General features: G+C 45.1%; 110 protein-coding genes, 1 pseudogene and 1 other annotated feature (2 of these 112 only partly in view). Of the genes and pseudogenes, 21 read left to right on the plus strand and 90 right to left on the minus strand.

Annotated features, from left to right (window positions below):
* The 33 genes from IGI89_RS04310 to flgB form a co-directional block, all read right to left on the minus strand.
* Nucleotides 1-9: the beginning of a chemotaxis protein CheW gene (locus tag IGI89_RS04310; protein WP_005226635.1), read on the minus strand. The gene continues 381 nt to the left of window position 1, outside the view; 9 of the gene's 390 nt are visible here — the first part of the coding sequence; it begins with the start codon at nucleotides 7-9; its stop codon lies off the left edge, out of view.
* A gap of 19 nt (nucleotides 10-28) precedes the next feature.
* Entirely contained in the window at nucleotides 29-391 is a 363-nt protein-coding gene (locus tag IGI89_RS04315) for a response regulator (protein WP_003129084.1), read from the minus strand.
* Between the two features lie 14 nt (nucleotides 392-405).
* Nucleotides 406-993: a chemotaxis protein CheC gene (locus IGI89_RS04320; RefSeq protein WP_005226634.1), complete on the minus strand. Its 588-nt coding sequence runs from the start codon at nucleotides 991-993 to the stop codon at nucleotides 406-408.
* Nucleotides 990-3,041, minus strand: coding sequence for a chemotaxis protein CheW (locus tag IGI89_RS04325; RefSeq protein WP_438735360.1), 2,052 nt, complete (start codon nucleotides 3,039-3,041; stop codon nucleotides 990-992). Before IGI89_RS04325 ends, IGI89_RS04320 begins: the two co-directional genes overlap by 4 nt.
* A gap of 21 nt (nucleotides 3,042-3,062) precedes the next feature.
* Nucleotides 3,063-3,836: a CheR family methyltransferase gene (locus IGI89_RS04330; protein ID WP_034878173.1), complete on the minus strand. Its 774-nt coding sequence runs from the start codon at nucleotides 3,834-3,836 to the stop codon at nucleotides 3,063-3,065.
* Between the two features lie 5 nt (nucleotides 3,837-3,841).
* Entirely contained in the window at nucleotides 3,842-4,852 is a 1,011-nt protein-coding gene (gene cheB, locus IGI89_RS04335) for a chemotaxis-specific protein-glutamate methyltransferase CheB (RefSeq protein WP_438735361.1), read from the minus strand.
* 15 nt (nucleotides 4,853-4,867) lie between these two features.
* Nucleotides 4,868-5,377 carry a chemotaxis protein CheD gene (locus IGI89_RS04340; protein ID WP_005226629.1) on the minus strand — a complete coding sequence of 170 codons (510 nt, stop codon included), beginning with the start codon at nucleotides 5,375-5,377 and terminating at the stop codon, nucleotides 4,868-4,870.
* Complete coding sequence (locus IGI89_RS04345) at nucleotides 5,349-5,852, minus strand: chemotaxis protein CheW (protein WP_061053559.1); 504 nt, start codon at nucleotides 5,850-5,852, stop codon at nucleotides 5,349-5,351. The genes IGI89_RS04340 and IGI89_RS04345 overlap by 29 nt, the downstream gene beginning before the upstream one ends.
* An 18-nt stretch (nucleotides 5,853-5,870) precedes the next feature.
* Entirely contained in the window at nucleotides 5,871-7,166 is a 1,296-nt protein-coding gene (locus IGI89_RS04350; protein ID WP_005226627.1) for a methyl-accepting chemotaxis protein, read from the minus strand.
* Nucleotides 7,167-7,320: 154 nt separating this feature from the next.
* Entirely contained in the window at nucleotides 7,321-8,031 is a 711-nt protein-coding gene (locus IGI89_RS04355) for a cell division ATP-binding protein FtsE (RefSeq protein WP_005232774.1), read from the minus strand.
* A gap of 12 nt (nucleotides 8,032-8,043) precedes the next feature.
* On the minus strand, nucleotides 8,044-8,826 hold the full coding sequence (locus tag IGI89_RS04360) for a flagellar hook-basal body protein (protein ID WP_438735362.1): 783 nt from the start codon (nucleotides 8,824-8,826) through the stop codon (nucleotides 8,044-8,046).
* 10 nt (nucleotides 8,827-8,836) lie between these two features.
* Complete coding sequence (locus IGI89_RS04365) at nucleotides 8,837-9,538, minus strand: flagellar hook-basal body protein (RefSeq protein ID WP_438735363.1); 702 nt, start codon at nucleotides 9,536-9,538, stop codon at nucleotides 8,837-8,839.
* Nucleotides 9,535-10,242, minus strand: a complete 708-nt coding sequence (locus IGI89_RS04370) for a sigma-70 family RNA polymerase sigma factor (protein ID WP_015508736.1) — start codon at nucleotides 10,240-10,242, stop codon at nucleotides 9,535-9,537. Before IGI89_RS04370 ends, IGI89_RS04365 begins: the two co-directional genes overlap by 4 nt.
* 30 nt (nucleotides 10,243-10,272) lie before the next feature.
* Nucleotides 10,273-12,348, minus strand: a complete 2,076-nt coding sequence (gene flhA, locus IGI89_RS04375; RefSeq protein ID WP_005232779.1) for a flagellar biosynthesis protein FlhA — start codon at nucleotides 12,346-12,348, stop codon at nucleotides 10,273-10,275.
* Nucleotides 12,349-12,367: 19 nt separating this feature from the next.
* Complete coding sequence (locus tag IGI89_RS04380; protein WP_438735364.1) at nucleotides 12,368-13,435, minus strand: EscU/YscU/HrcU family type III secretion system export apparatus switch protein; 1,068 nt, start codon at nucleotides 13,433-13,435, stop codon at nucleotides 12,368-12,370.
* Between the two features lie 30 nt (nucleotides 13,436-13,465).
* Nucleotides 13,466-14,215, minus strand: coding sequence for a flagellar biosynthetic protein FliR (gene fliR, locus IGI89_RS04385; protein WP_005232781.1), 750 nt, complete (start codon nucleotides 14,213-14,215; stop codon nucleotides 13,466-13,468).
* 12 nt (nucleotides 14,216-14,227) lie between these two features.
* Entirely contained in the window at nucleotides 14,228-14,491 is a 264-nt protein-coding gene (fliQ, locus tag IGI89_RS04390; protein ID WP_005232782.1) for a flagellar biosynthesis protein FliQ, read from the minus strand.
* 25 nt (nucleotides 14,492-14,516) lie between these two features.
* The gene (gene fliP / locus IGI89_RS04395; RefSeq protein WP_005232783.1) at nucleotides 14,517-15,281 is read right to left on the minus strand and encodes a flagellar type III secretion system pore protein FliP; all 765 of its coding nucleotides are present in this window, start codon (nucleotides 15,279-15,281) and stop codon (nucleotides 14,517-14,519) included.
* Complete coding sequence (locus tag IGI89_RS04400) at nucleotides 15,278-15,643, minus strand: flagellar biosynthetic protein FliO (RefSeq protein ID WP_008376622.1); 366 nt, start codon at nucleotides 15,641-15,643, stop codon at nucleotides 15,278-15,280. The genes fliP and IGI89_RS04400 overlap by 4 nt, the downstream gene beginning before the upstream one ends.
* A gap of 14 nt (nucleotides 15,644-15,657) precedes the next feature.
* Nucleotides 15,658-16,161 (minus strand): flagellar basal body-associated FliL family protein, encoded by a 504-nt coding sequence (locus tag IGI89_RS04405; protein WP_005232785.1) that lies wholly within the window; start codon nucleotides 16,159-16,161, stop codon nucleotides 15,658-15,660.
* An 11-nt stretch (nucleotides 16,162-16,172) separates the two neighbouring features.
* Nucleotides 16,173-16,370, minus strand: coding sequence for a flagellar FlbD family protein (locus tag IGI89_RS04410; protein ID WP_005226609.1), 198 nt, complete (start codon nucleotides 16,368-16,370; stop codon nucleotides 16,173-16,175).
* A gap of 35 nt (nucleotides 16,371-16,405) precedes the next feature.
* On the minus strand, nucleotides 16,406-17,302 hold the full coding sequence (locus IGI89_RS04415; RefSeq protein ID WP_005232786.1) for a flagellar hook-basal body complex protein: 897 nt from the start codon (nucleotides 17,300-17,302) through the stop codon (nucleotides 16,406-16,408).
* Nucleotides 17,303-17,380: 78 nt separating this feature from the next.
* Nucleotides 17,381-17,743: a hypothetical protein gene (locus IGI89_RS04420; RefSeq protein WP_005232787.1), complete on the minus strand. Its 363-nt coding sequence runs from the start codon at nucleotides 17,741-17,743 to the stop codon at nucleotides 17,381-17,383.
* Nucleotides 17,740-18,171, minus strand: a complete 432-nt coding sequence (locus IGI89_RS04425) for a flagellar hook capping FlgD N-terminal domain-containing protein (protein WP_003129052.1) — start codon at nucleotides 18,169-18,171, stop codon at nucleotides 17,740-17,742. The genes IGI89_RS04420 and IGI89_RS04425 overlap by 4 nt, the downstream gene beginning before the upstream one ends.
* Nucleotides 18,172-18,183: 12 nt before the next feature.
* Nucleotides 18,184-19,521 (minus strand): flagellar hook-length control protein FliK, encoded by a 1,338-nt coding sequence (locus IGI89_RS04430; RefSeq protein ID WP_438735365.1) that lies wholly within the window; start codon nucleotides 19,519-19,521, stop codon nucleotides 18,184-18,186.
* Between the two features lie 64 nt (nucleotides 19,522-19,585).
* Nucleotides 19,586-20,005: a flagellar export protein FliJ gene (gene fliJ, locus IGI89_RS04435; RefSeq protein WP_005232789.1), complete on the minus strand. Its 420-nt coding sequence runs from the start codon at nucleotides 20,003-20,005 to the stop codon at nucleotides 19,586-19,588.
* Between the two features lie 22 nt (nucleotides 20,006-20,027).
* A complete protein-coding gene (fliI, locus tag IGI89_RS04440) occupies nucleotides 20,028-21,380 on the minus strand; it encodes a flagellar protein export ATPase FliI (protein ID WP_438735366.1) in 1,353 nt (450 codons plus the stop codon).
* Nucleotides 21,377-22,135, minus strand: a complete 759-nt coding sequence (locus IGI89_RS04445) for a hypothetical protein (protein WP_005232791.1) — start codon at nucleotides 22,133-22,135, stop codon at nucleotides 21,377-21,379. The genes fliI and IGI89_RS04445 overlap by 4 nt, the downstream gene beginning before the upstream one ends.
* Complete coding sequence (gene fliG / locus IGI89_RS04450) at nucleotides 22,119-23,123, minus strand: flagellar motor switch protein FliG (protein WP_005226586.1); 1,005 nt, start codon at nucleotides 23,121-23,123, stop codon at nucleotides 22,119-22,121. The genes IGI89_RS04445 and fliG overlap by 17 nt, the downstream gene beginning before the upstream one ends.
* Nucleotides 23,124-23,133: 10 nt before the next feature.
* Entirely contained in the window at nucleotides 23,134-24,756 is a 1,623-nt protein-coding gene (gene fliF, locus IGI89_RS04455) for a flagellar basal-body MS-ring/collar protein FliF (RefSeq protein WP_438735844.1), read from the minus strand.
* Between the two features lie 27 nt (nucleotides 24,757-24,783).
* Nucleotides 24,784-25,107 (minus strand): flagellar hook-basal body complex protein FliE, encoded by a 324-nt coding sequence (gene fliE, locus IGI89_RS04460; protein WP_005232801.1) that lies wholly within the window; start codon nucleotides 25,105-25,107, stop codon nucleotides 24,784-24,786.
* Nucleotides 25,108-25,114: 7 nt separating this feature from the next.
* A complete protein-coding gene (gene flgC / locus IGI89_RS04465; RefSeq protein WP_005232807.1) occupies nucleotides 25,115-25,531 on the minus strand; it encodes a flagellar basal body rod protein FlgC in 417 nt (138 codons plus the stop codon).
* A 21-nt stretch (nucleotides 25,532-25,552) separates the two neighbouring features.
* A complete protein-coding gene (flgB, locus tag IGI89_RS04470; RefSeq protein ID WP_438735367.1) occupies nucleotides 25,553-25,915 on the minus strand; it encodes a flagellar basal body rod protein FlgB in 363 nt (120 codons plus the stop codon).
* 617 nt (nucleotides 25,916-26,532) lie between these two features.
* On the opposite strand from flgB, the gene motA reads away from it, so the two are divergent.
* Nucleotides 26,533-27,297: a flagellar motor stator protein MotA gene (motA, locus tag IGI89_RS04475; protein WP_005232810.1), complete on the plus strand. Its 765-nt coding sequence runs from the start codon at nucleotides 26,533-26,535 to the stop codon at nucleotides 27,295-27,297.
* Nucleotides 27,298-27,310: 13 nt separating this feature from the next.
* On the plus strand, nucleotides 27,311-28,075 hold the full coding sequence (locus tag IGI89_RS04480; RefSeq protein ID WP_008376629.1) for an OmpA/MotB family protein: 765 nt from the start codon (nucleotides 27,311-27,313) through the stop codon (nucleotides 28,073-28,075).
* 147 nt (nucleotides 28,076-28,222) lie between these two features.
* Here the strand turns inward: IGI89_RS04480 and IGI89_RS04485 are convergent, their stop codons facing one another.
* Nucleotides 28,223-30,268 carry a methyl-accepting chemotaxis protein gene (locus IGI89_RS04485; RefSeq protein WP_438735368.1) on the minus strand — a complete coding sequence of 682 codons (2,046 nt, stop codon included), beginning with the start codon at nucleotides 30,266-30,268 and terminating at the stop codon, nucleotides 28,223-28,225.
* A gap of 283 nt (nucleotides 30,269-30,551) precedes the next feature.
* Nucleotides 30,552-31,361: an aldo/keto reductase family protein gene (locus IGI89_RS04490; protein WP_438735369.1), complete on the minus strand. Its 810-nt coding sequence runs from the start codon at nucleotides 31,359-31,361 to the stop codon at nucleotides 30,552-30,554.
* Between the two features lie 172 nt (nucleotides 31,362-31,533).
* Between IGI89_RS04490 and IGI89_RS04495 the strand changes: the two genes are divergently transcribed.
* On the plus strand, nucleotides 31,534-31,926 hold the full coding sequence (locus IGI89_RS04495; protein ID WP_086293551.1) for a YbaN family protein: 393 nt from the start codon (nucleotides 31,534-31,536) through the stop codon (nucleotides 31,924-31,926).
* Nucleotides 31,927-32,008: 82 nt separating this feature from the next.
* Here the strand turns inward: IGI89_RS04495 and ppdK are convergent, their stop codons facing one another.
* Entirely contained in the window at nucleotides 32,009-34,642 is a 2,634-nt protein-coding gene (ppdK, locus tag IGI89_RS04500) for a pyruvate, phosphate dikinase (RefSeq protein ID WP_429960317.1), read from the minus strand.
* Between the two features lie 190 nt (nucleotides 34,643-34,832).
* Between ppdK and IGI89_RS04505 the strand changes: the two genes are divergently transcribed.
* From IGI89_RS04505 to IGI89_RS04515, 3 genes are read left to right on the plus strand one after another with little or no spacing between them, the layout of a single operon-like run.
* Nucleotides 34,833-35,468 carry a helix-turn-helix transcriptional regulator gene (locus tag IGI89_RS04505; protein WP_005232817.1) on the plus strand — a complete coding sequence of 212 codons (636 nt, stop codon included), beginning with the start codon at nucleotides 34,833-34,835 and terminating at the stop codon, nucleotides 35,466-35,468.
* A gap of 12 nt (nucleotides 35,469-35,480) precedes the next feature.
* Nucleotides 35,481-36,299, plus strand: coding sequence for a pyruvate, water dikinase regulatory protein (locus IGI89_RS04510; protein ID WP_005232818.1), 819 nt, complete (start codon nucleotides 35,481-35,483; stop codon nucleotides 36,297-36,299).
* A complete protein-coding gene (locus IGI89_RS04515) occupies nucleotides 36,289-38,160 on the plus strand; it encodes a fructose-1,6-bisphosphatase (RefSeq protein ID WP_101698735.1) in 1,872 nt (623 codons plus the stop codon). Before IGI89_RS04510 ends, IGI89_RS04515 begins: the two co-directional genes overlap by 11 nt.
* Nucleotides 38,161-38,193: 33 nt before the next feature.
* On the opposite strand, the gene IGI89_RS04520 is transcribed toward IGI89_RS04515, so the two are convergent.
* The 7 genes from IGI89_RS04520 to IGI89_RS04550 all read right to left on the minus strand — a co-directional run bounded on the left by IGI89_RS04520 (nucleotide 38,194) and on the right by IGI89_RS04550 (nucleotide 47,178).
* Nucleotides 38,194-38,607, minus strand: coding sequence for a phosphate-starvation-inducible PsiE family protein (locus IGI89_RS04520; RefSeq protein WP_010748527.1), 414 nt, complete (start codon nucleotides 38,605-38,607; stop codon nucleotides 38,194-38,196).
* A gap of 297 nt (nucleotides 38,608-38,904) precedes the next feature.
* Nucleotides 38,905-39,471, minus strand: a complete 567-nt coding sequence (locus IGI89_RS04525) for a hypothetical protein (RefSeq protein ID WP_086316739.1) — start codon at nucleotides 39,469-39,471, stop codon at nucleotides 38,905-38,907.
* 266 nt (nucleotides 39,472-39,737) lie between these two features.
* Nucleotides 39,738-40,241, minus strand: coding sequence for a general stress protein (locus IGI89_RS04530; protein ID WP_008376644.1), 504 nt, complete (start codon nucleotides 40,239-40,241; stop codon nucleotides 39,738-39,740).
* A 242-nt stretch (nucleotides 40,242-40,483) separates the two neighbouring features.
* The gene (locus IGI89_RS04535; protein WP_086332851.1) at nucleotides 40,484-42,586 is read right to left on the minus strand and encodes an SH3 domain-containing protein; all 2,103 of its coding nucleotides are present in this window, start codon (nucleotides 42,584-42,586) and stop codon (nucleotides 40,484-40,486) included.
* A gap of 221 nt (nucleotides 42,587-42,807) precedes the next feature.
* Nucleotides 42,808-44,037, minus strand: coding sequence for an L-lactate MFS transporter (locus tag IGI89_RS04540; RefSeq protein WP_438735370.1), 1,230 nt, complete (start codon nucleotides 44,035-44,037; stop codon nucleotides 42,808-42,810).
* A gap of 90 nt (nucleotides 44,038-44,127) precedes the next feature.
* Complete coding sequence (locus IGI89_RS04545; protein WP_438735371.1) at nucleotides 44,128-46,554, minus strand: flavocytochrome c; 2,427 nt, start codon at nucleotides 46,552-46,554, stop codon at nucleotides 44,128-44,130.
* A gap of 18 nt (nucleotides 46,555-46,572) precedes the next feature.
* Nucleotides 46,573-47,178, minus strand: a complete 606-nt coding sequence (locus IGI89_RS04550; RefSeq protein ID WP_008376652.1) for an NADPH-dependent FMN reductase — start codon at nucleotides 47,176-47,178, stop codon at nucleotides 46,573-46,575.
* A gap of 263 nt (nucleotides 47,179-47,441) precedes the next feature.
* Here IGI89_RS04550 and IGI89_RS04555 point away from each other — a divergent pair, with 263 nt between their 5' ends.
* A complete protein-coding gene (locus tag IGI89_RS04555; protein WP_016611628.1) occupies nucleotides 47,442-48,356 on the plus strand; it encodes a LysR family transcriptional regulator in 915 nt (304 codons plus the stop codon).
* 65 nt (nucleotides 48,357-48,421) lie between these two features.
* Here IGI89_RS04555 and IGI89_RS04560 read toward each other — a convergent pair whose 3' ends face one another.
* The 3 genes from IGI89_RS04560 to IGI89_RS04570 all read right to left on the minus strand — a co-directional run bounded on the left by IGI89_RS04560 (nucleotide 48,422) and on the right by IGI89_RS04570 (nucleotide 51,642).
* Nucleotides 48,422-49,363: an FAD:protein FMN transferase gene (locus IGI89_RS04560; protein WP_438735372.1), complete on the minus strand. Its 942-nt coding sequence runs from the start codon at nucleotides 49,361-49,363 to the stop codon at nucleotides 48,422-48,424.
* A 136-nt stretch (nucleotides 49,364-49,499) separates the two neighbouring features.
* Entirely contained in the window at nucleotides 49,500-50,708 is a 1,209-nt protein-coding gene (locus tag IGI89_RS04565; protein WP_438735373.1) for an NAD(P)/FAD-dependent oxidoreductase, read from the minus strand.
* Nucleotides 50,709-50,739: 31 nt separating this feature from the next.
* Entirely contained in the window at nucleotides 50,740-51,642 is a 903-nt protein-coding gene (locus tag IGI89_RS04570; protein ID WP_438735374.1) for a prenyltransferase, read from the minus strand.
* 93 nt (nucleotides 51,643-51,735) lie between these two features.
* On the opposite strand from IGI89_RS04570, the gene IGI89_RS04575 reads away from it, so the two are divergent.
* Nucleotides 51,736-52,716 carry a polyprenyl synthetase family protein gene (locus IGI89_RS04575; protein WP_005226544.1) on the plus strand — a complete coding sequence of 327 codons (981 nt, stop codon included), beginning with the start codon at nucleotides 51,736-51,738 and terminating at the stop codon, nucleotides 52,714-52,716.
* A 54-nt stretch (nucleotides 52,717-52,770) separates the two neighbouring features.
* Here the strand turns inward: IGI89_RS04575 and cydC are convergent, their stop codons facing one another.
* From cydC to IGI89_RS04600, 5 genes are all read right to left on the minus strand, one after another.
* The gene (gene cydC, locus IGI89_RS04580; protein ID WP_438735375.1) at nucleotides 52,771-54,531 is read right to left on the minus strand and encodes a thiol reductant ABC exporter subunit CydC; all 1,761 of its coding nucleotides are present in this window, start codon (nucleotides 54,529-54,531) and stop codon (nucleotides 52,771-52,773) included.
* A complete protein-coding gene (gene cydD / locus IGI89_RS04585) occupies nucleotides 54,524-56,245 on the minus strand; it encodes a thiol reductant ABC exporter subunit CydD (protein ID WP_438735376.1) in 1,722 nt (573 codons plus the stop codon). The genes cydC and cydD overlap by 8 nt, the downstream gene beginning before the upstream one ends.
* On the minus strand, nucleotides 56,242-57,261 hold the full coding sequence (cydB, locus tag IGI89_RS04590; RefSeq protein ID WP_438735377.1) for a cytochrome d ubiquinol oxidase subunit II: 1,020 nt from the start codon (nucleotides 57,259-57,261) through the stop codon (nucleotides 56,242-56,244). Before cydB ends, cydD begins: the two co-directional genes overlap by 4 nt.
* The gene (locus tag IGI89_RS04595; RefSeq protein WP_005232838.1) at nucleotides 57,258-58,688 is read right to left on the minus strand and encodes a cytochrome ubiquinol oxidase subunit I; all 1,431 of its coding nucleotides are present in this window, start codon (nucleotides 58,686-58,688) and stop codon (nucleotides 57,258-57,260) included. The genes cydB and IGI89_RS04595 overlap by 4 nt, the downstream gene beginning before the upstream one ends.
* A gap of 182 nt (nucleotides 58,689-58,870) precedes the next feature.
* Nucleotides 58,871-59,836, minus strand: coding sequence for an Rgg/GadR/MutR family transcriptional regulator (locus IGI89_RS04600; protein WP_061053539.1), 966 nt, complete (start codon nucleotides 59,834-59,836; stop codon nucleotides 58,871-58,873).
* Nucleotides 59,837-59,931: 95 nt separating this feature from the next.
* On the opposite strand from IGI89_RS04600, the gene IGI89_RS04605 reads away from it, so the two are divergent.
* Both IGI89_RS04605 and IGI89_RS04610 read left to right on the plus strand, forming a co-directional pair.
* A complete protein-coding gene (locus tag IGI89_RS04605) occupies nucleotides 59,932-60,873 on the plus strand; it encodes an ABC transporter ATP-binding protein (protein ID WP_087664747.1) in 942 nt (313 codons plus the stop codon).
* On the plus strand, nucleotides 60,870-61,622 hold the full coding sequence (locus IGI89_RS04610; protein ID WP_008376673.1) for an ABC transporter permease: 753 nt from the start codon (nucleotides 60,870-60,872) through the stop codon (nucleotides 61,620-61,622). Before IGI89_RS04605 ends, IGI89_RS04610 begins: the two co-directional genes overlap by 4 nt.
* A gap of 79 nt (nucleotides 61,623-61,701) precedes the next feature.
* On the opposite strand, the gene IGI89_RS04615 is transcribed toward IGI89_RS04610, so the two are convergent.
* The 5 genes and pseudogenes from IGI89_RS04615 to IGI89_RS04635 all read right to left on the minus strand — a co-directional run bounded on the left by IGI89_RS04615 (nucleotide 61,702) and on the right by IGI89_RS04635 (nucleotide 66,128).
* On the minus strand, nucleotides 61,702-63,141 hold the full coding sequence (locus tag IGI89_RS04615; RefSeq protein WP_438735378.1) for a glycoside hydrolase family 1 protein: 1,440 nt from the start codon (nucleotides 63,139-63,141) through the stop codon (nucleotides 61,702-61,704).
* Nucleotides 63,142-63,185: 44 nt separating this feature from the next.
* Nucleotides 63,186-64,451 (minus strand): PTS sugar transporter subunit IIC, encoded by a 1,266-nt coding sequence (locus tag IGI89_RS04620; RefSeq protein WP_008376678.1) that lies wholly within the window; start codon nucleotides 64,449-64,451, stop codon nucleotides 63,186-63,188.
* Nucleotides 64,452-64,561: 110 nt separating this feature from the next.
* Nucleotides 64,562-65,368, minus strand: a complete 807-nt coding sequence (locus IGI89_RS04625; RefSeq protein WP_008376679.1) for a MurR/RpiR family transcriptional regulator — start codon at nucleotides 65,366-65,368, stop codon at nucleotides 64,562-64,564.
* A gap of 149 nt (nucleotides 65,369-65,517) precedes the next feature.
* A pseudogene (locus IGI89_RS04630) lies at nucleotides 65,518-65,809 on the minus strand (type II toxin-antitoxin system RelE/ParE family toxin).
* Nucleotides 65,799-66,128 (minus strand): AbrB/MazE/SpoVT family DNA-binding domain-containing protein, encoded by a 330-nt coding sequence (locus IGI89_RS04635; RefSeq protein WP_086298932.1) that lies wholly within the window; start codon nucleotides 66,126-66,128, stop codon nucleotides 65,799-65,801. The pseudogene IGI89_RS04630 and the gene IGI89_RS04635 overlap by 11 nt, the downstream one beginning before the upstream one ends.
* 255 nt (nucleotides 66,129-66,383) lie before the next feature.
* On the opposite strand from IGI89_RS04635, the gene IGI89_RS04640 reads away from it, so the two are divergent.
* Entirely contained in the window at nucleotides 66,384-66,740 is a 357-nt protein-coding gene (locus tag IGI89_RS04640; protein WP_005232842.1) for an MmcQ/YjbR family DNA-binding protein, read from the plus strand.
* Between the two features lie 107 nt (nucleotides 66,741-66,847).
* Here the strand turns inward: IGI89_RS04640 and IGI89_RS04645 are convergent, their stop codons facing one another.
* The 15 genes from IGI89_RS04645 to IGI89_RS04715 all read right to left on the minus strand — a co-directional run bounded on the left by IGI89_RS04645 (nucleotide 66,848) and on the right by IGI89_RS04715 (nucleotide 84,621).
* Nucleotides 66,848-68,290: a glycoside hydrolase family 1 protein gene (locus IGI89_RS04645; protein ID WP_005226517.1), complete on the minus strand. Its 1,443-nt coding sequence runs from the start codon at nucleotides 68,288-68,290 to the stop codon at nucleotides 66,848-66,850.
* 222 nt (nucleotides 68,291-68,512) lie between these two features.
* Entirely contained in the window at nucleotides 68,513-69,832 is a 1,320-nt protein-coding gene (locus IGI89_RS04650) for a PTS sugar transporter subunit IIC (protein WP_016611642.1), read from the minus strand.
* Between the two features lie 7 nt (nucleotides 69,833-69,839).
* Nucleotides 69,840-71,120, minus strand: coding sequence for an apiosidase-like domain-containing protein (locus IGI89_RS04655; protein ID WP_438735379.1), 1,281 nt, complete (start codon nucleotides 71,118-71,120; stop codon nucleotides 69,840-69,842).
* A gap of 45 nt (nucleotides 71,121-71,165) precedes the next feature.
* The gene (locus IGI89_RS04660; protein ID WP_413134865.1) at nucleotides 71,166-72,023 is read right to left on the minus strand and encodes an alpha/beta hydrolase; all 858 of its coding nucleotides are present in this window, start codon (nucleotides 72,021-72,023) and stop codon (nucleotides 71,166-71,168) included.
* A 12-nt stretch (nucleotides 72,024-72,035) separates the two neighbouring features.
* Entirely contained in the window at nucleotides 72,036-73,484 is a 1,449-nt protein-coding gene (locus IGI89_RS04665; protein WP_218193016.1) for an FGGY family carbohydrate kinase, read from the minus strand.
* A gap of 1 nt (nucleotide 73,485) precedes the next feature.
* Nucleotides 73,486-74,427 (minus strand): transketolase family protein, encoded by a 942-nt coding sequence (locus IGI89_RS04670; RefSeq protein WP_005232862.1) that lies wholly within the window; start codon nucleotides 74,425-74,427, stop codon nucleotides 73,486-73,488.
* Complete coding sequence (locus tag IGI89_RS04675) at nucleotides 74,414-75,250, minus strand: transketolase (protein ID WP_005232864.1); 837 nt, start codon at nucleotides 75,248-75,250, stop codon at nucleotides 74,414-74,416. The genes IGI89_RS04670 and IGI89_RS04675 overlap by 14 nt, the downstream gene beginning before the upstream one ends.
* Nucleotides 75,241-76,659, minus strand: a complete 1,419-nt coding sequence (locus IGI89_RS04680) for an L-fucose/L-arabinose isomerase family protein (protein ID WP_086298926.1) — start codon at nucleotides 76,657-76,659, stop codon at nucleotides 75,241-75,243. The genes IGI89_RS04675 and IGI89_RS04680 overlap by 10 nt, the downstream gene beginning before the upstream one ends.
* A gap of 31 nt (nucleotides 76,660-76,690) precedes the next feature.
* On the minus strand, nucleotides 76,691-76,978 hold the full coding sequence (locus tag IGI89_RS04685; protein WP_016611646.1) for a PTS Lactose/Cellobiose specific IIB subunit: 288 nt from the start codon (nucleotides 76,976-76,978) through the stop codon (nucleotides 76,691-76,693).
* Between the two features lie 155 nt (nucleotides 76,979-77,133).
* Complete coding sequence (locus IGI89_RS04690) at nucleotides 77,134-78,141, minus strand: LacI family DNA-binding transcriptional regulator (protein ID WP_016611647.1); 1,008 nt, start codon at nucleotides 78,139-78,141, stop codon at nucleotides 77,134-77,136.
* Nucleotides 78,142-78,258: 117 nt separating this feature from the next.
* Nucleotides 78,259-80,280, minus strand: a complete 2,022-nt coding sequence (gene pulA, locus IGI89_RS04695) for a type I pullulanase (protein WP_438735380.1) — start codon at nucleotides 80,278-80,280, stop codon at nucleotides 78,259-78,261.
* Nucleotides 80,281-80,320: 40 nt separating this feature from the next.
* Nucleotides 80,321-80,959: a DUF624 domain-containing protein gene (locus tag IGI89_RS04700; RefSeq protein WP_016619506.1), complete on the minus strand. Its 639-nt coding sequence runs from the start codon at nucleotides 80,957-80,959 to the stop codon at nucleotides 80,321-80,323.
* A gap of 6 nt (nucleotides 80,960-80,965) precedes the next feature.
* Complete coding sequence (locus IGI89_RS04705; RefSeq protein ID WP_005232877.1) at nucleotides 80,966-81,853, minus strand: carbohydrate ABC transporter permease; 888 nt, start codon at nucleotides 81,851-81,853, stop codon at nucleotides 80,966-80,968.
* Nucleotides 81,854-81,869: 16 nt separating this feature from the next.
* Nucleotides 81,870-82,802 (minus strand): ABC transporter permease, encoded by a 933-nt coding sequence (locus tag IGI89_RS04710; RefSeq protein WP_008376715.1) that lies wholly within the window; start codon nucleotides 82,800-82,802, stop codon nucleotides 81,870-81,872.
* 148 nt (nucleotides 82,803-82,950) lie between these two features.
* The gene (locus IGI89_RS04715) at nucleotides 82,951-84,621 is read right to left on the minus strand and encodes an extracellular solute-binding protein (RefSeq protein ID WP_430601281.1); all 1,671 of its coding nucleotides are present in this window, start codon (nucleotides 84,619-84,621) and stop codon (nucleotides 82,951-82,953) included.
* Between the two features lie 205 nt (nucleotides 84,622-84,826).
* On the opposite strand from IGI89_RS04715, the gene IGI89_RS04720 reads away from it, so the two are divergent.
* A complete protein-coding gene (locus IGI89_RS04720; protein ID WP_438735381.1) occupies nucleotides 84,827-86,332 on the plus strand; it encodes a response regulator transcription factor in 1,506 nt (501 codons plus the stop codon).
* On the plus strand, nucleotides 86,326-88,041 hold the full coding sequence (locus tag IGI89_RS04725; RefSeq protein WP_438735382.1) for a sensor histidine kinase: 1,716 nt from the start codon (nucleotides 86,326-86,328) through the stop codon (nucleotides 88,039-88,041). The genes IGI89_RS04720 and IGI89_RS04725 overlap by 7 nt, the downstream gene beginning before the upstream one ends.
* 63 nt (nucleotides 88,042-88,104) lie before the next feature.
* Here the strand turns inward: IGI89_RS04725 and IGI89_RS04730 are convergent, their stop codons facing one another.
* Nucleotides 88,105-88,806 carry a TetR/AcrR family transcriptional regulator gene (locus IGI89_RS04730; protein WP_086316723.1) on the minus strand — a complete coding sequence of 234 codons (702 nt, stop codon included), beginning with the start codon at nucleotides 88,804-88,806 and terminating at the stop codon, nucleotides 88,105-88,107.
* A 225-nt stretch (nucleotides 88,807-89,031) separates the two neighbouring features.
* Here IGI89_RS04730 and IGI89_RS04735 point away from each other — a divergent pair, with 225 nt between their 5' ends.
* The 3 genes from IGI89_RS04735 to IGI89_RS04745 are packed head-to-tail and all read left to right on the plus strand — an operon-like array spanning nucleotide 89,032 to nucleotide 90,096.
* Nucleotides 89,032-89,358 carry a PadR family transcriptional regulator gene (locus IGI89_RS04735; protein WP_301387379.1) on the plus strand — a complete coding sequence of 109 codons (327 nt, stop codon included), beginning with the start codon at nucleotides 89,032-89,034 and terminating at the stop codon, nucleotides 89,356-89,358.
* A complete protein-coding gene (locus IGI89_RS04740) occupies nucleotides 89,345-89,935 on the plus strand; it encodes a DUF1700 domain-containing protein (RefSeq protein ID WP_005232884.1) in 591 nt (196 codons plus the stop codon). The genes IGI89_RS04735 and IGI89_RS04740 overlap by 14 nt, the downstream gene beginning before the upstream one ends.
* Entirely contained in the window at nucleotides 89,932-90,096 is a 165-nt protein-coding gene (locus IGI89_RS04745; RefSeq protein ID WP_005232885.1) for a hypothetical protein, read from the plus strand. Before IGI89_RS04740 ends, IGI89_RS04745 begins: the two co-directional genes overlap by 4 nt.
* Nucleotides 90,097-90,388: 292 nt before the next feature.
* On the opposite strand, the gene IGI89_RS04750 is transcribed toward IGI89_RS04745, so the two are convergent.
* On the minus strand, nucleotides 90,389-90,874 hold the full coding sequence (locus IGI89_RS04750) for a hypothetical protein (protein WP_005226468.1): 486 nt from the start codon (nucleotides 90,872-90,874) through the stop codon (nucleotides 90,389-90,391).
* Nucleotides 90,875-91,133: 259 nt separating this feature from the next.
* On the opposite strand from IGI89_RS04750, the gene IGI89_RS04755 reads away from it, so the two are divergent.
* Complete coding sequence (locus IGI89_RS04755; protein ID WP_315039211.1) at nucleotides 91,134-92,507, plus strand: MFS transporter; 1,374 nt, start codon at nucleotides 91,134-91,136, stop codon at nucleotides 92,505-92,507.
* Nucleotides 92,508-92,630: 123 nt separating this feature from the next.
* Here the strand turns inward: IGI89_RS04755 and treP are convergent, their stop codons facing one another.
* Nucleotides 92,631-94,631 (minus strand): PTS system trehalose-specific EIIBC component, encoded by a 2,001-nt coding sequence (gene treP / locus IGI89_RS04760; protein ID WP_438735383.1) that lies wholly within the window; start codon nucleotides 94,629-94,631, stop codon nucleotides 92,631-92,633.
* 336 nt (nucleotides 94,632-94,967) lie between these two features.
* Between treP and IGI89_RS04765 the strand changes: the two genes are divergently transcribed.
* The 3 genes from IGI89_RS04765 to treR are packed head-to-tail and all read left to right on the plus strand — an operon-like array spanning nucleotide 94,968 to nucleotide 99,031.
* Nucleotides 94,968-97,595, plus strand: a complete 2,628-nt coding sequence (locus IGI89_RS04765; RefSeq protein ID WP_438735384.1) for a glycoside hydrolase family 65 protein — start codon at nucleotides 94,968-94,970, stop codon at nucleotides 97,593-97,595.
* 14 nt (nucleotides 97,596-97,609) lie between these two features.
* Nucleotides 97,610-98,260, plus strand: coding sequence for a beta-phosphoglucomutase (gene pgmB / locus IGI89_RS04770; protein WP_005232889.1), 651 nt, complete (start codon nucleotides 97,610-97,612; stop codon nucleotides 98,258-98,260).
* A gap of 54 nt (nucleotides 98,261-98,314) precedes the next feature.
* Complete coding sequence (gene treR, locus IGI89_RS04775) at nucleotides 98,315-99,031, plus strand: trehalose operon repressor (RefSeq protein WP_005226457.1); 717 nt, start codon at nucleotides 98,315-98,317, stop codon at nucleotides 99,029-99,031.
* A 302-nt stretch (nucleotides 99,032-99,333) separates the two neighbouring features.
* On the opposite strand, the gene rny is transcribed toward treR, so the two are convergent.
* From rny to yfmF, 7 genes are all read right to left on the minus strand, one after another.
* Complete coding sequence (gene rny / locus IGI89_RS04780; protein ID WP_005232891.1) at nucleotides 99,334-100,908, minus strand: ribonuclease Y; 1,575 nt, start codon at nucleotides 100,906-100,908, stop codon at nucleotides 99,334-99,336.
* 243 nt (nucleotides 100,909-101,151) lie between these two features.
* Nucleotides 101,152-102,195: a recombinase RecA gene (gene recA / locus IGI89_RS04785; RefSeq protein WP_008376737.1), complete on the minus strand. Its 1,044-nt coding sequence runs from the start codon at nucleotides 102,193-102,195 to the stop codon at nucleotides 101,152-101,154.
* 102 nt (nucleotides 102,196-102,297) lie between these two features.
* The gene (locus IGI89_RS04790) at nucleotides 102,298-103,536 is read right to left on the minus strand and encodes a competence/damage-inducible protein A (protein ID WP_438735385.1); all 1,239 of its coding nucleotides are present in this window, start codon (nucleotides 103,534-103,536) and stop codon (nucleotides 102,298-102,300) included.
* 127 nt (nucleotides 103,537-103,663) lie between these two features.
* Nucleotides 103,664-104,245, minus strand: a complete 582-nt coding sequence (gene pgsA, locus IGI89_RS04795) for a CDP-diacylglycerol--glycerol-3-phosphate 3-phosphatidyltransferase (RefSeq protein WP_005232894.1) — start codon at nucleotides 104,243-104,245, stop codon at nucleotides 103,664-103,666.
* A gap of 131 nt (nucleotides 104,246-104,376) precedes the next feature.
* Nucleotides 104,377-105,279: a helix-turn-helix domain-containing protein gene (locus IGI89_RS04800; RefSeq protein ID WP_005232895.1), complete on the minus strand. Its 903-nt coding sequence runs from the start codon at nucleotides 105,277-105,279 to the stop codon at nucleotides 104,377-104,379.
* 464 nt (nucleotides 105,280-105,743) lie between these two features.
* Nucleotides 105,744-107,042, minus strand: a complete 1,299-nt coding sequence (gene yfmH / locus IGI89_RS04805) for an EF-P 5-aminopentanol modification-associated protein YfmH (protein WP_005232896.1) — start codon at nucleotides 107,040-107,042, stop codon at nucleotides 105,744-105,746.
* Nucleotides 107,035-108,303, minus strand: coding sequence for an EF-P 5-aminopentanol modification-associated protein YfmF (gene yfmF / locus IGI89_RS04810; protein WP_005232897.1), 1,269 nt, complete (start codon nucleotides 108,301-108,303; stop codon nucleotides 107,035-107,037). Before yfmF ends, yfmH begins: the two co-directional genes overlap by 8 nt.
* A 161-nt stretch (nucleotides 108,304-108,464) precedes the next feature.
* Between yfmF and mscL the strand changes: the two genes are divergently transcribed.
* Nucleotides 108,465-108,911, plus strand: coding sequence for a large conductance mechanosensitive channel protein MscL (gene mscL / locus IGI89_RS04815; protein ID WP_438735386.1), 447 nt, complete (start codon nucleotides 108,465-108,467; stop codon nucleotides 108,909-108,911).
* A gap of 96 nt (nucleotides 108,912-109,007) precedes the next feature.
* Here mscL and IGI89_RS04820 read toward each other — a convergent pair whose 3' ends face one another.
* From IGI89_RS04820 to gltX, 9 genes are all read right to left on the minus strand, one after another.
* Nucleotides 109,008-109,460 (minus strand): GNAT family N-acetyltransferase, encoded by a 453-nt coding sequence (locus IGI89_RS04820; protein ID WP_005232899.1) that lies wholly within the window; start codon nucleotides 109,458-109,460, stop codon nucleotides 109,008-109,010.
* Nucleotides 109,461-109,521: 61 nt separating this feature from the next.
* Nucleotides 109,522-109,767 carry a Veg family protein gene (locus tag IGI89_RS04825; RefSeq protein WP_005226417.1) on the minus strand — a complete coding sequence of 82 codons (246 nt, stop codon included), beginning with the start codon at nucleotides 109,765-109,767 and terminating at the stop codon, nucleotides 109,522-109,524.
* A gap of 87 nt (nucleotides 109,768-109,854) precedes the next feature.
* Nucleotides 109,855-110,418 (minus strand): sigma-70 family RNA polymerase sigma factor, encoded by a 564-nt coding sequence (locus IGI89_RS04830; protein WP_005232901.1) that lies wholly within the window; start codon nucleotides 110,416-110,418, stop codon nucleotides 109,855-109,857.
* A gap of 95 nt (nucleotides 110,419-110,513) precedes the next feature.
* The gene (locus IGI89_RS04835) at nucleotides 110,514-111,032 is read right to left on the minus strand and encodes an NYN domain-containing protein (protein WP_005232902.1); all 519 of its coding nucleotides are present in this window, start codon (nucleotides 111,030-111,032) and stop codon (nucleotides 110,514-110,516) included.
* Complete coding sequence (gene rlmB, locus IGI89_RS04840; protein WP_005232903.1) at nucleotides 111,029-111,868, minus strand: 23S rRNA (guanosine(2251)-2'-O)-methyltransferase RlmB; 840 nt, start codon at nucleotides 111,866-111,868, stop codon at nucleotides 111,029-111,031. Before rlmB ends, IGI89_RS04835 begins: the two co-directional genes overlap by 4 nt.
* Nucleotides 111,834-112,256, minus strand: a complete 423-nt coding sequence (locus IGI89_RS04845) for a Mini-ribonuclease 3 (protein ID WP_005232904.1) — start codon at nucleotides 112,254-112,256, stop codon at nucleotides 111,834-111,836. Before IGI89_RS04845 ends, rlmB begins: the two co-directional genes overlap by 35 nt.
* Entirely contained in the window at nucleotides 112,253-113,665 is a 1,413-nt protein-coding gene (gene cysS, locus IGI89_RS04850) for a cysteine--tRNA ligase (protein ID WP_016619443.1), read from the minus strand. Before cysS ends, IGI89_RS04845 begins: the two co-directional genes overlap by 4 nt.
* Nucleotides 113,658-114,194 (minus strand): serine O-acetyltransferase EpsC, encoded by a 537-nt coding sequence (epsC, locus tag IGI89_RS04855; protein WP_034872105.1) that lies wholly within the window; start codon nucleotides 114,192-114,194, stop codon nucleotides 113,658-113,660. Before epsC ends, cysS begins: the two co-directional genes overlap by 8 nt.
* Nucleotides 114,195-114,259: 65 nt before the next feature.
* Nucleotides 114,260-114,458: a binding site (T-box leader), on the minus strand.
* Nucleotides 114,455-115,343, minus strand: the 3' portion of a protein-coding gene (gene gltX / locus IGI89_RS04860; protein ID WP_005232907.1) for a glutamate--tRNA ligase. It continues 569 nt past the right edge of the window; 889 of the gene's 1,458 nt are visible here — the last part of the coding sequence; its start codon lies beyond the right edge, outside the window; it ends in the stop codon at nucleotides 114,455-114,457. Its footprint overlaps the feature before it by 4 nt.

Below are 115,343 nucleotides of genomic sequence, written 5' to 3' on the forward strand. Positions count from 1 at the left end.
CATCTGCATGTCGCTATCCTCCTAGGCATTAGGCAAAGGCTTTGTCGATGGCAGTGATTACGCGGTCCGTGTCAAAGGGCTTCACGATAAAGTCCACCGCACCGGCGCGAATCGCATCCATCACCATTCCTTGTTGTCCCATGGCACTGCACATTACGACTTTGGCCTGCGCATCAAACGTGCGGATCATTTTTAATGCCTCTAAGCCATCCACTTCTGGCATCGTGATATCCATAGTCACTAAGTCTGGTGTCGTTGCTTGGTATTTTTCAAAAGCCTCTTGGCCATTTTGGGCTTCCCCCACGACTTCATAGCCGTTTTTTTCTAAAATATCCTTTAATTTCATGCGCATAAATACCGCATCATCCACAATCAATACTTTTTTTGACATTGTATTTGCCCCTTTCAAATTCCTAATGAATCAAATATGTTTTCTAGTACACCGATTTCTGGAATCAAAAATAACGATGCCTCTAATGTTTCTTTGGCGTAGACGAACTCATTACGGATCACCATCACCTGCTCATCATACTGGGCCATCGCCAAATAGATGGAGCTGATCGCTGCGCCAAAGAAATCATAGCTGGCGCTTGGTAAAGACGCACTCAGCTGAGTTTCCAATAGTTGGCCGATCGCGATCAAAAAAGAATTGGTAAGAATGTTAGTCAACTCGTTGATGACCGATTGTTTCAATTCTTCAGACGGATCGCTTTCTTGGATCATCAACTGACGCAATTTTGCGGCGGATTCATCCGTTAAGACAAACAAGAAGATCCCTCGAAACGCCCCTTCGATCTGGCTCATCACCACATGAACTTCTTTGTCTTCCGCCATGATCTGCTGATACAGGTCCTCATACGCTAGAATCTCGACTTCCGGTACCCGCATATCGATCGGTTGTTGGACGAGCTTTGATAAACTCGTCGCAGCGTGACCACCGCCGATATTGATCAGTTCTTTTAGGCCATCGATTTGCAGCGCTGTATAACTCATAGGCGTTCATCCTTTTTTTCCTGACAGATGGCATGAATGTCTAGGATCAATGCGATCGAGCCGTTGCCCATAATCGTTGCCCCTTGATAGCGATTCAGCTTTTGCAGCAATGGATCGATTTTCTTGATGACGATTTCTTGCTGGCCGATCAGCTCATCTGCCAAAATGCCGTGAAATTGCTGGTCATTGTTGACGATGATGGCGAATTTTTTCTCAGATGGATCGCCTTCGATCGCTAAGAGTTGATCGGTCCGAACCAAGGGAATCAACTCCTCTTGAAAACGATAGACCTCATCCGAGACCGTCTGGATGATCTCTTCTTCTTTGACCATCACCACGCGTTCGACGAGATTTAATGGGATCGCAAAGGTTTCTGCTCCGACGCGAACCATCAACGCTTGAATGATCGACAGAGTCAATGGCAATTTGATCACAAACTGCGTGCCTTTATTTGGCTGACTCTTCATTTCGATCGTGCCCCCTAGTTGGGTGATCTTCGATTGCACGGCATCCATCCCGACACCGCGCCCTGAAATGTTGGTCACTTCTTGCGCCGTTGAAAAACCAGGATGAAAAATCAGCTGCTGCAACGCTTCATCGGAAAGACCTTCCGTTGCTAAGCCTTTCTTTTCAGCACTTGCTTTGATTACTTGCGGATCAAGGCCTTTGCCATCATCCTCTAAAGTAATGATCACGCGATTGCCTTCTTGGTAGGCCGCCAAGCGAATCGTGCCCTTGCGCGGTTTGCCCAGTTTTTCCCGAACATCGGGTGCTTCGATGCCGTGATCGACAGAATTACGCAATAGATGGACCAGAGGTTCACTCAACTCAGAAACCACTGTTTTATCCAATTCCGTTTCTTCCCCAAAAATGACAAGTTCCATCTCCTTTTGCAGTTCATTGGATAAGTCCCGAACCATTCGCGGAAAGCGACTAAAGACGACATTGACTTGCTGCATGCGGATCCGCAAGACCAAATCTTGCAGCTCAGAGGTCAATCGTGAAACTTGCTCTAAGGGGTCTTTGACTGCTTCGATGTTTTCCCGCTCACTGACATCTTCTAATTGATTGCGATAGACCACCAATTCGGACACGAGATCCAAGAATGAATCTAAGCGATTCAAGTCGACTCGGATCGATTGGTTTTGGGCGGACGCATGATGCGCTGGCGCCGACGATTTTTCTTTCGTTTCTGTTGTCGCTTGCTGAAGGGCAGGAGTCTCTGACTCTTGGGTCGGCGCTGGTTGAAGTAACTCTTCTGCCTCCTCCAACACAGCGGCTGATGGATCAAAAGGTGCCACCACGAAGGCTTCGATCTCACTATTGCTGGCGATGTTTTGCTCGACATCAGCCAGTGTTTGCTGCGTCAAATACAGCAGTGAAAAATCTGATTCAAAGGTGCCTTCTTCGAGTGTTTGGGCATCTGGTTCTGTATAGAGAACATCCCCTGCTTGGCCCAGCTTTTCCATGATCAAGAAGGCACGAGCGCCTTTTAACATGGATTGGGCATCTAAGCGAACAGCAATTTGGACCGCTTGATAGCCATCTCCAGCCGCTTGCTCGATCACATACAGATCAGAAGGGTCGATCTGTTGAAGCTGTGGGGTTAATGCGCCCACTGCGGTGGGTTTTTGACTTGCTTCTGTCTCGGTTGGTAGGCCGCCAGAATGTTCTGTTTGGTCAAGTTCGGCCAATAAATCGGCAATTTGAGCTGGCTGCAGGTCACGTTCTTCCCGCAGATCCTCCACAAGTTCTGACAGACGATCTAGACATTTGAAAATCAATGAGATCGATTGCTGGGTCACTTGCAAGGTCCCTGTTTTAAATAACTCAAAAATATTTTCCATTTTATGGGTCAGCTGCGTCATGACGTCATAGCCCATCGTTGCCGCCATCCCTTTAAGGGTATGGGCAGAACGGAAAATATCATTCAGCAAGGCGCTATCTTTTGGATCGTTTTCCAATTGCAAGACATGATCATTCAACTGCGCTAAATGATCGTCTGTTTCTTCAAAGAAAAGGGTACGATAGACACTATTGTCATCCAAATGGGTCCCTCCTTTACAAAATTATACTTTTTGATAGATAAACGAATCGATTTTCTTGAGACCGAATTGTTCCGCAAAATTGATCGTTTCTGTCGCTCCCGTAAACAAAATGCCCCCTGGCACCAATGCATCGCTGAATTTTTGATAGACGGCATCCCGAGCATCACTTTTGAAATAAATCGTCACATTGCGGCAAACGATCACATCAAAAGGCCCATTGTACGGGTCTTTCAAAAGATCGTGTTGCTTAAAATGAACTCGCCGTTTGATTTCTGGTTTGATCTGAAACTGGTTCTTTTCTTTTGCATCAAAAAAACGGGTACGTTCTGCCGCTGAGACATTCCGCAATTCGTGGTCTCGATAGAGTCCTTGCTTGGCTTTTGCCAAAATTTGCGTATCGATATCAGTGGCCAAGACATTGGCTGCGGCAATTTGGTTTTTTTCTAGCAGCATGGCGATCGTATAGGGTTCTGCCCCAATCGAACATGCGGCACTCCAAATTTTTGGCAGCGTGGTTTTCGGGAGAACAATGGTTTTCAAGACGCGTTCAAAGGCGTCAAACAGTTCTTTGTTGCGATAAAATTCCGTTACGTTAATGGTGATATGGGCTAAAAAAGCCGCCCGCACCCCTTCATCTCCTTCGATCAACTGCTGGTATTCCCTCAACGTTTTTGCCCCGCTGTTTTCCATGATCGTAAGGATGCGGCGCTGCATTTGATTTTCTTTGTATGCGGCTAATGGAATCCCTAATCGGCGATCCACCCACGCATTAAATAAGGCAAATTCTTCTTCCATCTTCTTCACCTGACCATCTGTGCAATTTTTGCTTCAATGCCCTGCAACGGCAGGACTTCATCCACGACTCCTTGTTCAATGGCATACCGCGGCATCCCAAAGACTGTACACGTTTCTTTGTCTTGAACGATCGTATAGCCCCCAGCCGCTTGAATCTGTCGTAAGCCAGCGGTGCCGTCTTTTCCCATCCCCGTCAAAACGATTGCCGCTAGTTGCGGGCCATAGTAGTCAGCTGCTGAGGAAAAAAGATAATCGACGGTTGGCCGCGTCCCATGTCGTTTTTCTCGCTGGTCCATTTGCAAGTGCCCTTGTTTGACCGTCATGTGGTAATCCCCTGGGCAAAGATACACTTGATTTTCGATCCGCATGCCATCGACTGCTTCTTGTACTCGGACGGTTGTCTCTGTGTCTAAGCGCTTTGCAAAGGAAGCCGTAAATCCCGCAGGCATATGCTGAACAATCAAAATGGGACAACGCAAACGCGCAGGCAAACGGCGGATTATCCCCAGCAAGGCACGCGGTCCGCCTGTTGAAGCACCAATGACTAGCGCATCAAGTGATACCGGCAAGCTGTTTTGCGTCAGCTTAGTGGGCTGGGCAATCGTTGGCATCAGGGTTTGAACCGTGCCGGCTTCATGATCCATCGCCAAAATTTTTTGATGAAATTCAGCGATCCATTCTTTTTCGATCATCGATAGACTGACCGGTTTTTCGACAAAATCTCGGGCGCCTAGCGCCAATGCCTCAATCGTGGTTTCTTGATTGGTTAATGAACTAAGCATGATGACGGGAATGGCTGATTGCTGCTTCATCCTCCGCAAGGTCTCTAATCCATTCATCACAGGCATCTCCACATCCATTACTACCAAATCGATCGCTTCTTTGGTCAGATAGTCCAATGCTTGTTTGCCATTGCGGGCAGCGACGGTCACTTCGATATCAGGCAGCTGATTCAATAAATCTGTCACTACTTTCCGCATGAATGCCGAATCATCGACGATCATTACTTTTTTCATATCCCTGTACTCCTTTTACAAATAAACGATTTCTTGTTTGACTTGCCGAACCATGGTCTTGAAATCCTGAAGATCTACGATCATCGTTCGACCAGCGCTGCCGCCAACATGTTTGGCTACGATCGGAATGTTTAGCCGAGCCAAGACTTCCTCGACGGCTTCAATATTGCGCTGACCAATGTTGCTGGCAGCGTTAAGCGTCTGGAACTGAAACATATTGGCGCCCCCAACGATTTTCGCTTGAAAGCGAGGCCGACGGATCTTTTGTTCCAGCTCAGCCACCATCGCTGGCAATGCCAAATCCGCAAACTTCTCGGGCTTGATTTCCCGCTTGTGCAAAAAAGGCTGACTATCTGGCAGCATAATATGACTCAAGCCGCCGATATGACTGGCTTCATCGTAAATGATCGTGCCGATGCAAGAACCTAAACCCACCGTGATCAAACGCGTTGGCGCTTGGGCGATCTTATACTCCGAGATCCCCACATGCAGTTCCTCATTCACGGTCATCATTGTCATCGTCATTGGCGGCTGCCAATTCCTCTGTCTGATAGGCGTCTAACTCAGCCGTCATCTCAGCGGCTTGTTCATAGCTAAAGAGAAACGGCAGCTCCAATGCCAGCACAAGTTCATCGTCTTTTTTCAGAAAGGCTTCGATATAGTTTTGCTTGAGTCCTGATGTATTTAGTTCCGCATTGCTAGGACTTTCAATTAGCGGTAAAATGCCGACGATCTCTTCCACGTATAGGCCGATCGCCTGCTCTTGCCAGTGACACAACAAGACCACATTTTGCCCAGTTTCCGGTGTAAATTCATCAAACAGCTTTTTGCGGATGTCAATGATCGGCACCATCGCCTCTTCAAAAGGCTGGATCCCCAGCACGAAATCTGCCACTTCTGGCAGCTGTGTAAAAGGAGCAGCCTCAATGACCCGTACCACATAGTCGATACGCAAGGCAAAGAGTTGTTGATGACTTTTAAATACAACGTATTGTTCCATTGGCGTCACTGCTCCTTTTTAGAATTTGAAACTATCCACTTGGAATTTAAGGATAGTGGCGATCGTTTCGATCTCTTGCACATTCCGCTCAAAGTCTTCGATGACTAAGTAGAAGTCCTCTAAGTTTGCCGTTACTTCTTGGGTGCCGGCAGAGGTTTCCGAAACAGCAGCCGAAATGTTGCTGACGGAAACTTGAACCATGTCTTTTTTCTCAACGATCCCGGTAATATGGGCTTCCACGGCTTGAATACTTGAAACCAATTTTTCGACAATATCAGAGATCTCATTGGCTGACTCGATCGCTTTGTTGATATTGTTGGTTTGTTTTTCGCCGCTTTCAAAGGAATCCGTCACTGCAGAGACCACTTTTTCCGATTTTTTGCGGATTGTTTCAATGATCGAACGAATGCTTTTCGTTGATTGACTGCTTTGTTCCGCCAAGCTGCGGACTTCCTCCGCAACGATGGCAAAACCTCGGCCCGCTTCTCCAGCTCGAGCTGCTTCGATGGATGCATTCAATGCCAGTAAGTTGGTCTGATCAGAAATGTCATTGATCAGCTGAACGATCTTACCGATGCTTTGGACATCTTCGTTCATGTCGTTCATGCTTTCCACTAATTCCGCTTGGTTTTGCCGTTCGATCTCCCAGCTTTCAAATACATGGAACATCATTTCTGAATTGTGGACATTGCTGCTTTGGGATTGACCGACATAGCCGTTCATCAATTCGATCTCTTTGTGGATCTCTTCGATACTTAAGGCTAGCTCGTCCATATCAAAGGAGGTTTGTTCCGCTTCGGAGGCTTGTGAACTAGTGGCATCTGCGATGGCATTCATCGTCTGACGCACATTTTCAATTGAATTTTTGGCATTTTTTGAGGTTGTCGTTAGGCCGCCTACCATTTTTTCCATTCGGCTGCTTTCTTCGTGCATGCCAACGATCACCGCTTTGAAGGTGTTTAAAACCCCTTGAAAACGATTTTGAACTTGCCCAAAAAGGGAAGTTTGGTCGCTGCTGCCGATCTCATCGATATGCGACAGATCACCAGAACCAACTGCTTCTAGTTCTGTCAACAACGTATCCATGCCCGAGTGGGTCTCTTTTTTTACCAAATAGGTCATTCCTACTAACACTGCGATTTCTAGCAGCAATACGATCACTGAAAAAATAAAGAAACTTTTTGCTGCTTGTCCGTCTCCGTGGGTGCGGATCACGAAGAAATAGCATCCTAATAATACGATCAGGGTAAAACCTAGCGGAATCAACGCCGCCAAGCGGATTTTTTTGATGATAGCTTGTACCTTCTTCTTCATAACAGTATCCTTTCCTATGCAAAATGATCAGTCGTGCTGTTTATCAAGATTCGCTCTTCACTTGATAATCGTTGGGTCACTCCTTCTTTATCCGATTATGAAAACAATCTTCTAGTTCTTTAATCGGATCTTTTGCTAGAAAAGTTAAGCATCTTCACCAGACATATGTATCTTTTGGATCAGCAAAGCGCGTATAGCCGCCTTGGTATTCATCACGAACCAAGCGACCGTTTTGCAGCTCGACCACCCGATTACGGACCGTATTGACCATCGTACTGTCGTGGGTCGCCAAGAGGATCGTGGCACCGACTTGATTGATCCGTAAGAGTAGTTTCATGACTTCAACGGCTGATTTCGCATCCAGATTGGCGGTGGGCTCATCGGCGATCAAGACTGCTGGCTCTGTGACGATCGCCCGCGCGATCGCTACTTTTTTGCGCTGTCCCACGGAAAGCTCTTCAGGATAGTGATCCTTTTGAGGAAACATACCCACCAGTTGCAGTGCTTTGGCGGTTTTTTCCTGACGCAGCTTACGGGGAGTGCCTAGTACTTGCAGCGCATAGTCAACGTTTTTGGCAACCGTCAGATAAGGAAGCAAAAGGTCTTCTTGTCCGACGATACCGACTTGTCGTCGAATCATATAGAGATGACGGTCTTTGAGTTGTTCCAACAAGACATTGCCGACTTGGATAGAACCAGCCGAAAGCTCTTCTTCTTTCAAGAGCAATTTGAATAATGTCGATTTGCCGGCACCACTGGGACCCACCACATAGATAAATTCTCCTTGAGGGATCGCAACAGAAATATCGGCCAATGCCAACGTACCATTGCTGAATTTTTTACTGACCTTGGTTAAGCGAATCATGTTCTTTCTCCTCTAATCTGTAAAACGATTGATCACGGACCACATCTCATCAGCTGTCTGCATGGCTTTCGTATTCAATCCATACGCACGCTGGGTCGTTAACAAGTCTGTCATGGAAGTCGCTAGATCCACCGTCGACTGTTCTAACTGTCCTTGCAACACGCTGCCAAAGGCTGCCGGATTGGTTTGCGAAGTAAGCAACGCTTGATCACCGGCACTGTACAGTTGGTTGCCCACTGGCGTGATGTTTTCTGTATTCGTCGGCTGATAAAGGGTCAGCTGTCCCAACACGCGAGTCTGACCATTTTCTTCCGTCGTCAACTGACCGCTGGCATCTATTGCGATTTGCTGCGCATCTGGCCACTGCGCGGTCGGTACGTTTGTGGTCATTGCCACAGGGTACCCTTCACTATTGACTAATTGCTTGTTCTCACTTAAATGAAAATTGCCTGCTCGACTTAGCAGCAATTGACCGGTTTGGTCCCGAACCCCGAAAAAGCCATTGCCTTGGATCGCGAGATCTAATGGCTGAGCAGTGCCCGCCAGATTGCCTTGGGCAAAACTGGTGGTCGTGGTTGCCTTCGCCCCCATTGACGCACCATATTGGGCGGCGTTGCCATTAAACAGCGTTTCTTCTGCACCGATGGCATTTTCCATCAATGCTTGAAAGTGCGTCGTTTGTGCTTGGTAGCCATTGGTATTGACGTTGGCAATATTGTTGGCTGTCGTGTCTAAGTTTGTCTGCAAATGATTCATCCCAGAACGGCTGATTCCTAATAATCCACTGATATTCATTGACTCATCCTCAAATCTTTCCTAATTCGTTGACCGCTTTTTGCAATGTCTGATTCGTTGAACTCAAGACTTTCTGATTGGCTTCAAATTCCCGAGAAGTCTGGATCATCGCCACCATTTCATCGGCAACCGCTACATTGGCTTGTTCTAAGGCACCTTGTTGGATCACTGGTGCATTCACCGTGGTTCCTGCTGCGTTGCTAGTCACGTAGTTTTGACCATCTGTAGTCAATGCTTCTGGGGGGAATGTTTGGATCTGAAAGTTCGCTGGTCCTAAGGCGCTGACTGCTTGTCCATTGGCACCCAAGACAAGATAGCCTTCTTGTGTCACGTATTGATTCTGCTGATTGACAGTAAAGTCGCCATTTCTCGTATACAACCGCTGACCCGCATTGTTTTGAACGACAAAGTAGCCTTCGGAAAGCAGTGCAAAATCACTGGCTTGTCCCGTCTGTTTGACAGCACCTTGGTCTTGACTGATGGTACTGCCTGCCAATTGGGTCCCTAAAGGCAACCCACCGATATCGCGACGAGTATCCGCATTGGGCCCGCTTTGGTAATTATGCAGCGCCACTTCATCTAGCGCCGACTGGAATAAGGTTTTTGCTTGATACCCTGTTGTATTGACATTGGCAATATTGCCGCTCGTCGTCTCTTGTCGCTTTTGTAATAATGAAATGTTCCGTGATAAGACATCCAGTCCTCGAATCATGCCAGTTCCTCCTCAATCAATGTGCGCAATTTGGCAATCGTTTTGCCATGAATTTGTGAAACTCGCGGAATCGAGACTTCTAAGATTTCAGCGATTTCTTTTAACGTCAGTTCTTCGGTATAGTACAAACTTAAAATCAATTGTTCCCGTTCCCCTAATTTTTTGATGCACGCAACCAAAGCGGTGCGTTTTTCTTCGGCGACCAAGGTATCTTCGACATTCTCGGCAGGATCTCGAACCATATCTTTTAACGTCATGCCTTCTTCTTGGTAAGCAAACAAGGTATCTTCCAAAGAGACGCTGGCTAAGTAGTGCAGACTCTCATAAATATCCGCTAGTTGACTTTGGTTGATTCCCAACTGTTTGCAGATCTCGGTGTCGGTCGCTTCTCTTTTGAGGCTTTGCTCCAACTCTTGCCGCGCTTGATAAAACTGATTGACTGCCGCCATTTTGTAACGGGAGATTTTGGCGTGCTTGCGTACTTCATCAATGATAGCCCCTTTGATGCGAATCGCTGCATAGCTTTCAAAAGGAACTTTTTTTGAGGGATCGAATTTCCGCAAGGCATCCATCAGCCCAATCACCCCAATATTGTAGAGATCGCCTGATTCATAATCGGCGGTTTTGATAGACAGGCGCTGAACCACCCGTTCCACTAGCGGCAGATACTTGATGATCTCCGCTTCTCGATCGACTTCATACATCGGCGATGCCCCTTCCTAAGAAAATTCTGCTTAAATGTCAATACTGCCCACCGTTTCGATCGCAATTTCATTGGGAATCTCATTCAGAGAAAGAACGGCGATATCTGGGAAATTAAAAACGATCATTTTTTTGAATGCTAACCGGATCTTAGGCGATGCCAGAATCACGAAATTGATATTTTGAGCGATCGCTGCATGTTGGATCCCACTGATGGAATCCAACAGCTTGGTCACGGTATCTGGTTTTAAGACCGGGTACGAGCCAGTTGCGGTTTTTTGGATACTTTGAGCGATGATTTCTTCTAGTTTCGGCTGGATCACCGCCACTTGCAGCTCGTGGTTCTCATTGGCATACTTGGCAGCGATCGTCCGTTTCAATGCTTGGCGGACATATTCTGTCAAAACTTCTACGTCTTTCGTGACAACGCCGTAATCGGCTAAAGTTTCTAAGATCGTTGCTAAGTCATTGATGGGAATTTGCTCATCCAATAAATTTTGTAAAACTTTTTGGACCTCGCCGAGCCGTAAAATATCGGGGATCAATTCATCGATCACGACATTGTACTGCTCTTTGATGCCCTCCAATAATTTCTTGACTTCTTGGCGACCTAACAGCTCTGGTGCATGGGCATAGATGATTTCTTTTAAGTGTGTTGCGATCACGGTCAACGGCTCGATAATCGTAAACCCTTGCAGATCCGCCATCTCCTTATCGGATTCATCGATCCACATAGCATCCAGATGAAAGGCTGGTTCTTTTGTTGCGATTCCTTGAAAAGGAAACGGCTCTTCATTCGGACTGATCACCATGACTTTATTCGGGTAAATATCGCCGCGGCCGACTTCGTTGCCGCGGATCTTGATCACGTAATCGTTGGCATCCAAATAGAGATTGTCGCGAATACGAACGGGACTGACTAAGATCCCTAATTCTCTAGCACTCTGTTTACGGATCGCCACGATGCGGTTCATCAAGCTGTTGTCGATCGAACTATCCACGATAGGGATCAGACCATAACCGATTTCCACTGAGATTGGTTCCACTTGGAAGGAAGCCACGGAATCGTCTTCTTCCTGTGCTTCTTTTTTGCGTTCCAGTGCCAATTTTTGTTCCCATTGTTTTTGTTCCACTCGCTGCTTTTCTTCTTTTTGCGTCACCAGAAAGCTGGCTGCGAAAAGGCCTAAGCCAATCAACACAAAAGGCACAAAAGGAAACCCAGGAACTAAGGCTAAGACGAAGAGAATCGCCCCCACGATCCGAAACAGTTGGGGATTACGCATCACATCTGCCGCAATATCCAAACCAAAGGAACTATCGTTATCAGAACGAGTCACGATCACCCCAGAAGCAATCGAAATCAATAAAGAGGGAATCGAGCTGACCAAGCCATCCCCGATCGCCAGTTTCCCGAATTGGGCGAAGGCTTCCATGACGGTCATTTGTCCCCCCATGGAGAAAATGATCGCCCCGCCGACTAAATTGATGACAGTGATCAAGATCCCTGCGATCGCATCCCCTTTGACAAACTTGCTGGCACCATCCATCGAACCAAAGAAATCAGCTTCTCGCTGCAGATCTTTTCGTCGTTTGCGGGCATCCGCTTCCGTGATCAAACCGGCATTTAGGTCGGAATCGATCGCCATTTGCTTGCCGGGCATCGCATCCAATGTGAATCGAGCAGTCACCTCTGAGACACGCCCTGCACCATTGGTCACGACGACTAGCTGAACGACCATGATGATCACGAACAAAATGATCCCCACGATATAATTGCTGCCGGCAACGACATTGGCAAAGGCATCGATCACGTGTCCGCCATTTCCTTGGGTCAAGATCAAACGAGTGGAAGATAGGTTCAAACCTAAACGAAACATCGTTGTGATCAGCAGCAAAGTTGGAAACGTAGTGAATTCCAACACTGATTTGGTAAACAGGGTGATCAGTAAAATGTTGATCGCAATCGTCAAATTGATAATGATCAAAATATCTAATAATGCACTCGGTAATGGAATAATAATCAAACCAATAATAGCTAGGACGATCACCGAGATTAAGATATCCGCCAGACCAATGCCTTTTTTCGGTTTTGAGGCAGCCTCATTCATTTTTGTTCCTCCTGTTTCCTTAAATCTTGCCGCGTTGGCTTTCTTCTAACTGATAGACCAAAGCGATGATTTCGGCAATGGCTTCATACATTTCAACAGGGATCAGATCCCCGGGTTCTACTTGACGATAAAGGGCCCGTGCCACTTCACGGTTTTCGATCTGTGGGATATTTTCTTTCAGGGCTTCTGCTTTCATCCGCTGCGCCAGCTGATCTGCCCCTTTGGCCAAGACCCGAGGCACCCCTTCACTGCTGGCATCGTAACGAATCGCAATGGCGAAGTGGGTCGGATTGGTGATCAAAACCGTCGCTTCTTTGACGTTGGCGATGGCATTTTGGGTCATCGCACGGTACTTCGCTTTGCGCTGTGCTTTGACTTGCGGATCACCTTCCATTTGCTTGAACTCTTCTTTGACTTCCTGCTTGCTCATCATCAAGTTCTTACGATGGCTATAGCGCTGGTAGCCGTAGTCGACTACGGCTAAAATGATCAAGAAAATCGAGATCTGTAAAAACAATTCTTTGGCCCGCAGCAGCATGAACAGGATCGTTTTTTCCAACCCCACTTCACTCAAACCCAGTAAAACAGGGACGGCGGCTAAAAATTGTTGATAGCACAAGTAGACGATCACGCCGAATTTCGCCAATGTTTTGCCTAAATTCATCAACGAGCGCAAACTGAATTGCTGCATGATCCCGCTGATGGGGTTCAGCTTTTTAAAATCTGGTTTAATGGCCTTGCCGGAAAACAACAGACCGACTTGGGCATAATTCGTGATAAGCCCGACTCCGAGCGCAACCAGAAAGACGGGCGCACACAACAAAAGCAGCAGCAAGATACTCTGCACCCCCAGTTTTGGCAGATCCGCCAAACTGGTTTGATAATCAGCCAGCTGCGCCAAACTTTGGGAAAAATAAGGCAAAAAAGAAGCGGCGAAAAACTGCCATAAAGACAGGATCAAAAATGAGAAGACCAGCAGCGAAACAGCAGCTGCTAATTCCTGGGTCTTAGGTACCTCCCCGCGTTTGCGGGCATCCCGCAGCCGCTTGGCACTGGGTAGTTCGGTTTTGCCATCTTTTTCTGCCATCTTCTCACCTCCTGCTGGCTGCCTGTTACTTTATTGAAAGGACTCGATAAACTCCTGCAAGTAGCGGACCGTATCTGGCAAGTGTTTGCCTAAGTACGAAAGGACATTGGGTAATAGCAAGAGAAACACCACAAAACTGATGGCAGTTTTCATCGAGAGACTCATCATCAAAATATTGATCTGGGGGATCGAACGAGAGATCACACCTAGCACGAGGTCCACCAACAGCAGCGCAATGATCATTGGTGCCGCAAGATTGACTGCCATCACCATCATTTGGCTGAAAAGTTTGACGATGCCTTCAACCGTCGTGCCTTGGATCACCACAGAGCCTAAGGGCACGATCCGAAAAGACAACAGCAGTGCTGTGATCAGTCGATGATGCAGATCAAGACCAAAAAACACAGCGATCGTCAGCCAATAGTACGTTTTGCCATACTGGGAAGAGGCGATTTGCAACGTCGGATCATAGGCTTGCGCCATCGAAAAGCCTACTTGAAAGTCGATCAATTGGCCCGCAATTTCCACACCGGTAAAGACCAGCTGGCTCAAATAGCCCATCGCCATCCCAAACAGTACTTCTTTGATGACGAAAACCGTCAGCATAAAGAGGGAAAGCTCGGGAATTGCAGGTGCCGTCGGCAGACATAGGACCGTCAACGCCATGCCGATCACGATTTTTGCCAGTGACGGAAAATTTTGCTGTGAGAAGATCGGACAAAGGACAACAAACGCCAATATTCGACAAAAAATCAACACCGTCGCTTGAATCGGCGCCATCAGGTTTCCTCCTTACATTGCCGCAATCATTTTGAAGATCATTTCGGTAAAATTCAACAAGAGATTCAGCATAAAATTCCCCGCCAAGATCAAGGTCAAAAAAATCGCTAATAGTTTCGGCACAAAGCTCAACGTTTGTTCTTGGATTTGGGTAGTGGCTTGAAAAATACTGATCACCAATCCAACGAGCATGCCGACCAATAAGGCAGGGCCAGATATCGCTAAAATTCGAAGAAAGGCTTCCCTTAGCACATCAAGTACCATTTCTACTGTCATTTCCTCTTGGCTCCTTTCTTAGCGGCTATTGAAAGCTCTTGATCAGCGACTCCACGATCAGATACCAGCCATCCACTAAAACAAATAGTAAGATCTTGAAGGGCAGTGAGATCATGATCGGCGACAGCATCATCATCCCCATCGACATCAAGATACTGGAGACGACCAGATCAATGATCAAAAAGGGGATAAAAATCAAAAAGCCGATACTGAAAGCCGTTCGTAACTCACTGATAATAAACGCCGGTACCATAACGGTCAGAGGAACATCGTCAGAAGAATGATACTTTTCGGTCTCCCCATCAGCTTCCGCAAACAAGGCAATGTCTTTTTCCCGTGTCTGTACCATCATAAAGGCCTTGATCCGTTTTTCTGAGCGGTCAAAGGCTTCGGCTTGGCTGATCTCTTGTCGATCAAACGGTTCGATCGCTTGCTGATAGACGTCGGTATACACAGGTTTCATAATAAAAAATGTCAAGAATAAGGCCAACCCGATCAACACTTGATTGGGCGGGTTTTGCTGTGTACCTAACGAACTGCGCACAAAGGACAAAACCATGATGATACGAGTAAAAGAAGTCATCATGATCAGCAAGACTGGTAAAAGGGATAGCAGCGTCAGCAACAAGAAAGTATTGATCGTATCACTTGAGCCATTCCCATTCGACAATAAATTGTTGATGGTGGAACTGACGTCTTCCGTGTCTAACGCAAACGCTGTCTGCGGAAGCATCAGACTGCTGAAAAGGACCGCAGCCATGATCTTGATATCTCTGCCTTTGATCTTCATTTTTGCTTGCCTCGTTTTCCAGCAATTTCCGCCTTGGCTTTGTTTAGCCATTCAGAAAAATCTTTGCCAGCTTGCACTTGGGTGCTTTCTAGGCTTTGCTGTAAAAAAGCGGCCGTTTCTTCTTGCGTCAACTCTTTGATGATCTGATTTTGCTGTTCAGAAAAGCTCATGACGTAACATTTGTCCATGATTTGGACGATCCCGATCGAAGACGACTTGCTGACGGCGATTTTTTGCAAAATACGCAACTGGTGATTGTGCTGGTTCGTGTAACGATTCAAATATTTCAAACTAATGTTGATCAAATAAAGAATAAGCAGCAAAAACCCAATCATTTTGACCAGCGATAAAAATGTTTCCATCAACATGCCTCTTTCTATTGGATCACTAAATCCGTCACATAAACATCCTTGGCGATTTCTGATCCGTATTCCTGATTAATTGTTTCTTTCAATGCTTTTTTTAAATTCGGTACACTTTCGGCGGAGCTCAAAATACCGCTGGCCTTTTGTTGGCGCAATAAGTTTACGACGCTGTCACGAATGACAGCCACATTTTTCGTGGCTTCCGCACTTTTTTCCTCATCCGCCACTAAAATCGATAAATTGACCTTCATGTATTGCTGCTCTTGGTTGTCTTCTTTTGCCAGATTGACTAAAAATTCATCCAATGCCACGATCGCTTCGTCTGAGGAGATTTTGCTGCTGTCTTTTGCTGTTTCAGCAGCTGCTGTTTTTTCCCCCGTCAAAAAGTGATTCGTCACTAAGGTTCCGCCGATACTGCCGCCGACTACCACGATCAAGAGGATCGGCAGTAAAACAACCATGCTCAAGCCTTTTTTCTCTTTTTCTGCTTTTGGTACTTTTTCTTCTTTTGCCATCTTTCCCACCCTTACGTTTTCACTTGGTTCGAATGGATCACCGTATGATACTCGATCACCCGCTGCGCAACTTCTTGCGCAGCTTCCGTCACCACTAAGGTTTTGCCGTCTGTCAGTGTGATCAATGTATCCGGCATTTCTTCGATCCGATAAATCAATGTTGGATTTAAATAGAATGGCTTGCCATTCAATGCGGTCACTAGAATCATGGTCAAACTCCTCTCAATGATGAAGCGTCACGTTCTTAACGTTTTAGATTCAATAATTCTTGCAGCATTTCATCAGAAGTCGTAATACTTCTTGAATTTGCTTGATAGGCACGGCTCGCAATGATCATTTCGGTAAATTCTGTCGAAAGATCGACATTCGACATTTCCAAGGCACCTGCTTGCAGCGTTCCCGCTCCATTATTGCCGGGGCCTGCAACGATCGCATTTCCTGAGTTGCTGGTTTGGATATAGTTGTTGCCGCCGACTTTTTCTAAGCCTTCTGGGTTATTGAAGGTTGCGACACCGACTTTTCCCATCACAAAGGTTTGATTGCCGTATTTTGCCAACACTAAGCCATTGGCATCGATTGCCATGGAGTTATAGGTCAAGGTTTCCCCATTGACGGTCAGTGTGCTTGGGATCGACAAGGGAGATACCGCACCTTGTCCGCTCAATGCCGTGTTTTCATCAAAGTTGTCATCATAGACAACTGGTTGACCGCCATTGACTGAACGACCTAAGACTTGCATCCCATCACTATTGGTCAAGGTTCCGTTGCTGTCGCGAACAAATGCGCCATCTCGTGTGTAATAGGTTTCGCCATTTGCTCCTGGTCCTTGTACCATAAAGTAGCCTTGTCCGCTGATATAAAAATCCATGCTGCGGCCAGTCGATTGCGGGGCACCGACTGTATTGATGGTATCGATGGAGCCCGTCTGAACCCCTAAACCGATCTGCGTTGCATTGATCCCGCCTAAGCCGTTGCCTGGTGCAGTTGCGTTAGACATCGTTTGGCTCATCATGTCTTGGAAAAGGACTCGACTTGATTTGAACCCAACCGTATTGACGTTGGCGATATTATTTGAAACCACGTCCATTTTCGTTTGAAGATTTTTCATTCCACTGACACCTGAATATAATGATCGTAACATGCTTATTTTCCTCCTTATGGTTGACGTATTTTCCTCTGTCATTCAGAAAATACTTGCAGCCCCTTTTCAGTCCAGCTGCTATTTGATAAATGTGGCGCTGTCAATATTGGTGACGGTGTGAAGCTCATTCATCCCCATCGCCGTAATGATGGTTCGTGAATGGACATCGGCGATCAAGCCCATATCTTTGTAAACAAGCAGTGATTCTTTGCTGCCTTTTTCCGCTAGCTCGCTAAGCGCCGTTGAAAGGGATTGGTAATCATCGTCTTGTAAGGTCAATTCCCTTGCGGTCAAACGCTTTTGCGCATGGTGCGAGACTTTGATGTCGTTTTGTTTTTGTTCAAGCATTGAAGAGAAGGCTTGTTTGTCCACGGCTTTGCGGGGATTTTGATAAGGCTCCCCAGCAACTTTTTGCAGCCCCTGTTGAATCGTCAAACTCATTTTGCTTCGCCGCCAATCTCTTGGATCGCACTCATACTGTATTCTTTGCCATTTACGACGATCGTGGCGTAGCCATTGGCAAAGCGGACCTTTTCGATGGTTCCTGACAATGTTTCTGTGCCGTCCATCAGAGTGACTTGTTTATTGATCAAGCTAAAAGCTTGCTGCTGTTGCTGTAAAATCACCGAGGTCGTCAACGTTTCGCTCAATTCATTCAAGCTCTCTAAGGTCGTAAATTGAACCAGTTGCGAGATATAGTCGGTGCTACCACCACCAGAAGAATCGCTGCCTCCCATCGATGGGTTGCTCATAGATGCTGCTAAGATCTTCAAAAAATCATCCATGGAGATATCTGAAGATTTTTTTGTTTGCGTTAATGCCGATGTATTGGCAATACCGGCCGCAGCTGCTGTAATTTCATCTGCCATAGGTCTCCTCCTTTACACTAAAATACTGATCGCATGATCGATCGGTGCTAATTGCTGCTCTTCTTCAACCGTATTGCTTTGATGAAATGGCTTTTTGCTTTGTCCTTTTTGAGCCTGTAAAAAACGCTGTTGGTTTAACTGACTGTCACTTGCCATCATACTGCCGGCAAAGGATTGATTTGACAGCGGACCAGCCTGCTGGACAGAAGCTAATGTAGGTTCTTTGATCGCTAGGATCGGCTGCTCTTGCTTTTGCAAAACTTGCTCTAGCTCATGCTTGATGGACAGCAATAATTCTTTGGCTTGCGGCTGCTGAACGGTCAGTTCTAAGCGGCTGCCTTGGGCATTCGTTTCTAGAGAAAGCTGGATCGTGCCTAATTTCTCGGGAACGAATTGCAACGTGATTTTTTTCTCGCTTGACGTGCTGCTCGTTTGGACGAGTTGGGCAGTCGCTTTTGCTAAGGGCAGAGCCGCTTGCTCCATACTCGCTTTTGTCGGCGCTAGTCCTTGCTTGCTCAAAAGGGGAGAAACATCAAGCAGTTGCAGTGCTGGTGTCGCCATTTCATTGTCGGTTACTGCCGAAAAAGCAATGGCTTGTGCAGAAACAGCTTCCGTATTTTTGGCGACTGTTTCCTTCGTGCTTTGCAAGGTGCTAGTCGTATCCGTCGCTTGGTGGGTCACTGGCGACACTTGATCCAATGGTCCCGTTTGGCCCAATTGAGCGGTCCCTTCGGTGGACTGTTTCAGCTGTGCTTCTGTCGTCTGCGCAATCGCGGATTTTGTTACTGAATCGATTTCCTTGAAAGTCGCGATCCCTTTTGCCGTGGACTGCTCTTCGCCTACTAAGTTTTCTGGCAAAGGCGTTTCAAGCGTTGGTGCTGCGGCTTCACTTCTGTCATTTGTCATCAAATACAGACCTTCAAGCGTAGACTCGGAGGGGTCGATGACTGTGGTGGCTACGTCTATTGGTGCTAAAGCTGCTGTGGCGCTCGTTTGGTTCTGCTCCGTCGTTACCATTGATGCCTGTGCCGCTTCCTGAACCAAGCCTGCAAAAGGTGTCTGGCTGATCTGGCTCATTCCTGGCGCTTGCGTCGTTGCAGATTGTTCAGCTGCTGAAGTGATTTCTGACTCCTGCGGCAGATGTTCCATACTGCTGGCCGTACCCATTTCTGGTGCGGCGGCGATTTGCTCCGTCATCCCTGATGTTTCGATAGGGGCTGGCAGGTTGCTGCCTGCTTGAACTGTCAGCTGTCGCATCATCAAACTGAAGACCTCTGGTGACGCCTCCATCTTTTTTGATTTGCTACCGACAGGTACAGCGGTTGCGGCACTTGTTGTGATCTCTTTCATTGTTCACCTCCTCTCAGCTGATGCTTTAAAACCAAGGTCATCTCATCACTAAAACATTAGTTCTTTAAGAAAATAAGGCGCGATTGCCGAACTCATCCAATTGTTTTTGCTCTTCCAATTGCTGTTCATAGGTGTATTCAGCAAATTGTTTTTCTCGCAGTTTTTCCACGATCTTGCGTTCCTGCTGCGCTTCTACCACTACCGATAAAGACTCTGCCAATTCTTGCTTCACGTGAAACATTTTGTTCTGAACCTCATCGATGGTGGCATTCAAAGCAAGCAAATAGCGTTGCTGCACTTGCATCCGCCCAATGGTCATTTCATTGACATCAAAAAGCTGGGCTTTTTCCTGTGCCAGCGTGTTCAGGTGCTGTTCTTGCTGAATCAACAATTGCTGTTTTTGGGCGTACGCTCGTTTGGCTTCTTGCTCAATGGTTTTTCGGTGATCCAATACTTTTTCTAAGGAAAAGTGAAATGCTTGCATGTTTGCTCCTTTATCATCTGTTTTACATGGTCGAACGCTGGCGCTCGATCAGCGCTTCTTCACTGAACAAATGCGCCAATTCAAAAATCGTTTGTTCAAATGGGATCCGCTCATCCACTTTTTGCTGTAAAAACCTTAGGATGGGGTGATGCAACGCGAGCGCTTGGTCGGTCAACGCATTACTGCCGCTTTTGTAAGCACCGATATCGATCAAATCCTTGGCCTCTGCATAAACGGCCATGTTTTCTTTTAGTTCCCCCGCATGTTCATGCTGTTCCTCAGAAACGAGGGTCTTCATCAAACGGCTGAGGCTGTTTTGAATATCGATGGCAGGATAATGGTTTTGAGCGGCGATTTTCCGTGACAACAGAATATGACCGTCAAGAATTCCACGCACCGCATCAGCGATCGGTTCATTCATGTCATCACCTTCTACCAAGACGGTATAAAAGGCAGTGATCGAGCCTTTGTCAGACATCCCACTGCGCTCTAACAACTTCGGTAAAGCTGTAAACACAGAAGGGGTATAGCCTTTGGTCGTCGGTGGTTCACCTGTTGATAAACCGATCTCCCGCTGCGCCATCGCAAAACGGGTCACCGAATCCATCATCAATACGACTTTCTTGCCTTGATCGCGGTAATACTCAGCGATCGCCGTTGCCACATGAGCCCCTTTTAGTCGTACAAGGGGTGGCATATCGGAGGTAGCACAGACAACGACCGACTTGCGGTAGCCTTCTGGGCCTAGATCATTTTCAATAAATTCTTTGACTTCTCGTCCTCGCTCGCCGATCAAGCCGATCACGATGACATCTGCTTCGCAATAACGAGCCAGCATCCCCAATAAGGTACTCTTACCGACCCCGCTGCCAGCAAAAATGCCGATCCGTTGGCCAAGGCCGACGGTCAAAAGACCATCGATCGCCCGGACACCTGTCGGCATGATCTCAGCGATTTTTTGACGACGAAAGGGGTCAGGAGAATCTTGACTAACTGGATATTCTGACGCAGTTTCCAGATCCAGCGCCATATCTAACGGTCGCCCTAGTCCATCTAAGGTGTGCCCTAGCAGCGTATCATCGATTTTTACCGTCAACGATTTGCCAGTTGGCCGCACTAAACAGCCCGGTCCGATGCCTTCTAGCTGATCAAGGGGCATCAGGAGCACGGTTTTTTTCACAAAGCCCACGACTTCGGCTAAAGCTGTATGTGTCTTGTTTTGCAGTGCGACTTCACAGATTTCTCCTATGAAAACCGCCAACCCTTCGACTTTGATCAGCAGACCTACGACTTCGCTGACTTTGCCGTAAGTGGTAAAGAACGGCTGTGCTTGCGCTGTTTTGCGCAGCGCTGTGATCGGTAATTCAAACGTCATTCCTTCACACTGCTTTCTAAAAATTGGCTCAAAAAGCGAGCGATTTCTTCCCTCAGTTCAAAAACCACCAAGGCATTTTCAGATTCGATACAAAAATCGTGTTCCGCCAAGCCGTCATCTGCCATGAGTAAATAGCGAAACCCGCTGATCGTCTGTTTTTTGGTTTCCAACAATTCTCGCAACCCTGCAAGATGCTGCTCTTGGCTGCGAATAGTCACAAATTGATCGGGTTGTTCAAATTGCCATAGCACAGACTCCACAAAAGGCAGGAAGCCTGCTTGCTCGTCTGTAAAACGTTGATTGATCAAGGCTTCGGCGATTGCCGTGCCGTAAGCGATCATTTCTTGCTTTTTCTCTGAGCGAAAGGTGTTGATTTCAGAAACGGCTTCAGCGACATTGGCTTGGGCTTGTGTCATCAATGCTTGCGCGGCTTCTTTGCTGGCATTGAGTCCTTCTTGATAGCCTTGTTGAAAGCCGTCTGCTTGTCCTGCTTGAAAGCCTTCCGTTCTCGCTTCTGCTAGAATTTGCGCCGCTTGCGCTTGTGCATCGGTCAAGATTTGCTGTTTCAAGGCTTCCATTTGCTGCAGATGCCGTTCCTGCTCCAACTGGCGTGCACGTCTAGCCGCTTGCAGTTCTGGGTCTAAGCTCGGTTTCTCAATCGGCGCTTTGATGGTCGTATCCGTCAAAATACTGCGAGCAGCTTCAGTCGTTTTGACCGCCTGCTGCTTCAATAAACTGCTATTTGACCACTGCATCTTGGTCGCCCCTTCCGATGTAGATCTCACCGGTTTCATCTAGCCGTCGAATCACAGCCACCACACTTTGTTGGGCTTCTTCTACAGCAGACAAGCGGGTAGGACCCATAAATTGAATTTCTTCTTGCAGATTTTCCACCGCCCGTGATGAGAGGTTGGAGAAAATAAAGTTCTTGATGTCGTCGGTCGTGCCTTTAAGCGCTAAGACTAAGACATCGTTTTGAACATCTCGCAAGACTTTTTGAACATCCAAGCGATCGAGGGTCACGATATCCTCGAAAGTAAACAAGCTTGATTTCACTTCGTTGGATAGTTCCGGTTGCCGCTTTTCCAAGTCGTTCAAAATGTTCTTTTCAGTACTGCGGCTGACTGAGTTCAAGATTTCTACCAGTGTATGCACACCACCGACATTTTCCGTATCGTTCTCAATGTAATTCGAGAATTTGTTCTCGATCACTTTTTCAATCCGTTCGATCACCAAAGGCGACGTACTGGAGATCGTCCCGATCCGTTCAGCGATCTCCACTTGCAAATGATCGGGAAACTGTGACAAGACGCTGGCCGCTTTGTCCGGCTGCATGTAGCACAAAATCAACGCTACCGTTTGTGGATGTTCGCCGATCAACAGATTGGTCAACTGTTGAACATCGGCTTTGCGAGCGATATTAAAGGGCCGTTCCCGCAGCTGAATCTGAGTCAATACGTCAATGACTTCTTTGGCTTTTTGAGGGCCTAATGCTTGGTTCAGCAAATTTTTGGCATAATCGATCCCGCCGTCTAAGACATATTTGCGGGCCGTTGCGGTATGAGAAAATTCCTCCAACACTTGATCCCGCTCTTCGGGACTGACAAAGTCGATGTTGGCGATCTCATAGCTCACTTTTTGTATAAATGATTCTGGCAGCAGCTTCATGATCTTTGCAGAGGTATCTGATCCTAGAGAAATCAGAAGAATCGCTGCTTTTTTTACCCCGTCTATTGTATCCATGGCTGCCCCCTTATTTTTCTTTCATCCAAGCTTTGATCAATTCCGCCGCTACTTCAGGATTGCTTTCGGCATAATTTCTAGCCGTTTGATCCAATGTTGGTTCTCCTGTATGTTCTGCTGTGGCTTCTTGTGTGGATGCTTCTGGCACCGCTGGTTTCGTTTCAGCAGACCGGTTACCGACACCGCCAAAAACGACTTCTTGTGCAACCGGGTTACTCGCTCCGATGCTAGCAGCGGATGGTTGTGCAAAAGTGACCATTTCATCCGTCACATCCACTTCCAACTCGTCTTCTTTGCGTCGGCGTCGGATCACGCCAACGATCATTAAGATCACCAATAACAAGGTCAACACGATACCGCCGATGATGGCATACTTGACATAACCTTTGGCAGCTGCAATCTGTTCATTCCCTTGAGGATCAGCGGCTGGATCAACCTCTGCTTGGGCAAAGTCAAACCCTTGGATCGCAATTTGATCGCCACGATCATTGTCATAGCCGACGGCGCTAGCAATCAACTGCTGCAATTCTGCTTGATCCGCTTGCGAAAGGTTCGCATTGATCACGATTGAGCTGGTCATTCGTTCGATCATGCCAGGAGCCGTAATGGTCGTAGTGGTCTCGGTATCCAATTCATTTTCAACGGAGCGACTGTAGGAATTGTTCCCCTCTCCGTCCGTGCCCGTCACATTGGAGACATTGTCATCCACAGTCCCTGTTTGGGCTTCTTGGACGGTCCCTTGCGAACCAGCAGCCTGCACTGTTTCACTCTTGATCTCTGGGTCATCATAAGTGACTTTCTTCCGCTCGATCGAATCAAAATTCAAGTCTAAATTGATCGACACTTGGAATTTGTCTGCACCATAGATCGGTGTCAGCAACTTCGCTACTTTTTCTTCTAGCGTTTTTTCATAGGAATCTTTGATGGCAATGTATTTATTGTTTAAGCCACTTAATTGACTGGCTTCATCTTCGGTTCTAGTCAACGTATTGCCCGCGCTATCAACGACTTTTACATTTTCAGGCTTCAGCTTTTCCACTGCGCCGGAAGTCAAGGTAACGATCCCTTGCACGGACTCGTCTGAGATTTGCTGATTTTTCAAGGACAACACGATAGAGGCCGTCGGCGCACTTTCCTCCGAAGAAAAGACACTTTCTTCTGGCATCACGAGTAAAACTTTGGCGGATTTGACCGCATCGATCGACTCGATTGCTCGCTGTAGTTCGCCCGTTACTGCCCGCTGATACATGATTTTGCGGTCTTCATCCGTTGTCATCATGTTGGCATCATCAAATAATTCAAAGCCTGTACTGGTATTTGGTAACTTATTGTCCACGGCAAGATTGATGCGGTATTCATCGACTTGGTCCTTATCGATCAAAATAGTCGTCCCATTGTCGGCTAATTTGTAGGCGATCTGCTGTTCATCCAAATCCTTGCTGATCGTTCCCGCATCGACATCGCTTAGATCCGTAAACAAGATACCGTATTCAATTCGCGTATTTAAATAATAAACAGCTGCTGTGATTCCGAGAACGCTGATAACGGAAAGAACAACGATCATTTTCTTTAAAGAGCTTTGCATTTGCCAACGGTCTTTGAGTTGTTCTGTCCATTCTTTCACTTTATCCATCATTTATTCTTATTCCCTCACCCACTGCTAAAACTGCATATTTTTCACGTCATTGTAAGCTTCTAAACACTTGTTTCGTACTTGAACGGCTGTTTGTAGCGCCAATTGCGCCTCCGTCATGCGAATCATCACATTGCCTAGATCGCTTTCATCGCCGGTGATCAAATTGACAGTATCTTGATCCATGACCGCCGTTTTTTGATTCAACTGATCGACCGCATTGGTCAAGTAGGAAGAAAACTGGTTTTCCTTGGTGCCCACAACACTAGTCTCGTTTGAAGCAGCCCCCGTGCCTAGTGTCCGCAAAACGTTTTGGTAGTCTGTTAATCCTGTCGTTAAAAGTCCATCCATTTTCTCGTTACCCCTTTGATATTTCTAATGCTTTTTTCAAGATTGTTTTATTCATTTCTGAAGCAGAAACATTGGCTTCGTACGTTCGAACCGCTTGCAACATTGCCACCATTTCATCGGCAATATCCACATTTGATTGACCGACATATCCCTCAGCGTTGGCAGCGGGATTGGTAGGATCATAGGTCAGTTTTTCCGTCTCATCGGCAGCGATCCCCGTCACTTTGACACCGTATGTAGCAGGTGTTCCTTCACGACTATTTTTTAAATTTTCTGAAAAAAGAATACTCTTTTTTTGATAAGCCGCGGTTGTTTGTGTTTGATTTGTATTTACATTTGCGATATTGCTGGAGATCGTATCTAGTTTTAACCGTTCCAATGCTAGACCGCTCGCGTTGATCGTTAGTCCGTTAAATATACCCATTTGTTTTTCCTGCGCTTTCTATCAATTACTCAAGACAAGGTTCATCATTTGCAAGCGTCCGTTGACTTGTGCGGTCAATGCACTGTAATACAACCCATTGGCTGCTTGATCCAACATCTCTACCTCAAGATCCACGTTATTGCCGTTGTCTTTGATACTGGTAGTTGCATTTTCAGTGATTTTCGGTTTTACTTGAGAAACTGACGCTTCTGTTACAGCGTCGGTCCCTGACAAAGCGAGTGCCTGCTTTAATTCGCTTTCAAACACGATGCGTTTTGCTTTGTACCCATCCGTGTTGACATTAGCGATATTAGACGAAATCAATTCTGCGCGTTGTGCAGAAACGTTCATAGCTGTTTTTAATAAATCATAGGTATCCAACAATAATTGCTCCTTCCACCTTCTGTACCAAACGTTTTTTTCATCGATGGAACAGAAACAAATATATTTATTTATTTTTTTGTTATAGATTAAAAAAACAAGAAGACGTGATGTCATTATAGTAGAATTATTTTTATTTTACAATTTGATTTTTGCAACTTTACGGATATGACATTTAAGTTACAGACGTGTTATGTTATTTGTTAAACACTGTTTCATCGCAATTTCGTCCCCAGTTATAAAAAGCAAACGATCGATATAAAGCGTTTTACAAGCATATCTATGCCTTTTGATCAAAATCAGTTTTTTGATAAAAAAACAAGTATTATTCGAAAAATTGATTAAAAAATTTTCATTTGTGCCTGTTGACATGACAAACCCTGAGAAACGCTTCACGAAAAAAAACGGTACCATCTATAAATATTCACAAAAATTGCAAGCTGTACCATTTCAACAATTTGACGAAACTTGTCAAAAAAAGAACAAAAAAAGGAGAAACAGAAAATTTATTTTAGTTATTTTTTGGATTATTTTTTTTTGCTATTAAGAATGATTTTAATTCACCGATAAAATAAATGAGGGTTTAAAACCTGGAAATAGAATTTAGGAGGACGCAACAAATGGATTTTTTCTTGCTGATCGGTATTATTTTAGGATTGATATCTGTGGTGGTTGGGATGATTGTAAAAGGTGCCAATGTGGCCGTTTTGATCAATCCGGCAGCCGCGATCATCATTTTCGTCGGTGTGATCGCAGCCGTTATCAATTCATTTCCCAGCAGTGATATCAAAAAAATCCCGAAGATCTTCGGCGTTCTGCTGAAAAATAAAGAATACGACTTAAAAACAACCATCAATACCATCGTTGAATTAGCTAACCAAGCTCGGCGCGATGGCCTACTATCTCTTGAAGGTGCTATCCAAAACTTAGAAGATCCTTTTTTAAAAAAGGGCTTGGAAATGGTGGTGGATGGCATCGCTGCCGAACAGATCCAAGAAATCATGGAAAATGAGATCTATGGGATCGAAGAACGGCATCGCATCGGCTCGGCTATTTTTAAAACCGCCGGCACGAGTTCCCCGACCTTAGGGGTGTTAGGAGCCGTGATCGGGCTGATAGGGGCGCTAGGCAATTTAGAGGATGTAGAAGCACTGGGTCATATGATCTCGGCGGCTTTTGTGGCGACCCTTTATGGTATTTTCTTCGGTTATGTGCTGTTCATTCCTTTTAGCTCACGATTAACTTTGAAATCGGAGCAAGAAGTCCAAATGATGTCGATCATCGTGGAAGGGGTCTTAGCGATCCAAGCCGGACAATCGCCGAAAAGTATTGAGAAAAAATTATACAGCTTGATCGATCCGAAAAAACGGCAAGAACAATTATAAAGGGTGAAGCGACATGAAGCGAAAAAAGAAACATGAAGAACATGTAGACGAAGCGTGGCTTTTGCCTTACTCGGATATGTTGACCTTGCTGCTGGCCTTATTCATCGTCATGTTTGCCATGGCGAAAGTCGATGATGAGAAGTTTCAAGAAATCCGAAGCGAATTCGGCACCATCCTTTCCAGCCACCACAGCAACGCCTCCGTCATCGGGTCAGTGATCGATATGGGCGAGACCACGCCGCGAAAAAAAGCCGCCACTTCTGCCGAAGCACAAGCGCAAGAAGCAGCGGTCCGGACCCAACTGGAAAATCAGCAGTTAGAAAAAATCAGTGACCAGCTATCTCAAGAACTCGCCGCTTCTGGCTTAAAAGACCAGACAGAAGTCCGCTTGGAATCCGATGGCTTGCATATCACGCTAGCCAGCAGCATCTTGTTTGCCTCTGGTAGCGCCGAGATCACGGACACCACTCGTCAGTCACTGGATCTACTATCGGACTCACTGAAAAAACTAAAAGCCAACAAAATCGTGATCGCCGGGCATACCGATAACGTACCGGAAAAAGGCAATGGCCGCTACCAATCTAACTGGGATCTTAGTTCCGCTCGTGCGATTACCGTTATGGAATACTTCATCAGCAAAGGCGCCGTTTTAGAAAAAAATGCTGCCATCCAAGCCTTTGCCGATACCGAACCGAAAGCCGATAACAACACCCCACAAGGCCGCTCGGAAAACCGCCGCGTGGAGATGATCATCCAGCGGACCGAAACGACACAATAGCCCATAATAAGGTTTTATAAATATCATTATGAAAAGCCAAGATGAGCAACATTCGTCTTGGTTTTTTTTGTAGTCTCCTCCTCAACAAACAAAAATCACTCATCAGCCATTCTTGCGAATAGCTGATGAGTGATTTTTTTGCTTGATTTATTTCTCCACTTCAAAACGATTGGTCAATCGCTTCAACTCTTCTGCAATGTCTCTGAGGTCGGCCACATGGTTGGTAAATTCATCCATGGTTGCCAAGACTTCTTCTGCATTTGCGGAAACTTCTTGTGTGCCAGCGGCATTTTCTTCCGTTGATGCGGAAATGTTTTCTAAGTTTTCCAGTACACTGTTTTGAATATTTTCGATACGAGCACTGGCTGCTTCAATATGATGGATGCCTTCGATCATATAGCTACTGCGTTGGAAAACTTCTTTTGAAGATGAGATCGCTTCTTTGATCAAGTTGGTTTGGCGAACGCCGCCTTTGACAGACGCCGACGTTTGTTTGACCATTTGACTAGACTGCTCACGAATTTCTTCAATGATCGCTTCGATCTCTTTGGTAGAAGCTTTGCTTTGTTCCGCCAATTTACGGATCTCAGCAGCCACGACGGCAAAGCCTTTGCCAGACTCGCCAGCACTTGCGGCTTCGATTGATGCATTCAAGGCTAGCAAGTTGGTTTGGTAAGAAATATCGTTGATGACCCCAATGATCGAGTTGATATTTTGGATACTATCATTCATTCCCGTCATATTCGACATCAAGCGCTCCATCTGTGCCAACTCTTGTCGCCAACTGTCATCGACTTGATCCATGATCGTTAAGTTTTCTTGATTGATCTTCGTAGATTCTTGCGACTTGCTGCTCATGCCGCCAACATTTTCTCGTAATTCTTTCACGACCTGCGAGAGGTTTTGCATTTGTGACACGCTGTATTCTGTTTCTTGGGCTTGAGCACCGGTCACTTCAGCAATCCCCGTAATGGTTTGAGAGACTTCTTCTGTCGCAATATTGGTTTGTTTTGACAATTCTAATAAAGAATCCGACATTCCTGCGACACTATTGCTTTCTTTTTGTACTTTTTGGATCAATGCACCCGTGCCTTCGATCATCACATTGTAATTGTCCGCCATTTGCTGGATCTCATTGCCTGCTTTGTCTGGATATACAACTCGGCGTGCCAGTTGATCCCATGTCCATTTTTCGCCTTTGGCTCGTTTGGTTTTGCTCATCTTCTCTAGTTTGCCTTCACCGACTTTTCTAAAGTAACGATTGAAGCAATCGATGATCGCAGCGACTACTTTGATCGCGGCATACGAAACCAGTCCTACAAAGAGCAGCATCAAGATAGTAACGATAATGGTGGTACGGACTAACGCCCCTAACTCTTTGTCTAGATCACTAGCTTTGACTTCGGAGTACGCCCAAACATTGGAATCAGCAGACTTGTCATACAACACATCACTGACTTTATTCGAGTCGCCTAAGCCAACCATGCCTGTCGGATCTTTGGCGTCTTTGATTTTTTGGAACACTTCTTCTTCTTTGATATTCTTACCGATTTGCTTGGTATTTTTTGAGGTCACGATGACCCCAGATTCTGAAACTAAGGTGACATTCCCAGTCCGCCCTACGGTAAAGGAAGACAAGATGTTTTGAATGCTTTCATAGGAAACATCGACGCTTAAAACCCCCACCTGATTATGGGAATTTTTGACCCGGATCGAAGCCGACGTCACAAATTGATTCGACACCGTATCTAAATAAGGTGCTGTCCAATACACTTCTCCTTCGGCTTTCACGGCCCCTTTGTACCACGGCCGAATTGTAGGCTTGTAATCATCCGGTAAGGGATTGAAGGTCACATACTCATCATCTTCTGTCCCAAAAGTTACTGCTAAGAAGCTGTTGCTCCCAGCAATCGCTAAAGAAAGATCTGAACGGATACGTCCCATGCTGAATTCTGTTTTCATCGCTGGCAGTTCAGCCATTGATTTCAATTTGCTTTCCGTCGATCGGCGCAAACTCTTTTCTTCCGCCAAGATCAAATTGACGGCACTTTCTTTGTTCAAATCATTTCGTTCAATCAATAAGTTCTTGGTGGTTAAATAGGAACTTGTCAGCATGACAATGATCGGGATCCCCGCAACCAGCATCAAGGTGATCATCACATAAATTCCTATCGTCTTTTTTCTTTTTTTCACAACTGTGCCACTCCTTCATTTCCAATTTCACACGATCCACTGAAGACTCGTCCGTAGACGACCCTTAGTAAGGATAATCGGTCATTTCTTTGAATATTTAAGAGGATTCATTGTCAGAAACGGCTGCAAGCGTATTTTCTTTTTTGCTAAGGCTTACAGTTGCTGTTGTAACGAATAGAAAAGCTCCTCAGTCATCAAGGAGCGTTGCGACTGCATAAAAATAGCCAGTACGGAAGTTTCCGCACTGGCTGTAGGGTCCCTTTAATAGGACCGCTTCTATTGCCTATAATTCTTTGATGACGGCTTTTTCTTCCGCCGTCAAAGCGAAATCAAAGAGCGCTAAATTTTCGGCTTGATGTTTTTCTGAATGGGATTTCGGAATCACGATCACCCCACGCTCGATTTGGTAACGCAAGACCACTTGGCTCCAGGTTTTTTGATACGCTTCACCGATTTGGGTCAAGGTTTCCCGTGCCGCTTCCGAAATCCGGGAAAGCGGACCCCAGGCTTCTGGAACTACCTGATTGTCTAAGGAATACGAGATGATCGCATCATTCCACTTGCCTGGATGCGATTCGATCTGATTGACCGCTGGTTTGATCCGACTGTTTGCCAATAAATAGCTGAGTTCTTCTTCTTGGAAATTGGACACCCCGATCGCTTTTAAGACTCCTTTATCGACATAAGCCTCAAGAACCGCCCAGACAGCGGCGATCTCTGCCAAGTTGTCCCACGGATGATGGATCAAATAAAGATCGATCGATTCCGTCTGCAAGGCTGCTAAACTCGCTTCGACAGACGCTTTCACGGCAGCTGCATCTTGCGTATGCTCTGGTTTGCCAGGAATCTTAGAAGTCAGGAAAAATTCGCTGCGGTCAATCCCGCTTTCCTTGATGGCTTTGCCAACCACGGCTTCGTTGCGGTAAGAAATCGCCGTATCAAAATGCCGATACCCAAGCTTGATGGCAGTCAATAGCTCTATCGTATCATCATTGATCGCACCTTGGTATTCTCGGTTTTCTTTCCCAAATGTATTCGTCCCGCTGCCGATCACTGGAATCTGAATGCCGGTATTCAATTCAATCGTTTCCATGCTGCTTCCCCCTTTGTGTTGTTTCTAGTCTATCAAAAAAGCAGGAGTAAGGGGAAGAAAAACTCTTATTGCCGCTAAAAAACGGGGAAAAGCACAAAACGCATGTTCAAGCAGCCCCTCCTCCGTTATACTGAGGGTAAGATACGAAACACCCAAATAAGGAGGGTTACTTTTGAAAAAAACACTGTTTTTTCTTTGTGGATCACTGACATTCGGTTTAGGTACTTTAGGAATATTTTTGCCTTTCTTACCTACAACCGTCTTTTACTTGCTGACGGCTTATTTCTGGCTGCGGAGTTCCGATACCTATTATCAACGCTTGGTTCAATCAGAAAATTATCAAAAATACATTGAAAAACCACTCGTACAAAAACAGCTGAGCACCAAAGGAATGCTCCGGATGTTTGCCATGATGCTGATAGTTTTTGCAATTCCTGCACTATTGATCTCCAATCTGCTGGTACGTTTCGTCCTCGCTGCCATCTACCTCGCCCATGTCATTGGGATCACTTGGTATTTAAAAGGACGCAAACCTGCGATCCAAAAAACGGATCAGCCCCTGTAAGTACGACGCTAAACGAGCACGCCGTAATCCACCAAGCAAGTGAACCTTGCTAGTGGACTGCGGTGTATTTTTTTCTCCTATTTTAGCGGGTGCTCACTGACGCCTCTTCGATAATGGGGGCTGATTGGGCGATCGCTAACCAAGCAGCAGGGATCCGGTATGGGGAACAAGAAACATAGTCGATGCCGATCTCTCGCAAAAATGCAATAGAATAGGGATCGCTGCCGACTTCGCCACAAACACCGATCGAGTGCTCTGGCTGACGATCTCTTACGCCGGCGATCGCTTGACGCATCAACGCGCCAACACCTACCTGATCTAAGTGCTGGTAAGGATCTTCTTGTAAGATCCCCGACTGCAAATAGGCTTGAATAAAGCTGCCGGCATCATCCCGCGAAAAGCCAAAGGTCATTTGGGTCAAGTCATTGGTACCAAAACTAAAGAACGCCGCCTCTTCAGCACACTCCCCAGCAATCAAGCACGCTCTAGGCGTCTCGATCATCATCCCGATCTCGATGTGCAACGGTTGCTGAAGGGTTGCTTCTGCTTGAGCGATCACCTGTGTCAACGTCTCTTTCAACACCTGCAGCTCTGCGGGCAAACTGATCAGGGGCAATAAGATCGCCGCCTCTACCTCGACTCCTTGCTGCCGCAACTCCACAGCCGCTTCACAAATCGCCGCTGTTTGCATTTCATAAATTTCTGGATAGCTGAGTCCTAAACGGCTGCCGCGATGCCCCATCATAGGATTGACCTCTTGCAGTTCGTCAATTCGCCGCTCGATCACTGCCAATGATTTTTTACTGCGGCGGGCCATCTCAAGGCGTTCATGCTCATGGGGCAAGAATTCATGGAGTGGTGGATCTAATAAACGAATCGTGCATTTCTTTCCTTGCGCGGCCTGCAGCATTTCTTGGAAATCGGCTTTTTGATAAGCCTTGATCTCAGCCAAAGCCGCCAATCGTTCCGCCTTCGTTTCTGCCAAGATGACTTCCCGCATTTTCCACAAACGCGCTTCCCCAAAAAACATATGCTCCGTCCGTGCTAAGCCGATGCCCGCTGCACCAAAGGCCAGCGCAGCCTCAATGTCATTTTTCGTTTCCGCATTTGCGTAAACCTTTAGATCTGCCTGGGCTTGTGCCCACGTCAAAAGCTGATCCAGCAAAACCCGCTCCTGTACACTGGTCATAGGCAGCTGCCCTTGATACAGTTTGCCAGTGCTGCCGTCTACGGAAAGTACGTCACCTTCTTCAATCAGCAGCTCGCCGCAGCGGGCCTGTTTCAAAAATGCATCGACACTTAATGCCTCGCACCCTACCACACAGCAGACCCCCAGACCACGGGCGACCACCGCCGCATGAGAAGTCATCCCCCCACGAGCGGTAATGATCGCTTCACTCACCACCATGCCTTCAATATCTTCAGGTGAGGTTTCCTGCCGCAGCAGCAGGACTTTTTCTCCTGTGCGGCTGGCTTTTTCCGCCGCCTCTGCAGTGAAATAGACATGTCCTGAAGCTGCCCCTGGACTAGCCGGCAAGCCCTGCGCAAAAGCTTCGGCTTGCTGCAAGGCTTCGGGGGCAAATAACGGGTGCAACAATTGATCGATCATTTCTGGTGTGATTCGGTCTAAGGCTTGCCTGATGGTGATCCGACCTTCTGCGACCATATCCGTTGCAATTTGCGCTGCCGCAGCGGCGGTTCGTTTGCCGTTTCTTGTTTGCAAGACAAACAACTGGCCGTCATCGATGGTAAATTCAATGTCTTGCATGTCTTGATAGTGATCCTCCAACCCCTCAGCCAGTTGCTTTAGTTCCTGATAAATCACAGGATGTTGTTGCGCCAACGCTTGGATCGGTTGTGGTGTACGAATGCCAGCAACCACATCTTCCCCTTGAGCACACACTAGAAATTCGCCGAAAAGTCCCGGTTCCCCGGTTGCTGGATTGCGGGTGAAGGCGACACCCGTCCCACTATTTATCCCGCTGTTGCCAAAAACCATTTCTTGAATCGTTACGGCAGTCCCTAGATCGTCAGGGATCCGATGGAGGGAACGGTAGGTCTTAGCCCGTGGGTTGTTCCATGAGCGAAAAACTGCCGTGATGGCTGCCAATAATTGCTGAAACGGGTCTTGGGGAAACGCTTCTTGGGTATGTTCCATATAAATACTTTGAAACACGCGGCAGATCATTTGCCAGTCATTGCCGGTCATCATTTGGTCTGACACATAATTCTGCCGTTTCTTATAATCTGTCAAATAGGCTTCAAAGTGTTCTTTTGCTACACCTTTCACCACATCCCCATACATCTGGATCAAACGGCGGTAACAATCATAAGCAAAGACGGGGTCCCCCGTCTGCTGAGCCAATCCTTGGACGGTTTCATCATTCAACCCAAGATTTAAAATCGTATCCATCATCCCTGGCATGGAAAACTTGGCACCACTGCGGACAGAAACCAATAACGGCGACTGCAGTCCGCCAAATGTTTTGTTCCTGCGGACTGCCAATTCTTCGATGGCAGCTTTGACTTGCTTGATGATCGCCTCAGGAAGAACCTGTTCTTCTAAATAGGTCAGGCAAATGGTGGCCGGGACGATAAATCCTTGAGGAACAGGCAAACCCAAATTGGTCATCTCCGCAAGATTTGCCCCTTTCCCGCCTAATAATGCTTTTTGCTCTTTCGTGCCTTCTGAAAACCATACGACTGCTTTTTCCATCATGTTCCTCCTTTTAAATGTTGTATACTATTTCGATTAATTAGCAGTATATAGTATGACACATTTAATCGTCAAGCCAAAAAAAGAAAACTTTTAAGGGATTTATCCTTTTTAAAAGAGAAGGATTGCCTTTTCATTCGGAAAATCATATAATCAATAGCATAGCACATAAAAGAAAGAAGGTGACACATTGGAATTAAGCCAAAGACAAATGAAAATCATTGAGATCGTCAAAGAGCATCAGCCGATCAGTGGGGAGACCATTGCGAAGCAGTTGGGTTTGAGCCGCGCAACCTTGCGGAATGACTTATCGATTTTGACCATGACCGGTTTATTAGACGCCCGACCGAAAGTCGGCTATTTCTATACAGGACAAACCGTTGAGCCTTTGCTTTTCGAAAAACTCTACCATACCAAAGTTGCAGAAGTCATGATCCCACCGTTGCTGATCTCACAAACGGTCTCCGTTTATGAAGCAGTCACGACTTTGTTTATGTACGATGTCGGTTCCCTCTATGTCAAAAATGACCAAGACGAACTGATTGGGGTACTCTCCCGCAAAGATCTGCTGCGCTTTGCGATCAGCAATGCCGCACCGGAAAAAACACCCGTAGCGATGATCATGACTCGCATGCCAAACATCGTGACCATCACACCGGAAGAAACGATCTTGACGGCTGGTACGTTGTTAGGACGACATGAAGTCGATACCTTGCCAGTGGTCGATCCACAGGAACCAAAAAAAGTCATCGGCAAAATCACGAAGACGCGGCTGATGAATTACTTTATTCAAGCAGGCAATGACAGCGACAACACACACTTTTAGGGGGCAAAAACAATGAAGAACGTTCGAATATATTTGATTTCAGATTCCGTAGGCGAAACGGCACAAAAGCTGATCGCCGCCGTTTCCGCGCAGTTTCCCACGATCGACCTTTCAGATATCCAGCTCTTTCCCTTTACTAATGATGAAGAGAGCTTAGGCGAGATCCTCAAAGATGCCTTGCTAGACAAATCGATCGTCGTTACCACCTTAGTCAATAAAGAATTAGTCGCTTTTGTTGATGCCTTTGCCAAACGGACTGGCTTGCAGCATGTCGACTTTATGTCGCCCTTGACCACGATGCTGGAAAAAACATTCGGTGTAGAAGCCGTCCAAGAGCCTGGTGCCTTGCATCGCTTGAACCAAGCATATTTCAGCCGGGTGGCCGCGATGGAATTTGCGGTGAAATACGACGACGGCAAAGACCCACGGGGATTTCTCGATGCTGACTTTGTCCTATTAGGGGTTTCGCGAACCTCAAAGACCCCATTGAGCCTATACATGGCAAATCGCGGCTACAAAGTGGCGAATCTGCCTTTGATTCCTGAAGTCGCTTTGCCAGCCGAAGTGCACCAAGTAGACCCACGGAAAATGGTCGGTTTGACTACGAATCCAGAATCCCTTACGGAAATCCGGCGGTCCCGGATGCATTCATTGGGCTTGAAAGAAGAAACCCATTACACCAATTGTGAACGAATCGAAGCAGAATTAGCCTACGCGAATGAATGGTTCAAAAAGCTGAACATTCCGGTGATCGATGTCAGCAAACGCTCCATTGAAGAAAGCGCGATGCTGATTGAAGAACAAGCCAAAGAACAGGCCCATGTTCAATAAAGACACCTTGGCAAACCTGACCGAGATCATCAACTTGGAAGCCATCCAGCAGCTGCCGAAAGCTACCGAGCATTTTGTCAGCGATCTGCATGGCGAATACGATGCCTTTGACCATATTTTGCGGAATGGTTCTGGCAGTATTCGAGAAAAAGTCGAGACTTTGTTTACCGGTGTCTTGACGAAAGAAGAACAGACCGAACTCTGTTTTGTCATTTATTATCCAGAGGAGCTATTACAAGAACAGGCCTGGACCCCTGCCGATTGGCGCTTGAAGATGGCACAGCTAGTGAAAGTTGCCCGCTTTACTTCCAGTAAATACACACGCTCCAAGGTACGCAAAGCATTGCCGACTTCTTTTGCTTACATCTTAGAAGAACTGTTGTACCAATATGATGCCGACTTCAATAAAGAAGCTTACTATCAGGCGATTTTTGATAAGATCATTGAATTAGAGGCAGCCCCGCTTTTTTGCCAAGAACTGGCGTACTTGATTCAGCGTTTCGTAGTGGACCATCTCCATGTCTTAGGCGATATCTATGATCGAGGACCGGCGCCAGACAAAATCGTCGATCGCTTGATGACTTTGCCTTCACTGGATATTCAGCTAGGCAACCATGATATCTTGTGGATCGGTAGCTTTTGCGGCTCGCTGCCCTGTTTGGCCAATACGATCCGCATCGCTGCTCGCTACGGCAATTTGGCATTATTACAAGATGGTTATGGGATCGATCTATCAAAAGCACTGGCTTTTAGCCAAAAATATTACACAGAAAATGCCGGCTTTTATCCGCAAAAAACAGTGGACCCTTTATCAAGCCAGCAAAAAAAAGCCGCCATGCTTTTGCAGCAGGCATTTGCCATCATCCAATTCAAAGTCGAAGCAGCCGTGATCCAGCGGCGACCGGCATTTGCGATGGCAGAGCGCTGCTTATTGCATCGCTTGTCTCAAGATCGGCAACAAATCCAGCTAGACCAGACCTATCCTTTGATCAACGGCTGTTTTCAACTAGTAGATCCCGATGATCCTTACCGTTTGACAGCCGAAGAACATGAAGTATTGCAAGATTTGCTGAGCCAATTTCAACGCTCGCCCCGCTTAGCTGCGCATATGCGCTTTTTAGTTGAGCATGGCACATTGTACCAGCGCTTCAACGACAACCTGCTGTATCACGGCTGCCTGCCTTGTCAGGAAAACGGCGATTTCCTGGCCTTTACTTTCCAGCAGCAGCCCTTAGCAGGCAAAGCGTTGATGGACTTTTTTCAGCAATGTTTGCAGGAAAGCTTTGCCCAACCAGAAAAGCAAATAGACCTTGCCACCGATATGATCTGGTATCTTTGGTGCGGCGAAGGCTCTTCCCTCTTCGGCAAAAAAGCCATGAAAACCTTTGAGCGCTACTTTATAGCAGATCGCAACACCCATACGGAACAAAAAAATGCCTATTATTCTTTAAGGGAAAACGAAGACTTCTGCTGCCGTGTCCTAGCTGCCTTCGGTCTGCCGCCGACAGGCCACATCATCAATGGCCACACCCCTGTCAAAGTGCGTAAAGGTGAGACGCCCATCAAGGCAAATGGTCGTTTATTGGTGATCGATGGCGGACTCTCTCGCTCCTATCAATCCGTCACAGGCATTGCTGGTTACACGCTGTTGTCAAATTCCTTCGGCATGACCTTAGCAGCCCATCAACCCTTTACAGATCGCCAGCAAGCCATCCAGCAGCGACGTGACATCGTCACTCAGAAAAAAATCGTCGTGCGGCAAACGGAAAGAACAACGGTAGGGCAAACAGATATCGGCAAGCGGCTGCAGCAAGAAAGCCGAGTGCTTTTTGAAGAATTAAAAAATCATCCGATCCCTTGACGAGTCATTCGTCAAACAATCGGATGATTTTTTTTACAGTCCTTTAGAACTATGAAAGGCTTTGAGTTTTTCCAACGCCTGCAGCACAATGATCAAGACCAAGATCGCTAAGGCCAAAAAGAGCGTTTCTAACCCTTTTCCTTGTGCCAAAAGTAGCTCTCTTAAAATTGCTGTAATACTGATCAAAATCAAGTAACGCACCGGAATATGGTGACCTTCTTTTACGTAACGCAATAACATCAAAATAATTTCCAGTAAAATAAACAATGTCGCGATCTCTTCGATCAATAAGGAAAGATCGCTAACTTCATGCAGTGGGATCACATGGACAACGATTTTGTAGATCGCTTCCGCCATCACCACCAAAACCAAAAGAACCAACAGTCCTAACATAATATCAACAATCACACTAATCATTTTTTCGAAGTGCTTAAAATACTTTCCCATAACACCCCTCCTCGCACTTATTATAGCGAAACTACTCAGAATCACTTTATGATATGCTTGCAAGTGCAGCTTTTTTTATGGAGGCAGTGAATAAAAACGTAAGACAGCTCTTTTCTGTTCCAGCAATCCTCCAAAAAACCTTCCTCTTTGCTACTTTTTGAAGTCTCAGAGTGAGGAATCGCGCATCCTTCGTGCACTTGGTGTGTTCGTGGCTCTGAACATAAGCAAATAAAAAAGCTAGGCACAAGGCCTAGCTGAAATGGTCCCTTTAGATGAGATTGATTTTTACAGTCAGGCTCAGTGAGCCCCTTCGACTGTTAGATCAACATTTTCACTCGTATCTTCCGCGGCTTCGTCGTCGCTATTGGAGGTTTCTGAAGACGGCTCAGTCGTTTCACTGCTGGAGCTGCTTGTTGTAGTACTGGTCGAACTCGTACTGGAAGAGCTTGAAGAACTGCTGCTAGCGCTACTGCTAGAAGTATCGCTGGTGGTGGTTGATCCGCCACTCGGAGCGGTACTCGAACTGCTTTCGCTACTTGCAGAAGTGCTGACGCTAGGATCTGTCTCTGCTTCACTTACGGAAACAGACGTGCCTTCATTTGTCGACGCTTCGATCGAGCGACTAGTCGTTGAAGACGATGTGTAAGAACTAACACTGGCTTCATAAAAAATCTGACTGGAATCAGAGGTTTCTTCGATACTGCTGCTTGCTGTCTGGTAAGGTGGCTCGGAGGAACTACTGGAAGAATCTCGTACAAAGGGCGCAGCCACAAAGGCATTGGCGTCTTGATTGATCGCCACACTCAAAAAAACCGCAACAAAACAACTGACTAATGCCGACTGCATATTGAACTTGAATTTCATCGCACTCCCCATCCTTTCCCCAAAAATGTGGTTGGCTCTTCCGACAACGCTCTATCTCATTCTTATATTATACAAAAAAAAGCAATCGTCAACAAATTAAGTTTTATTTTCAAAAATGACAAAGACATAATTGTCCGTTGCACAAAAAAAGCCCGAGGACAACTGCCGATCACCTGCGGGCCCATCCCTTCACTAAGGGTTGGCAGGTGCGACGGATGCTTGTTCCTCTGGCTTTAATGATTCCTTTATTGTTTAACCCCTTCTATTTATAAGTTACGCAGATGGTTGGGGTCATGGATCGGTGCTTCAATATCGCTGTCTCCCATGCGGGGCGTTGGATGGACGGACTCATCTGGCATTGCTGTTTCGCCTGGTAACGGTTGATCGATGATCGGACCAGTATCTGCATCACGATCGGTTATTTTGTCCATCGGCTGATAATCGTAGACACCGACAACGAGTTTGTCTCGTTCAAGGTCATCACGATAACCATATAACGGATCATGCTCATCATGCCTATGATCGGAATCGCCGAAAGAAAAAGCATCTTTGATTTTTTCCCAAAGCGAACGATCTTCATCCTCACTAGCTGCCTGCTCCACTTCCACATCGTCGATGGATTCTAACCCAAATTGATCGATGACTGTTTGATTCGCAAACAGCACGATATCCTCTTTGCCATAGCCTTCGTTTGTCAATTGCTCAATAACCGGTAATACTTCTGTTCGAGTGTCGTAACTGCCAATAATCGTTAGGTTTCTGTTGTGCATGTGAAATCCTCCTTATTTTGTGTACGCTTCGATCGTTCTGGTTCTGAAGCAATTCCTTTAAAACTAGCAATTTCTATTGCTTCTTTCATTCTAACGCAGGGTTCTATGATTGACCAAATAGTTTGATTGCGCTTACGGAAAACAAGCGGTTTCTTGAAAAAAAAACTAGCTGCTCCGGAAGAAGCGGATCCATCATAAAAAAACCGCGTGAGCCAATGGCTTGCACGCGGTTTTTTTGCTTGTTACTTGGAAACGATCAGTTTTTGACCGACAAAGATCGTATAGCTGCTGTTGATGTTGTTCCATGATGCGAGTTGGCTGATGCTGGTATTATATTTTTGTGCCAGTGACCATAAGCTGTCCCCTGATTTCACCGTGTGCGTCTTCGTTGAACTGCTGCTGGTATTCGTATTAGAAGACCCACTGCTAGCAGACGTCAAGTAGGCACCACTGACCCAGCCTTTGCCAGAAACATAATACCATTTGTTCGTGCCATTGACGGTCGTCCCGGTTTTTGTTGCGGTAACCGTGACGGTTGCTCCTTTACTTAAAGAACCAGTAATACTACTGCTGGTAGAAGCATCGGAACGAACATTTAAAATCTCGGTGGTTTTCATTTGCTGATTTGTGGTTGTTGAACCGTTATTATTGGAAGAGCTGCTGGTTGTTGTCAAGTAGGCACCACTGACCCAACCTTTGCCAGAAACGTAGTACCACGTTTTATTGCCTTCCACTGAAGTGCCGTTCTTTTTCGCTGTCACGGTAACGGTCACCCCTTGACCAAGCGTTGTCACGACACGGCTGCTGGTAGAAGCATCGGAGCGGACATTCAATGCGGCCGTCGTTTTCATTTGTTGATTGATACTTGAACCATTGTCTTCTTTTTCCGCTTCAGAAGCATTATTGTTGGTCACTTCAGTAAGGTAGGCACCGCTGACCCAACCTTTGCCAGAGACATAATACCAATTTTTGTTGCCATTGACTGATGTGCCGGTTTTCATGGAAGTGGCAGTAAAGGTCGTGCCTTTGCTAAGTGACCCTACCACTGATCCGCTAGTGGACGCGCTAGAACGAATATTCATCGCTTCCGTCGTCTTCATTTGCTTGTTGATCGTCGTACCGGAATTGCCATTGTCAGAACCGGTGTTGCCTGATCCGCTATTGTTGTTTGAAGAGTCGGTCGAAACCTTCGTCAAATACGCGCCGCTGACCCAACCTTTGCCAGAAATCTTATACCACGTGGTGTTGCCATTGACGCTGGTGCCGGTTTTGGTCGCCGTTGCCGTAAACGTCGTATTAGCTGCTAACGAACCAGTAATAGAGGCACTGGTGGAAGCATCGGAACGAATATTCATAGATGACGTGGTTTTCATCTGCTGATTGATCGCTGTTTCATCACTGACGATCGTTTCATTGCTATTGCCGCCACCTGTGTTTGAGCTGCCAGTATCATATTGCGTTAAATTATACGTACTGATCAAATTGTTTAATTTGCTGGCATAAGAAGTATCGGTTGCATACCGCCCTTGTAGCCAAGCGGTTGCTTGCGTGTAAGAGGTCGTATTGCTTTTCCATGCACCGCTGTAATAGTAGTTGCCGCTAGAAAAACTCGTGTTGCGCAACACATATGCATTGTCTTCAAAAGACTCTTTTAATGATGGGTATTTCCGAAACTTAGCGCTGATCAAATAATAATTGCCAGAACCATCATCTTCATAGGTATCCATCGTCACGTATTGGCCGTTGTAGCTGCCTTTGATCCCAAACATATTGTTGGCCGTGGTCGTCAAAGTCGAGGCGCCCCAACCAGATTCCAAAATCGCTTGTGCCATCATAACAGAGGCATACAGATCGTTTGCTGCCGCCACTTCCGTTGCATAGCCGCAAATCTGACTGATAAAGGCAGCCGGATCGATCGTTGCCCGTGAAAATAATGCCCGACTAGTCAAATCAGAAAGGGCTGATGGTACTTCATCTGCTTCTAAGACATCATCACTAGCGACTGTTGTGCTTTCTGTCGTCGCTGTTTCTGATCCCTCAGTAACTGCTTCAGCTCCTGACTCCTCTGTTATTTCCGAAGTTTCTTCGGTCACAACAGGTGCTGTCGTTGATTCTGTCGTTTCCTCAACCGGCGTGCTGTCGGTTTCTGGTGTAGTGTTTGTTGTTTGTTCAACGACCTTAAGGTCATTGCTGGTTTCTGTCGTTGCCGTTTCAGCCGCATGCCCTAAGGTCGGGATAAACGTTGATCCCGCTACTAAAGTAGTAGCCATCGTAATACTTTTTTGGGTATATTGCGTGCGCTTCAAGCGCTTTTCTAAGCGGCGTCGTTCTTTACGAATTGTCATTTAATCCCTCCGTCGTATTAGCCTTTTATTATTGTAACACGATTTATTAAAAAATGGGGGGTTAAGATGAAAAAACAGTGAAATCAACGAGATAAATTCTTGCTATGAAACAGTTTTCTCTTTTGCTTCATCAGCCAATACTCTGTTCTAAAAAAAGAAAAAAGAGTTGTTTTAGCACCAAAAAAGCAGCCTTTATCAAAAAGACTACTTTTGGTGAATTGTTATTTAATAACAGGTGCGGGCTTTTTGGCTTTTTTTAGCATCGCATAGCCTATGTTGAGAACAAGCCCAAAAACAGCTAAGAAAATTGCAGTATAGAAGGCTTTTGTATAATCTCCTTGGTTACTTTCTGCGATTGCTGCTGCCACTCTGGGGCCAAAGAATGCCGCCGTAGAATAACCAATAAAGACGATTCCATAGTTGACCCCTTGATTGATCGGTCCGTAATTTTCCATAACGATCGATGGGAAAACCCCCATCACGCCCCCGAAGCACAGTCCTAAACCGATGATCCCGACAGTGAAGATCACAGTTGTTTGACCAAGCGTCAATAAGAATAAGGACAATGCCACCACGCCATAGATGATCATCAACGTATTCGTCCGACCAATTTTATCAGAAACGGTGCCCCAAAGGACACGACCAAAACAGTTGCTCAATGAGTACAAGCTGACATAAAAGGCAGCGGCCACTGCCGTCAAACCAAACATACTTTGCCCGATCACTGAGGCGTTGGAAGCAATCATCAAACCTGAGAAAGCCCCTACCCCTAACATAACAATAATCAAGTAAAAAGTTGGTGTCTTCAGCATGTCCAACCAATTTAGATTGATTTGAGGACCATTTTTTCCTTGATCTGCTGGTTGCCAACCTGCTGGACGGTAATTTTCTGGTGCTTTACGAATAAATAGACTAGCCACCAAGACGATCACGATATAGGCAATTCCTAAAATCCGAAACGCCGCTAAGACATCTTGTGATTCGATCAAACGATTCGCAATCGGTGCGGCAATAATCGCTGCCCCACCCATACCTGCTGTGATCAAGCCCGAAGCCAGTCCCCGTTTATCCGGGAATAACCGAATCGTATTGCTTAAACAAGCCGAATAGGCAAAGCCTTGCCCTAAACCAGCAAAGACTCCATAAGTCAGGTACAGCATAGCGGGTGAGTTGACCAAACCCGTCAGGAAGAAACCCGCTCCGAACAACACGCCTCCACCAGCGATGACCCATCTAGCGGCTCCTCGGTCTGTCAGCAAACCACCCAAAATCATGGTAATCGGGCCAACTGCGGCATTGATGGTAAAGGCTAGCATGATCTCTTCCATGGACCAACCTTTTAATTGACTAAGAGGTCCTGCAAAAACACTAAAGGCGTAAACAGCGCCCGTACACAGTAACACTGCGGTCGAAGCGACCAGAATCAGCCAGCGATTGATTTTTGTTTCCATTTTTTCTCTCCTTTGTTTTAAGCATGTTACTTTATTCACATGCTTTTTCAAAAGCTAGCGCGCGTGACGAGTCACAACGCGCAAGGCTTTTTATTCGAGATGTTCTGCGACTGCTGTCTTTCCAGCAATCCGGCCAAAAGTGAAGATGTCTGTCAACGAATTGCCGCCTAAGCGATTGCCGGCATGGATCCCCCCAGCAACTTCTCCTGCTGCATACAGTCCTTCAATGATTTGATCTTCCTTCGTCAACACATGGGTTTGCGGATCGATCTTCAATCCTCCCATCGTGTGGTGAACCGCTGGTTTTCTTGGTGTGGCATAGAAAGGCGCTTTTTCCACTTTCAAGTCGAACACATCTTTGCCAAACTCTGGGTCTTTCCCAGCATCCACATAGCTGTTGTATTTCGCAACGGTCGCTTCTAAGACGGTTGGATCGACATTGATCTGCTCTGCCAGGCCAGCCAAGGTCTCACTACGGAACAGCGTACCAGCAGCTACTTGCTTATCGATTTTTTCTTGGCTCGTGTTATAAGCGGTTTTCTTGATCTCTTCATCCGCGATCAAATAGAACAATCCGCCATTATCGATCGCCGCTTGGGTCAATACATCGCGGCTTTCGTACTCATTGACAAAGCGCTCACCCTTTTGATTGACCATCACAAAGTTAGCTGGCGGCACTTGCAGCCCACTGAATAAAGCCCCTGTGTTCGGATCAGATACGGGCATCATTTGTGAAAAGCCCATGCCAACAAGGTCCGCGCCAGCACTTTCCCCTAGTTTGATCCCGTCACCAGTGATCGCTGGTGAATTTGACGTTTTGATATCGTCTTCGATCTCTGTCCAATAGGTATTGTATTGTTTCAACATTTTGGTGTTCGCTCCGAACCCGCCGGAAGCCAAAATCACTGCTTTGGCATGGATTGTGATTTTTTGACCGTTACGGCCTTCCCCGATGATTCCAGTAACCTTACCATCTTCGATCAATAATTCTTTGACAGGCGTATCGGTTAAGATCGTTCCGCCATGTTCTTTCACGAATTGATGCAAAGCCGATACAAAGGCATACCCTTCGTTTTTAACTGGTTTATGCCCACGGCGCCATTTCGCTCCTACTGGCATATCGACATTGTTCATATCAAATTCTACGCCGATTTCTTCTAACCATTTCACTGAGGCCAATGCTTGATCCGTCAAGATTTTCACTAGTTCGTACTTCCCATAGATCGGTTGCCCATTCAAATCTTTGCGTTTTCCGCCTAGATAAGTTTGGATTCGATGCCACAAAGCAGAATCAAACAAGTATTCTTTTTCTGGCGTCGTTTCTGAAAGATACGCAGTGATTTGTGCCTTCAAAGCTTTGAAGTCTGGCAAGTATTCTGCATCGATGTCTTGTTCATCGATCGTCAGCACTTCTTCTAAAGCACTGCGTTCGCCAGGCAATGCGGAGAAGCCGTTTTGCCATTTTGGATCCGCAGCATTCATCGGTCCGCCAGTACGTACGGTATTGCCGCCGATCGCTGGGAATTTTTCTACTAAGATCACGTCTTTATTGGCTTGCAGCACACTGGCAGCTGCACTCAGACCTGCGCCGCCGCCACCTACGACAACGACGTCGGTAGTATACGTTTCATCTTCTGTTTGCAAAGCACTGGCGGCTTTTGGACGTTTGCGCAAGACATCTGGGTTCGCACCAGCCATTTTCACGGCTTTTGCTACGCCATCAACGACACCGTTACTAGTAACCGAAGCACCAGAGATCGCATCGACATTCAAGGTTTGCCCTTCAATGATCTCTTGAGGAATCCGTACGAAAACGACATCAGCGATCCCTTCTGATTCACCAGACGTATCGATATCGATGGCTTCGATCCGTTCTTCGCTTAATTTGACGACCATTGGCAGATCCCCGTTATGTCCCAAGGCCGTGACGGTGTATTCACCAGGTTCATAAACGACTTCTTCTGGTACGTTCAACAAATTGGCGACTTCCGTAAACCGAACGAACTTGCGGAAACAGCTTTCCAAAAAGTCGATCGTTCGTTGATCTTTTAAATTGCCTTGTTCATCAAAGGCTTGATGCGCACGTCCCAACAAGAACTCATTTCCTGGCATAACTGTCGCATTGACACCTGGAGCGTCAAGGATTTGGCGCAAATGAAGCTGTGCTCGGGAGGAGCCTTGCACATCGTAGGATGCGCCGACGATCATCACTGGTTTGCCATCAAAGGGATGGAGATTGAAGGAGAGCCATTCCAAGACGCTTTTCAATGCGGAAGGAATCGAATGGTTATGCTCTGGTGTTGTGATAATCACTCCATCGGCTGCTAAAATCTTGCTATTTAACCGTTGGATCACTTCGCTATTGGTTTGATCTTGTGTTTCATTGAACATTGGAACATCCTTGATTTCCAGCAGTTCAATTTCTGCTAGGGCAGCAAATTCTCGCTGCATAAACGCTACTAATTGGCGATTGGTCGATTTTTTGGCGTTCGTTCCGATTAGGCCGACAAATTTCATGACTAGTTCCTCTCTTTCTTATGCTTGTTCCCACGAAAATTTCTTTGCTCGTTCTTTAGCCGTTGAATATTCACTGACCAGACGGTTCGTGATTTCGACGAACAAGACAAATTCATTGAAACAGTCTTCTAGTTCGGCAACTTTTTCGTTATCGATCAAGTTTCCTTGTTCATCGAAGGCTTGCATGGAATGCCCTAACAAAAATTCCGCACTCGGCATGATTCGGGCTTTTACTTCAGGCGCATCTAAGATCTGACGCAAGTGGGCTTGGGCTCTCGATGAACCTAATGCACCAAGAGAAGCACCCGTGATCATCACTGGTTTATCGATCAAAGGCCGCGTCGTATAAGAAAGCCATTCGATCATGCTTTTTAACACCGCTGGGATCGAGTGGTCGTATTCTGGTGTACTGATGATTACCCCATCTGCTGCTTCGATCTTCTCTGACAAGGCTTGGACTGCCGCTGGTGCCGTCCGATCTTCTGGTTCATTAAATGCCGGCAGATCACTGATTTCGCAAAGTTCGATCTCCGCTTGGTCACTAAAATGGCTTTGAATAAATTGCAGTAAGCGACGGTTGGTCGAACGCGTCGAGTTGGTTCCTACGATTCCAATCAATTTCATTATCATCTCTCCTAATTGTGAATAATTTAACATTTGACAAAAAATAAAAAGTTTTTGACCATTGGCTTTGATTTCTTTTTTCAATCGTTTCTCAAGTTGATTTTTACGACCTACTGAGATGAAAGGCTTCTTCCTAAACAAAAAAATCTTCCCCAAGTACCCATTAAGTGTACGGCTGAATTCTTTATTTGTGAAATATTTATTTAATTATCTATCGATAACAAATTTGTTATAATGAGAAAAATGACTAGGAGGACAACGCGATGGCACTTAAAGATTCCCATCTGATGCTGCAATACCTCGATACCTTGTTAAAGCATAGCAACTACACCAAAGCCGCCAAAGATCTCTACATTTCACAGCCTTACTTGACGCAAACCGTGAAACGAGCCGAGCAAGAGCTAGGGACCCCCATCATCAATCGGCAGCCGGGACATTTTCAACTGACGGAAGCTGGTAAAATCTATTATCAATATCTAGAAACCTTGGAAACAGAATCTGCCAAATTGAAAAGTCGGCTGTCTTGGTATACCGCGACCGAGAAGCGTTCTTTGCGCTTAGGCATCTTGCCAAGCCTTGGTTCTTACCTGCTGCCGCTCTTTTTGCCTGCGTATTATGAACACTATCCCAACGTGCACTTTTTCTTGCGGGAAGACCTGCCGAAGCACAATGAAAAACGCCTGCTGAATGGGCAGCTGGACTTTTTTATCGGACAAAATCCTGAGACGATCGCACCGAATCTAACGGTCCACAGTACCAATCAAGAACGGTATCTAGCGATCATTCCGCCTTGTTCTTCCCTGTATCAACCAGGGAGGCGGTATTTAGCGCCTGATTCATTGGCCGTCAAAGACTTGCTGCAAAGTCCATTGATTTTGACCGCCAGCGGCTCGGCGATTCGGCGCCAAATCGATCAATTGCTGCAAAAATACAAAGTAGAGGCGACGGTTCTCATAGAAAGCAGCAATATTTATACAGCAGCGGCATTGGCAGAAAACAACCTTGGGATTGCGATCGTACCAGAAAGCGTGCTACAAGCAGCGACCGCGACCCCTTTTAATCTTTATCCAATGCCAGAGGAACTCTTGTCCCTCACCTATTTTATTGCCCACCAAGCCGAACGGGCATTGTCAAACAGCGAAGCCGCCTTGATCGAGGCCTTTTTGCACCACGTCTAACTTTCCTTTTTTACAAAAAAAACAAGCAGCGATCACCTATATTCCTAGGTGATCGCTGCTTGTTTTCATTCTGCTGTTGGCGTTTCGATCAAACGTGCTAATTCTTGCGGATAGATGAGTTCTCCTTGTTTGGTAATGACTAATCCAGTGATCCCTTCTAACGGCGCCAGCTCCTGCAAGATGGCTGGTGGCTCTTTGCCGAATAAGCGGGTCGTCCAAATCTCTCCATCAACCGATTTGTCGGATAGAATCGTGACACTGGCAATGGCTGACTCTAACGGATAGCCCGTTTCTCGATCAAAGATATGATGATAGGTCTTGTCCGCTACCTGATAGGTTCGTTCATAGATCCCTGATGTAACGACTGACTGATTGTGTACCTTCAACGCGGCGACAAAATTCCCTCTTGGCAAGAACGGATTTTGGATCCCGATCCGCCAATAGCCATCAGCATGGCTCGGGGCATCGCCGTAAGTCACCACATTGCCCCCAAGATCGATCAAAGCGGCTGTGACACCGACCTGCTTGAAATACGCCATCAACAAATCAGCAAAATACCCTTTCGCAACGGCCCCTAGATCAAGCTTCATGCCGGCAGCTAACCCAACGGTCTGCAGCGTTTCATCCAAAACGATCTTGGCGGGATCAGTCTTTGGCAGCAGTTCAGCGATTTTCTCAGGCGTTGGTAGATGGGCATCTTGAAACCCGATTCGCCATTCCTGCACTAAAGGACCGATGGCAATATTTAAGTAGCTATCTTTTGGCAAGCTATGGGTTTTCCCTAGTGCGATCAATTCAACCAATTCCGGTGTGGCGGCGATCGCTCCTTGTCCTGCCTGCTGATTGATCTGCATCAACTCAGACGTCGGGTCATTGGCACTAAAACGCTGTTCAAAGGCCGCAGCTCTTTTGGCTGCTTCCTCTAAAATCACTTCTGGGGTTTCATGCTGCACCCAAATCGTGATCACTGTTCCCATTCCCTGTAACACTCGTTGGCCTTCTGGCATTGTCCTTGCTCCTTTGTTCTGTTCTTTTGGCTATCATAGCAGTTTCTGGGAGAAAAAAGTAGTCTGCGGGATACCCCTGCTGCTTTTTTTGAAAAAAAACTGCGAGGTCACCCTCGCAGTCTGCTGTTTCTATTGCTCAATGATAAAAGTCGAAGCGGCCTTTCGCCAATACTTCTTTGACCCCACCGGTTTGGTACAAGGAACGGTCCATAATGGCTTTTTTCACCACGGAAGCGGGATAGCCTTTGATGCCCATTTTCCCTACTAAGCCAAAGGCATGGGTATTGCCGATAGACGCCACTGAACCTAATGATTCAAAGTGGAAATCTGTTGGTTTTTCCCCGTTCATTTGACGTAAGATATTTTTACCCGCATGCTGCCCCATCTTCAAAGCGATTTGAGCTGTTGTTGGATACGGGCGATTGGTCGCTGGGTCCATGACTGCTGAAACATCACCGACAACATAGACGTTACTATGATCAGGGTCTGTTAGGTCTTGATTGACCATCACACGACCACGACGAGCAGAAAAGTCTGATTCAGCCATCACATGGCTGCCGCTGACGCCTGTGGTCCAAACGATGGTTTTGGCTGATAATTCAGCTGTTGCTCCTGTATCGGCATCATCTTGATAGACAACGACACCCGGTTTGATTGATTTGATGGGTTTACCAGTCAGGAAGTTCACGCCCCATTTAACGAGATTTTTGATCCCATAATCCGATAGTTTTTCATCAAACATCGGTAATAAACGAGTCACTGCTTCGACACAATACAGTTTGATGTCTTCTGGCTTGACGCCTGCTGCTTTCGCAAAGGTTTTACGGTTTTCCACCAATGAACCTAGCAATTCGATTCCGGTAAAACCAGCACCGCAGACAACGATTTTTAGGTAGTCAGGATTTTGTGTTTCTTTGTATGCCTTCATTTGTTTCAACAAATGATGATAGATGTTTTCTGCGGAGTCGACATCCACCATTTCCAACGCATGCTCCTCGACACCAGGAATCCCAAATGATTCTAATTCAAAGCCTAACGCCACGATCAAATAATCATACGTGCACGTGGATTGATCTTTAAAAACGATCACTTGCTGGTTACGATCGATCGACGCCACTTCCTTTTGAACAAAGCTCGTCTTTTGGGGACGAACGACATCATTGATGGGATAGCAAATGCGGTCTCTTGGTTGCGTACCAGCCGCAACTTCATGAAGATCGGTTGCCTCATAATGATAATCGTTTTTGTCGATCAATGTGATGTGAAACGCTTCTTTTGCTCCTTGCAGTACGTGCAATGCTCGCAATCCAGCATACCCTGCTCCTAAAATGACAACTTCCTTCATGTTTCCTTACTTCCTTTCTTTGCTGTAAAAATTATAAAATCAAACCAATCGCAAAACTCAGCACTTGTACGCATGCTCCGACCGCAAGGATCCGAACGGCACAAATGAAGGTCTCTCTTTTGATTTGTTTTTGCATAAATCGTTTTGTCTGTTGCCAGACAAAGGGCGCCGCGAAAAAGGTCAGAACCAGTGACCAAGGCGCAATGTTGAGGGCAACTGAGGCAATGATAGCAACAAACGCCAAGACGTTCATCGCGATAAATAATTTCAACGCACGGGCTTTACCAAGGTAATGCACCAGCGTATAGCGCTCATTTTTTTCATCCTCTTCCAGATCACAAATGTTGTTTGCCAGCATCAAGTTGGCGATCCATAATGTGTTGGGCAATGAGATCAAGAAAATACTGCCAATCGTGGCAATGTTCCATTCAAAGGTTTGATAGGCATTGAGATAGACACAGATCAATGAGATCATAAAGCCCATCGTAAAGCCGGAAAAGAACTCGCCTAAAGGCAAACTAGAAAGCGGCCGTGGACCAGAGGAATAAAAGATCCCGACTAGGTAACAATACAGCCCCATCCAAAAGAGCTGCCAGCCAACCACCATTGCCAAGGCGATCCCCATGGCGGCGGAAAGGATGATCATGGAGACCATCAACCAAAAAACCAATTTGACAGACAACTGCTCCCGACCAATAATATTGGTTTTTTCTTTGTAATCATGCCCTTCTGTGGCATGATGGTAATCGTTGTAGTTATCTAAAATATCCACCGCCATATTGAAAATCAGCATGGCAATGAAATACAACAAGACATAGCCAAGATGAATCGTTTGATAATTGTACCAGCTGTAGCAGACACCAATAAAAAATGGCAAAATACTGGCGGTTTTTGCTTTAAATTCGACAAGTTCTAAAAATACAGGTAGCGTCACAACTCCACCTCCTTTAGTGAGTGCATTAAACTAGTCAATCACGCCCCTTTACGCTAGAATAAGGGCTGAATGACTGTTAGAAAGGGTTATACTATGTTTGACTTTTGGATCGATTATCCGACGATCGAACAACGATTGAAAACCGTATGTTCCATCATTGAAGAACACGTTACTGTTCGTAACAAAGAGATACAAGATGTTTTGATCGACTTTACTTATTCAGGTGGAAAAATGCTGCGGCCAGCGCTCTTTTTTTTGTTTGCTGACTTAGGCGATCCCCATTATAAAAAAACCGACCAATTAACAAAAATTGCTGCTTCTCTAGAAATTTTACACATGGCCACTTTGATCCATGATGACATTATTGACGATTCGCCGCTGCGGCGCAGTCAAGTCACTGTTCAAGCCAAATATGGCAAGGATATCGCGGTCTACACGGGTGATCTTCTGTTCACCCAATTTTTTGAGCTTTTGATCGAAAGTATGAATGGCTCCCCGTTTTTAAAAACCAACGCACAAGCCATGAAACGACTCCTTTTAGGTGAACTTGATCAAATGCACACTCGCTACAACATCCATGAATCGATTGACGACTATCTACAAAGCATCAACGGCAAAACCGCTGAACTGTTTTGGCTCGCTTGTCTCGAAGGCGCTCATTTTGGCGGCCTCGACACAGAAAACCAAGAACGAGCTGGTGAGATCGGTCGCAACATCGGGATCGCCTTTCAAGTATTCGACGATATTCTCGACTACACCTCTGATAGCGGCACCTTGAAAAAACCGATTCTAGAAGATTTGGCGCAAGGGGTCTATACCTTGCCGCTGCTATTTGCCAAAGAACAGGCACCTGCAGCATTCGCTCCTTATTTGAATAAAAAAGCAGCACTCTCCTTGGCAGAAGCCCAAGAAGTTGCGGATCTTGTCGTCCGTTACGGCGGTGTCGAAAAAGCGCGCGCTTTCGCGGTCACCTACACGCAAAAAGCCTTAGACGACATCGATCTGCTGCCAGAAGCACCTAGCAAAGCCAAAATTCGTTCATTAACTGAACTGCTCTTGCAGCGCAATTACTGAGCCATAGCGCAATGATAAGAAAAGCGTCCATCACTGATTGATGGACGCTCTTTTTTATCGTCGTCCTTGGTCAATGGCCAATAAGTGTTGAAAATGTTTATTTTCTGCGGCCAATTCGGCAGGTGTTCCGCTCATGGTCAACTGACCATCTTCAATAAAAAGCACACGATCCATCATCGAAATTCCTTGCAAGTGGTGGGTGATCCAAATGATCGTTTTGTTCTCCAGCACTTGGAAAAAGGTTTCAAGTACGCCTTGCTCCGTGATTGGGTCTAAGCCGACGGTTGGCTCATCCAATAAGATGATCGGGGTGTCTTTTAGCAAGATCCGCGCCAATGCCAAACGATGCCGTTCCCCGCCGGAAAAACGCAAGCCGGCTTCATCCACCATCGTCGCCAAGCCATTAGGCAAAGCTGCCACCATTTCTTTCAACCCGACTTGCTCCAGTACGCGCCAGACTTCTTCTTCCGAAGCCGACTCATTGCCTAGCCGAATATTATTCAAGATGGTCGTATGGAAAAGATAGGGACTTTGATTGATGACACCGATCAAGTCACTGATTGACTCACTCAATGCCGTCACTGGCACGTCATTTAAGGTGATCGACCCTTGCGTCGGTTGCAGATCGCCTCGCAACAAGGAGGCAAATGTACTTTTCCCAGAACCGCTGCGGCCAAGGATTGCTAGTTTTTGATGCGCAGGAATCGTTAGATCCAGCCCATGAAGCACTTCTTTGCCTTCAGGATACTGAAAATGCAAGTCCTTGACTGTGATCGACACGAGACCCGTCACTTCAGGTACTAACGGTTGCTCCATGGAGACCTCTTGGCGATTTTCTTCTGGCAATGCATTGAAGCGATCGATGGAGTCTTTGTACCGATTGGTTTCTTGAGCAGCTGACGGTAATGGCGCAAATGCATCAACTAAAGGAAAGACACACAGGACAAAGGCAGCGATCCAGTTGGCTGCTCCTCCGTGGTTACCTGGAAAGCGAATGCTGGTCCAAAGCAGCAATGCGACAGCGATCACCCCAAAGATGCTTTGTAAAAGAAAATCACGCCGGCGATCAAAGGACAGCATCTGTTCATCCACCGCCCGCAACTGCGTTTCCAGTTCCTTATGGGCAGCCACGTACTCGCTCCCTCTTTGAGAGAAGACCCAATCAGAAACCCCTAATACATTATCCGTCAGTGTCGTATACAAGTTGTTTTTCATATGTTTTTGCTTTTCTTGCCGCGCGCCGTTGATGATCACCGACCAAAGTGGCAAGACAAAGACGATGGTTCCTAATAGCAGCAGCATAACCAAAGCAAACCACCAAGAAAAATAGCCGAGTCCAATGATCAAGAACGCATACAAGATCCAAGCGATCACAGTAGGAAAGATCGTCCGCAAATACAGGTTTTGAATATGGTTGATATCTTCTGCCAATAAGCCCAAGATATCCCCCGTGCGATGCGCTTGCTTAAAGAAGATCGCATCTTTTTCTACTACGTTGTACAATTTCAAACGTAAATTAGAGGTCATGCGCAAGACCCAGCTATGACTGGTCAACCGTTCCAAATAGCGAAAGACTGGACGGCCGATCCCAAACGCTCGGGTCAGTACGATCGGGATGTAAACCAATAGAATGTTTTCTGGGATCGATGCCGAGCGGCTGATCAGGTACCCCGAATTAAACATCAGTGCACCGCCACAGAAAAAGGTCAAGAAGCCTAGGAATAAGGCCAACGCCAAAACGTTTTTGTATTTTGACAAGAAAGGCTTGACCCAGGTATCGGTTTTCAATGAGCGCAATAAGCCGATTTTATTCAAGCTGTTCCCTCCTCATTCCATTGACTAGTTCTGTAAAAGCACCTTGCTTTTGCTGCAGTTGTGTCAAGGTGCCTTGTTCCACGATTCTTCCTTGATCCATCACGATGATTTCATCCATTTCTTCCATCCAGTGCAAGCGATGGGTTGCAAAAAAAACTAACCGGTTTTCCATCAGCGGCAGCATCCGTTCCTTTAAGGCCACTTCGGTTTCAATATCCAAATGAGCCGTTGGTTCATCAAACAAAAGAATCTTTCGTTGCTGGTCTAAAAAGGCACGGGCTAACGCGATCCGTTGGGCTTGTCCACCACTTAGATGCCGTTCCCCTTCTCCTAACATCGTGTCTAACCCTTGCGGCAGCTCTGCCAAAAGCTCAGTCAAACCTGCCACTTCAATGGCTTTCAGTACGGCTTCTTTGGTAGCTGTCGGCTGATAAAACGCGACATTTTCCTGCAAGGTCAACCGATAGATATAAGGATTTTGCGGAATATAGATCAGCTGTTCTTGCCAGCTTGCTTGGCGAAAGGCCATGGTTTGGGCTCCTCCAAGAGTGATCTCGCCACTGTCTGGCACGAGAAAGCCACTCAAAGTATTGATCAAGGTAGACTTGCCAGAACCGCTCAGACCGATGATCCCGATCTTTTTGAAGCCAGTCACGTTCAAGTTGATATCCCTCAAAGCTGCTTTTTCCTCGTAGGAAAAAGCCAGCTGATCAATCGTTAACTGGGTGTCTTCCTGCCAACGAGGCACCGTTACTGCCGGTACTTGGGCTTCCGGCTGATGCAAGATCTCCGTCACCGCAGTCATCGCATTTTTCCCGTCTAAGGTTGCATGATAATCACTGGAAAAGTCGCGGATTGGCAAGAAATATTCTGGTGCTAAAATCAAGATAGTTAACGCCGGAAACAGCAAGATCCCTTCATTGATCAGCCGCAAGCCTAGCAAGACTGCCACGACGGCAATCGATAAGGTCGTGAAAAAGTCTAAGGCGAAGGTCGATAAAATACCGACTTTTAATGAAGCCATCGTCGCTTTCCGAAACCGTTCGCTGGAAGCAAAGATACTTTTGCCATATTTTTTACTGACCCCAAACAATTTCAGCGTGTCGATCCCTCGCAAAGAATCGATGAAATGATTGGACAGTAGTTGAAAGGTACGGTATTGCTTTTCCGCTTTGCTTTGGGCGGCATAGCCCAAGATGATCATAAAAATGATGATCAAGGGGAACACCAACAGCAAGACCAAGCCGGATTCCCAATCCAGATAAAAAACGAGTGCCAAAATGACCCAAGGAATGATCGACATATTCATGATTTTGGCAAGAATCAATTTCAAGTAGTTTTCAACTTGATTGATCCCTTCCAAGACCATCGTTGTTACATTTCCCGTCCCTTGTTGTTGTGCGATCTGAGGACCGACCCGAAACAATTTCTCCAACAATTGATCCCGCAAATCGGCGGCTTGCTGGTAACTGTAATCATCGAGTCTTTTGGAACGGAAATAGATAACGGCTTGCCGGGCGATAAACGAACAAAAGAACAGCAGAATCCAGCCCCACTGTTCCTCTAATGGTCGTCCTTCCCATAAGCCAGTGATGGCACGTGCCAATCCATACGCCTGCCCAATAATGAAGAGCGCCTGCAGGAACGAAAGTCCCGCAAGCAGCCCTAAAAGTTGTTTCATTCCTGGGAGCTTCATGATTTGTTTATCAATCATTTATACCCCTCCAACGCCTCCGTATGACTGATCCGCTTACGGAAGATATAGTAACTCCAAGCCGTATAGGCCAAGACGAAAGGCAAGATCGTCAGTGAAAGATAACTCATGATCTTCAATGTGTAGCGGCTTGAAGACGCATCAGCGATCAACAGGTCATAGCTTGAATCGATCGAACTGATCAAGACTCTTGGGAATAACCCTGTGAAGATCAATGCCACCAAAGCGATCAACGTCAAGCCGCTCGCAATGAAAGCCATCATTTCTTTGCCTTTAAAGACGCCGATATTTGCAATCAGTGTCAGTACAACGATCACAAGCAACAAACCAAGCGTTGTCGCAAAATGATTCTCAAAGAAATCCGTTTGGAAGTAAAGCATCACAGCAAAGACGATTAAGCCTGCATATAGGATGCCATAAAAAATACTTGCATAGTTGCGTGCCCGTGCCCGAATCGGACCTTCCGTTTTCAAAGCGATATAGTTTAATCCGTGCAAGTAGCACAACAAGGTCAACGCGATCCCGCCAACGATTGAAAAGGGATTGACGTAATCCGTAAAGGTTGCGGTCATGTTGCCATCTTCACCCAAAGGCATTCCTTGGATCATGCTGACAAACATCAGACCGAAGAAAAACGGTACGATCGTACTGCCGATCGTCAACGTCCAGTTCCAAATGTTTTTGTGCTCTTTCGGGAAGTTCGCTCGAAACTCAAAGGAGACACCACGAATGATCAACCCAACTAAGATCAACAGCAAAATCAAATAAAAACCGCTGAACAAAGAAGCATACCAGTATGGAAATGAGGCGAACATCGCTCCGCCGGCGGTCAATAGCCACACTTCATTGCCATCCCAGACAGGCCCGATCGTTTTAACGATCTGGTCTTTTTCATCTTCATTGTGAGCCAATGTCTGCACAGACATCCCCACACCAAAGTCAAACCCTTCTAAGAAGAAGAATCCGGAAAATAAAAGCCCAATCAACGTGAACCATAGTAATTGCAGACCGGTCATCCTTCAAACGCCTCCTTATCAAATGGGTCTTCGTACCCATCTTGGTTGTCTCCTTGGCTGATTTCACCAAAGGCTTCTTTTTCAGGTCCATGATCCATTTCCCGTTTCACAAGATAGACCATTGTTCCGCCTAAGCCAGAGAATAAGAGGAAGTAAACGATATTTGAGATCAAGAGAGAGGTCACGGAAACGTTTGGTGACACACTATCTTCGATCGTAAACAAGCCGTAAACCGTCCATGGGTAACGCCCTAACTCCGTGATCAGCCAACCAGCTGTATTGGCAATAAATGGGGTGAACAAAGTGATTGCCACTACCCAAAGTAACCAGCGTTTTTCAAAGAGCCATGGTTTCTTCTTACGCGTAAAATACAACCCCAGACCAGAAACCAACAGCATCAAGGCACCAAAACCAGCCATGATCCGAAAGCTCCAAAAGAGTGTGTTGACCGGCGGGTAGTAATTCCGGTCGCCGTAGGTTTCAATCAATTGCTGATTGACCGTATCCATCCCATCGATTGAGCCGAAGGGTTCATTGAAGGCTAAGATACTCAACATATATGGAATCGAAATACCGAAAACTTGGTGATGTTCCGCTTCATTCGCCCAAGCAACGACAGTCCAAGCCGCAGGACTCCCGGTATCTTCATAAGTTCCTTCCATTGCGGCAAATTTCATTGGTTGTTCTTCAACCAAGTATTTCATTTGTTCATCCCCGGCTAGCAAGACGGTGAATGAACCGAACAATGCCACCGCAAAACCGATCCGCATTGATTTTTTGAAGAAATCGCGGTCAATGTCTTTGTCTTTCTTCAATAGACGAAAGGCTGATAAACCAGCAACAATGATCCCACCCATCGTGATGGCTGCGGTGATCACGTGTAAAAACTCATACCACACTTGTGGATTTGCCAATAATGCACCGAAGTCAGTCATTTCTGCCCGGCCATTGTTCAAGGTATACCCCACTGGATGCTGCATAAAACTATTGGCAGCTAAGATCCAAAACGCCGATAGCATCGAACCAAGCGTCACCAACCAGAAAAAGGTGGCGTGCAGCTTGGGACTGACCCGATCCCATGTAAAGATCCACAGTCCTAAGAACGTCGATTCTAAGAAGAACGCCAACAAAGCCTCCAAAGCCAAGGGCGCACCAAAAATATCCCCGACAAAACGAGAATAGTCTGACCAGTTCATCCCAAATTGAAATTCTTGAATGATCCCTGTCACGACCCCGACAGCAAAACTTAATAGAAAAATATTTCCCCAAAACTTCGTCATCCGGCGATATTTTTCATCTTTTTTGATCACATAAAGTGTCTCCATAATTGCAACGACGACACCAGTTCCGATCGAAAACGGTACAAAGAAAAAGTGAAAAATCGTCGTCATCGCAAACTGGATTCGCGCTAGTGTCACAATATCCATCCTACATCCTCCTATTTCATAAAAAAGTGCATTAAAATAATTCTAAAGAAAGAAAAATTCCAACTTCGAATATACTCCTCTAATCAGTAAAAAAGAAGCAAATTGCTTGCATTTACTGATTTTTAATCACTTCCTCTCCGATTCTTAAACATAAGGCGCTTTCATCAGCGGAATATAGCTTTTTAGGGCTCTTCCCACCCGTAACGAGTTCCCTCAGAAAGCAAAGGATCACTCAATAAAATTCCCGGGAAATCCTCCTTTAAAACAAACGTGCTTAATGACTGATACATGGAAAACGTGGTCTTCATCCCTAATCTTTCCAATTGATCTAACGTTTGTTGCATTAAGTCCGCCGCTTTTGGCTTGTTTTGTTTTAATAGACATGTCCAGCCTTCAAAAAACGGCATAAAGATCGCTTGCTCAATGTGTTCTTTTTCATAAACATGATCTCGCCATAAATGAAAGGTCTTTTCCGCATAATCCACCTCATCAAAAACAGCAAAGACGGAAAACACCGTCTCAAACGTGTTGTATAGAATATCTTTGTTGCCGGGGATTTTTGCAAAGCGCTGACTCTTTTTGATGGCGATCGTCAAACAGCGCCAAAGCAAAGCTGGCTCCATCGAAACTGCTACGCGGGCAAATAGCCGCAGCTCATAAACACCCCATGTATCGGTATTCAGCAAGTAATGTTTTGCAGAGTCCAAACAATAATTGTGTTTCGGGTACGCCTCCTGGATGGGCACCCCTTTAAAAAGCTCCTCTTTCATCAAGTAGTCAAAACGGATCAGTTGTAAGAAGTGGTCCAGCTCCAAGGAGTAATGTCGTTGAAAGTAGGCGGTCAGCTTTTGATATTTCTTTTTTAGTTTAGGTACTTCATCAATAGATTCGATCCCCATCGAACGGACATAGTCGACCATTAGCTTTTGAGCCTCCGAATGATGCTCCCCCGTATGCAGCAGCTGAAATTCAGCAAAACTCACTTCCAATTTATCTAGCAAGCGATGAAATCGTTCGCAGGAAATCGTCGTTTTGCCATTTTCAAATTGCGATAACAAAGACATCGACAATTGTTCATCCACTAATTCCTTCAATAGTAAGCCTTTGCTTTTGCGAAGCTCTTTCACTGTCGCACCATAATTGTTCATTTTTTCACCTTCTTTTTCAATATATTGAAATAAGCAGTTGCTTTTCCCGAAGAGCCTTTATAGTTGAATTATCTTATAGAAACGAGGGAAAAGCTATGGATACCCATGTAAAAAAGAAAATGCTTCACGTGAAACATTTACAAAAAAGTTTCAAAGACAAAACCGTTTTGAAAGAGGTCACTTTTGACGTCACTCCTGGCGAAGTATTTGTCTTACTAGGATCAAACGGCGCTGGAAAAACCACTTTAGTCAAAATTTTGTCCACTATCCTGCCTTTTGATCAAGGAACCGCGCTGATCGCCGGGATCGACTTGACTAAAGATCCAGCAGCGATTCGCGAAAAAATCAGTCTGACGGGGCAATTTTCCGCCGTCGATCAAGAACTAACCGGACGAGAAAACTTGCTGATGATTGCTGCCTTGCGCCATGTCAAAAACAAACAGTTGATCGTCCAACAGTTGTTAGAGCGTTTTGATTTGGTGGATGCCAGCAACAGACTCGTCAAAAATTATTCTGGTGGCATGCGACGGCGCTTAGACATCGCCATGAGTTTTATCGGCGAACCTGACCTGCTCTTTTTAGATGAACCGACGACCGGGTTAGACCCGCAAAACCGCTTAGCCACATGGCACATGATCAAAGAGATCGCCGCTCAAGGACGAACGATTTTCCTGACGACCCAATACCTAGAAGAAGCTGAATTTTTAGCAGACCAAGTCGCCATTTTACATGAAGGGAAAATCATCTTGCAAGGAACACCAACGGAAGTCAAAGCACTGCACCCTTCGCAAACGATGGAAATCAGCGTATTGACAAAAGAACACTTGCAAACCGTGCGTCAGCATCTGTCTGATTTTCCGCTGCAAGTCAATGAGTCCAGTCTCTCTCTGGCATTTCCCGTCAGTCAAGACTTCCAGCATTCCTTCACGCTGTTGCAGGAACTCAATCAACTACCGATCACCATCACCAGTTTTAATCAAAAGAATGCTTCTTTAGAAGATATTTTTCTAACACTTGTCCAAGGAGGAAACCAATGAAAGCAATTATAGAAACCAACACCTTATTCAAACGCAACCTCTTGCTATCGATTCGCAGTATGGAGACTCTGCTAAGTGGAATTTTGACCCCAGCGATTTTAATGATCCTCTTTGTCTATGTTTTTGGTGGCGCTATGAACGTCGGTGATACCTCTTATGTCGATTTTGTCGTTCCCGGTGTCCTCGTCCAATGTATCGCCCAAAGTGCTTCCTCCGTTGGGGTAACGGTGACGGAAGATTTGAAATCCGGCATGGTGGAACGGCTGATGACCTTGAATATTTCTAACTCAGCCTTTTTAAACGGCCATGTCTTCGCCGCGACCCTTCGGAGCTTGATCAGTACCTTGGTCGTATTGATCGTTGCCATGGTCATCGGTTTTCGCCCTCAAGCCACAGTTGCTGGCTGGGGGCTCGCCTTCCTATTGATCTTTTGCTTCACCTTCGCTTTTACTTGGGTCTCAGTTCTGGTTGGTCTCATCGCCAAAAGCCCCGAGACAGCTACCTTGTTTACTGTCTTGATCACCCTGTTGCCCTACTTAAGCTCTGGTTTCGTCCCTACGGAAACCATGCCTCGCCCGTTAGCTATTTTTGCTGAATACCAACCAATGTCGCCGATCATCCATTCTTTGCGAGGGCTTTTGTTAAACTTGAAAGATACCACCTTGATCAGTGCCTTTAGCTGGTGCGGCGGTATCGTAGTCGTGAGCTGGTTCTTGGCACGAATGCTTTATCAGAAACGGTTACGCTAATGACGCCGGCTCCCTTTTCTGACTCTCTTATAGAAAAAGCGGCAACGATCAAGCTTCTGCTTCGTCGTTGCCGCTTTTTTTAATCGAGGACTTCTCCGTTAGAAGCCGTCACTTTCTTATACCAGTCAAAGCTGGCTTTTTTGTACCGTTTTCCTGAACCATTGCCCCAATCATCTAGATCCACGTAAATGAACCCATACCGCTTGCTCATTTCTGATGAGGAGCAGCTAACAAGATCGATCGGTCCCCAAGGATAGTAGCCGATCAGTTCTACGCCATCATAGATTGCTTCTTTCATTTGTTCAATGTGCTGTTTCAGAAAATCAATGCGATACGTATCATCGATCGGTCCTTCTTCATTCAATGTCTCATAAAAACCCATACCATTTTCTGTGATCATGATCGGCAATTGGTACCGATCATAATACTCATTCAAAGCAATCCGTAACCCAATTGGATCAATCGCCCAGCCCCAGTCATTGGCTTCTAAATAAGGGTTAGGCGAAGCTGCGTCTTCTTTCCCGTAGTTTTCACTATGAATGATCCGCGTGTAGTAATAGGAGAAAGAAACAAAATCGACCGTATGCTTGAAGTCCGCTTCATCGTTTTCCCCAAATTGAATCTCGATGCCGTTTTCTTCAAAAAAGCGATAGGCATAATTCGGATAAGTTCCCCGCGCAAGTACATCTGAATAATAATATTCCATTTGATTATTTTTGAGAGCACTCAGAACATCCAACGGTTTACAAGTAGCTGGATAAACATTGCCATAATAAGACATCATCCCAATTTGAAAAGAAGGATCAATTTCTTTCCCTACTTTGATCGCTCTCGCACATGCTACCAATTCATTGTGAACCCCTTGGTACTTAGCTTGCTTCAGATTGTCGACTCGGTCAGCGGGAATACCAAGGTGGTTAAATGATTCATGGGTAATCAAGTTCATTTGATTGACTAAGATCCAATATTTGACTTTTCCTTGGTATCGCTTGAATACGACTTGCGCAAAATGAACAAAGAAATCAATCAGTTTACGATTTGACCAGCCATCATAAGCCATCGCTAAATGGATCGGCATTTCATAATGAGACAAGGTGATCAAGGGTTCCATACCGTTTTCAAGGATACAATCGATCAATTCGTCATAAAAGCGCAACCCTTCTTCGTTGGGCGTTTGTTCGTCTCCCTTTGGAAAAATTCTCGCCCAGCTAATAGATGTTCGAAACGAATTCATGCCTGTTTCGGCTAAGAGTGCCAGATCCTCACGAAATGTATGGTAAAAATCGATCCCATCCCGTTTGGGGTAACGCCCTTCTTGATCATTTAAAGCAAATTCAACGTCTGCCGTCGTTATTTCTTTGTTGCTTTTCTTTTTTATATCGATATCATTACGAAAGCGATTGATGTCTGCCACGCTCCAGCCTTTTCCCCCTTCAAGATAGGCCCCTTCTAATTGATTTGCGGCAACTGCACCTCCCCAATAAAAATCGGCAGGAAATTGCTTCTTATTTTTCTTCATGTCATTGCTCCTCTTCTCAAAATTTGATTGCTCATCTCATAGACTTATGCTTCGGTTTGACCTTCTTCAAGCACTAATTTGCGCTCGTAGGCCTTGAAGAAAGGATAATAAATACCCAAATAAATCAAGAAATTCACCACTACTAAGACAGCACCGCGAATGCTGGCTGTTGCGATCACTGCTGAAAAAATACTCGGAACCGTCCACACAGCCGCTAATGGATACGCCATTCCGGGAACAAGATTGGACACAAACGCGAAATAAGTCACGAAAGTGGTCACGATTGGTGCCACGACAAAGGGAATCGCCAGTGCTGGATTCAAAACGATCGGCAACCCAAACAACAGTGGCTCATTGATGTTGAAGACCCCAGGAATAAAGCTGAGACGACCAAGTTGTTTTAAAAATTTTGATTTGGAGAAACACATCATTGCGCAAAGTGCTAAGGTTCCTCCGCCACCGCCGATCCATAAGAAAGTAAAGATAAACGGCTGTACCCCCAGATTAGGAATCGCTTGTCCGGCTTGTGCTGCTGCCATATTTGCTTCAGAATTGACTAGCCAGATCGGCAACATCACCGTCGCTAATATTTGCGGATGAATCCCGAATAGCCACATGATACAAGTCAATCCTACATAGACCAAGGGTGCTGCTAACGAGTTGGAAGAAACACTTAATAAGGGTGTGATCAAACTTGCAATCAGGGCATTGATGTCAAAGCCGATCAAGTGAACAATGATCCAAACGATCGTCATTGAAAAAAACACGGGAATAATCACTTCAAAACTGCTGCTGACATTCGTAGGGACTTGCTCTGGCAGTTTAAACCCGATATTGTATTTTTTACAAAGGCGCATGCACTCGACTGCTAATATAGCGGTCAAAATACTGGCGAACATGCCTTCTCCTCCAAGATATTGCGTAGAGATAAACGTTCCTTCATCTAAAGAAGTGAAGGTCAATGTAGTAAAAAAGGTAAAAATTGCAGAAACGCCCCCTGCCAAACTATCCAGTTGGTAGCTTTGCGCTAATCGTGCGCCGATGCCAAAAGCTGCATAGATCGAAAGCAGTCCCATACTCATATTGAAGGGAATGATCAGTTTTGCCACTAAGTCGGGATGATTGCCCATAAACGATACATAGGATTGAGGCCATGGAATGTACGGTATCAATAAAAAGATCGATCCGATCACTGTGATTGGAATCGTTGCGATCAATCCATCGCGAACAGCACTCAAGTGACGTTGATTAGAAAGTTTCATCATTGGCGGCATCACTTTGGTTTCAATAAATTGCATTAATTTATCCATCAGTAAATCCTCCTAAATTTTTTAAGATATATCTTAACTTGAATATAAGCGCTTTCTCATAAGGAAACAATAAAAGCTATTTTCCAAAAATGGAAAATAGCTTTTTACGTTTACTCTTTTCTCATATTCATAATCATAAAAATCATCCATAGATGAAGCACTTTTTGCGAGTAATAATTCGATGACATCAATGGAACGACCTCTTTAAACAAGACACGCTCTTCAAAGAGATTACTTTGAGCGGCTTGCTCGCTGAACGTCAATAAAACTTTCTGACAGGCCGTTTTTTCAAGCAAATAGGCCTTTTTATCGATCCAGCTGCCTGTTAGATTGATCACAAAACAAATATCTGTTTCCCGCAATACTTGATCAATCAGCTGATCTTCCGCATTACGGTTTACTTCAAAAACGATATAGCCCATTTGACTAAGCAGTTCCCGCAGGAGATTAACAACCGAAAAAGAATAGCTGTTACCCAAAATCGCCACTCGTTTTTTTCGTTTCATTTCTTCTGCGATCCGTGTGCATTGGTGTTGATCAAATTGGTCAAAAATCTGTTTTTGGACCATGTACTCTCGGGCTAAAAATTGGTCAACCATTTCAGATACTTTACTCTTTGTATCGAGATTCGCTAGCATCCCTTCAAACATCGTATTTGCTAAATGGTATTCTTGTTCAAAATAAATCGTGAGGTCATTACGCATTTCTTTAAAACTAGCATAACCAAGTTTCTTACAAAATTTAGTGATACTGGCAGGGGTCGTCTGTGCAGCATAGGCGATTTCTTCAATATAGATCGCAGGAAATTCATCGATTCGCTCAATTAAAAGTTTTGTTATCAAAAAATTCAAATCGTATTTTTTGCATTTAAATAGATGTTCATTTAAACGAATGTATACTTGACTTGTCGTTTTCATAGCGACCACCTCACTTGCTTATTTACGCTGCCGGTTTCTTCTATCTTAGCATAGGCATCCATTTCTTAGAACCTTTCACTTATTGTACTTTTTAATAGAAATCAAAAAAAGAGTCCGCCTACGCGCAACTCTTCGATTCGGGTCCCCAGTTATTTCATTAACTGCTTTAACTGTTCATAAAAATTCTCATGGGTGCCACATAACAAGACTGGAATCACTTGGTCATCGATCACATCATAAGCAATACGACAGGTTGTCCCTGCATACTTAAAACCCTTCGACCAGATTCCAGCTAAATCGCCAGTTTTTTTGATCGCCGCTATACGGTTCGACAGCTATTTCATCATAAATGACATGAAGAAACTTTTGTTTCAGCGGTTTCTCCTTCAACTTTTTTAAATAATTCACTACTTGTCTAGATGGAATCACCTCATAAGCCAATTTCAGTTGCCAACTCCTCTTTGGTCATTGCTTTCCCGTCGGTAGCAGTATCCTTTGCAATTGTCTTAAATGAAGAAATCATCTTACTCTTACGCGCTTTAAATTCGGATAAAATATCTTCGTGTTCGTATCCCTCATTAATAATATCAGTCAAGATATCTTCACTGAAATCATCGAATGGTTTTACCGGTTCAATAAATTCATACAAGATTCCATTTTCTACTAGCTTTGCTTCTACTTCCACACCATTGGGAATACCAAAGTCTTTGGGCACCGTCAACATAATGGAATTCCCTTGTTTTCTTGTTTTCGTAATCATCGTTGCACTCCTCTCTCTGTTTTTGTAATTACTCTGTAAGAACATTATATCGTAATCGAATGTAATGACAAGTAATGCCGAAAGCTGAGTGTCAAATTGAGAAAATAAACCGCCTGCTACTTTACCTTATTTATTACTATCGATGCAGCAGGTGATACGGCTCATTAAACCAAAGAGCCCAATCTCCTTTTCCAGCGAAATATTGGCAAAAATACAGTATACTGGAGTTGAATGAATAAAAAGGCAGGGATACCCATGGATCTTAAAAACCGTCTGATCGCATTCGCTCAGACCTTCAATGATGTTCAGATCGACCATCCATTTGCAAAGTTTCCCGAGTACCAAGTCTTGCGGCACCGTAAAAGCGGCAAATGGTTTGGCTTGCTGATGACTGTAGAAAAGCAGAAATTAGGCCTGGAAGGAACGGGAATGATCGAGATTTTAGATGTCAAAGCAGCGCCCGAAATGGTTTCGATCATCAATCAAAGTCACGGCTATTTACCCGCTTATCACATGAATAAAAACCATTGGCTCACCGCATTACTAGATGGCTCTGTATCAGAAAAACAACTCCAATCTTTGTTACGAGACAGCTATGAACATACCCGTTAAACCCAAATATCACAAAAAACCGATCAACGATGCGCCAGTATAGGAGCACCGTTGATCGGTTTTCTTTTATAACGGATCCTGCGTCATCCGTGAGTCTAACGAAACACTTAGGCCAACTCTTCTCCGTTTGTTGCAATAACTTGTTTGTACCAATCGAAGGATTTTTTCTTGGAACGATCCATCGTGCCGTTGCCTTCGTCATCAAAGTCAACATAGATAAAGCCATAGCGTTTGCTCATTTCGCCTGTTGAAGCACTGACAAGGTCGATACAGCCCCATGGCGTGTAGCCGATCAAGTCTACGCCATCAGCAATCGCTTCCCCCATTGCTTCAATGTGGCGGCGCAAGTAATCGATACGATAGTCATCTTCGATCTTACCTTCTTCGTTAAAGGTATCAATGGCTCCTAAGCCGTTTTCCACGATAAACAACGGTTTTTGATAACGATCATACAATTCATTCAACGCGATGCGCAGCCCTTCTGGGTCGATTTGCCAGCCCCATTCACTTGCTTCTAAGAATGGATTGCGGACGCCGCCTAACAAGTTTCCTTGCACTTCATCGGCTTCTTCTGTGGTGATATCCACGGCAGAAGACATGTAGTAGCTGAAGCCAACATAGTCAACAGTATGTTCAGCAATCAAGGCTAAGTCTTCTTCGGTAATCTCAAGATCCTCTTTATTGACGCCGTGTTCTTTGTACAAACGATCCGTAAAGGATGGGTATTTTCCACGTACCTGCACGTCGGCACAGTAGTAGTTGAAGGCTTGATTATGGATCATCGTCGCCACTTGGTTGACTGGGTTCGCATCAATGCTGTAAGTCGTTGCATAAATGATCATACAACCGATCTGTAACTCTGGGTTTAATTCATGGCCGATTTTGACTGCTTTACTGCTGGCAACAAATTGGTTGTGCCACGCTTGGATCACGTTTGTAAAGTCGCTGGCACCCGTGCTGTTGACCATTCCTTGACTCAATGCAGAGAAATGGAAAGCAGAGTTGATCTCATTGAAGGTCATCCAGTATTTGACTTTGCTGTGGAACCGTTCCAAGACGACTTTTGCAAAACGCTCATAGAAATCGATCAATGCTCGATTTTTCCAGCCACCGTATTCTTTGGCTAAATGCAAAGGCATTTCATAGTGGGAGATCGTAACCACTGGCTCGATCCCGTATTTCAAACATTCATCGATCAGCGCATCGTAAAATGCTAGCCCAGCTTCGTTTGGTGTCGTTTCATCGCCTTTTGGAAAGATACGTGTCCAAGCGATAGAAAAACGATAGCTCTTGAAGCCCATCTCTGCAAACAACGCAATGTCTTCTTTGAAACGGTCATAATGGTCGATCCCGCGATGATTTGGATAAGTGTATTTGTCCTCATCGATCGTCCAATCAAACGTATCACTACCTAAAATCGCTAAACGCTGTTTGCCGCCAGGCATTGCATCCGCCACTGACAATCCTTTGCCATCGCGATCGAACGCCCCTTCTAATTGATTCGCTGCGGTCGCGCCACCCCATAAGAAATTTTCTGGAAATTTTGCCATTTGCTCGTTCTCCTTTTGTTTTCTTTTGATAAACCTACCTAGCTGGTTACTGAAAAATCTCCGATAAAAAAACAAAAAACCTAAATAAGAGCCGCTGCTAAAACGAGAATAGCGCTTTCTTATTTAGGTCTTGCCTGATCGAGTCAGTAACAATCCACGTGGGTTTTCTTTCTTTAACTATAGCACTAACTCATTGGCTTGTCATCATAAAATCGGTTTCTTTTAAACCGTTTCCCCCGTTGCATCGATACTTTCAGTTTGTGGGTGACCCTCCGCTTGCGCAGCTTCTGCTTCGGTTTTTAATTTTCCTTTATCTAAGACTTTAACAAAAGGAATGTACAGCAAGCAGCCTGCCAAAACGCAAACGACTTGTAGAACTGCGACCTGCCAGCCTCCAGCTAGAAACCCATTTAGAAAAATCGGTGTGCCAAAGGGAACTTGTACGCCACTAAGTCGTGGAACGATCCCACTCCAGATCGCTAGGTACGCCACAAGCACTTGAACCAATGGTGTTAATATGAACGGAATCGCCATGATTGGATTCAAAATCAGCGGTAAGCCAAAAATCACCGGCTCATTAATGGTGAACAATCCAGGAACGGCACTTAGGTTAGCGACTGTCCGTGATTGTTTTGATTTCGCCAACAGCAAAATAACGATAATCAATGACAATGTTCCCCCAGCCCCACCAATACCAGCAAACAAATCATAAAACGACTTGCTCAAAATATTTGGCAGCTCGGAACGAGCAACACCGCTAGCTAAAGCATCCATATTTTCTACATCCATTGGTAAGTACAAAGCGGTGACAAAGCTACCCACCACCAACGAACCATGGATACCGAAGAACCATAGCACCATTTGGATCAGTACAATAAATAGCAACGAACCGACACTAGAAGACAAGCTTTGCAGCGGCATTGCCAAGATTTGATAGATGAAATCTGAAAATGAGCCATAAGAAGTAAAACTGAATGCCCAGCTAATGACGATCGCGGTAAACCCAGAAATAATTGCTGGAATCAAACCGGCGAAGGTATCCGTCACAAATTGCGGCACGCCTGCTGGCATTTTGATGGCGATATTTTTTTCTAAAATAAAGCAGTACAAACGAGCAAAAACTAAGCCGCAGATCATAGCGGTAAACAAGCCTTGAGCGCCGAGTTTGCTCATGTCTAGGGTCGTTGTTTCCTCCAAGGTGACCATTGGCGTCATCATCAAAAAGGCAAACAACGAAACGATGCCGGCAGGGACTGCCGACTGCTTAAATTCTGTCGCTAAACGGTGACCGACAAGAAAGGAAGCGTACACTGAGATAACCCCAACGGTCATACTGTAACCGACGGAAAAATAACCGCCAATATTGATCGAGTTGATAAAATCTGTCCACCCTTGAATCGGCAAAACTGCTAACAACAAGGCGATCGAGCCAATAATGTTGATCGGCAGCGTCGCCATCAACCCGTTTGAAATTGCCTTTAAATACCGATTGTTGGAGATTTTATCTGCAAATACTAATACCTTATCCATATATTTATCCATTTTCTTTTCACTCCTTTATTTGGATGACGAACAATACATCTTCGTGACAATTGTGGGGATGGAAAACAGTGATACCATCGGTAACTGTCAGTTTTGGTTTCAAGAAACGATTGGTGTTCAAATCGATCAATGTGACGGTCGCTGTAGAAAGATCTCCTTGCAGGCGAACTGTTGTATTGCTTGGCAAGTAAAGCAAGGCATCCTTCCTTCCTGCGATAGCTGCCATACGAATCTGTTCATCTGCATCGATCAAGCGCTCTTGGCAAGGCACAAGCTCCTGAATATTTAATAATTCAAATAATTGCTTGATAAAGCCATAATCATCTGCCCCAGGAAAAGACAAAGCTTCTGGCCAAATCATCGGATGGTCAAACGCTTCCCCGATTTCTTCCGCAAAGGTTGCCGTCGGGGTTTGCCAACTCCAGATGCCGTGGGCACCGTACGTGATCCCAGCCGAGCCGCCGGCTAACAATGATTGCCATGCTGCTTTGCGGACATCTTTTTGACCAAATCGACCGTATACGTGACGGGCATAGCCCATTTGTTCATAGCAAGGTTCTGAGTTGATGATCGGCAGTTGCGGTTCTCGTTGATAAAAACGCTCTGCCAAATAATAAGGCATATTCAAAAAGGCGCTGTTATGACCTGATTGGTATAAAAATAAGTCCAAATGTTCGACGATAGGTTCAGGGATTTCTTCAAAACGTCCCTTGATATGAATCGTTTTCAAGGTATTGGGCGAATGCTTTTCAAAGAAAACAAAGGCTTCTAGATACGTATCGATGGTTGGCTGTGTTGGGAAGTCCGTATCGCCACCAATAAAGTAGATCGGATGGAAGGCATCAAACGTCTTAATCACTTTTTGATAGTAGGCCTGGCGGCAATCCTCCGGCAACACGTTGCGTTCTTTGTCCAACTGGCTAGCCCAAGTGCCAGCGACATAGTTTGACCACAAGACAACCAATGCTAAAGTAAAGCCTTTCTCATCGGCAATTTTACAAAGACGCTGAGCCCGTTCGAAATAGGCATCCTCCCAAACCGTAAAATCAAAGACACCCGCATCAAGGGGAAACGGCAAGCAGTCAAATTGACCACGGCTGCGATCCCATTGCGGTAACACATTGATTTGAAGGGTGTTGAATCCCTGCTCTTTGCGTTTGTCTAAGTAGGTGATCCAGTCATTTTCTTGAATACTAGTAAAAGCACTCCAGCAAGTATCGGCTAAATAAAAGAAATGCTGTCCGTCTCGCAATAAGGTGCGTTTGTTTTGGTTTACGGTGATTTTCACGGTGGAGCTCTCCTTTCATCGGCACAAGTTGTGCACTGGCGGTTATTAATCAATATAACTACTGAGCCAGCCTTCGCACAGCTCAAACCATTTGGCGACATGGGCATTGAGGTGACTTGACTTGCGTGCCGTTGTTCGATCCGCTAATGCCAGTCCGTGTTCGCCTTTTTCAAAAATATGCAGTTCGAATGGAATTTCTGCTTCTCTTAATTTGACCGCCAACTTCAACGAGTGCGCCACATCGACTAAGACGTCTTCCGTCGTATGCCAGAGAAACATCGGAGGTGTCCACTGATCGACATGATGCAAAATGTTCATGGATTGAATGGCTTCTTCCGTCGGTTGTTTACTCCCAAAAAAGCGCTCGTTGGCAGTTAAAGGTGTTTCGATTAGACGAGCGGCAAAGCCTAGCTCATCGATTGGGAAAGCATGCTCTTGATAAACCAATGGGTAGCCAGCGATCGCCAAATTCACTTTCAGTAAGTCACTGCTGACGCCCAATGCTTCTGCCAGCTCAGCATCGTGCCAGCGCGTCGCTAGCTGCAACGCTAGATGTCCGCCTGCTGAAAAACCGCAAACGATGATTTGCTCCTCATCCACCAACCATTCGTGAGCATGCTCATGAATGATTTTGACGGTTTGGGCGGCTTCCATCAAGGCATTGTGGGGAACGTTTTTCACCTGATCACCGGTGGTGTACCATAAAACAACGCTATTTAGCCCGATACTATTGAATTTCAAGGCAATGACTTCCGCCTCTCGATCACTGGTAAAGGCGTAGCCGCCGCCTGGACAGACGATCACTAGCGGTCGTTTCTTGCCGACATTGTACTCTTTGGATTGGTGCAATAAATAGGTATCCACGTAAGCCGTTTGATTCAGTTGAATTCGTTTGGTCTCCATATAGTTCCTCCTTTATCCTTCACTAAAAGCAGCTGACTTCTCAATGAACCGTTTCCATTTTTCATATTTCAAACGGATCACGGCCTGTTCGGCTTGCGGAACGATCGTGGTTTGCTGAATAGCTGGTTCATTCATGGTTGGTTTGGCAACAAGCATTGTGCCGATGGCTGAAAATTCTTCGACTTCGCTGACGATGACGGGTTTATTGATCAAAGTCGCCAATAAGCTCATCAAGGCGCGGTTTTTCGAAACACCGCCATCGATCATTACCTGATTGATCAGTCGTTCAGCGACTTCTTCCATCACATCGATCACTGCTTTGATTTGAAAAATGATGCTTTCTAAAACGGCTTTCAACAGCTCATGAGTCGTCGTTGTGCGTTTCATGCCGACAAAGCTGGCAGTCATCGTATTATCCCAAAAAGGGGCACCCATTCCTTGCAATGCTGGGATAAAATAGATGTCTTCTTGACTGTCACTGGTCAGCACTTCTTGACAGATCTCAGCTACATCTGGCAGCGGAGCCACTTGCTCACTGAACCAGTTGATGGCGTCACCACAGGAACGGATGATGCCTTCTAGCGCAAACGCTGTTTCCTGGCTAGTTTGCCAGCCGACCGTCGTCAAAATGCGGCGATCCCGCAACGTCTGCTCCTGCTGCACTTGCATCATGATCGAACAACCGGTGCCCATCGTGATTTTTACATCCCCAAGGCTTTGACAACCTTCACCGAATAATGCCGCTTGTGAATCGGCTAAGATCCCTTTGATAGGGATTCCGTGATAGCTACCGAAAACCGTATCAGCAGGTTGGATCGCTGGCAAGTCTGCTAAATGGATGCCAAAAAGTTTGACGAGCTCTGCATCCCAACGGCCCTCTTCAATATTATAAAACAATGTTCGGCAAGCGTTGCTGGCTTCTGTCGCAAATACTGTCCCTTGCGTTAAATTCCACAACAGCCAGCTGTCCATCGTACCGATCGCCAATTCGCCAGTCCCCGACTTTTCTTTGATGGCTGATAATTCTTGGGCCAACCATTTCACTTTGGTGCCGGAAAAATACGGGTCTAAGCGTAAACCGGTCTTTTGATTGATCGTCCTTTCCCAGCCTTGTGCCGTCAATTCTTCACAAATCGCGGCGCTGCGGTTGCATTGCCACACGATCGCATTGTACAGGGGATTGCCAGTCAATCGGTCCCATGCAACGATCGTTTCCCGCTGATTGGTCAATGACAAGGAAACGATTTGATCTGCAGTGATCGCTTGTTCTTGCAACACTTGTGCCAGCAATTCTTGGACATTTTGCCAAATCTCAAGGGGATCATGTTCGACCCACCCGACTTTTGGATAAATTTGGCGATGTTTTTTATCGTAACGCTGCAGGATTTTCCCTTCTTGAAACAGTAAGAGCTTGGTACCGGATGTACTCTGATCTAAAACAAGCTGATAGGTCTTGTCCATCTTAAGCTCCTAGAAACGCAACCGCTGTTTTCGCTATGGAGGCACCGTCTAAGCCATAATGGGCAAACAGTTCTGACGAAGAACCAGTAATCAAGGCTTCATCCGGAAAAGCAATGATTTTTTGTCGAATGCCCGTTTCTTCTGCCAGCGTTTCCGCCACGGCAGCTCCTAAGCCGTTGTATCGGCTGTGTTCTTCCACAGTGATCACGGTGCCTGTTTCTTTCGCCACTCGTTTGACCGTTTCTGAATCAAAGGGCTTCAAGGAATGAACATTTAAAACGGTAGCAGTGATACCTTGTCTTTCCAATAGCTCAGCAGCATCCAACGCTTGGCGCACGGTTTCGCCAGTGGCGAGCAATGCGACATCTTGACCGCTTCTCAGCTCAATGGCTTTGCCGATCTCAAAAGGATAATCTGCAGAATCATAACAATCTTCAACAGGATTGCGACCGAGACGGATATAGGCTGGTTCATTTGATGCCGCTAAGGCTTTAAACATTTGGATCGTTTCAAAGCGATCTGCTGGCAACAGCACTTGCAAATTAGGGATCGCTCGTGCCACTGCGATGTCTTGCAAGGAATGATGACTCATGCCTAATGCCCCATAGCTGACACCGCCGCTGATGCCTACGAGTTTGACATTTTTATTCGAATACGCGACATCGACTTTGATCTGCTCGATACTGCGCATGCTGAGAAAACAAGCAGGGGATGCAACGAAAGGGCGTTTGCCCATATGGGCTAAGCCGGCCGCAATACTGACGATGTTTTGCTCTGCGATCCCTACTTCCACCAATTGTGTCGGTAATTCCTTGGCAAAAGGTGCTAACGAAGCGGAACCACGAGAATCACTGGTCAACACCGTGATCGCAGGATTCTTTTTTCCTTCTTCAATCAATACGTCGCACATCGCTTGGCGATTGGCAATATTATTTTTTCCCATGAGTCAAAACCTCCATTTGCTGATCAAGTTCGGCAATAGCTTGTGCAAGCTCTTCTGCCGTTGGCACTTTATGATGCCATTGCGCTTGATTTTCGGCTGCAGAATAGCCTTTGCCTTTGATGGTTTTAGCAATGACCAGCTTCGGTTGATTGGGCTGATGCGGTTTTTCTAATGCAGCCACCAAGGCAGCCATATCATTGCCATCAACGATATGCACATCCCAACCAAAGGCACGCCATTTTTCATCTAGCGGCTCCACGGCCATCACATCTTCCGAGGCTCCAGTGATCTGCAAGCCGTTGCGATCAATGATGGCGGTCAAATTGTCCAGCTGGTAGTTGGCAGCCGCCATGGCTCCTTCCCATACCGAGCCTTCTGCTAATTCGCCATCTCCCAACAACGTATAGGTTTGATACGTGCGGTGATCCAGTTTGCCTGCCAAGGCGATCCCTACTGCGACGGGTAAGCCGTGACCTAGCGAACCAGTATTCATCTCAACCCCAGCTACTTTATTGTTTGGATGACCGATCAGTCGTGAACCAAATTGCGAAAAGGTGGCTAATTCTTCTTTCGGCAAAAAACCTTTGTCCGCTAAAACGGCCCATAGTACTTCTGCAGCATGTCCTTTACTTTGGATATACTGGTCACGATCTTGCTTTTGGGGATCTTTCGCATCCACATTCATTATCTGATAATACAGGGCCACTAAAATATCGGTACAAGAAAGATCCGAACCAGTATGACCCGTTTTTGCTTGATAGATCAGCTCTAACACGGATTTTCGAATCGTTAAAGCCTTCATTTCCAGCTCGTTTATTTCCATGATTGATCCCCTCTCAAGTATGCTTTGACGTCTTCTTCGATCGGATCATAAAAATCTGGCTGCACGCCGATATATTTGCACGCTTCGTACAAGATCGGCACCACATTTTTTCTGACCGCCGCAACATGATGAATATAAGGGCCCTCAACGAGTTTGAATTCCAAGCGATTCAAATTCGCAAATTCTAGATAGAGATAGGTTCCTTGATTGTATGGTCCATCGATCCCTCTGCCGGTGCCCATCAGCAACGAATACTCGCCGTTGTCTCCATCAAAGCGACACAACGTATACTCGTCTTTGATTGCCCGAAAAGCGACTGATCCCGGATAGTCAAAAACAAAATGCCGTTGCGGCAAAATGGGTTTGGTCTCCGCGGTGGAATAAGCAAAAACCCCTAAGTGCTGCAGCAATTCGCCATTCTCGTTTTCTGGATGGCGGCAGTTGACATCCGCAAAGATCGCACGGTGTTCCCCCAACGAAGCGGCTTCGACCAACAGTTCCGAGATCGCCCCATGAACATCCGTCTCACAGACAAAAGGCAGACCTTCTTCTTGTAAAAGCGACAGGGAGGCATACGGTAAAATACCGATTTCGTCTTGTAAAGCCGTCCAACACTGGATGACCCCTGCATTGCAGCCGTAGCTTTCACATAAGTTTTGCAAGGCCACTTTAAGGGCTGCCACCATCTCCAAATCTTTCGCCGAAATTTGGACTTCCGTATTGGTTTCGAAATAATCAATGACTGCTTGCAATTTATCTGGCTGCTGTTCTTTGACTTTCTTGATTTCTTGCACCACTTCTTGGATCGGTACTGGTGATAGCGAGATATTGAAACGCTCCAATAGTTCGCCTTCGTTGCAGATCACGGTCCAAAAATCAAAGGGGCGTGGGCCAACTTGCAAGATTCGTGTTTGTTTGAAGGTCTTGACGACATTGCAGACTTTGATAAAGTCTTGCAAGCCGCGGGCAAATTCCGGTGAATCAATATCAGAATTTTTGACATAGGTGAAAGGTACCTTGAAACGGCGCAAGACTTTTCCGATAGCGAAAAGACCGCATTGCGTATCCCGCAAACGTGAACCATCGGCGGCTGGTGTCTCGTCTTTGGGTCCCCATAGTAAGACGGGGACATCTAGTTTTTTGGCTAGACGAGCACAGGCATATTCCGTACCAAAGTTTTCATTGGCTAGAAAAAGACCGTCGATTTTTGCTGCTTTGAATTTTTCGGCGATTTTTTCAACCCCTTCATCATCGTATAGCAAGCCATCTTCGTTGATATCTAAAATATCTACATAATCAATGGCCAGTTCGTCCATTTTTTGTCGTGTCAGATTGGCGTACTCAATGGCTGCTTCTGCACTAAATAAATTTCTTCTAGTCGGGGCGAACCCGATTGTTACTTTATCCATAAAACCACCCTTTGCGTTTTAGTATATTTAGCTAAATTTTTATTTCTTCGACGATTCGTGCTACATTTCTGCTCAGAAATTCCTTATCCGTCAGTAAAACGATTTTTTTATTAGGAAAGGCTGTTGCGACTTTCGCTTGATTGAAGCGGGTTTGAGGAGCTAAAATCAAAAAATCATAGTCATTTCCCACCATAAATATTTCTGAAAAAGGCGCGGAATTCACTTGGTAATGCTGATCATCCGCTAGTTGTTCTTTGAGCGCTTTGACGAGCAGTGCGCTGGAGAGCCCAGTTGCACAAAAGAGACCGATCTGTGTCATCTATTCACTTCCTCAAAATGTAATCCCTTACTTTTTACACCTTAAATATAGCATAAGCTAAATATTTTGCAATAGTTTTAGATAAATATTTTTGTTTAATAACTAAAAAAAGACAAAACGCTTGCTAAACGTTTTGTCTTCTTCTTATTTTTTTCTTATTTGATGCTTTCGCGTTCGACGATCGTCGTGGCGACCAGCATTTTCAGATGGTTTTCATCTTCACTGGTGATTTTCTCGATCAAGCGTCGCACGGCTTGGCGACCAAGGTACACTTTATCTACTTTGACGGTGGTCAGCGGTGGGTTGCAAAATTCCGCCAAAGGAATATCATCGAACCCAACGATGGCCAACGGATGATCGGGGAACACTTCGCGAATGGCTTTCATTGCACCGATGGCGATGTTGTCATTGACCGCAAAAAAGGCGCTTGGTAACGGCCGCTGATCGGCACGCAAGGATTCCAAATAGACCTTCATGTCTTGATATGAGCCCTCCAAGGTGGGTTCTACTAAGGCTTCCGTCTCTTCATAATGGATCAGATCATGCTCTTGGATCGCTTGAATAAACCCTTGCTTGCGTTCACGGAAATTGTTGATTTGAAAGGTTGAGTTGATGATGCCAATGTCTCGGTGGCCTTTTTCGATCATCTTTTCAACGATCTCATAGGCGCTGTCACGATTATTGATGGCGACAAAATCAAAGTCCTGCGAATTAAAAATCGTATCTAAAATCACTAAGGGTACTTCCAAATGACGGAAGACTGCTAAATCTTGTTTTTCCAATTCCGTTCCTAACAATAGCAAACCATCTACTAATTCTGGGCGGATCTTTTCGATCGGGTCTTCCTCTGGCGCCAATGTGATATGGGAAATGACCAATTCATAGCCTAACGCGCTGCATTCCATTTCGATCCCCCGGATCAATTCAGAAAAGAAAGGCGTATCCCCTACGACATTTCCTTGTTTGTTCATTACAACAAATTTGATCTTTTGGCTTTCCGTTTTTTTAATTTCTCGCTGATCAAAATACCCCATCTCACGAGCGATCTTCAAGATCGCTTGCCGTTTTTGTTCACTGATCCCCTTACGATTGTTGATTGCATTAGAGACAGTTCCGCTGGAAACGCCAGCTTTTCGGGCAATATCAGAGATCACAACTTTCATTTGCTCACCGCTTTCTGCTTCTCATTCTGTTAAAAGTATAGCAAAAGAATTGTTTTTTTACTACTAAAAAAGCTAAAACAAACTAAAATTTTTAGTTTGTTTTAGCTTCTACTTTGATTAGTTACTTTGTTCCGCCAAAATGCAGAAGGATAAGGGGTCGATGGTTATTCTTGGCGCTGCTACGCCGCGAGAAGTGATCCCAGCTCCTTTGGGGTCAGCAATGATGTGCCAAGAAGCATTTTCTGTTGCCGTCGGTAAGCCAAAGGACCAGCTTTCTTCCGTGCTGTTGAGTAAAACGAACAAGGAACGCCATGGATGCTGTTTGTCACGATTGGGTACTTGATACGCCAAGCGATTTTCATTCTTTGTCTCATAAAAGACCATGCTTTCAGCCGTTTGGGTCGTGGCATCTCTCAATGGTGCATAGGACTGCCGCAATGCCCACAAGCCCCGATACAGCTCGCGCAACTCTTTGAAGGTTTTGGCACGTGACCAATCCAGCTGATTGACTGCCAGTGGCGAACGGAAGGAATTTTCATCTCCTTCTTTGGTACGGCCAAATTCTTCCCCAGCTTGAGTCAGCACTGCTCCTTGGCTAGTAAACAAAATGGCTGCTGCTAGTTTATTGCGGGCTAAAAGCTCAGGATCAAACTCATAATTTCTTTCCTTCACTGAAGCCTGCATGGTTGCCACCAGCTTGTCCCATAAGGTCAAATTATCATGGACTGAAGCATAGGCGATCACTTGGCGGGGCGATTTTGCCCAGCGCTCGGCGCCTTCTTGTGCGGCAACTTTCGTATTTCCTTGAATCGCCGTTGCCAAATTTGCTGCATAAAAGGTTTGCTTGACTTGCGGTTGACCATTCATTCCTTGAATAAACGCGCCGTCTGTTTCTTCAAAGACATCGCCTTTGATACTGTCTCTTAAATCATTGCTAAAAACAGCAACGCCTTCTGACAGTGCCCAAACATTACTTTTATTTGCTGGGATATTCGGCTGAATAATTTGATTGCTGCCGGCATCCCATGGCTCGCCGTATAAAATCACATGGCTGAAGCCGGCATCATCTAGGCGTTGCCGCAACTGGTTCATGGTTTCCACATCGATCAGGCCCATCAAATCAAAACGAAAGCCGTCGATTTTGTATTCTTGCGCCCAATATAAAACTGAATCAATGATAAATTTACGCATCATTTTCCGTTCAGAAGCCACTTCATTGCCGCAAGCAGAACCGTCCGCAAAATTCCCTGCATCATCTTGACGGTAGTAATAATCAGGCACCGTCAAATTAAACCATGATTCTTCCGTGATCGCAGTGTGATTAAAGACCACATCTATCACAACGCCGATGGCTTCTTCGTGCAGCGATTGGATCATTTGCTTGCATTCACGAATCCGCGCCTTGGGATCACTAGGATCAGAAGCGTATCGTCCTTCAGGTACATTGTAATTTTTCGGATCATAGCCCCAATTGTAGGCAGACGAAGTTTCATCATTGTCAAAATCGAAGATCGGCAGCAGATGAACATAATTGATCCCCAGCTCTTTTAAATAGGCCATGCCAGTTGGTTGACTTTCATCTCCCACCAGATGGGTCTTTTTTTCAGTGAAGGCTAAATATTTTCCGCTATTTTCTGGTGAAATACCGCTGTTTTCGGCACCACTGAAATCTTCGACATGTAATTCCCAAATATAGGCATCTGTGATCGACTGCTGACCGACGCCGTGACTTTCCTGCCAACCTTCAGGATCTGTTTCCTTTAAATCAATGATCGCACCGCGGTTTCCGTTGATCCCTACTGCCTTGGCATAAAGATCCATCGCTTCTATTTTCTGCCCATCTCGTTGAAACTCAAAGGTATAAAACAGCTCCTTGACGTTTTCTTCCGTCGTGACTTGCCAACAGTTGTCTTCTTGAACCATCGGCAGCGTCAGCAGACGATCGTCAGTCCCAGCAACACCGCTTTGATAAAGCAATACTGAAACGGCCTCTGCCTCTGGTGACCAGCATTTGAACGTGGTTTGCTGTCCTTGAAAAGTCACACCAAGATCATTCCCGTGATACGTATGTTCTTCTAAAAAACCGATCCTGCGATCGATCGCAATCTTTTTTTCTCCATACTGCGTGTTTTGTCCCATCAAAATTCCTCCATTCAACGTTTCTAACTATAAAAGCCAGTTACTTTTCTGCTATTTCTACCTTCTCATATTTCTTGAAAATTGCCAACAATAACTGACAGCGTGCATACAAAAAACAGCTAAGACCAAAAAAGCAGGCAATGTACATGCTGAAAACCAGCGCATAGGGTGAAAGAAGCATGATGACAATAGGGGCTGCAGTCAGAAGATGAAGACTAAGTATTTTAAAAGGGTGCTTTGCGGCGACTTTTATGCTGTTCAAAAGGATCGTTTTGATTCCGCTATCGTAACGTGCGAGTAAGAAAAACGAAACTTGGAAAAATTGAAGCCACATGAACGTACAAATTACTAAGCCTACGGTAAAAAGATCAGGCGTCCCTTTTAGTTGGAAATAATACAACCAATCAGCAGTCAAAAGCCACAAAGAAAAAAGTAGACTGAGCCAGATAAGAGTGCTCTTTCGAAAGCTTTGGCAAAAGACCGACCAAAACTGCTGAACAACAGCCGGTGCTTTTCCTTCTATCAGATCAGTCGCCACTTTAGAACCCGCAGTAATGGCTGCACCGATCGTGAAGAGCGGCAAACTAAAAAACAAGAGTAGTACATTTAATAGGAGCAACTGGCTGAATTTCCAAGCGATTCGTGCGAAGAAGTTTTCTGAATGAAAAAAGTGTATCATGTGGGTTTACTCCTTTACTGATCCGACAACGATTCCTTGAACGAAATATTTTTGTAGAAGCGGATAAATAATCAATAACGGCACCACTGCCACCACGATCTTCGCTGCATTCAAGTTTCGATCAGAGACCGCTAGTAGACTTTGTAGCTGCTCGGAAGTCAAATTCCCGGCTTGTTGCATTGTTTCAGCAATGTTGACTGATAGTGTTTGGATATAGGTCATTAAAGGATAGTTTTCAGTCTTGGTCATATAGATCAGTCCACTAAAAAAATCATTCCAACTACCGACAATACTGAATAGAGAAACGGTTGCCAAACACGGCAAAGACATTGGAATATAGATTCGTCCCAAAATCTGCAGTGGGTTGGCCCCATCGATCCGAGCAGATTCTTCCAATGATTTGGGAATTCCCCGAAAGAAATTCATCACCAAGATCACACTGCCGATAGGGACTGCACTAGGTAAAATCAGGGACCAAATCGTATTCAATAATCCTAGATTGCGAACGACCAAATACGTTGGGATCATGCCGCCACTGAAGAGCATAGCGAAAACCATCACACTCATGAATAATTTTCTCGTTCGAAATACTTTTTTTGATTTAGATAGCGGATAAGCCATCGTTACGATCATCACCAAATTCAGCAATAAAGAGATCACCACACGAATGACTGAAATACCAAAAGAACGCCAAAACTGCTGATCGCTCATGATGCGCTCATAAGCCGCTAAGGTCAGATCTACTGGCCATAGCCCCACAGCATTTGCCGCGACGGCACTGCTGCTACTTAAAGAAAGTGCCACGACATTCAACATCGGTACTAAACAAGAAAGAGCCAAAACAATGACGATCAAATAAATTACTGCATGCCGTATACTAAATTTTTCTTTCATCTCTTTTTTCCTTTCCTTAAAACATCACTCTGTCAGTCTTCTTCTCCGCAATTTTGTTGGAAGACCAAATCAAGAATAGACCGATCACCGATTTGACCAGACCAACGGCAGTCCCTAAGCTGTAGTCTCTACCGATCAGACCGATTCGGTAGACATAGGTATCGATAATATCGCCGCTTTGATACACAACCGGAGAATACAGGTTATAAATTTGGTCGAAGCCGGCATTCAAGATATTAGGCAGCGACAAAATCGTCATCAGCAAAATAAAAGGCATCATCCCCGGCAGGGTTACGTGCCAGACTTTTTTTGACCAAGAAGCACCATCCATCGTTGCTGCTTCATATAATCCCGGATCGATCGAGGTAATGGCAGCAAGGTACACGATTGAACTGTAACCAAAACTTTTCCAAACATCGGTCCCAATCAGCAAACGAGGAAACAGCTGATTACTACCCAAAAAGTTTAATGGTTCTACACCAAAGTTTTGTAAAATCTGATTCACCGTTCCATCAAGACTGAATAAATTGACCACTACTGAAGCCAATATGACCCATGAAAGAAAATGGGGCAAATATACGATGGTCTGAATGGAGCGTTTCATCCACTTTACACGTACTTCATTTAATAGAATCGCAAAAAGAATCGGTACGATCGTATTAAAGACAATTTTCCAGAAAGCGATGAAAATCGTGTTTTTAGTTACTAAGAAAATATCCGGTAAACTGAACAAATAGCGAAAGTGCTCGAATCCCACAAATTCAGAACCAAATACACCTTTCGCTGGCACATAATCTTGAAATGCCATCAACAACCCAAACATAGGACCATAAGAAAAAATCAAAATAAAAATTATGCCTGGTAAAATCATCCCTAGAAAGAAAAGCTGATCTCGAGAAAACCACTTTTTCTTTTCTTTTTTGCTTTCTTTTTCAACAGAAAGTTCCATTTACTTACTCCTCCATAAATTTTTTGCCTCACCAGCCGCTTGATGAAAAAATTCGAACAAAGAAAAGGCACCTGCAGTCGGTTTTCCTGCATACAACCTTGCTTTTCTTTGTTCGAAAGACGAGTGTCAGAACCGCTGGAGTGGCCGCTTAATTATCTGCTCGCTGATCTACTACTTCTTGCATTTCTTCAAGTATGGCTGTCCCACCTTGGCTATTCCAGGTTTCAACATAGTTGTCGAAGTTTTCCAGGGGTTCTTCTCCAGTGATAAACTTAATGAAGGTCTCTTCCTCCAGTTTCCCTACTTGTGCGCCGTTTCGTTCATTGGCTTTGATCGAATCAAAACGCGGTGGTTTCACTTCATTCAAGCGTCCTTGCTCTCTGATACCGCCCATCACATTATTGACGGCTAAATAGCGGGAGGCATAGCGGGTCCAGTCCACCGGATCAGTTTCTTCAGGGCTATCCAGATATTGCTTGATTTTTTCGGCGTTTTCTTTGATGAAGAAGTTGGAGATATCCTCGATAGATGTTTCGCCAACCGCCGCCTTGGAAGCTTCTACTGCATCATCAATCTCACTATAGGCTTTTAAGAAAACAACATTCCATGGACGAACCGTCCCATCGACATCCACTTTCGCATAGTCATAAATTTCCGGAAACTCGGCTTCAATATCTTCCGAGTTGGCAACTTCACCATAAATCAGATTGATCATCTCCATGATTTTTTCCGGCTCAGAAAAACCTTTGCGCACCACGATGTATTGCCCAGTGCCGCGGTTAGCCACGGCATTGACCCCTCCATCGCCGTTAGCATTTTCAAGGGCATAAGGAACAAATTCAGCATTTGGATCATTTTGTTTGGCTTGTACTAAGCCCCAGTCAGGCATGTGCCAAGGACCAAAAGCGATGCCCGTTTCTCCATTAACCATCATGGCATGGATATCGTCATACGTGCGGGTACCAAATTGCGGATCCATGAACCCTTCATCTTGCCAGTCCTTCAGTAGCGTTAGTGCTTCTTTCATTTCTGGCGTATTGGATCCATAAAACATCTGCCCATTCTCATCTTGGAGATACGATTTTGGGTAGGCTCCAAACGCATTCATGATGGCTGTTCCGGTATATGCCGTGCCGCCATGATTTGGCGAAGACAACCAGAAGGCCAATGGCAAACCAACTGCTTTTCCGGTATTGGCTAAATCATTTTCTTGAAAAGCAATCGCTGTTTCCTTCAACTCATCCAATGTAATTGAGCGATTGCCATCTTTATCCAGTTCAATACCTAGCTCATCTAGCCAGTCCTGGCGCAACCAGACAAGATTGGGCCCGAAGTCATCGCTAGTAGATGGGATCGCCATCAAGCGATCATCAAACGTGGCTGCTTCTAACTGAATCCCATCAAACGAATCATAGATGTCTTTTAGAAAATCGTTGGCATGCTCCTCAAATACTTCGGTTAAGTCTTCCACTAAATCATTGTTAACTAATTCTTCCAATTCATCTCTTGATCCGACGATCATCGTATCCGGTAGTTCCCCTGAAGCGATCGCTAGCGATACTTGACGATCATAGTCTTCCCCATGGGCTTCAAAGGCACTCTCCAGCTCGATGCCCAAGCGTTCTTGAATCAATCGAGTATATGCGTTATTGCTGTAAGAATCCCCCTCAGGCAGTTTCGAGTTCGGTGCGGTCTGGCGTCCGATCGTAATCACGGTATCCCCATTTTCATTGGTCTTTGCTTCTTCTGAACTGCATCCTGTCATAATAAGTGCTGAAGCAACTGCTGTTAACATTGCTGTCCCCCGCCTAAATTTCATTGTTTTCCTCCTCAAACTTTTTTGATATCCTTATTATACGCAATCGCTTCCACAGAAAATATAGCACTTTTTTCAGATTCATAGCACGATTTCCAGAAAAATAAAACGTTTACAAATTCGCTCTGTTGCTTTTTTTGTTTATCGCTTACTATAGAAAGAAGAAGCGACTGCGTAATTTTCTCTATACGAAAGGACGGCGAAAACCATGTACCGACTGCTGCTTGCTGATGACAGCTACGATCAAAGAGAAGTGATCAAATACTTCTTGAGTCAGCATGAAAAAGAATGGCTGATCGAAGAAGCCAAAAATGGCCGCGAAGCCTGGCAACTTTTTCAGAAACAGCCCTTTGACTTGATAATTACCGACGTAAAGATGCCCTTTATGGATGGACATGCCCTCGTAGCGAGAATCAAAGAAGCAGTTCCTGAAATTCCTGTGATGTTTATCAGCGGCTTTGAAGATTTTCATTATGTAAAAAAAGCCATACAGTTACAAGCGGTTGACTACCTCTTAAAACCAATCGACCCTGATGATTTTTATGAACAAATAAATAAAATCATTCTTTTTATTGATCAACAAAAGCAGCGCGCTTACACAAAAACAATCGCACAAACCCATTACTTGAAAGAGATTTTGAGTAAACTTTTTTATGGCTATCCTTGGCATTCACTGCCGAAGGAAGAGCAATCGATTGCACAAGATTTTTTTAAGACTCATCCCTCTTTTTTTCTCGTTACTTGGCCGCTGGATTCTTGGAATGCGCCGGATTTTGTCCCTTCGCTATCTGCTGCATTTCCTGAAATGTTCAGTTTGTTTTTAGCTCCAGCACAACTGCTCTTTTTTAACGAACCTTTGCCAAAAAGGGAAATCGAAGAGCGAAAAAACAACTTAACTACCTATTTTTCCAAACAGTTTCAGCAAAAAATAACACTTTTTGACAGCGGACCAGTTCCCCACCATTCAGGGGTGTATGGCACCTATCATGACTTACTGAGAACCAGTCAGCGGTCTTTTTATCAGCAAAACAAAGGGAAAATCTGCCAGCTGCTTCCGGGAGATCACTACATCGTCAAGAAGGCGCTTTTCGAAAAAACCGTTTCGTATGTGAATCAATACGAAAGTAAAAAAGCCCACGCGCTTGTGAAAACAGTTTTCGACTGCTTTGAAACAAATGGACGTGAGGAACCAACCAATGCCAAGTTTTATTTTGCGACCTTTTATCAAACAATCATCGATCAGTGCACGATCACTTTTGATGCGGAGTGTGGCGCTAATCAGATTGGAAAAATACTGGAAGCGCCAAGTCTGCAACTAATTGCGGATATTTTTGATGCCCTCTTCCATTATATCCATGATGCATTGCTTCAAATCAACGGGAGCCAGTCAAATGACTATGTGCGCCAAGTAAAATCCTATATATTCGCTCATTTTCACCAAGAGTTGAGCTTGGAGCGGTTAGCAAAGGAAGTCAATATCAATCCTAACTACCTAAGCGAATTATTCAGTACTTCTGAAGGCATGGGTATCACCAAATACATCAAGTCTTACCGTATCAAACAGGCTCAGAAGCGTTTAAAGAACTCGAACTGCAGCATTCGAACTATCTCCAAACAAGTTGGCTTTAATCATTATTCCTATTTTTGCAAAACGTTCCGAGAAATTGTCGGAATGACGCCGGATGCGTATAGAAAGAGAGGTCCCTTTTGTTAAGAAAAGTCCACGATTGTGTTAAAAATTTTCGTTTTCAAAAAAAGATCGCCCTTATTTCAATTCTTTCAAGCATTGTTCCTCTGATCGTTTTGACCTTTGTCGGGGTATCTATCATCCGAGCCTTTATCCAACAGCAGGAAAAAAGTGCTTACTCCGATAATCTCAAAAGTATCAGCTATCAGTTAGAAAGCAAGATCCACACCTATCGGGACAGCCTGCTCTTTTTAGCCAACAATACCGCCTTGACGCAAGAGCTTTCTAGTCAACGCTTCTCAAACTTTGATCAATACAATCTCTTTCAAAATACGATCGTGCCTTTGTTTCACAGTGTTCGTTTTCCGCAAGCAGATATTAAAGGCATCACGCTATACACCACGATCGATCTTTATGATCATGGGCAATACGTCAAAAAAATCACGGCTGATACAGCACTGCCTTTTCTAAAAGAAAAACCTTCGACCGAGATTCGAACGTATTTTGACAAAGAACGGGAGGAACTTTCTTTTTATACCAACCTTTTTTTAAAAGGCCATACCGCAGATTCCTTAAACTACATCGTTTTAACCATCGATCGAGCAGCATTGTTCACGAATCTTGATGCAGTCACTGAGGAGCCTTATGATTTGACGATTCAGTCAGAGACCGGGCAGACGCTTTACCGCATTGATTATTTGACGAAGCAGCAACGTACTCAAAAACAGTGGCTGGTTGGAAACGCAGTTATTGAAGAGGCACCTGTACTGCTGGATAATCATTGGCAAATCGTTTTTGTTAAAACCGCACAGTCATTTTTCAGCAGTTTACTGTATCTAGTTGGTGCGGCACTTATTATCTTTGGTTTTGTATTAATGATATTGGTTTTATCCAGCTGGTGGTTGGCTAAAACCGTGGTACAGCCGATCAACTCTTTGACCCAGCAAATGGCCTCTTTATCAATGGATCAATTCAAAATCCAGCACACATATTCTTCAAAAGATGAAGTCGGACAGTTATACACCAATTTTCAAAAAATGCTAGATAAAATCGCTGAGCTGATCAATGAAGTATATGAAGCCGAATTGAAACAAAAAGAATACGAATTGCGGTCTCTGCAAGCCCAGATCAATCCGCATTTCTTTTATAATTCCTTAGCACTGATCAGCAATACTGCCACACTAAACGGCAATCACGAGATCCGTGAGATGGCTCAGCTGCTGTCTCGATTCTACCGTCTCAGCCTAAACCAAGGATCCAACCGGCTATCCATCACCAAAGAACTCGATCTAACGATCACCTATGCTAAAATTCAGCAAAAAATGCATCACCATTCCTTTGATTTAGTCCTCGAAATTGACTCAGATATCGATGAGTATCCGATGATCCATCTGCTCTTACAGCCGTTTGTCGAGAATGCCGTCTTTCATGGGCTTGATCATATTGAAGATGACCGCAGAGGGGTATTGACGATCCGCTGCCTCAAAGAAGGACAATGGCTACGGTTTGAGATTCAAGACAATGGTCCCGGGATTGATCCTGAACAGCTAAAACAACTGGAGGAACCTTCTGATCAACATTATGGTATCAACAATGTACGCCAACGGCTAGCATTGTACTATGGCACGCAAGCTTCCTTATCGATTCAATCAGTAAAAGGTGAAAACACCACAATTGTTCTACTCATACCGCAAGACTTACCTCCTCAAAAAAAACCGTCAGTGAAGAATGTTTAATCACTAACGGTTTTTTGGTGTCAAAATATTCAGATATTTATTTTAATGCTTGATTTCAAGTACCTATTCCTCTACAGCAAACGTACCGACCTCTAATAATCCTTGCCGACCCTGGTCTCGCGTCACGCCTTTTGCTTTCTTTAACATTCGTTCCCAATACTCCACGGTATCTTTTATAAAATCCTTGTTGCCGTCAGTACACCCTTCACGAATAAACAGCAATACCAAACCGCTAAAAAAAATCAAGGCTTCTTCATGGTATTTTCTCAGATCGTTTTCTTGCTCACATTGAAAAACAGCTGATTCAGCGATTGCTTCTTGAAAATATGCAAAAGAACACTCTTTTATGTAGGGACCACAACCAATATCATTTAAAAATAATGCAAAAAAGAGGGCTCGATTGCGACTGGCGAACACGTAATAGTCATGCCAAAAACAGTATAGAGGATCCAGTGTCATCACCGTCTCTTTTTTTGCTTCATGAATGTCATGGAAGACATCATCGACCATTGCCTGTTTATAATTTTGCATGTTTGAAAAATTCAAATAGATTGGTTGGGTCGATGTTCGTGCATATTTAGCAATGTCGCGGACAGTGATTGGCCGATAAAGATATTCCACCAGATATTTTTTTAAACAGTTGATCAAATATTTTTTCGTAATCGTTGCTTTTCTCATAATACCCCTTCCTTTCTTGAGGCGATCAGCTCTCGCTAACGCTCCTCTACTCTCACTTGCTTTCTTCCAGTGAAACACCACCAACACCCAATTTTCTTACTGAAAGTAATCTGCATACTTCTACTTTAACAAAAAAGAGAACGTTAACATATACTTTCCGCCGAATTTCTTAATTTTGTTTTATATTTTTGACCATTTTCCTGAAAAACCTCCCTGTTTTCCTCGGCTAAGTCTTAAGACTGATTTTTTTGATACTACTTGTGAAATGATACTATGTAATGTATAGTATGGATATGAACAGGAGGAGAGCCTTTGGATGCCCAATTAAAAAAAGGATTATTGGAAATTTGTGTTTTAGCCTATTTGCAGCACGGGGACTCTTATGGCTATGAATTAGTCAAAAATATTTCTCCTTTACTACCAATCTCAGAATCCACCCTCTACCCTATCTTGAAGCGCTTAGAAGCCAGCCGAGCGGTTGAGACTTACAACAAGAGTCATCAAGGACGGACCCGAAAATATTACCGCTTGACCATACTTGGCAAACAGCGGATCGACGATTTTTTAACCAACGACTGGCCCCAATTGACATTGATCCAGCGATTTATTAAAGGAGGAACACTAGATGAACAGAGTTGATTTTATCAAGGCATTGGCTGCAGAATTATCTGAAAAAGTCAGACCTAGCGAGATTCATCAGCTGATCAACTATTATGACGAGATGATCGAAGATTTGATGGAAGAAGGATACACCGAAGAAGAAGCCGTGGCACGCCTTGGCTCCCCAAAAGAACTGATCCAAACAGTCACAGAAACAGAAGAGGTCGTGGTAGAGATTCCCCGCCGCTTTCATCCCTTTTTGCTCTTGATCTTAGTGCTAGGCTTTCCATTGTGGGGCAGCTTATTGTTAAGTGCCGCTTTGCTGATCCTAAGCTTTTTAATAATCATCTGGTGTGTGCCTTTCACCACTGGCATGATTGGTGTCACTACGTTTATCGGTGGGATTGCTAGCGTTGTCTTAAGTCCCATGCTGATGGCGGATGGTTTCTATCTCTTTTTAAGTCAGTTAGGCGTGGGGATTTTCTTATTTGGTTTAGGGCTTCTTTGTCTGATCGCCACTTATAGTATGAGCCGACCTTTTTCACGTCTTACCCACTCCCTTGTCGTTTGGCCAAAATCATTTGTTCAAAACTATCGAAAGAAGGCAGTCCTATGATCAAAATCAATAAGCGCTTTTTCGTTTTTCTCAGTCTGTTGTTTATTATTCTCGGACTGGTCATCACCTTTATCGGTTTTTCAATGTCAGGGTACTCACCTGATGCCTACCATATTGAGCATCGTCGTTGGTATCAACTGATTGGTTTCTACACAGACTAATCGGCAAAAACAATAATAAGTTGCTTTTTTCGTCAGAAAAGCAAGTGATTTTCATCAATTTCATGTATTGATGAAAAAATTGAACTTTCCTTTTTGACCTCACCATATTACTATATAGGTACATCCTGTATCCTATTTCATAGGGTAACCAGAAAAACCCATACCATCCTATGGGTTTTTTTGTTGTTTATAAAAGCAAAAAAGCGTGCCGCAAGTCCAGGTATCGCCAAGCCAGCTATTTTTAGCTAACCTTGGTAGAGCCTGTCTGCAGTACGTTTTTTCTACTGATCGATTATTCCCCTAGTACTGGCTGTTCTTGCACAGTGCCAATAGGAAACAAGGCGCGAAACACCCGGCGAACGATTGGGCCTGCAATGAACAATTGCAATGGCAATGCGACAATCACATTTTTCCCAATGTTGCTTAGCCAATTGACGAACACCGAGTGATCAGGGTTTGGATGCATCAACGCACCAAAGAGTGACATACAGATCACCATGCCGGCGATCATCAATGAAGAAATCAAACCGATTTTTTTCCAAGTAGCTGATTGATGGTCCAAAAATCGAAATGCCAAACCTTTTGCTGGACCCGAAACAATGAACCAATCCAAAATAAAGGCGACACAAAGAGCTAATGGCAATTCATTCCACGCCAATTGGAATGCCAATGCAGAAACACCGACTTGGAACATGAGGTTGTAAACACTCATAAAATACACCATGAAAATACACATAAGTGTCGTATAGATCAAACTTTCTTTTTTGTTGATGGGCATGTAACAACTTCCTTTCTCTTTTTCGTACTCGACTATTCTAGCAGAAGAAAATTTTTCGTGTAAGTAAAAGTTTGAAAACTTTCAAAAAAGTTTTTTGCTATTTTTTTATCCACTTCTCTTGACACTTTCTTATGAAGTCAGTAGAATAGCGATAGATTAAATCGTACAGATAACAAGCGGGTTCGCTTGTCGAGAGAGAGGCGGTTTCTATGAGAATAGAAACGGTCTCTTTTTTTGCGAATTTTTTAGAGGTGAGAATATGGAAAACAACAAAAAACTCGTGGGGGCGATCCTCGCAACCGGATTGATGTCATTTGCAGGCGTGCTGATTGAAACAGCCATGAATGTAACGTTTCCGACATTGATCGATCAATTTACGCTTTCAACATCCGATGTTCAATGGGTGACGACCATCTACTTACTGGTCATCTCCATCATTGTCCCAATATCGACCTACCTTTTGAAACGCTTCTCATTGAGAACCTTGTTTCTAGCCGCCAACGCCTTTTTCCTTGTTGGCTTGGTGATCGACTTTTTATCGCCGACGTTTGCCATTTTGCTGATTGGCCGCTTTTTCCAAGGTGCCAGCACAGGGATCGCACTGCCTTTGATGTTCCACATCATTTTGACTTACTCCCCCTTTGAAAAACGGGGAGCGGCAATCGGCTTAGGGAATTTGACCACTTCCATCGCTCCAGCGATCGGACCGACATATGGGGGCTTATTGACCGCCCATTGGTCTTGGAATGCGATCTTTCTTTTCTTGATCCCAGTCTTGCTGATCTCCCTAGTACTCGGCCTTTACTCGATCCCTAAAACGGCTGGGGCAAAAGACACTTCCCTGGATTTACTGAGTGTATTAGGAATCGTCTTGATGTTCAGCGGCTTCTTATTGTTCTTGAATCAAGTAGGCACCTTAGCGAGTCTACTGCCGCTGCTTTTCGGTTTCATTGGTGCTGGCTTGTTTTATCAACGTTCAAAAGGTCCAAACCCTTTGATTCGTTTGGCTGTTTTGAAAAACCGCAGTTTCAGTTTGTTTCTTTTCGGCTTTCTCGTTTGTCAGTTCCTTTTACTGGGCATTTCCTTTGTCTTGCCGAACTTTGTCCAACTCGTCTTGGGAAAAGATGCCTTTACTGCAGGATTAGTTATGCTTCCTGGGGCGGCCATCGGGGCGGTCCTTGCGCCGATCTCTGGTCGGTTGCTGGATAAAGTTGGACCGAAAAAACCGATCCTGTCTGGTTTGACTTTGATTGCCATTGGTTGGCTTGCCTTAGCCCTTGTTTTGCGTTCGCCTTTCATTTGGAGCCTAGTTGCCGGACATGTCTTTTACATGATCGGGATCGGCTTAGCCTACAGCAATATGATGACCACCGGCTTAAACAAGCTGACTCCTGCGTTGTACGCGGACGGTAATGCGATCTTTAATACGCTGCAGCAATTTTCTGGTGCAGTGGCGACGGCTGTGGTGGCGACCATTATCAATTTGGCACAAAATGCGACGACCGATTACACCCAAGGGACGGTCATCGGCTCTCAAATCGCCTTATCCTTTTTGTGGGCCCTGGTCTTACTGACTTTCCTATTAACGATTAACTACTTCCGCAAAAACACCGACAAAAAAGCTGTCAGCTAACTGCGGCTTTGCCAATTGAAAAACAACGAAAAAAAGCCGCTCTCCCTTGAGGGCAGCCATAAAAAAATCCGCTTCCGATCCCTTTTCTTAGTCAAAGGGCGCTCTCGGAAACGGATTATTTTTTTAGTTTAATTCAGCTGAACCAACCGCTGTTTTGGCTGTCACTGTGCCTGTGGTCGTCAATGAAAGCTGACGCACTTTTTCGGCATTCGTGATGACTGTTAAAACATCTGTCTGTTTGCCAGCTGCGGTCACTGCGTCTAGATCCATCACTGCAAGCTTCGTTTCTGGTGTGACCGTGTCACCTTCAGAAACAAGGACCTCAAATGGCGCACCTTTTAATTCCACAGTATCTAAGCCCATGTGGACGAGAACTTCCGCGCCACCAGGCGTTAAAATCCCGATTGCATGTTTCGTTTCAAAAATGCTAGAGATCGTACCTGCAACAGGAGCATAAATCGTTCCGTTCGTTGGCTGAACAGCAAAGCCGTCACCCATCATTTTTTGAGAAAAGACAGGATCAGAAACTTCAGTGATGGCAACTACTTTCCCATCAGCTGGGGCATAAAGGGTTTCTTCTGTCGCTGTTGCAGTAGTTCCAGTGGAAGTCATTGGTTCAACCGATGCAGCAGTTCCATTAGCTCCAGCACCAGCTGTTGCTAACCCAGTGGCATACCCAGCGTCCGTTGCTGGTGTTGCTGGATCAATCTTATTAAAGATCCCTTGACGGCGGAATACGATCGTCAAGATGAAAGGAACCACGATCGCAATCAGCATCGCGATACCAAAGGCTAACCAACCGCCGCCTTCTGTTCCGTTGATCGCTAAAATCCCTGGCAGACCACCCACACCAATGGCATTGGCACGTACGCCCATCAAATTATTGAACATGCCTGCAAGACCTGAGCCCACCATTGCCGCTACAAATGGATAGACATATTTCAAGTTGATCCCGAACATAGCAGGTTCTGTAACCCCTAAGTAACAAGAGATCGTTGCTGGGATAGAAACTTGCTCTTCTTTTTCGTTCCCACGGTGCAAGAAGATCACAGCTAAAACAGCTGAACCTTGCGCGATGTTTGATAGAGCGATCATCGGCCATAGATTGGTCGTACCGAAAGAAGAAATCAACTGCATATCGATCGCATTGGTCATATGATGCAAGCCGGTGATTACTAATGGTGCATAAAAGGCCCCGAAGAGGAGACTGAATAACCAGCTAACAGAAGAGGTCAATCCTGTATTTACAAAGTTTGAAATAATATCCCCTAACCACCAACCGATCGGCCCTAAAATCACGTGGGCTGCAAAAATCGTTGGCAACAGTGAGAATAGCGGCACAAAAATCATTGACACAGCTTCTGGAATATATTTTCTAAAGAAGATCTCCAGATACGCCAACATAAATCCGGCTAACATGGCAGGAATGACTTGCGCTTGGTAACCGATCTTATCGATTTGGGCAAACCCGAAATCCCAGAATGGAATATCGCCAGGTGCCGTCGTTGCAACCGCATAGGCATTCAGCAGCTGAGGAGAAACCAATGTGATCCCTAAAATGATCCCTAAGATTTGCGTCGTTCCCATCTTACGCGTGATACTCCAAGTGATTCCCACTGGTAGGAAGTGGAAAATCGCTTCTCCCGGCAACCATAAGAAATCGTTGACGCCATTCCAAAAAACAGAATTTGAAACGATCGTCCCATTACCAAAATCAATTTCACCTAATACATTTCGGAACCCTAAAATAAGTCCCCCTACAATAATTGCTGGAATAATCGGTGTGAAGATCTCGGCCAAAACAGCGATCGCCCGTTGGAGCGGATTCTGGTTTTTCTTCGCTATCGCTTTTCCTTCATCCTTCGAAACGCCTTCAATTCCTGAGACTGCGCTGAAGTCATTGTAAAACGTTGAGACATCATTGCCAATAATGACTTGGAATTGTCCCGCATTCGTAAACATCCCTTTGACACTTGGAATCTCTTCGATTGCCTTCTCATCTGCCCTTGACTGATCGTTCAAAACAAAACGCATCCGTGTCGCACAATGTGTTACTGCAGCGATATTTTCTTTGCCGCCGACGTACTCCAGCAGCTTCTCAGCATCATCACGATACTTCCCCATAATTGATAAACCCCTTTCATATACACTTGTATATATATGTTTTAATTACGCACTAATCATAACTGGATACATTTAAGAATGCAAGCGTTTCAAACCAACTTTTTCAACTTTTTCCATAAACAATACAAGTGAATAAAAAAGGTACCGTATTCAAACCTTGATAAATGAACGATTTTTAAAATTACTCATTGCTATAAAATAATATCGGCAACAACTTTATTTACTGTCCCCTCGACAAAAAAGAATAAAAAAACAGGTGAGATAAATTGAAATAGCTTACAACTTACGTTATAATCATTTTGCATGTATAGACAAGTTTAAAGGAGGACAACTATTGTGAATACGATTATATTGTCTAAGGAAGAATGGCTGTTAACGGATCAAACCGGTACGACCTATCCGTTTTCTGGGACAGACAGTGAACGAGTTGCTGCACTGACCGCGCAGCTGCAGAAAATGGAAGGTGGCGGGATCGTCTCTGAATCGCTGGTGTTTACGAATGAAGAAGGGACTTTTTCACTGGACCAATGGTTGACAGAAAAATTGAATCGTCCCTTTGTTTGCACCACGAAAGAACAGTATGAAGAAAAAAGTGCTGAAATTCCTTGGAACCTCGAATACTATGGCTACACCCCTGGTAAAGATGAATACTCGGTGGAGTCACTTTTAACCGTCGGCAACGGCTATCTAGGGCTGCGAGGCACGACGCCTGAGATGACCATTTGTGAAGCGAACTATCCAGGGCTGTATTTAGCAAGTCTTTACAATACGGTAGAATCGGATGTTTCTGGTCATACCATCAGCAATGAAGACTTCGTCAATGCACCGAATCTGCAAAAAATGTACGTGAAGATCGATGATGAAGTGATCGACATTGCCAACAATCAGCTTCTTTCCTTTAAACGGACATTAGATCTGAAGACCGGCTTGTTCCAATCAGTGGCAGAAATTGAAACAAAAAAACAAAAGCGTCTGCGAATCGAAACGAAGAAAATCGCCAATATGCAAGACGTTCACCAATATAGCTTGGTCTATCAGTTTACCCCGCTGAACTTTTCCGGTCCCGTTACCTTCGTCAGTGAAGCCGACGGATCGGTTTATAACTATAACGTCGCTCGTTACCGTAGCTTAACCAACCAGCATTTGACCGTGAAAGAGACAGCAGCTGAACAAAACAAAGCGCATTTAGTGGTCACCACTAACCAATCACAGATTACCGTTGTCCAATCCTCTGAACTGTTTTCACAGGACCTGCCATTGGCTGAGCTGCACGCTGAAACAAACGACCAGCTCGTCCGTCAGCAAGTAGCTCTTGAGGTGACGGAGGGACAAACTTATCGGGTCGAAAAATCAGTCACTGCTACCGCTTATCGCCAAGAGGATCCGCAACCGGCATTTACGTTTTCTTCCTTAGCATTACCTGATTTTGCGACGATGTATACCGCCTCAAAACAAGCCTGGGCTGAATTATGGGCGAAAGCGGCCATCGAAATCACTGGTGACTTGATGTCACAAAAAATGCTGAATCTGCATACGTATCATCTGCTGGTCTCCGCAGCACCGAATGCTTATCAGGAGTCCTTAGATGCCAGTATCACTGCCCGTGGCCTACATGGTGAAGCCTATCGCGGTCATATTTTCTGGGATGAACTGTTTATCTTACCCTTTTACATTCTACATTTTCCTGACACCGCCAAAGAAATTTTGCTGTATCGCTACCGCCGCTTAGCTGCTGCCAAAAAAGACGCCCAAAAAGCCGGTTACCAAGGCGCCATGTTCCCATGGCAATCAGGCTTGGATGGCAGTGAGCAATCCCAAGAACTGCATTTGAACCCTATCAGCGGCGAATGGAAAGAAGATCACAGTCGCTTGCAACGCCATGTCTCCTTAGCGATCGCTTATAACATTTGGCAATACTGGCACAACACGCAAGATCGAGTCTTCATGGAACAATATGGGTTAGAATTGATGTTAGAAGTCGCTCATTTCTGGCAAAGTGCTGCCACCTGGGATGATGCTGCTCAACATTACTTTATCGATAAAGTCATGGGACCAGATGAATTTCATGAAAGCTACCCAAATAGTGAACAAGGCGGCTTGAAAAACAACGCCTATACCAATATGATGGTAGTATGGTTGTTTGAAGAGATCGAGAACCTTCAACAACAACTTTCAGCAGAGAGCTTCCAAGCGGTATTAGAGAAAACGGCTTTAACCCCTGCAGATATTGCTGCTATGGCAGATATTCGTACCAAGCTGGGCTTAGAGATCGATCCAGAAGGCATCATTGCACAATTTGAAGGGTACTTCCAGCTGGAAGATCTGGATTGGGCCCATTATAAAGAGAAATATGGCAACATTTATCGGATGGATCGCATCCTAAACGCTGAAGGCAAGAGTGCTGACAGCTACAAAGTCGCGAAACAAGCCGATAGTTTGATGATTTTCTATAATTTCTCAAAAGAGCAAGTCAATCAAATTTTGGCGGATCTTTCTTACCAACTGCCAACAGACTATATTGAAAAAAACCTCCATTATTATTTGGCTCGCACCTCCCACGGCTCGACTTTGTCGCGGATCGTTCACGCTCAGTTAGCGGCAATGGTGGATGATCAGGAATTGGCTTGGTCGTTATACCAAGAAGCCCTCTCTTCTGATTATCGTGATATCCAAGGCGGGACTACAGCAGAAGGCATTCACGCCGGTGTCATGGCTGCTACGTTGTTTATTCCATTAACCACTTTTGCTGGGATCGATATTCGAGAAGAGCAGCTGCAGATCACGCCAAACTTGCCGAAAGCTTGGGACAGCTTAGCCTTTCAGCTAGAAGTTCGCGGCACCCGCTTTGCAATGAATGTTACACATGAAACATTGACGATTACCGCTGATCAGCCAGTCACGATCTTAGTGAATGGGCAACAAGTTTCTCTAGAAGCAAAGAAAGAAGCAACGATTACTTACTAAAAGGAGTGTTACACATGAAAAAAGGATTTGTTTTTGATTTAGACGGCGTTATCACGGATACGGCCAAATACCACTACATTGCATGGAAAGAATTAGCTGCGGAGATCGGGATCGAGATCGATTTGAAGTTCAACGAGCAGTTAAAAGGCATCAGCCGCATGGATTCTTTAGAGCGAATCTTAACCCTAGGCAACAAAAATGACGCCTACACAGAAGTCGAAAAAGAAGCGTTAGCGACGAAGAAAAATACCCACTATGTACAATTATTACAAAGCTTGACTCCTGATGATCTATTGCCAGGGGTGAAGACATTCCTTGATGAAGCCAAAGCAAAAAACATTCCTTGTGCGATCGCTTCGGCATCCAAAAATGCACCGTTTATTTTGGACAAACTTGGGGTCATGCAAGACTTTGATACGATCGTTGACCCGGCAACCTTGAAAAAAGGCAAACCAGATCCAGAAATCTTTATCCAAGCAGCGCTGGCACTAGGCATTGAACCGGCAGAAGCAGTTGGCTTTGAAGATGCTCAAGCTGGGATCGACGGCATCAAAGCTGCTGGTATGTATGCGGTAGGCGTTTATTCAGGAGAAGAATTACACGGTGCAGATGTGATCGTTGAAAAATTAACGGACCTAAACATTGACGAACTTTTGGCGAAATAGTCGATTGCATTTCCAAATTGGCCTCGCTATAATAGCCAAAGAGGGGGCAATCCGATGAACAAGTTCAAAGAAATATTTTTAGATTTAGAACAAAAAATTCTAGCAAACGAATACCCTCCGCATTCTTTGCTGCCTAGCGAAAACCAATTGATCAAAACTTATGGTGTCTCCCGCGAGACTGTCCGTAAGGCATTGAATTTATTGCGGGATGCTGGTTATATCCAAAAGAAACAAGGGAAAGGTTCAATCGTTTTAGACTTGAATCGCTTTGATTTCCCGATTTCTGGCTTGACGAGTTTTCGAGAGCTGCAAGATACCCAACGCATTCCTAGTGAAACAAAGGTTGTCGAGATCCGTAAGATCGCCGTTTCGCCAAAGCTGCACGAAACCACTGGTTGGCCTGTCGCTTCTGAGGCATGGAAACTGATCCGCCAGCGGAGAATCGATGGAGAAGTGGTGATTTTGGATAAAGATTACCTTGATGCTTCTATCATCGAAGAGTTGCCAGAAAACCGAGCGAAAGTATCGATTTTTGATTACTTTGAAAATGATCTTGGCCTTGAGATCGCTTATGCACAAAAAGAAATCACTGTTGACCCCGTCAACAAAGAATTGCGGGATCTAATGGATCTGCGTCCTGAAGATCAGCATGTCGTTACGGTTCGCAGCCTCGTGTATCTAGAAGACACGCGCTGTTTTGAATACACCGAATCGATCCACCGACTGGATAAATTCCGCTTTGTGGACTTTGCCCGTCGACGCAAGATTTGATGGACGTATAGACGTGAAAAAGATAAAACAGACCTAGACTTCACCGAGAAGTCTGGGTCTGTTTTATCTTTCAATCCCCCCCTCTCGAGATGATGCTGGATCGATCCTTCCTCTTTTCGCCTCTGTCGCTAACGATTCATCCTTTTGCTTTCCCGGCGTTTGGCTGCCGACGAACAAAAAAGGCTCAATCATTTATGGGACTGATGAAAAGCACAGTTGATTTTGAACAACTCAGTCGTCCTTATTAACAGTCAGCCACACAAAAAAAGCAGTACCCTCTGAGAGGATACTGCTTTTGCTTGCTATTTGGCGTAATCCGTTGCGCGGGTCTCGCGAATAACGGTTACTTTGATATGACCTGGGTAATCCAAATCGTCTTCGATCTTCTTGCGGATGTCGCGAACCAATCGTACAGCATCCAAATCAGAAATCTCTTCTGGTTTGACCATTACACGGACTTCACGTCCGGCTTGGACGGCAAAACTGGAATCGACACCTTTGAAGCCGTTGGCGATATTTTCTAGGTTTTGCAAGCGGCGAATATAATTTTCCAATGATTCGCTGCGGGCACCTGGACGGGCTGCTGACAAGGCATCTGCGGCTGCAACTAAAACAGAGATAACCGATGTTGCTTCAACATCTCCATGGTGAGAAGCGATCGCATTGATCACCACACCATTTTCTTTGTATTTGGCAGCTAACTCAGCCCCGATCTCAACGTGAGAGCCTTCGATTTCATGGTCAAGGGCTTTCCCAATATCATGCAAGAGTCCGGCACGTTTGGCTAACTGGATATCTTCACCTAATTCTGCGGCAAGAACACCGGTTAGTTTTGCGACTTCGATCGAGTGGTTCAAGACGTTTTGTCCGTAGCTGGTACGGAAACGCAAACGACCTAAAATCTTGATCAAGTCTGGATGAAGGGTGTGAGCACCGACTTCAAAGGCTGCTTGTTCCCCATATTCACGAATATGCTCATCCATTTCTTTCCGAGATTTTTCGACCATTTCTTCAATTCGAGCTGGATGGATCCGGCCGTCTTGAATCAGTTTTTCAAGGGTCATACGAGCAATTTCACGGCGAATCGGATCAAATCCTGATAAGACGACTGCTTCTGGCGTGTCATCGATGATCAAATCGATCCCTGTCAAGGTTTCAAGGGTCCGAATGTTCCGACCTTCTCTTCCGATGATTCGACCTTTCATCTCATCATTTGGTAATGATACGACCGATACCGTGGTTTCAGACACTTGGTCTGCGGCACAACGTTGGATTGCTAGGGACAAGAGATTTTTTGCTTTTCGATCTGCTTCTTCCTTCGCACGCTGTTCAGATTCTTTGACCATGATCGTTAATTCATGGTTCAATTCCTCTTCCGTTGATTTCATGATCAACTCTTTTGCTTCATCTCTAGACAGCGCGGCGATGCGCTCTAATTCTTTCTGTTGTCCATCGATTAAGTTTTCTACTTCTTTTTCTCGCTCGTCAATTAATTGTTGTTTCTCACTAAGTCTGCCTTCTTTATCTTCAAGTGAGCGTTCTCGTTTTTCCAAAGAATCGTCCTTACGATCAAGTACTTGTTCTCTTTGGAGTAAACGATTTTCTTGTGATTTTAAATCAAGTTTGCTTTCTTTCAACTCACTTTCAATCTCTGACCGATACTTCTGATTTTCTTCCTTAGCTTCTAACAATGCTTCTTTTTTAAGAGTTTCTGCTTCTTTCTTAGCGCTTTCGATAATTCCAGCTGCAGAATTTTGGGCGCCGTTGATTTCTTTCTCATGACGAGATTTCGTCACATAAACTCCTAATCCAAGACCGACAATTAAACCGATGATAGCGAGGAGAATGTAAAGTAGTTCCAATGAATCCACCTCCATACTATCTTTTTAAATATTTTGTAATTTTGATTAACAAAGGATAACAAAATTATCAATTCGCTACTTCTTATGTGGAAATCCACATACGTTTATTCTAATGTTTGAACACAAGAGTGTCAACTTTAAATAATAAAGTAAACTTTCGCAACCCTTCCTTTTTACGGATGTTTTTTCAACAATAGATGAATCTAGCAAAAAGCCACAAAAAAGCCAAACAACGAGGTTGTTTGGCTTTTTCAAGACTTATTCGTCTAATGGTAATTCTTCTTGCGCTTCCTCGAGGGTTACGGTCTCTCCTGTTCCAATCCCGTAAGCATCGCGGACGCGAGCAGAAACTTCTAGCATCATTTCTTGGTGTTCACGCATATAGTTTTTGGCGTTTTCACGACCTTGACCGATGCGATCCCCTTTATAGGCATACCACGCACCGCTTTTATCAACGATGTCTTGTTCCACGGCCATATCCAATAATTCACCTTCTTGTGAAATACCTAGACCATACATCATGTCGACTTCCGCTACTTTAAATGGTGGCGCTACTTTGTTTTTGACTACTTTGATCTTCGTGCGGTTCCCGATGATATCTGTACCGGATTTCAATTGCTCAGCACGACGTACTTCCAAACGGATGGTTGAATAGAATTTCAACGCACGTCCACCAGGTGTCGTTTCTGGATTCCCAAACATGATCCCAACTTTTTCGCGAATTTGGTTGATAAAGATCGCGATCGTTTTCGTTTTGTTGATGGAACCAGAAAGTTTCCGTAATGCTTGTGACATCAAACGAGCTTGCAAACCAACGTGGGTATCACCCATTTCACCATCGATCTCCGCCCGTGGGACTAAAGCTGCTACCGAGTCAATAACTACGATATCAACCGCACCACTTGAAACTAAGGCGTCAGCGATCTCTAATCCTTGTTCCCCTGTATCTGGTTGTGATAACAAAAGATCATCGATATTTACGCCTAATTTTTGCGCATACTGAGGATCTAACGCATGTTCGGCATCGATAAATGCTGCTGTTCCGCCATTTTTTTGGACTTCCGCAATGGCATGTAAAGCAACTGTCGTTTTACCAGAACTTTCTGGGCCGTAAACTTCTACGATCCGTCCTCGTGGGTAACCACCTACACCTAATGCAACATCCAAGGCCAATGAACCACTTGGGATCGTTGAAATTTGTTGATCAACTTTTTCGCCAAGCTTCATGATGGCACCTTTACCATAGTTCTTTTCAATCTTCTTTAGTGCAGCATCTAAGGCTGCTTTACGATCATCTGCCAAACGGATAATCCTCCTTATATTCATCACTTTCGTGTGTCGTTCATAAGATAATAATAGTCCTTCTGAAGGGAAATTGCAAGAAAAAACGAACAAACATTCGCATTAATTTAATAATTCCTTACGTATTTGATTTAAGCCTGCCATGACAGCACTATGCCGAATATAGGCGCGGTCGCGGTTGAAGTGATACAGCTGGCTCGAGACGCCTTTGTCAGAAGCTAAGGCGATCCAAACAGTGCCTTTGGGCTGGCCTTCTAGTTCGTCCGGACCAGCAACACCAGTAAACGCCACCGCATAATCGGTCTCTGCTTGTTTGCGGGCATAGACGGCCATTGCTTCCGCACATTCCTGACTAACAGTCCCATAGCTTTCTAAAAGCGCTGGATCGATGCCTAAGAGCTTGCTTTTTGTTCCAGCAGAATATGTCACGAACCCACCGGGAAACACCTCAGAGACGCCAGGAATCCCTCCTAGGGTCGCTTGGAACAAACCAGCGGTCAAACTTTCCGCTGCGGTGACGGTTTTCTTTTTCTCGATCAGTAGCTCGACGACTGTTTCTGCCAGCGAATTTTGTTCCCCATATCCATAGAAATACGCACCGACCCGTGCTTGGACGGTTTCTTCTAATGCATCCAATTGTTTGATCCCTTGCGCCTCGTCTGCGGTTTTGACCGTCAGACGCAACGTGACCTCATTGGGTTTGGCATAAGGAGCAATGGTGGGATTGACTTGATTCTCGATCAAATCGGCCAATTCTGTGACCAACGCCGATTCCCCGATCCCGTAATAGCGCAAAACGCGAGAAAGCAAGACTTCTTCTTGGGGAAACTGCTCTAACAGAAGTGGTTTTGCGTGGGTAAGAAACATCGCCTGCAGTTCACTTGGCGGTCCCGGCAGCAGCAAATAACTGGTAGCGGCTGTCTGATAAAAGATCCCGATCGCTAGTCCATTGGGATTTGGCAAAGACTCACCGTCTTTGAAGACTAAGGTCTGCCGCAAATTGTTTTCCGTCATCCTCCGTTGACTGTTTTCAAAGAAGGCTTTCAATTGGTGATAACCTGGTTCATCTCGCACTAATTCCTGTCCCACATGGCGGGCAGTGACTTGTTTCGTCAAGTCATCGTCGGTGGGCCCTAAGCCGCCGCACAGCACGATCAAGTCGTTGCGTTTGTCGGCGATCGTCAGCAATTCCTCTAAGCGATTGGGGTTGTCCCCGACAACACTATGATAAAAAACATCAATCCCTAGACTTGCCAGTTCTTCTGACAAGAAGGTCGCGTTCGTATTCACCACCTGTCCTAAAAGTAATTCGGTCCCGACTGCAATAATTTCTGCTTTCATTCGTTTACTCCTTCATTTATCAGATACGTAAAAGTCTTTCATATTGACAAAAAAAGTCCAGAAAACTTCTGAACTTTCGTGACTTGTATCCTTGTTTTTATCGCTTCTTTATCTAGATCTAGAACTTTTACATAGAATCTTTAAAAACATTCGTATTTTTTATGAAATAATCGACCCCGGAATAGATCGTGAAGATCAAGCATAGATACAACATGATTTGATCGACAGGTAAACCGATCATTGAAAAGGGAATGTTGTTCAAGAACAAGAAAATGATCGCAACCATTTGTGTCGCGGTTTTGATTTTCCCCGGCCACGCAGCAGCCATGACTTCGCCGCTTTGTTCCACTAACAACAAGCGTAAACCTGTCACTGCCAACTCACGGCAAACGATGATCGAAACTACCCAGCCTGGGGCTTTGTCTAATTCGACCAGCATGATAAAAGCCGTCATGACGAGCATTTTATCTGCTAACGGGTCAGCAAACTTCCCGAAGTTGGTAACAAGGCCTCTGGAACGAGCGATCTTGCCATCTAGCCAGTCCGTAATGCTGGCTGCCGCAAAAAGGATCGCTGCAATAAGGTGCGTGTTTTCTAATTGTGTCGTACCAACGGTCATCGTGCCAAGATCGATCGGCAAAACCAAGACCAAAATAAAGATGGGGATCATAATGATCCGTAATACAGTTAATTGATTGGGTAAATTCACGAAATAGACTCCTCTCTGCCGACTATTGTACGAAATAACGGCAAATCATGCCACTACTTCTGCTTTTCACCAGTCGGGTGCAACAGATAACTTTTAGCTAATGATACCTCAATAAGGCGCATTTGTCAGATTTATGCCGCATCGTCTTGGTATTCAATCACGAGACGGACCGTCTTTTGTAACAATTCAAATTGTGGATCAGAAAAGTCCACTTCCTGTCCATTGGCCTTGATGGAGATATTTTGGCTTGCGCCCAGGGTCAAAGTCGCATTCGTGGCGCCTTCTGGCAGCGTCATTGATTGCGTTTCCCCTGCTTGTAGAGTGTATTGGTACACATAAGCATTGTCAACTTGTACACCGACCCAACAAGAAGCATCTAGCCCAGTAAATGCCAATTCAATAGGGTTTTCTGCATCTTTCATCGTGATCGTGATCGACGATTGCGTCGAATCACTGGCAGTCATCGTCATTTTGGCTTCGCTGGATTCCGTCGTACTTGAGGACTCCGTCGCTTCACTCGAAGTACTGGTTTCTTCCGTACTTGTCGTGGTGGAAGCGGTAGACGCCGAATTTTCTACCACGAGAGAAGAACTCCCTTGGATCATCGGTGTTGTATTACGGTCTTGCCAAGCCATGTAGCCCACGATACTCACGATCGTAATGGCAACCAGGCCTAATAGAATCATCGGCAAATAGCGGACGACAAATGAGCCACTTTTTTCTTCTACGTGCTGTGCTTTTCGTGAGCCGCTGACGGTTTCAGGCTGCGGTCTTTTTGGTAAGGGGGCGTCTAACGTATCTTTGCCATCAAAAACGGCCACCAATTTGTCGCCGTCTTCTCCAACCGCTGCTGCATATTGGCGAATAAACGCGCGGACATAAAAAGTGCCTGGCAATTGATCAAAACGCTCCGCTTCAATTGCTTCTAAATAGCGTTTTTGGATCTTTGTCATTTGTTGTAATTCAATCAATGAAATGTTTTTATCTAAACGGGCTTGCCGTAATTTTGCTCCAATCGTTGTTTCGTTGGCCACTCGATCATCTACTCCAGTCTTTTATTCATCTTTAAAAAAAGCCCTAAAATCGCTTCGCTGCTTGTCGTAAGGTCAGCAAAGCTGCTCTATCATTTTAAAACAGGGGTTCCCTGTATCAGTCAATAAAAAAAACTCCGTCACGCCGATTTCCATCTGGGCGCGCCGTCTACTAAATATAACATTTTTTCCGTGATTTTTTGCAAAAAAACAAAAAAAGATTTTGCTTCAATAATTAAAGAATACCATAAAAGAAAAAGTCTGAGGATAGCCTAACCACAACTCGCAAACAAATTTTAATACTTTTCGCCAAATTGGCATCAAAATGCAAGAAAAAACCACCCTTTGACGCAAAAAGAAAACACTGAATGATCTAGGAGGTGGGCAGCCCTTGAGCTGTTGGGCCTTCCTCCTTGAATCATTCAGTGTCGCTTAAATGACAGCTGTTTGACAAAACCAGCCTTCGCTTAGGCTTTTTCCGTTGGATACATGTAAAAACGGCTAAACGCTTTAGGATCGATAAAGGAACGAGCCGCTTGCTGAACATCTTCCAAAGTGATCGATTGGATCACCTCCGGTAGATCAAAGAGCGTCGTTTCACCGAATAAGCTTTGGGTAAACTGGTTTGCAATAAACTCCAATGAGTTCAGTGATTGGAAATATTTCCCTAGCATTTTCTTCTTCAATAACGTCAAGTTTTCTTCATTAATCTCTGGGTCGTGCTGGAAATTCATTAAGATCGCTTCGATCTCTGCCAACATTTCTTTTGGCTCTTCAGAATCCCCCGAGAAATCGGCAAAGTAAAAGCCGCGATCCAAGTTCACTTCAAATCCAAACGTGTCATCGATGATGCCTTGATCATACAGACGCAAATAATTGGCGGAAGTATTGCCTAAAACCAATTGGCAGAAAAGGTTCAACGCATTTTTGAAGCGTAAGAGCTCTCTTCCTGATTCCGGCAGTTTGTTCAAGTCCCCTTTGATCCCTAACACGCCTTTAGCACGTGTCACTGGCATGGTAAGGCTTGATTCTGCTTGAATATCGGCAAAGGTTTCTTCAGGAAACTGGCGAATGATCGCTTGCGTTTCTGGAAAGGTCTTGGCCGCTTGATTGGTCCGAATCCACGCCATCGTTTCTTCCGGATCGATGTTGCCTACCACAAAAAGTGTCATGTTGCTTGGGTGATAGAAGGTATTGTAGCAAAGATACAAGTCTTCTGCGGTGATCTGCGCAATGCTTTCCACCGTACCAGCGATATCGATATGCAGGGGGTGCTTCGGATACAAATTTTTGATGATGCCGAAAAACTGCTGCCAGTTCGGATCGTCATCATACATTTGGATTTCTTGGCCAATGATCCCTTTTTCTTTTTCGACGGTTTCTTCTGTGAAATACGGGGCTTGAACGAAATCGATCAACGTTTCAAGGTTCAGCTTGATTTGATCGGTTGCCGAAAAAAGGTAGCTGGTTTTCGTGAAACTGGTAAAGGCATTGGCAGAAGCCCCCTGCTGACCAAAGGTTTGAAAGACATCGCCGTCTTCTTTTTCAAACAGTTTGTGCTCTAGAAAATGGGCAATGCCATCTGGAACTTGATGCAATGCTTCGGGTGAAAACCCGAAATGATTGTCGACAGAGCCATAGTTCGTACTGAAAAGTCCGTAAGTTTTATGGAAATCGGCTTTTGGCAGCAAATAAACTTTCAAGCCGTTTGGCAATACTTCTTCATAAAGGGTCTCATTGATTTGCTGATAGACTTTTTTATTCATGGGTCGTCTCCTTATCCAGGAAGAATACAGCTTGCAAGGACACGTTTTTGGCCAATGCTTGGACATCTGCTACGGTCACTTGAGCCAATTTCTGCATAAATTCATCTTCCGTCATTTTCGTATTCGGTACCCACTGATTCAGATAGGCTGTTTCGATCAGTGCTTGTGGGTTATCCAACGAAAGCAAGTACTGGTTTTTCAACATCGCTTTTGTTTGTGCCAGTTCTTCCGCTGTGACTTCGCCACGCTGCAAGCTTTGCAGCTGTTGTTCGATCAATTTGAAGACCTTGTCGCGGTTTTTGCCGTCGATTCCTGTTTGGACCGACAAGTACCCGCGAAACGTATCGATACTGCTGGAAGCATAATAAGCCAAACTTTCTTTCTCTCGGACATTCATAAACAGTTTTGAATGAGGGAATCCGCCAAACAACCCGTTGAAGACCATAAAGGCGATCCGCTCGGCTTGGTCATAATACACGCCAGTATGATAACCTAAGTTCAATTTGGCTTGAATGATTGGTTCCCGCAAGATTTTCTCGCGAATGATATTTTCCGCCGCTTGCTGATAAAAGACCGGTATTGCTTGGTCTGGCCGATCGGTAAAGGCCATGTTCTGGAAAATCTCCGCGACTTCTGCTTCAACCACATCGCCGATCACAAAAAGATCGATTTGGTCATTGTCCATCATTGAGCGATAGGTTTGGTAAAGCTCTTTTGCGGTCACAGCTTCTAAGTCTTGGGGACGGCCAAAGCTCGGATACTTCTGATTCTGATCGTTTTCGAAATACAACTCTTGCAGCCCTAAAGAAGCCAATGCTTGCTTATCTTCTGCCACGCTGTTCATATAGGCGATCAAGTTGTGCTTTTCGATGGTAAAGTTCTTTTCCTCAAATTGCTCCTCGTGGGCATTCGGATGGAACAAAACTTCTGCTAAAAAAGCGGCTGCTTGCGGCAAGACTGCTTCATCTGACACATACTTCCCGTTGACAAAGGACATCGCTGCATTGATTTGATGCAGATTGCCCCGTTTGTTGACATTCATTCCGAAGCTGGCACCGTAAAGCTCCGCCAGTTGACTGCTAAATGCGGTCTGCGTCGGATAAGCCAAACTAGTCGTTTCTAATAAACTAGTCAATAAAGTCCGTTTGGCGGTCATTTCGGCCTGCAATGGTGCAGTGAACCGAACGAAAAAACGGATCGTTTTATACTTTTTGGTCGGCAGCACCGTTAACCGAACACCTTTTTTTAATTCAATAGACATGTGACACCCCTTCTAGAAGCAAAATTATCTCTTCAATTATAGCATAGCTGACAAACTTTCTCCTTGGCTCATTGATCAAACCTGCTGCAGCGAGCGTTTTTTTTTATAAATCTTGCATTTTTCGCTATACTGTCAGTAAGATTTAGAAGGGAGGATACAGGATGATTAAAGAATTTAAAGAATTTATTTTACGAGGAAACGTCATTGACTTGGCGATCGGGGTCGTAATCGGGAGTGCCTTCACCGCAATCGTCACTAGTTTAGTTGAAGGATTGCTGACACCATTGGTTTCATGGATCTTATCACTCTTCGGTAACGCCGATGCCTTTTCTGGCTTGGTCTTTGAACCCGCCAAAAATGTAGTCTTTGATTTTGGCCGCGTCATCACTGCCATTATTACGTTCTTGATTACCGCATTTGTCTTGTTCTTGATTGTCAAAGCAGTGAACAAATTACGCAATCTGAAACAACAACCTGAGGAAGACGAAGTACCAGAAATCACTGCAGAGGATTATTTAGAAGAGATTCGTGATCTTATAAAAGCGCAAACGCCTACTGCCAACACCGTTGATCCACGTCCAACATCATTGGACGATACGATCAGATAAGAAACCGGCTCTTTGTCATTAAGGACAAAAGAAGCAATTCGGATTCATCCGATCCATCAATCATAGCGCTAAAAGAAGCAAGCACGGCGAACCTCTTTAGAGAGTCGCTGTGCTTGCTTCTTTTTTCATCCCGACATGCAGGATCCCGTCTTCATAAAAAGGCGGTGTAATGGTTTTAAAGCCATACTGGCCGTAGAATTTTTCTAAGTGGGCTTGTGCTTCGATCTCAATAGGCAAAGCCGGATAACACTGCTCAATGCGATGCAAAACTTCTTTGATCAGACGATGGCCTTCTTTTTGCCCACGGTATGCCGGTGCCACAATGATCCGACCAAAATGCACCGTTTGTTCCTGCTGGAAAATACGGGCGTATGAAACGACCTGCCCGTCCTCATCAAGGGCCCATAAATGTTTGGCCTGTGCATCGATCGCATCGATCTCCTGATACGCACACGCTTGTTCCACCACAAAAACTGCTGTGCGCAAACGGGCAAGTTGATAAAACTCCACCCCAGTCATTTCCCCTAACTCTTTTAGAAAAAACGCCATCCCATCACTCCTTATCTTGTTGAACCAAAAAAGAGTCAACAAAGTGTCAACTCTTCTTGTTTCAAACAGCTTCCGATAAAAATTCAATCTCAACAGTTCTGGTTAAAATATCTGAATAACTATAAGAAACCCGCTCGAATGAATTCTCGTTTGGATCCAAATCTACAACAAAAACTGAAGGATAAGTTTCTGTCAAAACGCCGCGACGTTCAGTTTGACGCTTACGTCCAGTCTGAGCAACTAGCATAATCTCACTACCGATACGGCCTTCTAAATCTTTCTTGATTGTAGCTAAAGTTGTTGGCATCGCATTCACCTCGAGCATCATTATACCACGAAATGCAGAAAATTTCAAGTTTACCATAAAATAATTCTACTTTCAATAAGATTTTTGTTAAACGTCTTTGATAAGCGCTATCAATTTTGTCCTACCGCGGCTGAAAGCGCTTTTTATTTTTTCGTAAGACAGCTTTTCTTGAGCCGCAATCTGATCAAGTTCTAATCCTTTTAAATAATTCATTATAACCATTCTTTCTAAAGACGATAAACTTTTCGGATACTCTACCAACGATTCATTAACAAACAAATAGGTCTCTGCAGTTTCCGCACAGCGATTATGATCGGTCAAAAACCGATTGCCTTCTTGTGAAAGCTTTTCTTCCAGCGAGCAGGCATCGACTTGGGCTTTGCGTTTTTGGGCATGCTGCGCCCGCAACAAGCTGCAGATACGGTTTTCAAAGGATCGCTTAAACAAGATACCCAGCGTCGTTCCTTTGTCCTGATCGTAAGTCTTTAGACACTTATTAAAAACGATCCGGCCTTCTTGCAGCCAATCATCTAAGTCATAATCCCGCAGATAATATTTTTTATGCAAAATCTCAACGATCGGTCGATATTTTCTGAACAACTCTTCAAATCTATCAGAAGGGTGTGATACTTGTCCTTCTTCCCTGCGCATCGATATCACTCCTTTTGTTTTTGCTTCATTTGCTACAAAAGGAGCGTATCATAAATGGCTGGGACATCTTCTAATTTACCAGACCAACTTTGTCCCTAACTAAGGTCGCGCAATTTCTTTTCAAGTTCAGCTAATTGTTCCGGTGACCAAGGGGAATTGCGCCGGAAATTTTCAAACCGCAAATCGGTTTGATGCTCGTGGATGTCTTTTTCCGTTTTTTCCACGCTTTTGTACAATTCCCGTGCCGAAGTTCGTAAGGCACCTTGAGAGAAGATCACCCACTGTTCGGCTAAATCGCTGGTAGCGACGGTGACTTGCGTCAATCGATTGTTTAACTCACCAGCGATTCGTTCAATGTAGCTGTCGGCGGTCTCTCCTTCTTCGGTAAAAATAACTTCCAGCTGATATTTGGTGTAACTTTGTGTCACACCAGGCACCAGTTGGGCATCAAAAACAACGATGATTCTCAAGCCTTCATATTTTGCATAATTCGATAGCCGGTTCAGCAAAGCTTCTCTCGCATCTTCTAAACGGTCCTGATTTTTCAAAAGAACCAGCTCCGGCCAAGCGCCAATCATATTGTAGCCATCCACGATCAGCAAAGGGGTTTTCATTGGGATGCCCCATTTCGGCTAGTAAAGGCCTGATACATCAACAAGCCTGCCGCCACACTGGCGTTCAAGCTCTGCACGTGCCCGGTCATTGGGATCGTCAGCATTTGATCCACTTCTTTTTTCAAACCTTCCCCCATGCCGCGACCTTCGTTACCGATGATCAAACCGACCGCCCCTTGGGCATTCCATGTACGGTAATCACTGCCGCTCATATCAGTACCGAAGATCCAAAAACCAGCTTTTTTCAGCTGCTGGACTGCTTGGGTCAAGTTGGTCACTCGAGCCACAGGGATATGTTCCACTGCGCCGGTCGATGTTTTCACCACGATCGGCGTGATCCCCACCGCACGGTGTTTCGGAATGATGATCCCGTCTACGCCGCTGGCATCAGCGGTTCGCATGATGGAGCCGAAATTATGGGGATCTTCTAGATTATCTAAAATCAGATACAGCGGCTGTTCTTTCGTTTGGGCCAACAATTCATCCAAGGTCAAATACTGGTAAGGGGTGATCGCCAAGATCATGCCTTGATGGACCCCTTGGTCACTCATCGTATCCAGCTTTTGTTTTGGCACCCATTTGACAGGAACTGCCTGTTCCCGTGCCATTTCTTTCAGACGATCGATCTTTTCTCCCCTTGCCTCTTCAGAAAGAAACAGCTTGTTGCCTCGCCCTTCTTTCAAGGCTTCAGCAACCGCATGATAGCCAAAGACAAAATTATCTTCGATGGCTTCTCCCTCGGCTTCTTTGCGGCGATCCGGTCTATTTTCTTTTCTAGCTTCTGATTGGCCAGCTGTTTTTTTATTTGGACGCTTTCTTTGCGGTTTTTCTCGCATCTTCTTCTCCTACTTTCTTTATACACCAGTCTACCAGCTCGTCTAAGCGTTCTTTTTGCTGCGTGAGGTGCAAATACCCGATCAGCGATTCAAAGCCAGTAGCGATGCGATACGTCGTGACATCGGCATTTTTGGCACCCGTATGACTTTTACTATTACGGCCGCGGCGATAAAAATCATGTTCTTCTTCGGTCAAGATCTCTTCATCCAACATCTTTTGGATCAACGCTGCTTGGGCCTTGGCAGATACATAGTGGGTCGCCATATGGTGCAGTTGGTTTGGTCGGGTTTGGCCTTGGGCGACTAAATAATCGCGAATATAGACTTCATAGACCGCATCCCCCACATAGGCCAATGCCAAACCATTCAATTGTTTATAATCTCTCATATTTCTCGTCTCCATCGGGTTCCTTGCGGGGTATCTTCTAAGATGATCCCTTGTTCTTTCAACTCATCACGGATTTGGTCGCTGCGGGCAAAATCTTTGGCTTTGCGGGCGGCGATTCGTTCATTGATCAGCTGTTCGATTTCTTCATCTAGCAATTCTTCTGATACAAAATAAATCCCGAAAATCGTCAGCCATTCGCTGAACTTGGCTAATCCAGCGGTTAATAAAGCCAAGTCTGTTTCTGGGTCTTCGCTAGCTAAGTTCAGCCACTTCGCCAATTCATAGACCACTGTGATCCCATTAGCCGCGTTGAAATCATCGTCCATTTCTTTGATGAAACGTTCTTCAAATTCTTCCAGAACCGGTGCATTGACTTCCTCATCGCTGGCTTGATAGTGACTGCTATTCAAGCGGAATTTGGCATTTTCATAGGTCGTACGCAATTTTTGCAGATTGGTTTGTGCTTCATGTAAGGTAGTCTCGCTGTATTTGATTGGTCGGCGGTACTGAGTCGTTGCCAAAAAGAAACGCAGCACCTGTGGATCAACTTTTTTGACCATCTCATGCACCGTGACGAAGTTGCCCAGCGACTTACTCATTTTTTCTTCGTCTTCACCGATCGTCACATAGCCATTATGCATCCAATAGTTGGCAAAGGTCTTGCCGGTTTTTGCCTCGCTTTGGGCGATCTCATTTTCATGATGAGGGAAGGTCAAGTCTTGTCCGCCTCCATGAATATCGATGGTCTCGCCTAGGTGTTTGGTCGCCATCACCGAGCATTCGATATGCCAGCCGGGACGGCCGGCTCCCCAAGGAGATTCCCAAGCGATCTCATCGCCTTTTGCCGCTTTCCACAAAGCAAAATCCAACGGATCTTCCTTGATTTTTTGTTCTTCACCGGTTCGCTGGCTTGCGCCGACTTCCAGCTCGTCGATGGATTGGTCGCTTAATTGCCCATAGTGAGCAAATTTACGGGTACGGTAATAAACATCGCCATTGACTGGATAGGCATAGCCTTTTTCTACAAGAGCAGCAATAAAGGCAATGATGTCTTCAATATGATCCATCACACGAGGATTCATCGTAGCAGGTTTGACATTCAGCGCTGCAGTATCTTCATTGAAGGCGTTGATAAAACGCTCTGCCACTTCTGGGGCCGTCGTACCTAATTCTTTTGCTGCACGAATGATTTTATCATCGACATCGGTAAAATTCATCAAATAGTCCACTGTATAGCCGCGGTATTCGAAATAACGACGTACGGTATCAAATGAAACAGTACTGCGGCCATTCCCGATATGGATATAGTTATAGACGGTGGGTCCGCAAACATACATTTTTACTTTCTTTTCTTCCAATGGCTGAAACACTTCTTTTTCTCGTGTCAGCGTATTATAGATTTTAATCATCGTGGGTAACCTTCTTTCCTTTGATTCGAACGATCTTTGCCGGGATGCCGACAGCAGTTGCTTCTGCGGGGATATCCTTCAAAACCACTGCATTGGCGCCGATCTTTGCATATTCACCGATCGTGACAGGACCTAAGATCTGCGCATGGGCTGAGAGAAACGCACCGGTTTTAACCGTGGGATGACGCTTGCCCCGCTCTTTGCCGGTTCCCCCCAGGGTGACTCCGTGAAACAAGACGACATCATCTTCAATGATCGCCGTTTCCCCAATCACGACCCCCATCCCATGATCGATAAAGACCCCTTGACCGATCTGGGCACCAGGATGAATCTCGATCCCGGTCAAGAAACGCCAAAACTGGGCCGTCAGTTTTGCCAAAAAATACCAGCGATGCTGAAACAAAAAGTGCGCCCAACGATGCCAAAATAAGGCATGGAATCCCGGATACGTGATGATGATCTCCAACGTTGATCGCACCGACGGATCGTGTTTTTTTGTTGCCGCAATTGCTTTTTTGAACCAAGTCATCTTCTCACCTGCTTTATCCAAACTTCTTGATACGAAAAAAGCGTCTTTCAAATAAGTTTCCTTATTCAAAAGACGCTTTTTTGCGTGGTCCCACTTTTGTTCGCAGTTCGGCACTGCCTTCAAGCGGGTAACGTCCGCTGCTTCGTCTTTGACTTGCGCCAAAGCCACTCCTAGGTGCATTTCCTAGCCTTTTTTGACCACTCTCACCTTCCGTGGCCTCTCTGAAAAAAATCGGCTAGTACTTCGTCTATTCGCTGTGTTTATAACACGTTATTCAAATGATCAAGGGCTTTTTCTTTCCCTAATAATTCAACGGTATCCGGTAGTTCTGGTCCATGGGTTTGGCCTGAGACTGCCACTCGGATCGGCATGAATAAATTCTTGCCTTTGATGCCTGTTTCTTTTTGGATCTCCTTGATAGCTGCTTTGACTGCTGCAGCTTCAACAACTGGCATCGCCAGCAATTTTTCTTTAAAGGCTGTTAAAACCGTCGGTACGGTTTCCCCTGCCAAGACTTCTTTGGCTGCATCATCTAATTCAGGATGTTCTTCGAAGAACAATTCCGAAAGATCGACGATTTGAGCCGCAAAACTCATTTGTGGTTGATACAAGGAAACGATTTTTTTCAACCAAGCAGCTTTTTCTTCGGTCAATGTTTCTTCGATGCGGCCAGCTTTTACCAAGTAAGGAACGCACATTGCCGTCAATTCATCCAAATCCATTTGTTTCATGTACTGGTTATTGACCCATTCCAATTTCTTGGCATCGAAGGCAGCTGGTGATTTGCTCAACCGTTCAGGATCAAAGATTTTGATCAATTCTTCTTGAGAGAAAATTTCTTCCTCCCCAACTGGTGACCAGCCTAAAAGTGCAATAAAATTGAACATAGCATCTGGCAAATAGCCCAATTCACGGTATTGCTCGATGAATTGCAGAATCGATTCGTCCCGTTTGCTTAATTTTTTCCCAGTTTCGCTATTGATGATCAATGTCATGTGACCGAATTCCGGTGCTTGCCAGCCAAATGCTTCATAGATCATCAACTGTTTTGGTGTGTTGGCGATGTGGTCATCTCCACGCAACACATGGGTGATTTTCATATGATGGTCATCCACTGCTACTGCAAAGTTGTAGGTCGGCATGCCATCA

Source organism: Enterococcus sp. AZ141 (assembly GCF_051714385.1).
GTDB lineage: Bacteria > Bacillota > Bacilli > Lactobacillales > Enterococcaceae > Enterococcus_D > Enterococcus_D entomosocium.

Excerpts from the sequence above, each read along its gene's own strand:
- IGI89_RS04315 (WP_003129084.1), bottom strand. The coding sequence starts at position 391 with ATGTCAAAAAAAGTATTGATTGTGGATGATGCGGTATTTATGCGCATG.
- IGI89_RS04320 (WP_005226634.1), bottom strand. The coding sequence starts at position 993 with ATGAGTTATACAGCGCTGCAAATCGATGGCCTAAAAGAACTGATCAAT.
- IGI89_RS04330 (WP_034878173.1), bottom strand. The coding sequence starts at position 3,836 with ATGGAAGAAGAATTTGCCTTATTTAATGCGTGGGTGGATCGCCGATTA.
- cheB (WP_438735361.1), bottom strand. The coding sequence starts at position 4,852 with ATGAAAAAAGTAATGATCGTCGATGATTCGGCATTCATGCGGAAAGTA.
- IGI89_RS04340 (WP_005226629.1), bottom strand. The coding sequence starts at position 5,377 with ATGACGATGACAATGATGACCGTGAATGAGGAACTGCATGTGGGGATC.
- IGI89_RS04345 (WP_061053559.1), bottom strand. The coding sequence starts at position 5,852 with ATGGAACAATACGTTGTATTTAAAAGTCATCAACAACTCTTTGCCTTG.
- IGI89_RS04350 (WP_005226627.1), bottom strand. The coding sequence starts at position 7,166 with ATGAAGAAGAAGGTACAAGCTATCATCAAAAAAATCCGCTTGGCGGCG.
- IGI89_RS04355 (WP_005232774.1), bottom strand. The coding sequence starts at position 8,031 with ATGATTCGCTTAACCAAGGTCAGTAAAAAATTCAGCAATGGTACGTTG.
- IGI89_RS04360 (WP_438735362.1), bottom strand. The coding sequence starts at position 8,826 with ATGAATATCAGTGGATTATTAGGAATCAGCCGTTCTGGGATGAATCAT.
- IGI89_RS04365 (WP_438735363.1), bottom strand. The coding sequence starts at position 9,538 with ATGATTCGAGGACTGGATGTCTTATCACGGAACATTTCATTATTACAA.
- IGI89_RS04370 (WP_015508736.1), bottom strand. The coding sequence starts at position 10,242 with ATGTATGAAGTCGATCGAGAAGCGGAGATCATCAAGTATCTGCCGCTA.
- flhA (WP_005232779.1), bottom strand. The coding sequence starts at position 12,348 with ATGAATGAGGCTGCCTCAAAACCGAAAAAAGGCATTGGTCTGGCGGAT.
- IGI89_RS04380 (WP_438735364.1), bottom strand. The coding sequence starts at position 13,435 with ATGGCAGAAAAAGATGGCAAAACCGAACTACCCAGTGCCAAGCGGCTG.
- fliR (WP_005232781.1), bottom strand. The coding sequence starts at position 14,215 with ATGGCGCCGATTCAAGCGACGGTGTTGATTTTTTGTCGAATATTGGCG.
- fliQ (WP_005232782.1), bottom strand. The coding sequence starts at position 14,491 with ATGACAGTAGAAATGGTACTTGATGTGCTAAGGGAAGCCTTTCTTCGA.
- fliP (WP_005232783.1), bottom strand. The coding sequence starts at position 15,281 with ATGAAGATCAAAGGCAGAGATATCAAGATCATGGCTGCGGTCCTTTTC.
- IGI89_RS04400 (WP_008376622.1), bottom strand. The coding sequence starts at position 15,643 with ATGGAAACATTTTTATCGCTGGTCAAAATGATTGGGTTTTTGCTGCTT.
- IGI89_RS04405 (WP_005232785.1), bottom strand. The coding sequence starts at position 16,161 with ATGGCAAAAGAAGAAAAAGTACCAAAAGCAGAAAAAGAGAAAAAAGGC.
- IGI89_RS04410 (WP_005226609.1), bottom strand. The coding sequence starts at position 16,370 with ATGATTCTAGTGACCGCATTGAATGGCAAGCCATTCTATTTAAATCCA.
- IGI89_RS04415 (WP_005232786.1), bottom strand. The coding sequence starts at position 17,302 with ATGTTACGATCATTATATTCAGGTGTCAGTGGAATGAAAAATCTTCAA.
- IGI89_RS04420 (WP_005232787.1), bottom strand. The coding sequence starts at position 17,743 with ATGAGTTTGACGATTCAACAGGGGCTGCAAAAAGTTGCTGGGGAGCCT.
- IGI89_RS04425 (WP_003129052.1), bottom strand. The coding sequence starts at position 18,171 with ATGGCAGATGAAATTACAGCAGCTGCGGCCGGTATTGCCAATACATCG.
- IGI89_RS04430 (WP_438735365.1), bottom strand. The coding sequence starts at position 19,521 with ATGAAAGAGATCACAACAAGTGCCGCAACCGCTGTACCTGTCGGTAGC.
- fliJ (WP_005232789.1), bottom strand. The coding sequence starts at position 20,005 with ATGCAAGCATTTCACTTTTCCTTAGAAAAAGTATTGGATCACCGAAAA.
- fliI (WP_438735366.1), bottom strand. The coding sequence starts at position 21,380 with ATGACGTTTGAATTACCGATCACAGCGCTGCGCAAAACAGCGCAAGCA.
- IGI89_RS04445 (WP_005232791.1), bottom strand. The coding sequence starts at position 22,135 with ATGCAGTGGTCAAATAGCAGTTTATTGAAGCAGCAGGCGGTCAAAACG.
- fliG (WP_005226586.1), bottom strand. The coding sequence starts at position 23,123 with ATGGATACAATAGACGGGGTAAAAAAAGCAGCGATTCTTCTGATTTCT.
- fliF (WP_438735844.1), bottom strand. The coding sequence starts at position 24,756 with ATGGATAAAGTGAAAGAATGGACAGAACAACTCAAAGACCGTTGGCAA.
- fliE (WP_005232801.1), bottom strand. The coding sequence starts at position 25,107 with ATGGATGGACTTTTAACGACAGGATTAACAGACTACCAAAACGTTTTG.
- flgC (WP_005232807.1), bottom strand. The coding sequence starts at position 25,531 with ATGGGTATATTTAACGGACTAACGATCAACGCGAGCGGTCTAGCATTG.
- motA (WP_005232810.1), top strand. The coding sequence starts at position 26,533 with ATGGATTTTTTCTTGCTGATCGGTATTATTTTAGGATTGATATCTGTG.
- IGI89_RS04480 (WP_008376629.1), top strand. The coding sequence starts at position 27,311 with ATGAAGCGAAAAAAGAAACATGAAGAACATGTAGACGAAGCGTGGCTT.
- IGI89_RS04490 (WP_438735369.1), bottom strand. The coding sequence starts at position 31,361 with ATGGAAACGATTGAATTGAATACCGGCATTCAGATTCCAGTGATCGGC.
- ppdK (WP_429960317.1), bottom strand. The coding sequence starts at position 34,642 with ATGGAAAAAGCAGTCGTATGGTTTTCAGAAGGCACGAAAGAGCAAAAA.
- IGI89_RS04510 (WP_005232818.1), top strand. The coding sequence starts at position 35,481 with ATGAAGAACGTTCGAATATATTTGATTTCAGATTCCGTAGGCGAAACG.
- IGI89_RS04515 (WP_101698735.1), top strand. The coding sequence starts at position 36,289 with ATGTTCAATAAAGACACCTTGGCAAACCTGACCGAGATCATCAACTTG.
- IGI89_RS04520 (WP_010748527.1), bottom strand. The coding sequence starts at position 38,607 with ATGGGAAAGTATTTTAAGCACTTCGAAAAAATGATTAGTGTGATTGTT.
- IGI89_RS04525 (WP_086316739.1), bottom strand. The coding sequence starts at position 39,471 with ATGAAATTCAAGTTCAATATGCAGTCGGCATTAGTCAGTTGTTTTGTT.
- IGI89_RS04530 (WP_008376644.1), bottom strand. The coding sequence starts at position 40,241 with ATGCACAACAGAAACCTAACGATTATTGGCAGTTACGACACTCGAACA.
- IGI89_RS04535 (WP_086332851.1), bottom strand. The coding sequence starts at position 42,586 with ATGACAATTCGTAAAGAACGACGCCGCTTAGAAAAGCGCTTGAAGCGC.
- IGI89_RS04540 (WP_438735370.1), bottom strand. The coding sequence starts at position 44,037 with ATGGAAACAAAAATCAATCGCTGGCTGATTCTGGTCGCTTCGACCGCA.
- IGI89_RS04545 (WP_438735371.1), bottom strand. The coding sequence starts at position 46,554 with ATGAAATTTGTCGGCCTAATCGGAACGAACGCCAAAAAATCGACCAAT.
- IGI89_RS04550 (WP_008376652.1), bottom strand. The coding sequence starts at position 47,178 with ATGAAATTGATTGGAATCGTAGGAACCAACTCGACGCGTTCGACCAAC.
- IGI89_RS04555 (WP_016611628.1), top strand. The coding sequence starts at position 47,442 with ATGGCACTTAAAGATTCCCATCTGATGCTGCAATACCTCGATACCTTG.
- IGI89_RS04560 (WP_438735372.1), bottom strand. The coding sequence starts at position 49,363 with ATGCCAGAAGGCCAACGAGTGTTACAGGGAATGGGAACAGTGATCACG.
- IGI89_RS04565 (WP_438735373.1), bottom strand. The coding sequence starts at position 50,708 with ATGAAGGAAGTTGTCATTTTAGGAGCAGGGTATGCTGGATTGCGAGCA.
- IGI89_RS04575 (WP_005226544.1), top strand. The coding sequence starts at position 51,736 with ATGTTTGACTTTTGGATCGATTATCCGACGATCGAACAACGATTGAAA.
- cydD (WP_438735376.1), bottom strand. The coding sequence starts at position 56,245 with ATGATTGATAAACAAATCATGAAGCTCCCAGGAATGAAACAACTTTTA.
- cydB (WP_438735377.1), bottom strand. The coding sequence starts at position 57,261 with ATGACCGGTCTGCAATTACTATGGTTCACGTTGATTGGGCTTTTATTT.
- IGI89_RS04595 (WP_005232838.1), bottom strand. The coding sequence starts at position 58,688 with ATGGATATTGTGACACTAGCGCGAATCCAGTTTGCGATGACGACGATT.
- IGI89_RS04600 (WP_061053539.1), bottom strand. The coding sequence starts at position 59,836 with ATGAACAATTATGGTGCGACAGTGAAAGAGCTTCGCAAAAGCAAAGGC.
- IGI89_RS04605 (WP_087664747.1), top strand. The coding sequence starts at position 59,932 with ATGGATACCCATGTAAAAAAGAAAATGCTTCACGTGAAACATTTACAA.
- IGI89_RS04610 (WP_008376673.1), top strand. The coding sequence starts at position 60,870 with ATGAAAGCAATTATAGAAACCAACACCTTATTCAAACGCAACCTCTTG.
- IGI89_RS04615 (WP_438735378.1), bottom strand. The coding sequence starts at position 63,141 with ATGAAGAAAAATAAGAAGCAATTTCCTGCCGATTTTTATTGGGGAGGT.
- IGI89_RS04620 (WP_008376678.1), bottom strand. The coding sequence starts at position 64,451 with ATGGATAAATTAATGCAATTTATTGAAACCAAAGTGATGCCGCCAATG.
- IGI89_RS04625 (WP_008376679.1), bottom strand. The coding sequence starts at position 65,368 with ATGAAAACGACAAGTCAAGTATACATTCGTTTAAATGAACATCTATTT.
- IGI89_RS04635 (WP_086298932.1), bottom strand. The coding sequence starts at position 66,128 with ATGATTACGAAAACAAGAAAACAAGGGAATTCCATTATGTTGACGGTG.
- IGI89_RS04640 (WP_005232842.1), top strand. The coding sequence starts at position 66,384 with ATGGATCTTAAAAACCGTCTGATCGCATTCGCTCAGACCTTCAATGAT.
- IGI89_RS04645 (WP_005226517.1), bottom strand. The coding sequence starts at position 68,290 with ATGGCAAAATTTCCAGAAAATTTCTTATGGGGTGGCGCGACCGCAGCG.
- IGI89_RS04650 (WP_016611642.1), bottom strand. The coding sequence starts at position 69,832 with ATGGATAAATATATGGATAAGGTATTAGTATTTGCAGATAAAATCTCC.
- IGI89_RS04660 (WP_413134865.1), bottom strand. The coding sequence starts at position 72,023 with ATGGAGACCAAACGAATTCAACTGAATCAAACGGCTTACGTGGATACC.
- IGI89_RS04665 (WP_218193016.1), bottom strand. The coding sequence starts at position 73,484 with ATGGACAAGACCTATCAGCTTGTTTTAGATCAGAGTACATCCGGTACC.
- IGI89_RS04670 (WP_005232862.1), bottom strand. The coding sequence starts at position 74,427 with ATGGGAAAAAATAATATTGCCAATCGCCAAGCGATGTGCGACGTATTG.
- IGI89_RS04675 (WP_005232864.1), bottom strand. The coding sequence starts at position 75,250 with ATGGAAATAAACGAGCTGGAAATGAAGGCTTTAACGATTCGAAAATCC.
- IGI89_RS04680 (WP_086298926.1), bottom strand. The coding sequence starts at position 76,659 with ATGGATAAAGTAACAATCGGGTTCGCCCCGACTAGAAGAAATTTATTT.
- IGI89_RS04685 (WP_016611646.1), bottom strand. The coding sequence starts at position 76,978 with ATGACACAGATCGGTCTCTTTTGTGCAACTGGGCTCTCCAGCGCACTG.
- IGI89_RS04690 (WP_016611647.1), bottom strand. The coding sequence starts at position 78,141 with ATGAAAGTTGTGATCTCTGATATTGCCCGAAAAGCTGGCGTTTCCAGC.
- pulA (WP_438735380.1), bottom strand. The coding sequence starts at position 80,280 with ATGGGACAAAACACGCAGTATGGAGAAAAAAAGATTGCGATCGATCGC.
- IGI89_RS04700 (WP_016619506.1), bottom strand. The coding sequence starts at position 80,959 with ATGATACACTTTTTTCATTCAGAAAACTTCTTCGCACGAATCGCTTGG.
- IGI89_RS04705 (WP_005232877.1), bottom strand. The coding sequence starts at position 81,853 with ATGAAAGAAAAATTTAGTATACGGCATGCAGTAATTTATTTGATCGTC.
- IGI89_RS04710 (WP_008376715.1), bottom strand. The coding sequence starts at position 82,802 with ATGGAACTTTCTGTTGAAAAAGAAAGCAAAAAAGAAAAGAAAAAGTGG.
- IGI89_RS04715 (WP_430601281.1), bottom strand. The coding sequence starts at position 84,621 with ATGAAATTTAGGCGGGGGACAGCAATGTTAACAGCAGTTGCTTCAGCA.
- IGI89_RS04720 (WP_438735381.1), top strand. The coding sequence starts at position 84,827 with ATGTACCGACTGCTGCTTGCTGATGACAGCTACGATCAAAGAGAAGTG.
- IGI89_RS04740 (WP_005232884.1), top strand. The coding sequence starts at position 89,345 with ATGAACAGAGTTGATTTTATCAAGGCATTGGCTGCAGAATTATCTGAA.
- IGI89_RS04745 (WP_005232885.1), top strand. The coding sequence starts at position 89,932 with ATGATCAAAATCAATAAGCGCTTTTTCGTTTTTCTCAGTCTGTTGTTT.
- IGI89_RS04750 (WP_005226468.1), bottom strand. The coding sequence starts at position 90,874 with ATGCCCATCAACAAAAAAGAAAGTTTGATCTATACGACACTTATGTGT.
- IGI89_RS04755 (WP_315039211.1), top strand. The coding sequence starts at position 91,134 with ATGGAAAACAACAAAAAACTCGTGGGGGCGATCCTCGCAACCGGATTG.
- treP (WP_438735383.1), bottom strand. The coding sequence starts at position 94,631 with ATGGGGAAGTATCGTGATGATGCTGAGAAGCTGCTGGAGTACGTCGGC.
- pgmB (WP_005232889.1), top strand. The coding sequence starts at position 97,610 with ATGAAAAAAGGATTTGTTTTTGATTTAGACGGCGTTATCACGGATACG.
- treR (WP_005226457.1), top strand. The coding sequence starts at position 98,315 with ATGAACAAGTTCAAAGAAATATTTTTAGATTTAGAACAAAAAATTCTA.
- rny (WP_005232891.1), bottom strand. The coding sequence starts at position 100,908 with ATGGAGGTGGATTCATTGGAACTACTTTACATTCTCCTCGCTATCATC.
- IGI89_RS04790 (WP_438735385.1), bottom strand. The coding sequence starts at position 103,536 with ATGAAAGCAGAAATTATTGCAGTCGGGACCGAATTACTTTTAGGACAG.
- yfmH (WP_005232896.1), bottom strand. The coding sequence starts at position 107,042 with ATGAATAAAAAAGTCTATCAGCAAATCAATGAGACCCTTTATGAAGAA.
- yfmF (WP_005232897.1), bottom strand. The coding sequence starts at position 108,303 with ATGTCTATTGAATTAAAAAAAGGTGTTCGGTTAACGGTGCTGCCGACC.
- mscL (WP_438735386.1), top strand. The coding sequence starts at position 108,465 with ATGATTAAAGAATTTAAAGAATTTATTTTACGAGGAAACGTCATTGAC.
- IGI89_RS04820 (WP_005232899.1), bottom strand. The coding sequence starts at position 109,460 with ATGGCGTTTTTTCTAAAAGAGTTAGGGGAAATGACTGGGGTGGAGTTT.
- IGI89_RS04825 (WP_005226417.1), bottom strand. The coding sequence starts at position 109,767 with ATGCCAACAACTTTAGCTACAATCAAGAAAGATTTAGAAGGCCGTATC.
- IGI89_RS04830 (WP_005232901.1), bottom strand. The coding sequence starts at position 110,418 with ATGCGCAGGGAAGAAGGACAAGTATCACACCCTTCTGATAGATTTGAA.
- IGI89_RS04835 (WP_005232902.1), bottom strand. The coding sequence starts at position 111,032 with ATGAAAACCCCTTTGCTGATCGTGGATGGCTACAATATGATTGGCGCT.
- rlmB (WP_005232903.1), bottom strand. The coding sequence starts at position 111,868 with ATGCGAGAAAAACCGCAAAGAAAGCGTCCAAATAAAAAAACAGCTGGC.
- IGI89_RS04845 (WP_005232904.1), bottom strand. The coding sequence starts at position 112,256 with ATGAGAGATTATAAACAATTGAATGGTTTGGCATTGGCCTATGTGGGG.
- cysS (WP_016619443.1), bottom strand. The coding sequence starts at position 113,665 with ATGATTAAAATCTATAATACGCTGACACGAGAAAAAGAAGTGTTTCAG.
- epsC (WP_034872105.1), bottom strand. The coding sequence starts at position 114,194 with ATGACTTGGTTCAAAAAAGCAATTGCGGCAACAAAAAAACACGATCCG.